We start from the raw sequence: 113,024 nt of genomic DNA, 5'->3' as shown, positions 1-113,024 counted from the left end.
GCGTCGGCGAGCCCGCGCAGCGCGACGCGAACGCGGTCCGCTTCCGCCGCCCCGCGTTCCGCCCATTCCGGCGTGGAAGAGACCAGCCGCGCGGGATGACTCATTCCGCCGGAACGGCCGTGGTCGTCATGACGACGGTCTGCGCATCCGGCTGCGCGAAGGAGACGGACACTTCGGCGAACTCACCGAGGGAGGACACGTGCGTGCCGCCGCACAGGATCGCCGCCTCACCCTCCGGCAGGACGCAGTGCCAGGTGCGCCGGTCCACGATCGTCGGCCCGTCGGTCTCGATCCGGCTGAGCGCACCGGAGGCGACCCATTCCCGCAGCTTCGCATTGATGACGTCCCGGTGCGCATCGAGGTCCGCGGCGAACGAGGCGGCATCGAAACCCGATCTGCGCAGGCTCTTGCCGAGGCGGTACTCGTCGACGCTGCCGTCCGGCCGGATGCGCGAGGACTGCCCGGCCCGCAGGTCGAAGTTCGCCGCTCCCAACGCGTCCAGGCCGATGTCCTTGGACCACAGACCGGTCGTCGCCGCGTTCAACGCCAACGCGGCCAGGTGGCAGGCGGAGTGCCCACGGCTGAGGGCTGCCCTCCGCGCAGCGTCGACCTCGGCGTCGACGGTCGCCCCGACGGCCAGCTCGACGGGTGCATCCGGGCGATCCAACCGGTGGGCGACCAGCCAGGTCCAGCCGTCCTCGCCACGCTTGACCGGGATCTCCGTCCCGATGGCCACGGCGCCGTGTGCATCCACCGCCGCCATGAGCGTGTCCACGACGGCGTGCTCGACGCCTCCGGCGCGCAGGATGCCGGTGTCGCCCGGCTGGTCCGGCCACGTGTGATCGACCGGGTGGAAGGGGGTCTCATCGAGCACGACCACGGCTCCGTCGGCGTCGTGGTGGACGAGCACGACCGTCCCGGTGCCGTGCACGGCACCGGATGCGAAGGTGACGCGGGTATCGGCGACGCTCATTCGCCCTCCTCGGGGCTCGGGGTCGGACGCGGGGTCGCGTCCCGGATCATGGCGGCGGCGATGTCGGTCAACTCCGCCGTCGTGACCGAGGATGAGCCCGTGACCAGGACCGTGTTATCGCCCTCCGTCGCGTACACCCCGGGTCCCGCTTCGCCTTCGGTGAGGTAAGCGGCGTCCGCGCCCGGGACCTCCATGGGCTCCAGACCGAGATCGGGGAGTTCGGCGGCGGCGAAGCCCGGCATCACGACGACGCGCGCGGCTTTGCCGTCCGCACCGAGGCCGCAGTACCCCAGAGCGCCATGCGCGGTCAGGACGGCGTTGACGTGACCGCTCGGGTTCACATCGCTCGGGTAACCCTCCGTCGGATCGGTCCATCCCGCGGCCGCGGCCGCGCGCGTGGCCACCTCCGCGCAGGACGGGAGCGCCCACGAACCCGGCGGGTACTCCGCGGCCCGCGACGAGCCCGCATCGATCAGGCGTGCCCCGACGTTCGCGAGGAGCGACTTCACCGCATCCTCCGTCGGTGCGGACACACTGAGCCAGTTCTCCCCCGCGGTGACGGCCGCGTCGCAGGTCTGGTCCGGGCCACAGGTGACCGTGTCGTTCTCCGCGACCACCGCCTCCGGCACGATCGCCGACGGCAGCACCGACACCGAGATCGTGCCCCCGATGCCGGACCACTGGCAGGACATCCCGCCGGACGCGTGCAACTGCGCCTGGTACAGCACGGCCTGCGGGCTCGACCGATCCGACCCGACGGCCTGCGTGCCTTCGCCGAGCAGGTCGACGAGGTCGTCGACGCTGAGCAGTTGCGAACAGTCTCCATCGAAGGGGACCTCAGCGGCGGCCGGGGTCGCCGTGGGTGCCGGTTCCGGCTCCTGCGCATCCGCCGACGCGGACGGCGACGTGGTCGGGGGCGGGGTCGACGCCTGCGGCGCACAGCCGGCCACCAAGCCCACTGCCGCCACGAGGAGCAGGGAGCCGATCAGCCGCGAACGCATGATTCGATCATAGGCAACCGCGACGCCCCGTCTGCCCCGGCATCCCCAGTCCGGTCTCACCAGAGCTGGGCGATCACCTCGCCGAACACCTCGTCCGCATCCACCGTGCACCCGCGCCGAGCGAACCATTCGCACACGTTCTTGACGTCGCGATGCAGGAAGTCCACCCCGGTCGGATTGGCCGCGAGATCGACCACCTGCGGCAGGTCGATCACCACGACCCGTCCTCGATGCAGGAGGAGGTTGTAGGCGGAGAGGTCCCCGTGGGCGAGGCCGGCCCGGGAGAACGCGCACAGGATCTCCCGGACCTGCCCGAGGGCGTCATCCAGTTCGGCGCCGCGCAACCGCGTCTGCGCGAGCCGCGGCGCAGCCACCCGACCGTCGCCGATGAATTCGAGCAGCACCTCGGTCCCGCTCACCTGCACCGGGTAGGGAACGGGGACGCCGGCGGCGTACGCGGCCGAGAGCGCCGCGAACTCGGATGCCGCCCAGTGCCCGGCCGAGACCGCCCGGCCGTACGAGGACTTCTTCGCGACCGCGCGCTGGTCGCGTGAGCGACGGAGCTTGCGACCCTCTTCGTACTGACCGGAGCGATGGAAGTCGCTGGTGTCGGCACCGCGGTACCGCTTGGCGGCGAGGAGACACCCGGGGGTGTCCGGCACAGCCCGCTCGATGAGGAAGACGTCGGCCTCCTTGCCGGTCTTGACGACGCCGAGTTCGGTGTCGAAGGCGCCGGCGGAGGTCACCAACCAGTCCGGGTGCGGCAGCGGACCGCGCTCGGTGGGTGAGGATGCGGGCCACGTGGACCAGCGCTGATCGGGACCCGGCTCGCGGGTGTCGAAGGACAGGGACGATTCGGACGCGGACGCGTCGCGGAAGAAGGTCATGCGGTTACTCCGGACAGGAGGCCGCGCGTGTCAGAGAGCGACGGCCTCGCGAAGGTGAGGAATCTGCGAAGGCATGCTGAAGGCAACCATGGTCATCGCTCCTCTCGTCCGGTGTTCGTGTTCAGTGCCACGCTAGCGCGCGTGGCGCGCTCACTCAAGGCTCAGCTGGTGAGCACCTGCGCGGTGCCGATCGGGGCGTTCGGCCCCATCTCGTCCGCGATCCGGTTCGCCTCTTCGATCAGCGTGGCCACGATGTCCGATTCCGGAACGGTCTTGATGACCTTGCCCTTGACGAAGATCTGTCCCTTGCCATTGCCGCTGGCGACGCCGAGATCGGCTTCGCGAGCCTCTCCGGGTCCGTTGACCACGCAGCCCATGACGGCCACACGCAGCGGCACGGTCATGTCCTTCAGACCCTCCGTGACGTTGTCGGCGAGCGTGTAGACGTCCACCTGTGCGCGTCCGCAGGACGGGCACGAGACGATCTCCAGCTTGCGTTCGCGCAGGTTCAGCGACTGCAGGATCTGGTGGCCGACCTTGACCTCCTCCGCCGGCGGAGCCGACAGCGAGACGCGGATGGTGTCACCGATCCCCTCGGCGAGGAGGATGCCGAACGCGGTGGCCGATTTGATCGTCCCCTGGAAGGCGGGTCCGGCCTCGGTGACGCCGAGATGCAGCGGCCAGTCGCCCCGCTCCGCGAGCATCCGATAAGCCTTGACCATCACGATCGGGTCGTTGTGCTTGACCGAGATCTTGAAGTCGTGGAAGTCGTGCTCCTCGAACAGGCTCGCCTCCCACACGGCGCTCTCCACGAGCGCTTCCGCGGTGGCCTTGCCGTACTTCTCCAGCAGGCGCTTGTCCAGGGAACCGGCGTTCACGCCGATGCGCAGCGAGACACCCGCATCCTTGGCGGCCTTCGCGATCTGGCCGACGTTGCCGTCGAACTCGCGGATGTTGCCGGGGTTCACACGCACCGCACCGCAGCCGGCGTCGATCGCGGTGTAGATGTAGCGGGGCTGGAAGTGGATGTCAGCGATGACCGGGATCTGGCTCTTCAGCGCGATGACCTTGAGGGCGTCGGCGTCGTCCTGGTGCGGCACCGCGACGCGCACGATCTCGCATCCGGAGGCGGTCAGCTCCGCGATCTGCTGCAGCGTGGCGTTGATGTCGGTCGTCTTGGTCGTCGTCATGGACTGGACGCTGACCGGAGCATCGCCACCGACGAGGACCTTTCCGACCCGGATCTGCCGGCTCTTGCGGCGGGGGCTGAGGACCTCACGGGCGGTGGGCATACCGAGATTGACTGCTGGCACCCGCCCAGCCTACGCCGCCGGGACCGAGCGCGGCCTGTACGGGCGCGGCCGGGCGCGTCCGCTGTGATAGGTTCAGCGCATGTTCGCGAACCTGTCCTGGTGGCCCGCCTGCTGAGGCGGTGTTTCGCGTTAACGATTCCCAGACCGCCCCGCACCGGGCGGTCTTTTTCGTCTCGACGACGTCCGCCCCCGACCAGGAGACGCTCATGACCGCGCTTCCCACCGCCCCGTTCGCACTGCTCGCCCGCGAGGGCTCCTCGGACGTGGAGATTCTCACCGGCGACGTCGTCGACGTCGACCTGCTCGCCGACATCCCCCTGCACCGCGCGGACGGCACACCGCAGGAGGTGTTCGCTCTGGTGCCCTATCGCCAGGTCCGCGAGCGCGGATTCGAGGCGCACGATGACGGCGTGCCCTTGCGGTGCCTCGTCGTGTCCGGACACGAACGTGTCCCGCGCGCGGAGCTGATGTCGCAGCTGCCGACGGCAGCGGTGCCACTCACCGACGCCGGCTTCGACATCACCGACGAGGACTACGCCGAGATCGTCCGCCGCGTCATCGCGGACGAGATCGGCCGGGGCGAGGGCGCGAACTTCGTGATCCGCCGCGACTACACCGCGGGCGTCGACGCCGACGCGACGACGGCGGCGCTGACGTGGTTCCGTGCGCTGCTGGAGCACGAGCGCGGCGCCTACTGGACCTTCGCCGTCGTCACCGAGGGTCAGATCGCCGTCGGTGCGAGCCCCGAGGCGCACGTGTCCGCACAGGGCGGCATGGTCACGATGAACCCGATCTCCGGCACCTTCCGCCACCCGGCCGGCGGCGCGACGAAAGCCACGCTCACCGAGTTCCTCCGGTCCACGAAGGAGACCGAGGAGCTGTTCATGGTGGTGGACGAGGAGCTGAAGATGATGTCCGCCGTCTGCAGCGACGGCGGACGCATCACGGGTCCGCATCTGAAGGAGATGTCGCGCCTCACGCACACCGAGTACATGCTGCGCGGTTCCAGCCGGATGGACCCGCGGGACATCCTGCGCGAGACGATGTTCGCCCCGACCGTGACCGGTTCGCCGATGCAGAACGCGTGCACCGTGATCGCCCGACACGAGACCGGCCCGCGCGGCTACTACTCCGGTGTCGCGGCCCTGTTCACGCCGAACGAGGTCGGCGGGCACGACCTGGACGCCCCGATCCTGATCCGTACGGCCTATCTCGTGGACGGGCGTCTGCGCGTCCCGGTCGGTGCGACGCTCGTGCGCCACAGCGACCCCGACGGCGAGGTCAGCGAAACGCACGGCAAGGCCGCCGGCGTCCTGGGAGCGATCGGCGCGGTCCCGCGGGACGTGCCGGCCGCGCCCGACGACGACGCGCCGACCGAGCCGCGGATGCCGCTCGGCTCCGATCCGGAGATCGCCGAGCTGCTGAGCTCGCGCAATGCCCGCCTGGCTCCGTTCTGGTTGGAGGCTCAGGCCGGCGGAGCGGGACGATTCACGGGGCGCAGTGCTCTCGTGGTGGACGCCGAGGACCGCTTCACGACGATGCTCGCCCACCAGTTGCGCCACCTGGGACTCGACGCCCGCATCGTGGCGTGGGATGCGGTGACCGAGGCTGAGGTCCGGGCAGCGGATGTCCTGGTCGCGGGTCCCGGTCCGGGCGACCCGCGGGACCCGACCAGCGCACGGGTCCGGCGGATGCGCGACGTCGTGGCGCTGCGCCGCTCGGCCGACGCACCGCTGGTCGCGGTGTGCCTCAGCCACCAGATCCTCGCGGACTCGGTCGGGATCGAGCTGTCACCCCTGCCGAGCCCGCACCAGGGCGTGCAGAAGGACGTCGAGGTGTTCGGCACGACCGCCTCGATCGGCTTCTACAACACCTTCACCGCCCGCGTGCCGGCCGGAACCACCGCAGTGGCGGACCTCGAGGTCTCCGCTGACGCGGACGGCGCCGTGCACGCGCTGCGCGGTCCGCACACGGCGTCCGTGCAGGGCCACCTGGAGTCGATCCTGTCCCGGGACGGCATGCGCACCCTGGAGCAGCTCATCGCCCACGCCGTGTCCTGAGTCGAGGACCCGTCAGAAGAGCTTGACGGGGTTGACCAGGTCGGCGACCAGGAGCAGGGCGCCCATCACGATCAGCACCACCACCACGACGAAGGTGAGCGGAACCAGGCGGGTCGCGTCGGTCGGCTTGGGGGCGGCGCGCCCGAAGAGCTTCGCCCAGCCGCGCTTGATGCCGTCCCAGAGCGCCACCGCGACGTGGCCGCCATCCAACGGCAGCAACGGGATCAGGTTGAACACGAACAGCGCGATGTTCAGCGAGCCGACCAGGGAGAGCATCGCGCTCACGCGGGTCGCGATGGGCGCATCGGTGGCGGCGACCTCGCCGGCGATGACGCCGACACCGACCACGGACAGCGGTCCGTTCGGGTCGCGCTCGGACCCGGTGAACAGCGAAACCGCCACGCCGGCCAGCTTCTGCGGCAGCTGCACGATCATCGCCATGACCTGACCGGTGTTCTCGATCGCCAGCTGCGGACCGGCCCACAGGGGCTGCGGGGTCAGTCGCGAGGTCGGGTTCACGCCGATGAGTCCGACCTTCTCGGTCGTCGTGGTGCCGTCCGCATTCGTCACGGTACGAGCCCCCAGGCGAGGCGTCACCTCGACCGTCCGACTGGTTCCGTCCCGCTCCACGGTGAGGGTGAGCGTCTTCTCCGGGGAGGCGGCGATGATCTCGCTCATCTCGGCGAACGTGGACACCGCCGTGCCGTCGATCGCGGTGATCGTGTCGCCCGCCTCCAACCCCGCGGCGTGAGCCGGCGATTCCGGATCGGTCGCCGCGCACGCGGACGCGGTGGTCACGCACGGCTGCACCGTGGCCAGCGTCGTGGTCGCCTGCTGGATGCCGAAGCCGCTGAGGACGATCGTGAAGATGATGACGGCGAGGATGAGATTCATCACCGGCCCGCCGAGCATGATGATGATCCGCTTGTACATCGGCAGCCGGTAGAACGTGCGGTCGTCGCCGGCCTCGAGGGTCTCATCGTTCGCGGAACGCGCGTCCTGGACCATCGTGGCGAAGAACCCACCACCCGCGGCACCGTTCCGAGCCGCCTGCTTCGGTGAGGGCGGGTACATCCCGGCCATCGAGATGTAACCACCGACCGGGAACGCCTTGAAGCCGTACTCGGTCTCGCCCTTGCGTCGAGACCACAGGGTCGGACCGAAGCCGATCATGTACTGCCCGACCCGCACGCCGAACAGCTTCGCCGGGATCAGGTGACCGAGCTCATGCCAGGCGATGGACACCGCGAGTCCGACGAGGATCACGAGGAGGCCGATGATGAAGGCGAGGACGGTCACCGGGTGAGAGTACCGCGCCCAACTTATGGAACGCCCGAGGCGTGGGATGATGGTTCACGCCATGAGCAGTGATTCTCCCGCCCCGAACCTGCCGCCGGTCCTCCGACCCGAGAACCCGCCGCAGCGCTCCCTTCGTGACCTCGCCGACCGCTTCGGCACCGATACTCGCGGGGAGGTCGACGGCGTCACCCTGACCGGACTCACGCTCGCCACAGCCGACCTGCGCGCCGGTGAGGCGTTCGTCGCCATTCGCGGCGTGAACCGGCACGGTGCCGAGTTCTCCGCGCAGGCCGCGGACCAGGGCGCGGTCGCGGTGATCACGGACGCCGACGGAGCCGACATCGCCGCCCGGACGGGACTGCCGGTCGTGATCGTGGACGACCCGCGCGGTGTGCTCGGTGCGATGTCCGCGTGGATGTACGCCACCGGCGCCGACGATGATCTGCCGCTGCTGTTCGGCACCACCGGCACCAACGGCAAGACCAGCGTCTCCCACCTGCTGGAGGGCATCCTCAGCCAGATCGGTGTGGTGACGGGCCTGTCATCCACCGCGGAGCGGCACATCGCCGGTCAGGTCATCGTCTCCCGTCTCACCACCCCGGAAGCGAGCGAGTTCCACGCTCTGCTGGCCCTGATGCGCGAACGCGGCGTGGAGGCCGTCGCGGTGGAGGTCAGCGCGCAGGCGCTCAGCCGCCACCGGGTGGACGGGCTCATGTTCGATGTCGCGAGCTTCACGAACCTCAGCCACGATCACCTGGACGACTACGCCGACATGGCGGAGTACTTCGAAGCCAAGCTGCCGCTGTTCCAGCCCGACCGCTCCCGCCGTGCCGTCATCAGCCTGGACTCCACCTACGGCGTCCGCGTCGTGGAGAGCGCCGGCATCCCGGTCACGACGATCGGTACGCCGCTGATCGCGCCGGACCCCGAGGCCGCCCGCGCCGCCGACTGGGTCGTCGACATCATCCAGGAGCGCCAGTCCGGCACCACGTTCTCGCTGACGGCGAAGGACGGACGCACGCTCACCACCGTCGTTCCCGTGATCGGTCCGCACATGGCGGCCAACGCGGGACTCGCGATCGTCATGATGCTCGAGGCCGGCTACGACTGGAACCGCATCGTCACGACGCTGGAGCGCGACGGCCAGATCACCGCATACCTGCCCGGACGAACCGAGCTCGTCTCCGGCGAGAGCGGCCCGGCGGTCTACGTCGACTTCGGCCACTCCCCCGATGCGTTCGAGAAGACGCTCGGCGCGGTCCGTCGCGTCACGCCCGGCCGGGTCGTGATGCTGTTCGGGGCCGACGGCGACCGCGATGCCACGAAGCGCCACGATATGGGCCGTGCCGGCGTGGAGGGCAGCGACATCCTCGTCATCACCGACCACCACCCGCGCTTCGAGGAGCCGGGCGGCATCCGCGCCACCCTCATCGAGGGCGCCCGCATGGCCCGTCCGGATGCCGAGATCCACGAGTTCTCCCCGCCCGAGACCGCGATCGTCGAGGCGATCAAGCTCGTGGGCGACGGGGACGCGATCCTGTGGGCCGGCCCCGGCCACCAGGACTACCGTGACATCCGCGGACAGCGCACGCCCTACTCCGCTCGGGAGCTGGCGCGACGTGCCCTGCGCGACGCCGGCTGGCCCGTCCCGGAGCCCCGCTGGCCGGTCCCCTACACCGACTGACCCGCGCCCGTCCCGGGCCCCGCTCCCCCCAGCGGACTTCCTGCAGAACCCGTCATCTCCTGCGCAACCGAGGGGCCATTCGGGGCGCCGCCGGGGCAGGGGCCGGGATAGGACGCGTCAGGCGCTGCAGAACCCGTCATCTCCTGCGCAACCGAGGGGCCATTCGGGGCGCCGCCGGGGCAGGGGCCGGGATAGGACGCGTCAGGCGGCGGCGATGAGCTTGTCGGCGCGGGCTCGAGCCCAGGTCTCCGCTTCGGCGAGGGACTCGCGGGTGAGTTCGTCCGGGGCGTCGTGCGCGTCGACGACGCGGGCGATGGTGTCCACGATTCCCGGGAAGCTCAGGCGCCCCTCGTGGAAGGCGTCCACGGCCTGCTCGTTGGCGGCGTTGAAGACGGCCGGGAACGTTCGGCCGGCCGTGCCGACCCGCTTGGCGAGCGCGACGGAGGGGAACGCCTCGGTGTCGACGGGTTCGAACGTCCAGGACTGCGCGGTCGTCCAATCCAGCGGCCGGCCGACGCCCCCGACGCGGTGCGGCCAGTCCAGGCCGAGGGAGATCGGCAGGCGCATGTCCGGCGGCGAGGCCTGCGCGATCGTGGAGCCGTCGATGAATTCGACCATGGAGTGCACGATCGACTGCGGATGCACGACCACATCGATGCGCTCGTACGGCACGTCGAAGAGCAGGTGCGCCTCGATGACCTCGAGACCCTTGTTCACCAGCGTGGCCGAGTTCGTCGTGACGACACGGCCCATGTCCCACGTCGGGTGCGCGAGGGCTTCGGCGGGCGTCACCTTCGTCAGCGACGCGCGGGAGCGGCCGCGGAACGGACCGCCCGAGGCGGTCACGACGAGGCGGCGCACCTCCGCGTGCTCCCCCGCTCGCAGCGCCTGCGCGATCGCGGAGTGCTCGGAGTCCACCGGCACGATCTGACCGGGTGCGGCCAGAGACGTCACGAGGGAACCGCCGACGATGAGGGATTCCTTGTTCGCCAGCGCCAGGGTGCGGCCGGCCTCCAGCGCGGCCAGGGTCGGGCCCAGCCCGACGGAGCCGGTGATGCCGTTGAGCACCACGTCGGCCTCGACGTCGCGCACCAGCTGCTCGGCTTCGCCGGCGCCGAGGGCCGTGTGCTCGACGTGGAACTCGGCCGCCTGCGCCTCGACCATCTCGCGGTTGGTCCCGGCGGCGAGCCCGACCACCTCGAAGCGCCGGGGATTCGCGCGGATCACCTCCAGCGCCTGGGTGCCGATGGAGCCGGTGGAACCGAGGATGACGACGCGACGCATAGGACCACCCTAGGCGGACCGGTCCACCGGCGGAAAAAGACGGACGCGCCCTCGCGGAGCGGGAGAGCGCGTCCGTCACACGCCGGTCACTGCTTCGCGCTGGCCTCGATCTTCACGACGAAGGACAGGGTCTCGCCGACCAGCGTCTGGCCGCTGGCATCGATCTCGCCCTCCCCGTAACCGCACGCCGGCGGCATCGTGACGAGCACCGTGGAGCCGACCTTCTGGCCCTCGAGGGCACGCTTGAATCCGGTCACGACCTCGGTGGTCTTGAACGAGGCCGCCTCGCCCGATTCCCAGTTGCTGTCGAACACGGCACCGTCGGACCACTTCGCGCCGGTGTACAGCACGGAGACGTTGTCTCCCTCGCCGACGACGGCACCGTTGCCCTGGGTGAGAGTCTTCACCTCGATCTCGGACGGCCCCTTGGCGCCCTTGGTGATCTTGATGGTCGGTACACCCTTGTCGTTGAAGGTGACCTCCGGCTGCGCGTCGTTCGAGTCGGACACCGCGCACCACTTGTCCTTCGGCGTGACCTTGGTCACGTCCAGGACGAAGATCACGGCGCTGGACTGCTCGGTGGCCGGAACGGTGACCACAACGCGGGAACCGGCCGGGGCGCAGCCGAAGTAGCTGTTCAGCTGAGCACCCTCGGCGAGCTGCATCGCCGGCAGCGCCGGCTTGTAGCCGTCCGCCTGCAGGAGCTCGCCCGTTTCCGGGTTGAAGGCCGAGTAGGCGTAGGTGATCCAGTCGCCGTAAGCCGGCTTGGTCCCGCTGCCCTCGGTGACCACGGTGCGCTGCAGGTCGGTGATGCTGAGCTCGCCATCGAGGCTGATCTTCGCCTCGGAACCGACGTCACCGGAGACCTTCACCGCGTTCGATTCGGCGCCGGAGGCCGCGGCGGAGTCGCACAGCGAGACGGTGTCGGCCGTCTTCGAGTCCGCACCCCCGGTCGCGTCGGTGGAGCTCCCGCCGGTCGCGCACCCGACGAGGCCGATGGCCGCGAGCGCGATGACGGACAGGGACAGCAGGCGGCGTGAACGCACGAAAGCACCTCTCACAGGGGAAACAGGAGTCCCCATTGTGTCGCACTTCCTTACGTCTCCGCTGGGAGCGCCCACGGTCATGCCGGAGAAGGAATGCGCGGCGCGATACGATGTCCCAATGCCCTCTGACGAGTCGACCGTCTCCCCCACTGACGTCGAGACGCACAACGGTGACCGTGCGCCGGGGGCCTACGCGCTGGGTCGAGCGATCATCGCTCCCCTCGCTCGGATGATCTATCGTCCGCGGTTGGAGGGGCGGGAGAACGTTCCGCTGACCGGGCCGGTCATCCTCGCCAGCAACCACCTCTCCTTCATCGACTCGATCGTGATCCCGGTCGCGGCGCCGCGACCGGTCCAGTTCCTCGCGAAGGCCGCGTACTTCGAGGGCACCGGTTTCCGCGGCTGGCTCTCGCGGACGTTCTTCACCTCGATCGGCGCCAACCCGGTCCGCCGCGGCGCGGGGCAGGCGGCGCTGGACGCGCTCGAGCAGCAGCGTCAGCTGCTTGAGGACGGCCGAGCGATCGCCCTCTACCCGGAGGGCACGCGGTCCCTCGACGGCCGGCTCTACAAGGGACGCACCGGCGTCGCCTTCCTCGCTCTGCAGACCGGAGCGCTGGTCGTGCCGGTCGGGATCATCGGCACGGACAAGGTGCTGCCCAAGGGCGCGAAGGTGCCTCGGCTGACTCCGCGAGTGACGGTGCGCTTCGGCGAGCCGCTCGATCTCAGCTCGCACGGATCGGCCGAGTCCGGCCGTGCCCGCCGTCTCGCCACGGACGAGATCATGGCCGCCATCCACGCCCTCAGCGAGCAGGAGCTCGCGGGTGAGTACAACGAGGTTCCGGCGCAGACCCCGATCGAGAAGATCAAGCGCGCCCTGCCGCACGAGCGCCGCTGAGGCTCACTCCGCCGCGGTCACCTGCGGCTGCACGCGCACCGGGAAATTCACCGAGTTCGCGATGAAGCACCACTCGTGCGCGGGCTCGTGCGCCGCCACCGCGGCGTCGATCATGTCCGCCGATGCCACGACGACCCGGGGACGCAGCACGACCTCGGCGAAGCGTCCCCCGTTGCCCTCCGTGACCATGGCCCCCTCGGCGGCGTCGACGTAGGAGAGCACCACGATGCCGCCCGTCACGCACGCGTGCAGGTACGACAGCATGTGGCACGTGCTCAGCGACGACAGCAGCAGGTCCTCCGGGTTCCATCGGGTCGGGTCGCCGCGGAACGGCCGGTCCGCCGACAGCGCGAGCTCCGGTTTGCCCTCCACCCGCGCCGACACGGACCGCTCGTACGCGCGGTATCCGGAGCTTCCGGTTCCGGTGTTTCCGGTCCACTCGGCAGTGACGGCGTACGTGTGCTGGGTCATGCCGTCAGTCTGTCACGCGGGATGGATGCCCGGCGGCGGTAGGCTGTCCAGGTGCTGGAGACCTTCGCTGTGACAGATGCCGCCGAACTCGCCGTCCTCGATCGCAACGGATTCGTGGAGTCCCGCCACGCGGGTTCCGCTGTGGTCCTCTCGCCCGAGGGCGAGCCGATCGCCTCGCTCGGAGATCCGGACGCTCTCATCCTGCCGCGCTCGAGCATGAAGCCGATGCAGGCGCTCGGTTCGCTCACGGCCGGCGCCTCCCTCGCCGGGGTGCAGTTGGCCCTGTCCACCGCGAGCCACGCGGGTACCGACCGCCACGTCGAGGTGGTCCGCGAGATGCTGGCCGCCGGCGGTCTCACCCCCGACGACCTGGAGTGCCCTCCGGCGTGGCCGAGCGATGCCGACACGCGTGACGAGATGGTCCGACGCCACGAGGACCGCTCTCGCCTGCGGATGAACTGTTCCGGCAAGCACGCCGCGATGCTGCTGGCCTGCAAGGCGAGCGGTTGGGAGACCGCCGGGTACACCGACCCCGCTCACCCGCTGCAGGTGCACATCCGCGAGACCGTGGAGCGGTTCACCGGCGAGAAGGTGCAGGCCACCGCGATCGACGGCTGCGGCGCTCCCGTGTACGCGATGACGCTGCGGGGCCTGGCGCACGCGATCCACCGCATCGGCACCGCCTCGGCGCGCTCGCCGTTCCAGCTCTACCGCCTCGCCGGCGAACTGGTGCAGGCCGTCCGCGACAACCCGTGGACCATCGACGGACCGGGCCGATCGGACACCATCGCGATCGAGCGTCTGGGCGTGTTCGCCAAGGGTGGCGCCGAGGGGATCATGGTCATGGTCGCTCCGAACGGGACGACCGTGGCGCTGAAGACGCTCGACGGTTCGCTGCGGGTGGGCACCATCGTGGCGGCGAAGCTGCTCGCGAACGCGGGGGCGATCACCGAGGCGCAGTTCGATGACGTCTCCGGGGCTCTGGATCTCGACGTGCTCGGCGGCGGTCGTCCCGTCGGCCGTATCCGTCCCACGGTCTGAACCCGCCCGTCAGCTCGGATCGGGCCAGCGCACTCGCGTCGGAGGCGCTCCGCGTCGGATCAGCCAGTGCCGCTGACCGCGGGCGTACGGCGGCAATCGCCGCTCCCCCGTCAGCGCACGCAGATCGGCTCCGCACTCCGCGCCGATCAGCAGGTCACCGTCGCGACGGACCGCGTCCAGAATCGGCCAGGCGCGCTGCCAGCTCTCCGGGTCCCCGACCAGGAGAGCCGCCGGGAGGCGAGGGTCATCCGGACTCGCGATGGCCCCGACCGGAACCGGCGCTCGGCCGACCGCAGCCGCCCGCGCGTTCACCCGGTGTTCGGCGTCGCGCGTGATCAGTCCACAGAGTCCGGGGACCGGTGTCCATCGCGGCGCGGTGAGCGGGAACGACTCGACCGACGACGGGGTCGCGTCGATGAACTGCGCCTCCCGGCCGTCCAGATCCGCCCGCCCGGCGGGACGTGAGCGCCGATAGGACGCGCCGTCGGCTCCGGCCGTCAGGTGGTCGGTCAGCGTCGGCAGAGCCAGCACCGCGCGCCGCGGAAGCAGCTCGATGATCCGGCTCAGGGGGCCGCTGAGCCGCTGCGCGGAAACCGCGAACGTGGTCCCGGTGGCCGCACCCGAGCGCACCAGCGCCTCCCATCGGGCCGCGAATTCCGCCGCCCACGGCTCCGGCAGACGGGTCAGGAGAACGTCGAGGTCATCGCACAGCACCGCCGCCGGCGGGTCCTCCTGCCAGCGCCCGAGCAGGTCCCACGCCGCCTCCGGATCCGGGGGAACGATCTGCGGTTCGGCGCCGCACCGTCGCAGCGCCGCCGCGACGGCCGCCACGGCCGTGCTCTTGCCCGAGCGCGGGCCGCCGATCACCGCCAGTCCGCGCTCCCCCGGCCGCAGTGCGACCGCCGGCTGGCACTGCCGGTCCGGGTCGTCCGCGATCGCGATCACCGCGGGGTCGGCATCCGCGACCTCCGCGGCCGTCAACCGAACCGGCAAGGGCGCCAGCCAGGGGCGGTGCGGGTCGGTGGCGGGGGGATGCGCGTCCGCGGCGACGGACAGGTCCGCCGGCTCGGACAGCGCGATCCGCGTGCGGACGGGCGCATCATCCCCGCTGCGCCGGATGAAGGCGATCCCACGGCCGGTGTCGGAACCGGAGATGCGCGCGGCGTCGTCGGTCCCGATGACTCCCCGGCTGTCCTGCGCGTCGCTGACCCGCAGCGCGATCCGCAGCGGACAGTTCACCAGGGTCGCGTCGCGGACGGCACCGGCCACGCGCTGACCGCCCAGCACCAGATGGACGCCGAGCGCGCGTCCGCGCGCGGCGATGTCCGTGAACACCGGCTCCAGATCCGGGCGGTCACGGACGAGGGCGGGGAACTCGTCCACGACCACGATCAGGCGCGGCAGTCGCACGCGTTCGTCGGAGATGTCCCGCGCCCCCGCGGCGGCGATGACGCCCTCCCGACGACGCACTTCGGCGGTCAGGCTGCGCACCGCGCGTTCGGCGAGCTCCGGATCGAGATCGGTCAGCACTCCGGTCACGTGCGGCAGGCCGGTGAGGGCGTCGAACGAGGTTCCGCCCTTGAAGTCCGCCAGCATGAAGACGACCTCGTCGGGCCCGTAGGCGCGCGCGAGGGCCAGCACCCAGGTGACCAGGAACTCGCTCTTGCCGGCCCCCGTCGTGCCCACCACGACGGCGTGCGGACCATCCCGGACGATGTCCACCACCGCCTCCGCCGCGCCGGAACGACCGACCGCCACGCCGAGCACACTGTGGCGCGCGCCACTGAGCGCGCCCAGCCGGAGCACGTCCTCCGGGGCCGGTGCCAACGCGGCGGCGCGTCGGCGGAGGACGGCACTGACCCGTGCCGCCTGGCGCCGGGACACCGCCTCGGCGCGCACCTCGCCCGAGACCGCGCCCCGCGTCACGGTCGCCCGCAGGGCGCTGCCCACGTCGACGACGGTCCGGCAACCGGGCGGCAGGGCGGAGCCCGCGGCCGTGACCCAGATCGTCACATCCGCCTCACCCTCCTGGTCCGGGCGCGACGTCCGGGACACCCAGGCGATCGAGCGCGCTCCGACGCTCGGCCGGGCGTGCGGCAACGCGCCGATCCACTCCTCCTCCCCCGCGACGCGCCAGGTTCCCGGCGGATGGAGCGCGCACACCTGCAGCAGCAGCGCGCGAGCGACGGCCCGGGCGGCCACCGTGCCGCCGCGCACGCACACGTCACCGTCCAGCGGAAGCACGATCGGGGCTTCGGCGAGCAGCCGCGCGGCCGCGCGGAGTTCGCGCACCGCCGGGCGCTCGTCCCCGGCACCGACGTCGGTCTCCACCGTCACCGGACCGCGTCCCAGGACCACGGTGTCGACACGGTCCGGGTCGGCCCGCCACAGGTCAGCGGGAGCCGCGCAGAGTTCCGCCAGGCCCGGGTGGGTGCGCACCCGCTCGCGCCGCTCGGCATCGTGTCGTTCGGTCACGGACCGGTGCGCGCTCGCGACGGCCGCGGCGAATGCCCGGTCCTGCCGACGCCGTTCGGCGCGACGGCCGCGTGCCCGATCGAGCAGCCCGGCGCCCAGCATCAGCGGTGAGAGCACCGCGAACCAGAGCATGAAGACCGAGCCGGTGAGCGCCCACATCCCGCCCGCGGCGAGCAGGGGGACCACAGCGGCCACCAGCGGCAACGGCGCACGAGCGCCCTCCACCGGCGGCGGAGGCAGAACGATCGGAACCACGTCGGGACGGTCGCGCTCGGCGATCAGGTAGGGCATGCCTCCATCACGCCACGAACCGCTCGCGACCGGGGGCGCGCGCGATCCGTGGGGATCAGTCGGTGGGTGTGGAGGAACGCCGGACGTTCAGCACGATGATCGTGACGTTATCGCGCCCGCCGTTCTCCAGCGCGGCCTGCATCATCGCGTCCGCCGCCGCAGCGGGCTCGGGGTTCTCGGTCAGGAAATGCTGGATCCCGTAATCGGTGAGCTCCTTGGTGAGCCCGTCCGAGCAGATCACGAAGCGGTCGCCGTCCTCGATGTCGACGCGGACGTAGTCCGGGGTGACGCGCTCGCTCGGACCGACCGCACGCGTGATGACGTTCCCGTACGGGTGGTTCTCCGCTTCCTCCGGGCTCAACCGCCCGGCGGCGATGAGCTCCTGGACCACGGAATGATCGGTCGTCAACTGGTCGAGCTGGTCACCGCGCAACAGATACACGCGGGAGTCGCCGATGTTGATCGTCACCCACGATTCGCGGGACGCGTCGAGATCGAGGTAGACGCCGGTCAGCGTCGTGCCGGTACCCTCGTCCGTCGTCTCGGGATGCGAGACGATGTCGGACACCGCACGCGTCAGGGCCCGTTCGATGTTCTTCGGCGTGACCTTGCCCTTCTCGACCATGCCACCGAGGCGGTCGACGGTCGAGGCGCTGGCGATCTCGCCACCGATGTGCCCGCCCATGCCGTCTGCGACGACGAAGAGCGGATACGCGGTCAGAAAGGCGTCCTGGTTCGCGTCACGCCGCCGGCCGGTGTCAGTGACACCGTGCCAGGTCAGGGTGACGGTGTCGCCACCGGACAGCGTCACGACGCGGGAGTCGACGCCGACGGGATCAGACACGTGGAGGAATCCCCTCATCAGACATCCCCGCGTCGGATCGCGCGAGGCTCGTCCAATCCTAGCCTCATCTGGGCGACACTCCGATGATGCCTCACAACCGCGGCTCCCGTGCCCCGAGCGGAATCGATCAGCCGGCCACCGGCTGTTCGGCGATCAGCTGCAACTCGCCGCCGTGCTCGCGCAGCGGAACATCATGCCGCTGCGCCCAGCGCAGCAGCGCGCCGCGGGAGGAGACGGAGGGACGCGACAGCGCCAGCGCGCGGACGAGTTCCCCCTTCGCGTGCTTGTTGAAGTGGTTCAGGGCGCGAACCGTGCCGTCGGCCGAGCGGGCCACGACCCGCAGGTACGCGGCGTCGGGAACCGGGCCGAGGGCGACGTAGGCCTCGGAGCGCAGATCCAGCACGAAGGGCTCCCCGGACTCCGCCAGCGCCGTCCCCGCCGGCGCGGCCCACAACCGCTTCAGCGGCGGGAGACCGGGAACCGCGGTGCCGGCGCTGAGCCGGTAAGCGGGGATCTCATCCAGCGCTCCCACCGGGCCGAAGGGTGCGGAGTGCACCACCGCGTGCGAACCGAGCCAGTTCCGCGCCGCGCGTGGCAGAGATGCCGCGTCGAGGGCGTCGTAGAGCACGCCGGTGTACCGGTCGATCGCGGGCATCCCGGGCGAGCTGCGCAGCGCTGCGTTCACCGCGATCTCGCCGCGCTGGCGCTCGCTGAGCTTCAGCACGCGCGCGGCGAGACCGGCGTCGGTGGACAGCGCCACCAGCGCGTCCACCGCCTGCTCGCGCTGCGGTGCCAGTTCAGGAAAGCGCAGCGCGCCGGTACCCCAGACGGGACCGGTGCCGCCGGGACGCTTGGTCTCCGACGGCGGCAGCAGGATCAGCATTCTTCCTCCGGGACGACGATGCGCCGGTGGGCATCAGCCCACCGGCGCATCGCGGTGATGTGTGTCAGGCGGCGATCGCAGCGTGGCCGGCGACGATCGTCAGGTCGGAGCCCTCCATGGAGAGGAATCCGTCCCGCGCCTCGACGGCGATCTTCGTGCCGTCCGTGCCCGTGATCCGGACCTGGCCCTCCGCGAGGATGGCCAGCACCGGCTCGTGACCGGACATGAAGCCGATCTCGCCCTCGACGGTCTTGGCGACGACGAGCGAGGCCTCCCCCGTCCAGACCTCCGCGTCGGCGGAGACGAGCGTCACGTGCAGCGCCATGATCAGGCGTTCTCCTTCTGGATCTGCGCCCACTTCTCCTCGACGTCGGAGATGCCACCGACGTTGAAGAAGGCCTGCTCGGCCACGTGGTCGAAGTCACCCTTGACGATCGCGTCGAACGACTCGATGGTCTCCTTCATCGGGACCGTGGAGCCCTCGACGCCGGTGAACTTCTTGGCCATGTAGGTGTTCTGCGAGAGGAACTGCTGGATGCGACGTGCACGCGACACGACGACCTTGTCCTCCTCGGAGAGCTCATCGACACCGAGGATCGCGATGATCTCCTGCAGTTCCTTGTTCTTCTGCAGGATCTGCTTCACGGCGGTGGCCACGCGGTAGTGGTCCTCACCGACGTAGCGCGGGTCCAGGATGCGGCTCGACGAGGTCAGCGGGTCGACGGCCGGGTACAGACCCTTCGACGCGATCTCACGCGAAAGCTCGGTGGTGGCGTCGAGGTGGGCGAACGTGGTCGCCGGAGCCGGGTCGGTGTAGTCGTCGGCGGGGACGTAGATCGCCTGCAGCGAGGTGATCGAGTGACCGCGCGTCGAGGTGATGCGCTCCTGCAGGATGCCCATCTCATCGGCCAGGTTCGGCTGGTAACCCACGGCGGAGGGCATGCGGCCCAGCAGCGTGGAGACCTCAGAACCGGCCTGCGTGAAGCGGAAGATGTTGTCGATGAACAGCAGCACGTCCTGGTTCTGCACATCGCGGAAGTACTCCGCCATGGTCAGAGCGGACAGGGCCACGCGCAGACGCGTCCCCGGCGGCTCGTCCATCTGGCCGAAGACGAGGGCGGTCTTGTCGAAGACACCCGCCTCTTCCATCTCGTGGATCAGGTCGTTGCCCTCACGGGTGCGCTCGCCGACACCGGCGAACACCGACACACCACCGTGGTCCTGCGCGACGCGCTGGATCATCTCCTGGATCAGGACGGTCTTGCCGACACCGGCACCACCGAACAGACCGATCTTGCCACCCTGCACGTACGGGGTGAGCAGGTCGATGACCTTGATGCCCGTCTCGAACATCGTGGTCTTCGACTCGAGCTGGTCGAAGTTCGGCGCCTTGCGGTGGATCGGCCAGCGCTCGGTGATCTCGATGGTCTCGCCCGGCTCGAGGTTCAGCACGTCACCGGTGGCGTTGAACACCTTGCCCTTGGTGACGTCGCCGACCGGAACCGAGATCGGTGCACCGGTGTCGCGAACCTCCTGGCCGCGGACCATGCCGTCGGTCGGCTTCAGCGAGATGGCGCGAACCAGGTCGTCGCCGAGGTGCTGAGCGACCTCCAGGGTGATCTCGCTGCTTTCGTCACCGATGGTGATGGTGGTCTTCAGCGCGTTGTAGATGTCAGGAATCGCATCGTGCGGGAACTCGATGTCGACGACCGGACCCGTGACGCGTGAGACGCGCCCGACGACCGCGGTCTTCTCCGTGGCGGTGGCAGTCATTGTCTTCTCTTTCGTGATGAGGTCTAGTTGGCGAGAGCGTCCGCGCCGCCGACGATCTCGGCGATCTGCTGGGTGATCTCGGCCTGACGAGCGTTGTTGCGCAGCCGGGTGTAGTCGGTGATGAGCTTGTCCGCGTTGTCGCTGGCGGACTTCATCGCCTTCTGCGTGGCCGCGTGCTTGGCGGCGGCCGACTGCAGCAGCGCGTTGTAGATGCGGCTCTGGATGTACACCGGCAGGAGGTTGTCCAGCACCGTCTCGGCGTCCGGCTCGAACTCGTACAGCGGGTACACCTGCGTGGTATTCGCGTCGTCGGCCTCGGCCTCGGCGATCTCCAGCGGGAGCATGCGCACGTTCTCCGGCTGCTGCGTCATCATGCTGACGAAGCGGTTGTAGACGAGGTGGATCTCGTCCACGCCGCCCTCGGCGGCGTCCTTGCGGAACGCCTCCAACAGGGTGTTCGCGATGGCCTCGGCCGTGTCGAACGACGGCGAGTCGGTGTCACCGACCCACTCCGCGGCCGCTTCCATCCGACGGAACTGGAAGTACCCGACGGCGCGGCGGCCGATGAGGTAGTACACCGGCTCCTTGCCCTCGGCGCGCAGCATCTCGCCCACCTCGAGACCCTCACGGAGGATCTGCGAGTTGAACGCGCCGGCGAGGCCTCGGTCAGCCGCGAAGATCACGACCGCAGAGCGGGTGATCGACTCGGGCTCACGCGTGAGGACGTGGTCGACGTTCGAGTGCGTCGCGACGGCGGACACCGCGCGGGTCACGGCCCGGGCGAAGGGCGTTGCCGCCTTCACCCGTGCCATGGCCTTCTGGATGCGCGAAGCCGCGATGAGCTCCATCGCCTTCGTGATCTTCTTGGTCGTCTGAGCAGACTGAATCTTCTGCTTGTAGACCCGCAGTTGTGCGCCCATACTCCGTCTCCGTCGGGCTTACGCCCGGCGACCCTTGACGATCTTCTCCTGGTTCACGTCTTCGGCGTGGGCCGCCGCGAACTCCTCGTGACCGGGGTGGTTGATCGCGGTGCCCTTGCCACCGTTGAACTCCAGGATGAACTTGTCCGTGACGGTGCCGAGCTCGGCGACGGTGTCGTCGTCCAGCACGTTGGTGTCGCGGAGGCGGTCCAGGATCGTGGTGTTGCGGCGGACGTAGTCCAGCAGCTCGCGCTCGAAGGTCAGGACGTCCTCAACCTCGATGGTGTCGAGCTTGCCGTTGGTGCCGGCCCAGATCGAGACGACCTGCTCCTCCACCGGGTACGGCGAGTACTGCGGCTGCTTCAGCAGCTCGGTCAGACGCGCACCGCGCTCCAGCTGACGACGCGAGGCCTGGTCCAGGTCGGACGCGAACATCGCGAAGGCCTCGAGCGAGCGGTACTGCGCCAGCTCCAGCTTCAGCGTTCCGGAGACCTTCTTGATCGACTTGACCTGAGCGTCACCACCGACGCGGGACACCGAGATGCCGACGTCGACGGCCGGACGCTGGTTCGCGTTGAACAGGTCCGACTGCAGGAAGATCTGGCCGTCGGTGATCGAGATCACGTTGGTCGGGATGTACGCCGAGACGTCGTTGGCCTTGGTCTCGATGATCGGCAGACCCGTCATCGAACCGGCGCCGAGCTCGTCGGACAGCTTCGCGCACCGCTCCAGCAGACGGGAGTGCAGGTAGAAGACGTCACCCGGGTAGGCCTCGCGTCCCGGCGGACGACGCAGCAGCAGCGACACGGCGCGGTAGGCCTCGGCCTGCTTCGACAGGTCATCGAAGATGATCAGGACGTGCTTGCCGCCGTACATCCAGTGCTGGCCGATGGCCGAGCCGGTGTAGGGGGCGAGGTACTTGAAGCCGGCCGGGTCGGAGGCCGGGGCCGCGACGATGGTCGTGTACTCCAGCGCACCGGCGTCCTCGAGCGCGCCCTTCACCGAAGCGATGGTCGAGCCCTTCTGGCCGATGGCGACGTAGATGCAGCGAACCTGCTTGTTGACGTCGCCGGATTCCCAGTTGGCCTTCTGGTTGATGATCGTGTCGATCGCGATGGCCGTCTTACCGGTCTGGCGGTCACCGATGATCAGCTGACGCTGACCACGGCCGACGGGGATCATCGCGTCGATGGCCTTGATGCCGGTCTGCATCGGCTCGTGCACCGACTTGCGCTGCATGACGCCCGGAGCCTGCAGCTCCAGCGCGCGGCGACCCTCGACACCGGCGATCTCGCCGAGACCGTCGATCGGGTTGCCCAGCGGGTCGACGACGCGACCGAGGTAGCCGTCGCCGACGGGAACGGAGAGGACCTCACCCGTGCGGGTGACTTCCTGACCGGCCTCGATGCCGGAGAACTCGCCGAGGACGACGACACCGATCTCGTGCTCGTCGAGGTTCTGCGCGAGGCCCAGCGTGCCGTCGCCGAAGCGCACGAGCTCGTTCGCCATGACACCCGGAAGGCCCTCGACGTGCGCGATGCCGTCGGCGGCGTCGATGACGGTGCCGACCTCGGTCGCACCGGCGCCGGGGGTCTCGTAAGCGTCGACGAACTCCTTCAGCGCGTCACGGATGACGTCGGGGCTGATAGAGAGATCTGCCATTGTGTTCCTTCGTTCAGTGGGGCGCTGCCCCGAAGTTCGCCGCAGGTGCGGGAAGTCAGTGGGTGCCGACCAGCTTCTGTCGGACGTCGGCCAGGCGCGAGGAGATCGAGCCGTCGATCACGTCATCGGCGATCTGCACGCGCAGTCCGCCCACGACGGTGGGGTCGACGACCGTGTTCAGCGAGACCTGGGTGCCGTACTTGGCGCTCAGGGCCGTCTGCAGGCGCGAGGCCTGGCCGTCGGTCAGCGGTGCGGCCGTGACGACCGTGGCCACCGTGCGTCCGCGCTGGGCGGCGACCGTCTTCATCGCACCGTCCAGCAGCTGCCGGACACGGCGATCGCGCGTTTTCTGCACCAGGGACGAGACGATCAGGCGCGTCGCGGGCGCGGCCGAGGCGAGCAGCTTCTCAGCAAGCGTCGACTTCGCCGACGCCTGCCCGAGGCTGCCGTTCAGCGCGAGCTCGAGCTCCGGGTTCGCCGCCACGGTGCGCGAGAACGAGAACAGCTCGCCCTCCACGTCCGTGTTCGGCTCCGCCTTCGCCGCGGCACGCGTGGCGAGCTCCGTGATGCCGTCGACCAGGTCGGCGGCATCGGACCAGCGCTGTCCGGCGACGGTCGTGAGGACGTTCACGGCCGGCGCACCGAGCGCCGCACCGAAGACCGCCTTCACGACCTGTTCGCGCGCGGCCACGGGCGCTGCGGAGTCCGACAGGGCGCCGCTGAGCTGCGTCGAGCCGCCGATCGCCTGCGCGGCTGCGAACAGGTCGCGCGCGGCATCGAGGTCGAGCTGCTGGGCGTCCAACGCCGTCACCGACGCCGCGAGAGCCTGAGTGGTCGCGCTGCCCATCAGTGGTTCGCCTTCTCGGAAGCCTCGAGGTCCGCGAGGAACCGGTCGACCACGCCGTTGGCCTTGCTGTCGTCGGCGAGGGTCTCACCGATGACGTTGCCGGCCAGGTTCAGCGCGAGCGAGCCGACCTCGCTGCGCAGGGAGACGAGAGCGCTCTGGCGCTCGGCCTCGATCTGCGACGACGCGGCGGTCTGGATGCGCGCGGCCTCGGTGTGGGCGGTGTCCTTCGCCTCGGCGACGATCTTCTTGCCGTCCTCACGGGCGGCATCGCGGATCTCACCGGCTTCCTTGCGGGCTTCGGCGAGCTGCGCGGTGTACTCCGCGAGAGCCGCCTCGGCCTGGCGCTGGGCCTCGTCGGCCTTGGCGATGTTGCCCTCGATGGCGGCGGAGCGCTCATCGAGCAGCTTCGCCATCTTCGGAAGCGCGACCTTCCAGACCACAACGAGGATCACCACGAAGCAGACCAACGACCAGACGATGTCATAGGTCGCCGGCAGCAGCGGGTTGTGCTCCTCCGCCGCGGCAGTGACAAGAGCGTTCAGCATCCTGTCTCCTTACGTTGTGAGAGGCGGATCACTTGTAGCCGAAGATGAATCCGGTCGCGATGCCGATGAAGGCGAGGGCCTCGGTGAAGGCGATACCGATCCACATCATGACCTGCAGGCGACCCTGCAGCTCGGGCTGGCGGGCGACGCCCTCGATCGTCTTGCCGACGACCAGACCCACACCGATGGCGGGGCCGATGGCGGCGAGACCGTAGCCGACCGTAGCGATCGAACCGGAGACCTCGGCGAGAACCGTAGTTGCGTCCACGGGTTTGTTTCCTTTCGGTTGGGTGAGCCGGCGTGTGCCGACCCGCTCAGTGCTCTTCCGCGACCGCGAGCTGGATGTAGACCGCGGTGAGGATCGTGAAGACGTACGCCTGGAGGAAGGCCACCAGGAGTTCGAACAGGGTGTAGGCCAGACCGGCTGCGAGGGTGCCGACTCCGAAGAGCGAGAACCAGCCACCGGCCGTGAAGAGGAAGAACTGCGTCGCGCTGAAGAACAGCACCAGCATCAGGTGACCGACGAGCATGTTCATCAGCAGTCGCAGCGTGAGCGTGACGGGACGGATGATGAAGGTGGAGAGGAACTCCAGCGGGGTCACGATGATGTAGAGGAACGGCGGGACGCCGGCCGGGAAGAGCGAGTTCTTGAAGAAGTTCTTCGGGCTCTTCTTGATGCCGGCGTAGATGAAGGTCACGTACGAGACCACCGCGAGCACCAGCGGGACCGCGATGATCGACGTGCCCGGCAGGTTCAGGAACGGGATGACACCGGTCAGGTTCATGAACAGCACCATGAAGAACATGGTGGTCAGGATCGGCAGGAAGCGGTTGCCGTCCTTGCGACCGAGGAGGTCGTGCGCGATGTTGACGCGGACGAAGTCCAGGCCCATCTCGACGAGCGACTGGAAGCGACCCGGCACCACCCGCATGCGACGCGTCCCCAGCACCAGGATCAGAACGACGACGATGGTCGCCAGGAACTGGATCAGGTGGATGCGGTTGATCTCGAAGATCGTGCCCTGGAAGAGGAGGCCTTCGGGGAAGAAGTCATCCAGCGACGGCGGGTGGAATCCACCATCGTTGGCGAACGGGGCGGCGATCAGACTCGCGGCATGCATCAAAAGTGCGGCTCCAACTTCGGGGCACCGGGGAGATCCGATACGACGATGGGTGAGACGGCGTCATCCGCGGCTTGCGGCGCGCACTTCGGCGCACTCGCGAGCCAGGGGAACGGGGTCAGCCTATCAAGGATTCGTGCTGGTCAATAATCCGCTGGACGCTGAGTGGGCCCCTCGTTCGGCGTGTCGGCCGATTCCTCGGGCGTGACATGGTGCACACTCTCCTGCTCCCCCGCGACGTGATCCGCGGCGTCGTCCTGCTCCAGCGACTCCTCGCCGGGCAGGTCGATGTCCGAGACGTACGGGATGCGCATCTTGGTCATGACGATGACGTCGACCACGAGCGTGGCCAGCACGCCCACCACGAGTGCGACGAAGAAGACCATCGGCGCCATCCACGGCTGACCGCGCAGCAGCATCAGCGCCACGATGAAGATCACGAACTTGACCAGCCAGCCGCCCAGCACGATCGCGAAGAACAGTGTCGGGTAGAGCGGGTCGCCGTTCCACCGGTTCGCGATGAGGATGCTCGCCCCGGTGATGCCGAGGAAGAGGAAGGCCAGGACCACGCCGATCAGAGCGCTGACGAGTCCGGACGGGCCGGCCACCAGGAAACCGACGACGGCACCGACGACGGCGAGCGCGGCCGTGACCAGCGCACCCACGGTGAGCACGCGACGCAGGACGGGATTGCTGGCGACGGGAGCGGGGGTCATGGGCGGGCCTCCAGGGCTCGAGAGCGCCGCGCACGTCGCGCGGCGGTGGACGGGATGACGGTGACGATCAGGCACGCCACGACGCCGACGGCGCCGAACGCGATGCCCAGCCAGTAGCTGCCGGGCCAATCCTCTCGCACCGCGATGTACATGAGCAGGACGGACAGACTGATCACGGCCGTCCACGCGTAGAACACGATGACGGCGTCGCGGTCGGAGTGACCCAGATCGAGCATGCGATGGTGCAGGTGCTTGCGGTCCGGAGAGAAGGGACTGCGACCGGCGCCCATCCGGCGGACGACGGCGAGCAGGAAGTCCGTCAGCGGCAGCACCACGACGATCACCGGCAGCAGGATGACCGGCAGGAAGGCGCCGACCAGCTGCGAGCGACCGAAGACCTCGGGGTCCAGCATCTCCGGCGTGATCTGCCCGGTGATGGCGACGGTTCCGGTGCCGAGCAGCAGACCGAGCAGCAACGCACCGGAGTCCCCCATGAACAGCTTCGCGGGGCGCCAGTTCAGCGGCAGGAACCCCGCGCAGCCGCCGATCACCAGTGCGGTCAGCAGCGAGGCCAGGCTGAAATTGCCCGTGGATCCGGTGTCGCGCACGAGCAGGTAGGTGTAGGCGAAGAAGACGCCGCCGGCGATCAGTCCCGTGCCCGCGACCAGTCCGTCCAGACCGTCGATGAAGTTCACGGCGTTCATCACCGTGACGATGATGATCATCGTCACCACGATGCTGAGCCAACTGGAGCCGATCCAGACGCCGCCGAACGGGACGGACAGGATCTGCAGTCCGCCGCCGATCGTGATGATTCCGGCCGCGATGAACTGCACGCCGAGCTTGAGGAACCAGTCCAGATCCCAGACGTCGTCGGCCGCGCCGACCGCGACGATCAGGGTGGCGGCGACCAGGACGGACAGGATCGGTGCCGGGTCCGCCCAGAGGATGGCGAAGTACGGGTTCGCGGCGGTCGCGAGGGCCGCCAGCACGATCGCGAGGTAGATCGCGATGCCGCCCAGGCGCGGCGTCGGAGTCTGATGAACGTCCCGCTCACGGATCCCGGGGTACAGCTTGTAGCGCATGCTCAGCTGCCACACCCCCCACGACAGCACCAGGGCCAGCGCTCCCGTCAGCAGGATCGTGAAGAGGTACTGCCTCACGCGTCGTCGCTCTCCACCGGGTCCGCCTCCAGGAGGTCGCCGAGGACCTCACGCAGGCGGGCACGGGAGACGGCGCCCTCGCGGAGCACCCGGACGATCCGCCCGTCCTCCCCCGTCTCGGCTCCGGAAGCGAGGGCGGTGGCGTCCACGATCGTGGAACTCACCCCGCCGACGCTCGGGCCGCCGTCGAGATAGACCGCGATCGAGTCGCCGAGCATGTCGATGGCCTCACCGACGGCGACGGCCGCCGGATGCGTGGTGAGGTTGGCGCTGGAGACGGCCAGCGGACCGGTCTCCACGAGAAGTTCGCGTGCGATCGCGTCGTCCGGCATGCGGACAGCCACGGTGCCGCGCGTCTCACCCAGATCCCAGCGCAGTGCAGGCTGCGCGGGCAGGACGATCGTGAGCCCACCCGGCCAGAACGCCTCGACGAGCGCGTTCACCTCCGCCGGAACATCGCTGACCAGAGCGGTCATCGCCGCGACGGAGCCGACCAGTACGGGCGGCGGCTGATTGCGTCCGCGGCCCTTGGCGTCGAGCAGTCGCTGCACGGCGGCGGGACTGAAGGCGTCCGCCCCGACGCCGTAGACGGTGTCCGTGGGCAGCACGATCAGCTCGCCCCGGGCGATCGCCTGTCGGGCCTGGCGCATGCCGGGCAGCAGCTGGGACTGATCGGAGCAGTCGAACACGGGTGACATAGCCGCTCCAGTCTAGGGCTCCGGGCCGTGCGAACCCGGAGAATCGGCCCCGTCAGGGACGGATCGCGGTCGTCGCGCGGTCGCGGTGGGTGAGGTCGGGGTGCGTCGCGGCGGCGAGCCACCCGTCGGCGGTCAGGATCTCGCGGATCGCCTCCCCCTGCCACTCCCCGTGTTCGAGCACGAGCGTCGCGCCGGGTCGCGCCAGCCGCAGCCCCACACGGCTGATCACGCGCACGGCGTCGAGTCCGTCGGCGCCGGAGTACAGCGCTTCGGCCGGATCGTGCAGGCGGACCTCCGGATCGCGCGGGATCGCGTCGTCCGGGACGTACGGCGGGTTGGAGGCCACGACGGCGACCGTGCCGGCGAGATCGTCCAGGGCGTCGGCGAGGTCCCCGTGCCGGAGTTCGAGATTCGTCACTCCGGTCTCGGCGATGTTGCGCGCGGCCCAGGCGTGCGCCGCCTCGGACCGCTCCACGGCGTACACCCGCGCGTACGGGACCTCGGTGGCCATCGCGAGCGCGATCGCTCCGGATCCGGTGCCGAGGTCGACGGCGATCGGTTCCGGATCCGGCGTCGCGGCGAGGGCGTCGATGGCGAACTGCGCGACGATCTCGGTCTCCGGTCGCGGGACGAACACCCCCGGTCCGACGGCGAGCTCGAGGTGGCGGAACGGCGCGCGGCCGGTGAGGTGCTGGAGCGGTTCGCGTGCCGCACGGCGCGCGACGAGTTCCGCCAGGCGGGCGCTCTGCCGGTCGTCCAGGGCGAGATCGGTGATCACCGCAGCCTGCACCTGCCCGCGCGTGCGGTCGAGCACGTGACCGGCGAGCAGTTCCGCGTCCACGACGGGGTCCGGGACGCCGGCCCCGGCAAGCGTCTCCGCCGCGGATTCCAGGACGGCGCGCAGGGAGGAGCTCATCCCTCCAGCCTATTCGTCGCGCGGGTTCGCTCCGTCGCGGGGCGTCACAATTCAGCCGCCCGGAACAGACGCGCCGTATCCTTTGGGCCACATGCGGGAGGGACCCGCCCGGAACGAAAGAGGCCACCATGCCCGGCATCCACGCCGACATCACGTCCGCCTTCGGCAACACGCCGCTGGTGCGTCTGAACAAGCTGACCGCGGACACCGACGCCGAGGTCCTGGTCAAGCTCGAGTACTTCAACCCCGGTTCCTCGGTGAAGGATCGCCTCGGCATCGCCCTGGTCGACGCCGCGGAGGCCTCCGGCGAACTGCCCGCCGGCGGCACGATCGTCGAGGCGACCAGCGGTAACACCGGCATCGCGCTCGCGCTGGTCGGCGCGGCTCGCGGCTACAAGGTCATCCTCACGATGCCGTCCTCGATGTCCGTCGAGCGTCGACTGCTGCTGAAGGCCTTCGGTGCCGAGCTCGTCCTGACCGACCCGGCCAAGGGGATGAAGGGTGCGGTCGAGGAAGCCGAGCGCGTCGTGTCCGAGACCGAGGGCGCGATCCTGGCCCGCCAGTTCGAGAATGCCGCGAACCCGGAGATCCACCGCCGCACCACCGCCGAGGAGATCCTCCGCGACACCGACGGCCAGGTCGACTACTTCGTCGCGGGCATCGGTACCGGCGGCACCATCACCGGTGTCGGCGAGGTCCTCAAGGCCAAGGTCCCCGGCGTCACGGTCGTGGCCGTCGAGCCGAAGGACTCCCCGCTGCTGAGCGAAGGCACCCCCGGTCCGCACAAGATCCAGGGCATCGGCCCGAACTTCGTCCCGGCCATCCTGAACCGCGACATCATCGACGAGGTCATCGACGTCGAGTTCCCGGACTCGCTGACCACCTCCCGGGCCCTGGCCGCGCAGGAGGGCATCCTCGCCGGCATCTCGGCCGGGTCCGCCGTCTGGGCGGCGCTCGAGATCGCCAAGCGCCCGGAGGCCGCCGGCAAGCGCATCGTCGCGATCATCCCGGACACCGGTGAGCGCTACCTGACGACGGCCCTGTTCGAGGACCTCCGCGAGGACTGACTCCCTCCCTCGAGACACCCAGGCACGTCCGGAACTCCCCGCAACGCGGGGCGTCTCGGACATGCCTGGGTGTTTCGCGGCGTGGAAGGATGGGTGCGTGAGCGACGTGACGGTGTGGGGGCGCGTGCGGGAGGACCTGCGCGCGGCGCGGCTGCGCGACCCGGCCGCCCGAAGCTCGCTCGAGATCGCTCTGCTGTACCCGGGGTTGCACGCCATCTGGGCGCATCGGGTGTTCCACTGGCTGTGGCAGCGCGGTTTCCGCTTCCTCGCGCGGGCCGGTTCCCAGTTCGTCCGCTTCCTGACCGGCATCGAGATCCACCCGGGCGCGACGATCGGACGCCGGTTCTTCATCGACCACGGCTCCGGGGTCGTCATCGGCGAGACGGCCGAGGTCGGCGATGACGTGATGCTCTACCACGGTGTCACTCTCGGGGGCCGGACGCACGACTCCGGCAAACGTCACCCCACGCTCGGCGACGGTGTCGCGGTGGGTGCGGGGGCCAAGGTCCTGGGTCCGATCACGATCGGTGCTCGCTCGGCGATCGGGGCGAACGCCGTCGTCACGAAGGACGCTCCGGAGGACTCGGTCCTCGTCGGTGTTCCGGCGAAGTCCCGCTCCCGCCGCGCCGGTGAGGACACCCGTGCGCTGCTCATGGCGCCCGAGTACATGATCTGAGCCCCGCCCGCCGGGTCCGGAGCCATCCGGTTCTGCAGGATCCATTCGGTTCGGCAGCATCCGAGGACGTCGGCAGGAAGGCCCACCGCGGGAATCGACGGAATGACCTCCCGGCGTTCCTGCGCAACCCGGGACTTCCTGCACAACCCGGGGAGGCCCCGACCCATGAGCCTCAGGACTCGGCAGAGCCGTCCTTGCCCCGCGCCTTGCGGATACGGCTCAACCACCCGGACGTGGCGATCGCTCCACCGACTCCACCGCCGGCCGCCATCCCCGCCGCACGGCCCAGGAACTGGGCGTTGCACTTGTCGCACAGCGTGCGGGTCGCGGTCCGATGACCGCCGTTGCGCAGGCGGCCGTTGCACTTGTCGCATCTGCCGTTCATGCCCTCACCCTCTCACGATGTCGCGGGTGCGCACAGGCACCCTAGGCTCAAGACGTGACCCGGATCCACGACCTCAGCACCGTCGACATGGCCGCCGCCGTCCGCACCGGTGAGCTGTCCGCGACCGAGATCACGGCGCACTACCTCGATCGCATCGACCGCCTGAACGGCGGGCTCGGCGCATTCGTGGAAGTCACGGCGGACGCCGCTCGAGCCCGCGCCGCGACGACACTGCCGAACGGCCCGCTGACCGGCGTGCCGTTCGGTGACAAGGACCTCGTGGCCCGCGCCGGTGTGCCCACCCGCTACGGCTCGCGCGCGTTCGCGGACCATGTGCCGGAATCATCTGATCCACTCGCCGCCGCGCTGGACCGCACCGGGGGCATCAGCCTCGGCAAGACCACCACGCCGGAGTTCGGTCTCACCGGTTTCACCGAGCCGCGGATCGGTCCGTCCGCGCGCAATCCCTGGGACACCACCACGGGCGCCGGCGGCTCGAGTGGTGGCGCGGCGGTCGCGGTCGCGGCCGGGCTCCTCCCCTGGGCCCCGGCGTCCGACGGCGGGGGGTCGGTCCGCATCCCCGCCGCGACGTGCGGTGTCGTCGGGCTGAAGCCGTCGCGCGGTCGACTGCCGATCGGCGCCGGTCTGGACACGTACGACGGCCTCTCCGTGAACGGTCCGATCACCCGGTCCGTCGCGGACGCGGCATTCTTGCTCGATGTCCTGGTGGGGCTCGCGCCGTCGCACCGCGCGGTGACGGCACCGGGGTCCGGACCATTCATTCACGCCGTGAACTCGCCGATCGCCGACCTGCGCATCGGCACGACGCTGGTCACACCGTGGGACGGTGACGTCGCGATCGAGCTCGACCCGGCGGCCGCCGCGGCCGTGTCCTGGGCGAGAACGGTCCTGGACGGTGCCACCGCGGGCGTGACCGACGCACCCTGGCGGCCGCAGGGCTATCCGACGCTGTTCCGCACCCTGTGGCGGGCGAGCGCTGCCATGCTCCCGCTCGATGAGGGCGCCCTGTCGATCGTGGAACCACTGACGGCCTGGCTCGCCCGCGAGGGCCGGGCTCTGCCCGCACGGACGCTGGTGTCGACGTTCGCACGGGCGCGCGCCTTCGAGCGCGCCACGATCGCGGCGTTCGCGGACTATGACGCGGTGCTCACGCCCGCCCTGGCGATGTCCCCGCGTCCCCTCGGCTGGCACGCCACCGATGATCCGGAGCGCACGTTCGATCAGCAGGTGGAGTACGCGCCGCACACCAGCTGGGTCAACGTCGCCGGTCTCCCGGCGATCACGGTTCCGGTGCTCCCGGACGGCACCGGGCGTCCGTGGAGTGTGCAGCTGGTCGGCCGTCCCGGCGGGGAAGCCACGATCCTCGCCCTCGCCGCGACGCTGGAATCGGCACGCGGCATTCTCCCTCATCCGGCGGCGTGGACCGCTTGAAAGGGCAGGATGGACGCATGAGCGCCTTCGAGATCAGCACCGACAAGGATCGTCTGGACCGCGCCCGCGTGCACGATTGGATCAGCAACCGCTCGTACTGGGCGCGCGGACGCACACGGGACGCCCAGGACCGTGCGATCGACGCGTCCCGGTGCTTCGGCGCGTACGCGGCGGACGGGTCACAGGTCGGCTTCGCTCGCGTCGTCACGGACGGCGTGAGCTTCGCGTGGCTGTGCGATGTCTACGTCGCCGACGAAGCCCGCGGCGCCGGCATCGGCAAGCTCCTGGTGGACGCCGTGATCACGGACCTGGACGCACTCGGCGTCCGCCGTTCCCTGCTGATGACCGCGGACGCGCACGGCCTGTACGCGCAGTACGGCTTCGCGACTCCGGAGGACCCGCAGCGCACGATGGTCCGGTTCCGCCCCGGCGCCTGACCCGCGCGCCACCGGTCTGCCGAGAGTGAGAGCGAACTGCCGTCGCTCTCGCCTTCGGCACATCCGTCCACGCGGCAGTGCGGATTCCGCGCAACGCGATCAACGACGCGGGATGGAGGCGATGGTGTCGTCATCGGGCGCCACGGCGCGCGCGGCGAATGCCAGGGCATCGCGAAACGCCTGAACCGCGGGATGCGCGGCACCGCCGGCACGCACCGCGGTGGAGAGCACGCGCTTCGGATTTCCGCTGAGACGCCGGAGCACATACCCCTCGGTCTGGCCGCCGGCCACGAGCCCGGGCACGAACGCCGCCGCGAGACCCGCGCGGGCCAGATGAGCCGGCAGGAGCGGATCCGGGGTGTCGAACGCGATACGCGGCTCGAAGCCGGCCGATCGACACACGCGCCGCGACCACTCGCCCATGACGCTGCCGGCGAGGTCGAGCGCCCAGGGGGCTTCGGCGAGATCCGCCAGAGTCCGCGCGTCGCGGAACGGACCCGACGCCGGCAGAGCCAGGTAGACCGGGTCATGCAACAGGATCCGCGAGTCCACCCCCGGACGCGGCGCCGCCGCGGCGTCCGGATACTCCTCATCGACCATCAGATCGACGTCGTGGCGGAGGAGGTCCGCATACCCCACGCCCACATCACACTGCGAGATCCGCACGCGGAGGTCCGGATGCTCGGCCGCGAGATGCCCGAGGGCCGCGGGTGCGAGGGCGACCACCACGGTCTGGAACGACGCGACGTGAAGCTCTCCGGTCAGTGCGCCGGATGCGCGAGCGAGGTCTCCTTCGGCCCGCTCCAGTGTCTCCAGGATGACGGCGGTGTGACCGACCAGGGTCCGCGCCGCTTCGGTGAGCTTCACGCCGCGGCCGACCCGCTCAAGGAGCACGACACCCGTCTCCTGCTCCAGCGCGGCGAGCTGCTGCGACACGGCGGACGGCGAATAGGCCAGCGACTGCGCGACGCGCGCGATGGTGCCGAGCCGGTTGAGCTCGTACAGCATGCGCAGACGGGGAACGGTGAGCACAGCGCCTCCGATCATGAAGCTGTTCTGATGAATATACGAAAGAAAGGCTCGCTGGACTGCATGATGAGCGCTCCTCACAATGGACTCGTGACCCGCCGCTTCTCCCCCGCCTCGGTTCTCCTGGTGCTCGGTTCCTGCCTCGCCCTGCAGGGCGGTGCCGCCGTGGCGATCACCCTGTTCCCCATCGCCGGGCCGTGGGGCGTGAGTACCCTGCGTCTGGCGATCGCCGGCGTCCTGCTGATGCTGATCACGCGCCCGAAGCTGTCCCGGTGGGACCGCCGTGCCTGGCTCGCCGCCGTGCTGTTCGGCGCGGCGATGGCGGGGATGAACGGGACCTTCTACGCGTCGCTGGACCGCCTGCCGTTGAGCACCGCGGTCGCGATCGAGTTCCTCGGTCCACTGGGACTGGCCGCGGTGCTGTCCCGGCGGGCACGAGACCTGATCTGGATCGCCCTCGCGTTCGCCGGCATGGCGGTGCTCGGTGTGAACAGCGTCCTCAGCGGCGCGCCGCTGGATCCGGTCGGCATCGGATTCACGCTCGTGTCGGCGGCGTTCTGGGCCGCGTACATCCTGGCCGGATCGCACGCCGGACGCGTCGTGCCCGGTAACGGCGCCCTCGCCGTCGGCGTGCTGGTGGCCGCGGTCCTGGTCGCGCCGTTCGGAGCCGCCGGGGTCGGACCCGTCCTCGCCGATCCGCGGTTGCTGCTGCTCGCGCTCGTGACCGCGGTGCTCGGCTCCGTGGTCCCGTACTCGCTCGAGTTCGCGGCGCTGCGCCGCATGCCGCGGGACGTGTTCGGAGTGCTGCTCTCGCTCGAACCGGTTGCCGCTGCGGTTGCCGGGTTCGTCCTCCTCGGCCAGATCGTCGCCCCGGCGCAGTGGGTCACGATCGCCCTGGTGGTCACCGCGTCCGTCGGCATCACCGTCAGCGGCGCACGCCGGACGAGCCCGAGCGCGCAGATCCCCGCCGCCGAACTCCAGGCCATCACCGCGCCGATTCCGCTGGTGGCGACACCACGCCGCCGCCGCATCCCCCGTCTCACACGCACCCGGTGACCGGCGTCGCTCTCACTCTCGACACTTCCATCGCGACGGAAGTGTCAACGTTGGGAGCGACCGTGGGTCGCTCTCACGCGCGACATTTCCAGCGCGTGGGAAGTGCGGAGAGTGGGAGCGACTCAGATGGGGTGGGCGCAGGCGGCGCAGACCTTCACGTCCTCGGGCAGGCGCATGCCCTGACGCCAGCGCGTGGGCAGCGGCGCCCCGCATGCGGCGCAGTGCCACATCCGCCCCACGAGGAACGAGGTCCCGGCGGGCACCAGCGCGATGAGGACCGCGCAGACGACGAGCACCGCGATCAGGGCGGGTGTGCCGGACAGTCCGATCAACGACGCGAGCGTCGCACCGGAGAAGAGCACGGCCAGCAGCGCCACCACGATGACGCCGACGAGCGTCACGGCCGCGCCGATCACGCCGGGGTAGGTGTTCTGCCGCCCGGTCATCTCAGTGCTGGTCACCGATCGCGGCCAGACGTTCCTCCTCGTCCGCGGCGATGCACGAGGCGATGACCGGCTCGAGCGCGCCGTCCATGACCTGATCCAGGTTGTAGGACTTGTACCCGGTGCGGTGATCCGCGATGCGGTTCTCCGGGAAGTTGTAGGTGCGGATGCGCTCCGAACGATCCATGCCACGGATCTGCGACCGGCGGGCGTCGGAGGCCGCCGCGGCGAGTTCCTCCTGCTGGCGCGCGAGCAGCCGAGCGCGCAGCACGCGCATGCCGGCCTCACGGTTCTGCAGCTGGCTCTTCTCGTTCTGCATGGACACCACGATGCCGGTCGGCACGTGCGTGATCCGGACGGCGGAATCCGTCGTGTTCACCGACTGCCCGCCGGGACCGGAGCTCCGGTAGACGTCGATCTTCAGATCGTTCTGATCGATCTGGATCTCCTCGGGCTCGTCCACCTCGGGAAAGACGAGCACGCCGGTGGTCGAGGTGTGGATGCGTCCCTGCGACTCGGTCGCCGGAACCCGCTGCACGCGGTGCACGCCACCCTCGTACTTCAGGTGCGCCCAGACGCCCTGCGCGGGGTCGGACGAGGACCCCTTGATCGCGACCTGGACGTCCTTGTAGCCGCCGAGGTCACTCTCGTTGCGCTCCAACAGCTCGGTCTTCCAGCCCTGGTGCGCGGCGTACTGGGAGTACATCCGGAGCAGGTCGGCGGCGAACAGCGCGCTCTCCGCGCCACCCTCGCCGGCCTTGATCTCCATGATCACATCGCGAGCGTCGTCCGGATCGCGCGGGATCAGCAGGCGCCGGAGCTTCTCCTGCGCGTTCGCGAGGGTCTCCTCCAGTCCCGGGATCTCCGCGGCGAAGGCCTCGTCCTCGCGGGCGAGGTCCCGGGCGGCAGCGAGGTCCTCCCCCGCCGCCGTCCAGTCCTCATGAGCCTTGACGATGCGGCTGAGCTCGGCGTAGCGCCGGTTCACCCGCTTGGCGCGCGCCGCGTCGGCGTGCACCTCCGGGTCACTCAGCTCGCGCTCGACGTCCTTGTGCTCCGCCAGGAGCGCCTGGACCGACTCGAACATCGACTCAGCGGATGTTGTTCTCGTGCGCGTGCGCCGATCCGCCCTGCGGGGCCGGAATCGACTTCTGCATCTGCACGAGGAACTCCACGTTGGAGGAGGTCTCCTTGAGCTTGCCGAGCACGACCTCCAGGGCCTGCTGGGTGTCCAGGCCCGCGAGGGCGCGACGCAGCTTCCAGGTGATCTTGACCTCGTCCGGGCTCAGCAGCATCTCCTCGCGACGGGTGGAGGACGCGTTCACGTCCACCGCCGGGAAGATGCGCTTGTCGGCCAGCTGACGGCTCAGGCGCAGCTCCGAGTTGCCGGTGCCCTTGAACTCCTCGAAGATGACCTCGTCCATCTTGGACCCGGTCTCCACCAGCGCGGTGGCGAGGATGGTCAGCGAGCCGCCGTTCTCGATGTTGCGCGCGGCACCGAAGAAGCGCTTGGGCGGGTACAGCGCGGACGCGTCCACGCCACCGGTGAGCACGCGACCGGAGGTCGGCGCGGAGATGTTGTACGCGCGGGACAGGCGCGTGATCGAGTCCAGCAGCACGACCACGTCGCGGCCGAGCTCCACGAGGCGCTTGGCCCGCTCGATGGCGAGCTCGGCGACCGTGGTGTGGTCCTCGGCGGGACGGTCGAAGGTCGAGGCGATGACCTCACCCTTCACCGTGCGCTGCATGTCGGTGACCTCTTCCGGCCGCTCGTCGACGAGCACGACCATGAGGTGGACCTCGGGGTTGTTCTGCGCGATGGCGTTGGCGATCTGCTGCAGGACGATCGTCTTGCCGGCCTTCGGCGGCGCGACGATGAGGCCGCGCTGGCCCTTGCCGATCGGGGCGACGAGGTCGATGATGCGCTGCGTGAGCTTCTCCGGCGCCGTCTCCATGCGCAGGCGATCCTGCGGGTAGAGCGGGGTGAGCTTGCCGAACTCGACGCGGTTCGCGGCGTCCTCGACGGACAGGCCGTTCACCGAGTCGACCTTCACCAGCGCGTTGTACTTCTGGCGCGTGTTCTGCTCACCCTCGCGCGGCTGCTTGATCGCACCGACGACGGCGTCGCCCTTGCGCAGGTTGTACTTCTTCACCTGGCCGAGCGAGACGTAGACGTCGCTCGTGCCGGCGAGGTAGCCGCTGGTGCGGACGAAGGCGTAGTTGTCCAGCACGTCCAGGATGCCCGCGATCGGGATCAGGACGTCGTCCTCACCGATCTCCGGCTCGAACTCGTCCTGCTGACCGTTGCCGCGGCGCTTGTTGCGCTGGCGACCGCGGCCGTTGCCGGACTCGTCGTCGTCGTTGTTGTTGTTGTTGCGATTCTGCTGGTTGCCGGAGTTCTGCTGCTGGTTGCCGCCCTGCTGCTGGCCGGAACCGCCCTCATTGGCGTTGCGGTTGCGGTTGCGCGACCGGTTGCGCGAGCGGCTGCGACCGGAGCCGCCGTCCTCGCCCTCGCCGGACTCGGCGGGCTGGTCGCCGGAACGGCCGTTGCCGTTCGCCTTCGCGTCGGCGTTCTCGGCGGGCTTGTCGCCGGACTCGGCGTCGGCCGCGGGCTTCTCACCGCGCTTGCCACGGCCACGACCGGAGGCGGGCTTGTCCGCGTTCTCGGCCTTGTCCGCGGACTCGGCCGCAGCCGGCGCGTCCTCGCTCTTGGCCGGGGCGTCGCTCTTCGCGTCCGCCGCGGGTGCGTCGGCGGCGGCCTCGGCCTTCGGCTTGCGGGCGCGCGAGGCGCGGGCCGGCTTCTTCTCAGCCGGCGCGTCGGCGGCGTCCGCGGGCTTGTCAGCCGGCGCCTCGGCCGGCGCTGCCGCCTCAGCCCGCGTCGGCGGCGGCCGCCGTGCGGCGCGGGGCGCGCTTGCGCGGGGCCTTGGGCGCATCAGCGTCCGCGGCGGCCTCCGCCGGCTTGTCGGCGGGCGCGGCGTCAGTGCCGGCCGCAGCCGAAGCGGTGGTCGCACGACGGGGCGCGCGCTTCCGGGCGGGTGCGGCTTCCGCCGCGGGAGCGGCCGCAGCCGCAGGGGTGTTCTCGACGTCGGAGATGGACTCCACGAGTGCTCCTTGAATGAATCGGGATGTCACAACAGCTCTGCGGTCCAGGTCGTCGATACGAGCACGGACCTGATGCGCGGGCATGCGCCCGGCGTTTCGGTGCAGAGGTTTCGCAGAATTGCGAAGGGGGCCAGATCACGCAGGTTGCGCGGAATCCCCCGATATGTCCCTCACTGTACCACCTTTGAAATCGACGGCCAGCAGGTGCGGTTCCCATGTCGCGCCGGGCACGGAGGCCGCCAATTCGGCCGCCGTGTTGCGGCGTCCGGGACCGTCCGCGAGCACGAGAACACTGGGTCCGGCGCCCGAGACGACGGCGGCGAAACCCGCCGCGCGCAACGCCTGGACGAGCGCGATCGTGGCCGGCATCGCCTGGGCGCGGTAGTCCTGGTGCAGCTTGTCCTCGGTGGCCGCGAGCAGCAGCTCGGGGCTCTGCGTGAGCGCGGCGATCAGCAGCGCGGAGCGCGACACGTTGAACACCGCGTCCTCGCGCGGCACCGAGGCCGGCTGCAGGCTGCGGGCGAGCTCGGTGGACATCGTGAAGTCCGGCACGAACACCAGCGGCGAGACGCCGCGGTGCACGAGCAGCTTCTTGTGCATGGGGCCGGCGGGTTCCGTCCACGCGATCGTCAGACCGCCGAACAGCGCCGGGGCGACGTTGTCCGGGTGTCCCTCGAGCTCCGTGGCCAGGCGCAGCAGGTCGCTCTCGCTCATCGCGATGTCGCCCTCGAGCAGGCCCTTCGCGGCGAGGAGGCCCGCCACGACGGCCGCACCGGACGAACCGAGCCCGCGACCGTGCGGGATGACGTTCGTCGCGCGGATGTGCAGACCCGGCAGGCGCCGCCCGAAGGCCTCATAGGCGTAGGCCATCGAGCGCACCACGAGATGGGAGGCATCCCGCGGCACGTCCTCCGCGCCGGCACCGTCGATGTCGATCACGAGCTCGCCCGCGGCGAGCTCGGTCACGGTGAGCTCGTCGTACACGCTCAGTGCCAGGCCGAGCGTGTCGAAGCCCGGACCGAGGTTGGCGCTCGTGGCCGGGACGCGCACCGCGACGGTGCGACCGATCATGACTCGCGCGAGAGCGAGAGGAACGAGGCGACCTCGCTCGTGGAGGCGTCCAGGACGGCGGGCGACACGTCGGTGCCGTCCGGCTGGCGCAGCGCCCACTGCGGGTCCTTCAGGCCGTGGCCGGTGACGGTCAGGACGACCTTCGCGCCCTTGCCGACCACACCCTCCTCGGCCTTCTCCAGCAGACCGGCGACCGAGATCGCGGAGGCCGGCTCGACGAAGATGCCCACCTCGGCGGCGAGGATCTTCTGCGCCGCGAGGATGCGGTCATCGTCGATGGCGCCGAACAGGCCGTCCGTCGCCGCGCGAGCCTCGAGAGCGAGGTCCCAGGACGCCGGGTTGCCGATCCGGATCGCGGTGGCGATCGTGTCCGGGTTCTTCACGACCTCACCGATCACCAGGGGTGCGGAACCGGCCGCCTGGAAACCGAACATGCGCGGGACCTTCGTGGACACGCCGCGCTCGACCTCCTCGCGGTAGCCGCGGGTGTAGGCGGTGTAGTTGCCGGCGTTGCCGACCGGGATGAAGTGGAAATCGGGTGCGTCGCCGAGGACGTCCACGACCTCGTAGGCAGCGGTCTTCTGACCCTCGATGCGGTCCGGGTTGACGGAGTTGACCAGGTGCACCGGGTAGTTGTCCGCCAGCTCGCGGGCGATCTCGAGGCAGTCATCGAAGTTGCCGCGGACCTGGATCAGCTTGCCGCCGTGCGCGACGGCCTGGCTGAGTTTGCCCATCGCGATCTTGCCCTCCGGGACCAGCACCGCGGCGGTGATTCCGGCGTGGGCGGCGTAGGCCGCGGCCGAAGCGGAGGTGTTGCCGGTGGAGGCGCAAACAACGGCCTGCGCGCCGTGCTCGACGGCCCGCGAGAGCGCCACGGTCATGCCGCGGTCCTTGAACGAGCCGGTCGGGTTCATCCCCTCGTACTTCACCCACACGTCCGCGCCGGTGCGGCGGGAGAGCGCCGGGGCCGGAATCAGCGGCGTACCGCCCTCCCCCAGCGTGACGACGGTGGAGGCGTCCGTGACGCCGAGGCGGTCTGCGTACTCGCGGAGCACTCCGCGCCAGAGGTGGGCCATGTCATTCTCCTTCGACGCGCAGGACGCTGGCGACGCGGGTGACGACGTCGCTCGCGGCAAGTCGCTGCGCGGTGCTGCTGAGGTCTTCTTCACGTGCGGTGTGCGTTCCGATGACGAGGCGTGCTGTGCCTGCGCCGTCCACGACGGTCTGTTCGACCGTCGCCACGGAAACGCCGCCGTCGCTGAGGATGCCAGCGACGGTCGCGAGGACACCGGGTTGGTCCGTCACTTCCAGGGTGATCTGGTAGCGGGTGGTCACGGCGCCGATCTCGAGGATCGGCAGGTTGGCGCGCGTCGACTCACCGGTGCCGACGCCGCCGGCGATGTGGCGGCGCGCGGCCGAGACGATGTCGCCGAGCACGGCGGACGCGGTCTGCACGCCGCCGGCACCGGCGCCGTAGAACATCAGCGGACCGGCGGCCTCAGCCTCGACGAACACGGCGTTGTTGGCGCCGTGGACGGAGGCGAGCGGGTGGGTCCGCGGGACGAGGGCCGGGTAGACGCGCACGGAGATGGCGTCGTGGCCGTCGTTCTGCAGCAGTTCGGTGACCGCGACGAGCTTGATCACGAAACCGGCGTGGCGCGCGGACTCGATCATCGCGGCGTCGATGGAGGTGATGCCCTCGCGGTGCACGCTGTCCAGCGGAACGGTGGTGTGGAACGCCAGGCTCGCGAGGATGGCGGCCTTCTGCGCGGCGTCGTACGCCTCCACGTCCGCGGTCGGGTCCGCCTCCGCGTAGCCCAGGCGCTGAGCGTCCGCGAGCACCTCGGCGAAGTCGGCGCCCTCGCTGTCCATCCGGTCCAGGATGTAGTTCGTCGTGCCGTTGACGATGCCCGTGATCCGGGTGACGCGGTCACCGGCGAGCGAGTCGCGCAGCGGACGGATGATCGGAATCGCACCGGCGACGGCGGCCTCATATGACACGGAGGCCCCCACCTGCTCGGCGGCGTCGTAGATCTCGGAGCCGTGCGTGGCCAGTAGCGCCTTGTTGGCGGTGACGATGTCGGCGCCGGAGTTGATGGACTCCAGGATCAGCGAGCGGGCGGGCTCGATGCCGCCGATGAGCTCCACGACGATGTCGGCGCCGTGGATCAGGCTCTCCGCGTCGGTCGTGTACAGCTCCTTCGGGAGGTCGACGTCGCGCGGCGCGTCCAGGTTCCGGACGGCGATGCCGATCAGCTCGAGGTCGGCACCGGCGCGGTCGGCAAGCTCGGCGCGCTGCTCGATGAGCAGGCGGGCCACCTGGGAGCCCACGGCTCCCGCTCCCAGCAGTGCGATGCGCAGACGTCGGTAGTCGATCATGCAGTCCCCTCGCCGGTGAGCACCGGCTCGTCCTTTCCTTCGTCCGAACCCGCGTCGCGTGCGAGCAGGTCCGCGATGGTCTCGCCCCGCACGATCACGCGGGCGGTGCCGTGCGAGACGGCGACGACCGGCGGGCGCGGAACGTGGTTGTAGTTGCTGGACAGCGACGCGCAGTACGCGCCCGTGACCGGAACCGCCAGCAGATCGCCGTCGTGCACGTCGCCGGGCAGGTACTCGTGGTCCACGACGATGTCGCCGGACTCGCAGTGCATGCCCACCACGCGCACCAGCGTCGGTGCGGCGTCGGAGGAGCGTCCGGCCAGGCGCGCGGAGTACTGCGCGCCGTACAGGGCGGGGCGAGCGTTGTCACTCATGCCGCCGTCGACGGCGACGTACGTGCGCGTCCCGGTCTCCTCGGTGGCCTCGACGGTCACCGGCTTGACGGAGCCGACGCGGTACAGCGTGACGCCGGCGGTGCCGCTGATCGCGCGCCCGGGCTCGAAGGCGAGCGCGGGCAGGGCCACCCCGGCCTCGGCGGCGACCTCGGCGACCGCGTCCACGATCGCGTCGGCGAGCTCCGGCAGCTCTGTCGCGTCATCCGCGGCGGTGTAGGCGATGCCGAATCCGCCGCCGAGGTTCAGCAGAGGCAGCGGCTGCCCGCCACCGAGCTGGATCGACAGTTCCAGCACGCGGGCCGCGGACTCGCGGAAGCCGGCGACGCCGAAGATCTGCGACCCGATGTGGCAGTGCAGCCCGACGAGGTTCAGCAGCGGGTACGCCGCGATCTCCGCGGCAAGCGCGGTGGCGTCCTCGAAGGAGAGCCCGAACTTCTGGTCCTCGTGCGCGGTCGCGAGGAAGTCGTGCGTCTCGGCGTGCACGCCGCTGAGGACGCGCAGGACCACATCGACCGGTCCGGTCGCGACCGCGGCGAGGCGGCGCAGCTCGTCGGCATTGTCGACGTTGATGCTCGTGAGGCCGGCATCCAGGGCCTCGCGGAGGGCCGCGGCGGACTTGTTGTTGCCGTGGTAGCCGATACGGGTGGGCTCCACGCCGGCGTGCAGCGCGACGGCGAGCTCGCCCGGGCTGCAGACGTCGACGTTCAGCCCTTCCTCGGTCACCCAGCGGGCGACGGCGGTGGACAGGAACGCCTTGCCCGCGTAGTAGACGCGGGCGGTGGTGCCGTGGCGCTCCGCCGCGGCGGTGAACGCCTCCGCGGCGGCACGAGCGCGATCGCGGACCTCGTCCTCGTCCAGCACGAGAACCGGGGTGCCGAAGGTGTCCGCCAGGCGCTCGGCGTCCAGACCGTTCAGGCGCAGCGAGCCGGAGTCCGCACGCTCGGCACGTGCGGGCCAGACACCGTCCACGAGGGCGTTGGGATCGGTGGGCACACTCAGCCAGTCCGGCGCGAGGCGCGGAGCGGACATGGCTGAGGACAACGTGCTACCAATCGTGGGGGCAAGGAGATGCGCCGCCGTCGAACGAACGCCGCGCGCGGTGAGGCAAGTCTAAAGCACCGGGTGAGCGCGCCCCGCCGCCCATGACGCCGCGCGACGGGCGCTCAGTCGCAGGTTCCGGGCTCCTGCAGAGACGGGTCCGTGGCCATCGCTCCGGCGACGTCCGCCTGCACCCGCAGATGGTCGCCTTCGACGGCGAGGTCGGTCAGAGTGATGCCCGCCGGAATCTGGTCACGCAGGCACACCGTCCACGGTCGCAGCATCGCCTCCCCCGCGCTGCCGAAGCGCTGCGTGATGTCCTCCGCGGTCAGGGCGAGCGATCCGATGCTGATGCCGGCGGGGGTGAGGACCAGGTCACCGTCCGCGACGCTCGGGGTGAGGGTGAGAGACACGCCCAGCTCCAGCCCGAGCACGCTGAACAGCGCGCTCGCCTCCGCAGAGCCGTCGGCGAAGCTCAGCGAGTCTACCGCGGCGACGCCGGAGGGGATCAGCTCCTTCACCTGATCGGCGGTGAGGACCAGCGTCGCGGTCGTGTCGTCGGTCTCGCCGGACATGCGCACGCCGCGTGCCACGGCCGTGACGTCCCCGGTGATGCCGCCGACGGTGACGTCCGTGCCGCTGAGCTGCATCTCAGTGAACGTGCCGGCGATCAGCTGCGGCAGCACGATGCCGTCCACGGTCACGTCGACCTTCTGATCGGCCGGGAGGTCGAGGGCCTCGGCCACCTTCTGCGCCGTGACGTTCTGCACCACCGCGCGTGCGATGAACTCCGCCGCGATGACCAGTGCCACGACGACGATGAGGGCGACGACCGCGACGATCCAGCCGCGACGGCGGGGAGGGGTCGTGGCGGTCGTCGTCATCTCACATCCGTTCCGGAGCGCTGACGCCGAGAAGGTCGAGGCCGTTGCGCAGGACCTGGCCGGTCGCGTCGTTCAGCCAACGGCGGGTGTGGTGCACGGGCTCGATGGCAGCGTCGCCGAGGGGGACGATGCGGCAATTGTCGTACCAGCGGTGGTAGAGGCCGGCCACCTCTTCCAGGTAGCGCGCGACGCGGTGCGGCTCGCGCACCTCGGCCGCGAAGGCGACCACGCGCGGGAACTCCTGGAGGGCGCCGAGCAGCGCCGACTCGGTCTCGTGCGTCAGCGTCTCGGGCGCGAAGACGGACCGGTCGACACCGGCGTCCTCAGCGTTGCGCGCGGCGTTGTGCGTGCGGGCGTGCGCGTACTGGACGTAGAAGACGGGGTTGTCGTTCGTGCGCTTCTTGAGCAGCTCCGGGTCCAGCGACAACGGCGAATCGGCGGGCGAGCGCTCCAGCGAGTACCGCAGGGCGTCGGTCCCGATCCAGTTCATCAGGTCGGCCATCTCGATGATGTTGCCCGCGCGCTTGGACAGGCGCGCCCCGTTCACCGAGACCAGCTGCCCGATGAGGACCTCGATGTTGAAGTTCGGGTCCTCCCCCCCCGCCCCCGCGACCGCCTTCAGGCGGTGGACGTAGCCGTGGTGGTCGGCGCCGAGGAGGTAGATCTTCTTCTCGAAGCCGCGGTCGCTCTTGTTCAGGTAGTACGCGGCGTCCGCGGCGAAGTACGTGTACTCGCCGTTCGAGCGGCGGATGACGCGGTCCTTGTCGTCGCCGAACGTCGTGGTCCGGACCCAGACTGCGCCGTCCTCGTCGAAGACGTGGCCCTGCTCACGCAGGCGGCCGATGGCCTGCTCGATGAGACTCGGCTCGCCGTTCGGCCCGGCCGCGTGCAGCGTCCGCTCCGAGAACCACACGTCGAACGGCACGTTGAACTGCGCCAGGTTCTCCTGGATCTCGCCGAGCTGGAACCCGTACGCGAGGTCCATCGTCGTGCTGAGCTGGTCCTCGTCGGACAGTTCGAGCAGGTCCGGGCGGGCCTCGAGCACGCGGCGACCGAGCACCTGGACGTACTCGCCCGGGTAGCCGCCCTCGGGCGTCGGCTCACCCTTCACCGCCGCGAGCACGGACTGCGCGAAGCGGTCCATCTGCGCGCCGGCGTCGTTGATGTAGTACTCCCGCACCGCGTTCGCACCGGACGCCTGCAGCAGGCGCACGATCGAGTCGCCGAGCGCGGCCCAGCGCGTGTGGCCGATGTGCATCGGTCCGGTCGGGTTCGCGGAGACGAACTCGATGTTGACCGAGCGCCCGGCCTGCGAGTCGTTCGTGCCGTACGCGGTGCCGGTCTCGACGATGAGCTTCGCGAGCTCACCGGCGGTGGCGGCATCCAGGCGGATGTTGATGAAGCCGGGTCCGGCGATCTCGACCGAGGCGATGCCGTCGATGTCGGACGCCGCATCGGCGATCTGCTGCGCGAGCTCGCGCGGGTTCATACCGAGCTTCTTCGCGAGCTTCATCGCGATGTTCGTCGCCCAGTCACCGTGGTCGCGGTTCTTCGGACGCTCCAGCGTCACATCCGCGGCGGTGATTCCGAGGTCTTCGCCCTCTCGTCGCTCGGCCGCGATGGCGGAGACGACGTCGAACAGGGCGGAGGCGAGGGAATCCGGATTCATGATCCTGTCATTCTACCGGGGCAGGCGGCCCTCCTTCAGCGGCGTCGCGGGCGGAGGCAAGGGTCGGTTTCGGGTCCTCCAGGAAGTTCTCCGTCGGCACGAAGAAGTTGGCGCCGGTCAGCGCGGTGGAGAAGTCCAGGATGCGGTCGTGCGTGGCTTCCCCCTGCCCGAGGAACATGTTCCGCAGCATCCGCTCGGTGACGTCGACGTCTGCGGCGTAGCCGATGAAGTAGGTGCCGAAGGTGCCGTCGGCGAGCGACCCGAAGGGCAGGTTGTCCCGGACGATCTTGCGCTGCACCCCGTCATCCTCGATGGTGTTCAACGTCAGATGGGCGTTCGGGGCTTTATCCGCGTCGGCGAACTCCACGTCGCTGAGCTTGGTCCGACCGATCGCAGCCTCCTGCTGCTCGGTTGTCATCCCGTCCCACGCGGAGAGGTCGTGCTCGTACTTCTGCACGATGACGAACGAGGATCCCTGCCACGGTCCGTCCGGAACCAGCACGGCCTCCTCCGCCTCGATGCCGTTCGGGTTCTCAGTCCCGTCGACGAAGCCGAGGAGATCCCGCTCGTCGAAGAAGCGGAAGCCCTGCACCTCGTCTTCCACCCGGACGGCATCACCGAACGCGTTCAGCACCCGGCGCCCGAGCTCGAAGCAGAGGTCCGGTCGGTGGGCACGGATGTGGACGAGCAGGTCACCGGGCGTGGACGGCGCCGTGTGCGCCCCACCGTCGAGCTCACGGAAGGGGTGCAGTCCCGGCGGGCGCGGAGCGTCATACATCCGGTCCCAGGCGTCAGCGCCGATCCCGATCACGGCGATCAGCTGCTGCTCCGGTTCCCGGAACGCGACGGAGCGGATCACGCCTCCGATGTCGGACAGGACGTCCGTGACCGCGGCCTCGTGGCCCTCCTGGATCGTGAGGGTGAGGAACGTGGCGCACCGCGCTGGGGTCGCGATGATGTTCTGTGGGCGAATGCGTGCCATGCGTTCATCCTTCTCCGGCGACGCCCGTTCCGACAGGGGCCTGTCGGGGCTGCTGTCGCCGGGCACGTGGCTGCCGTGATGAAACGCGGTGCGCTGCTCTCGTTTCTGAGGTGGCTGGGTTTCCTGCGGCTTAAGACGATGAGCGGGTGGGCGGGTTCGGTCGTCGGCTCACGTTCCCGAGGTGCTCGAAACGACCCGCGGAGGGACCGCGGGCGGGTGAATTTCCGGCCGCTTGGGCCCCAGAATCCCGTCACGAGGGAGGACGTACTGCACCCCCATCAACGGGTACGGAAAACACTACTGAACTGGCCTTTCCGCCCGTTCCATGAGGGTCAGGGGCGGTAGAATCGGGGGTATGGAAACCTCGATGGAGCAGGCCCGGAAGGTGATGGCGGAAGCCATCGCGACCGTGACCGCCCTGCTCCAGGAGAACCACCTCACGACGGCATCTCGGACGGAGCTGTTGGACTTCGCGATCGATACCGGTGCCCTGCTCCGCACCGCCCAAGCGGCGCTGATCGTGACGACGGCGGAGGCGGAGGAACGCTCCACCGGGGCGGGCCAGGAACGGCTCGACGTGTCCTGCGGGTGTCGGAACGTGAACGAGCTCATGCAACGCACCACCGGTGCCGCCCCCACCACGATCAAAACCTGGTCCCGGCTCGGCAGAATGGTGCGTGAGGATTTGGGGATGACCGGCGAGCGCCGCCCGGCCCGGTTCCCGGCCCTGCGAGACGCACTGCTGTCCGGGAGGATCGGGGCGGACGGGCTCGCCGCCGCCACCGGGCCACTCGACGCGATCCGAGACCGGGTCCCCGCCGATCACCTTGCCCTGGCCGATCAGGCCCTCGCCGAGGCCACGACAACGGAGGATGAGGAGATCGTCCTGCGCGAAGAGAGCGGGGAGTTCGGGGACTGGGGTGCCCTGATCCCGGACGAGAACCCCATCACCGCACAACGCCGGGTGCCGGTGATGACCGACACACTCCGTGTACACGCCGGGGCATGGGCGACCGCCCTCGATCAAGACGGCGCCGAACCCCAAGACGAACGCGCCCGGCAGCTGCGGACCCTGTACTTCGGCACCGCCCAGGACGGGATCGTCCCGGTCCGGGGCAGGCTTCTGCCCGACGTCGCCGCGCAGTTGCAGACCCTCATCGACGCGATCAACAACCCCCACGGGAAAGAGAAGGGCGTCCGATTCCGTGACTCCGGTGAGCCGGCGTTGAACGATGACCGCACCAGCGGGCAACGCGCCCACGACGCCCTCGCCACCGCCCTGACCATCGCCGCGGCCTCCTCCGAGGCCCCCACCATCGGTGGTGCCGCCCCCACCCTCGTCGTCCACGTCACCGAAGACTCCCTCACGACGGGTTCCGGATGGGCGCACGTGACCGGTGCGGACGCGACCGGCACCAACGTCCCCGTCCCCGTCAGCGTCGCGAACCACACCGCATGTGTCGGTGCCGTGCAACGGGTCATCACGGGGACGAACGGGCGGGTGCTGGCGACGACGATCACGGACCGGATCTTCAACGCGACCCAGCGTCGGGCGATCATCGCCCGGGATCACACCTGCATCATCCCGGGATGTCACACCCCGGCCCGCTGGTGCGAGTTCCACCACGTCACCGAATGGCACGATGGTGGTCCGACGAGCATCGACAACGGTGTCTTGCTGTGCTGGAACCACCACCGCTACCTCGACACCAACGGCTGGCACATCCGCATCAAAGACGGGGTACCCGAAGTCCAAGCCCCCGACTGGTACGACCACACCCAAACCTGGCACCCCACGAGGCCACCCGCACCCACCCTCCCGCGAATCCCGGCACGAACATGACCCCCGGAGGAGAAGTCTGCCCACCGTCCGCCGCGCATCTCACGGGGTTTCGTCTCGCTCAGCAATCGGCGGGGGTAGCAGCGACCCCGCCCCCCCTCTGGTCGCTGAGCGAGCGCCAGCGAAACGAAACGGCGCGAGCCGACCCCCCGGACGCACCCCCGAACCACCCCCCCCACGAGGCCCGCGCGCCCCCACCCTCCCGCGAATCCCGGCACGAACATGACCCCCGGAGGAGAAGTCTGCCCACCGTCCGCCGCGCATCTCACGGGGTTTCGTCTCGCTCAGCAATCGGCGGGGTTAGCAGCGACCTCGCCCACCCTCTGGTCGTTGAGCGAGCGCCAGCGAAACGAAACGGCGCGAGCCGACCTCCGGAACGCACCACAGAACCATCCCCGCAACGAGACCCGCGCACCCACCGCTGGTACCTCGACGACTCCCATCAAAAGCAGAAGAATCCGGGAGTCTCAGCAACGTGAGCGGCGCGACGTGTGGCGAGCTCCAGAACGGATCCCCATCCCCGTCCGCAACGAAACCCAGCAGCAGAGCCCCCACCTCTGCCGACGCGCCACGACGGGCATCGAACAGCTTCACGCCCCGTCCCCCGCGAACAGACGCATCATGACAGGACGGATCCGATCACCGGCGGGCGTCCCACTCCCGCACCCGCGTCACCGGCGCGGTCCGCCGGAACGACATGTCCAGGTACTCCTCAACGCGCGGCAGGTTCGACGCATCGAGGTCGATCGCGACCCAGCCGGCGCCGCCGAGATAGGGCGGCACCCAGGCTCCCTCGTCCAACAGCGCGAGACGCTCGTCCGCGTCCGGGAGCACGACGAGGGCCGTGTCGTGCCGGAACCACTCCCCCTCGGCGACCTTCTCTGACCAGCCGTAGTAGGCGAACACCTTCGTCGTGAAGAACGCCGGACGCCCGTGTGAGACCTTCTCGTCCGCCCCCGGAAACGCCAGCGCGACCTCACGCACCCGCCGCAGCACCGGGTCCGCATCATCGAACATGATCGGGTGGCTCACGCCCCCAGTGTGCCCCGAACTCCCTCCGCGAAACACCCAGGCACGTCCGAGACACCCGGCAATGCGCGGGGTTTCGGACGTGCCTGGGTGTTTCGGGCGTCAGGCGGTGACGGTCTGCGGGGACGTCATCCGGTACAGCGCGTCCACGTCGCGGACGGCGCCCTTGTCGGCGCTCGTCGCCATCGCCGCGTACGCACGCAACGCCGCCGAGACCTGACGTTCACGGTCCTTCGGGTGGTAGCCGCCGGTCTCCTCGAGGCGCTCGCGACGAGCGTCCAGCTCGGCGTCGTCCACCAGGATCCGCAACGAGCGGTTCGGGATGTCGATGTGGATCAGGTCGCCGTCCTCGACGAGCGCGATCTCGCCACCGGACGCGGCCTCCGGCGACACGTGACCGATGGACAGACCCGAGGTGCCACCGGAGAAGCGGCCGTCCGTGATGAGCGCGCACTTCTTGCCGAGGCCGACGCCCTTGAGGTACGAGGTCGGGTACAGCATCTCCTGCATTCCCGGACCACCCTTGGGGCCCTCGTAGCGGATGACGACGACGTCGCCCTCCTTGACGGTCTTGTCCAGGATCTTCTGGACGGCTTCCTCCTGCGACTCGCAGACGACCGCCGGACCCTCGAAGACCCAGATCGACTCGTCCACACCGGCGGTCTTCACGACCGAACCGTGGCGGGCGATGTTGCCGTGCAGCACCGCGAGGCCGCCGTCCTTCGAGTACGCGTGCTCGACCGAGCGGATGCAACCGCCCTCGGCGTCGGTGTCCAGCGAGGTCCACACGTTGGACTGCGAGAACGCGGTCGACGAACGCTGACCGCCGGGCGCCGCGTGCCACAGGTCCTGGGCCTCAGCCGTGGCCTTGCCGCCGCGGATGTCCCAGTCCTCCAGCCACTGCTTCATCGACGTGGAGTGGATGGTGTTGAGGTTCTCGTGCAGCAGACCGCCGCGGTAGAGCTCGCCGAGGAGGGCCGGGATGCCACCGGCACGGTGGACGTCCTCCATGTAGTACATCTTGTCGTAGGCCGGGTTCGGGGCGACCTTCGCCAGGCACGGAACCTGCCGCGAGCGCGCGTCGATGTCGTGCAGGTCGTAGTCGACGCCCGCCTCACGGGCCGCGGCGAGCAGGTGCAGGATCGTGTTGGTCGAGCCGCCCATGGCGACATCGAGCGCCATGGCGTTGTCGAACGCCTCGTGCGTGGCGATCGAGCGCGGCAGGACCGACTCATCGTCGTTCTCGTAGTAGCGCTTGGCGAGGTCCACGACCGTGGCGCCGGCCTTCTCGTACAGCGCCTTGCGGGCGGTGTGCGTGGCCAGGACCGAACCGTTGCCCGGCAGCGAGAGGCCGATGGCTTCGGTCAGGCAGTTCATCGAGTTCGCGGTGAACATTCCCGAGCAGGATCCGCACGTCGGACAGGCGTTCTCCTCGATGAGCTGGATGTCCGCGTCCGAGATCGTCGCGTCCACGGCGTCAGAGATCGCGTTGACGAGGTCGAGCGAGCGCACCGATCCGTCCGTCAGCGTGACGCGACCGGCCTCCATCGGACCACCGGAGACGAACACGGTCGGGATGTTCAGGCGCAACGCCGCCATGAGCATGCCCGGCGTGATCTTGTCGCAGTTGGAGATGCACACGAGGGCGTCCGCGCAGTGCGCGTTGACCATGTACTCCACCGAGTCGGCGATGAGGTCGCGCGAGGGCAGCGAGTAGAGCATGCCGCCGTGACCCATCGCGATGCCGTCGTCGACGGCGATCGTGTTGAACTCGCGCGCGACGGCACCGGCCTCATGGATCGCCTCGGAGACGATCCGCCCGACGGGCTGCAGGTGCGTGTGCCCGGGGACGAACTCGGTGAATGAGTTCGCGACCGCGATGATCGGCTTGCCGATGTCGGAGTTGGCGACACCGGATGCGCGAAGCAGCGCGCGGGCGCCCGCCATGTTGCGGCCATGGGTGACGGTACGAGAGCGAAGGGTCGGCATGAATCAAGTATGGACGGATGCCCGCCGCGCCGCCGCCGCCAGCCGAACGTCGCTGATACTAGTAGTGAGAGTGATAGGTTCGGCACGTGGACACTCCGGACGGCTCCCGGCGCGAACTCGGCGAGTTCCTGCGCGGCAAACGGACCGGCGCGGACCGCGCTGCCTTCGACCTCCCCCCGGTCGGCCGCGCCCGCACCACGGGGCTCCGCCGCGAGGAGATCGCGTTCCTGTCCGGGGTCTCCGTCACGTGGTACACCTGGCTCGAACAGGGCCGAGACATCCACCCATCCCGCCAGGTGCTGGACGCGGTCGCGGTGAACCTGCGCCTCACCCACGCCGAACACGACTACGTCCTCGGGCTCGCCGGCTTCACCCCCGCTCCGCGCCCGGAACCTCTCGCTCCCGCTCCGGTGCCCGCGCACGTGCAGCACCTGCTCGACGCCCTGGACCCGGCCCCGGCCTTCGCGGTGACCGGACACTGGGACATCGCGGCCTGGAACGGCGCCTATGCGCACCTGTTCCCCGGCGTCGCGACGGCACCGGCCGCCGAGCGCAACCTGCTCGTCTTCGTCTTCACCGATCCGTACGTGCGCGCGATGCTCCCGGACTGGGAGGTCACGAGCCGGCAGTTCCTCGCCGAGTACCGTGCCGAGGCGGGTGCGCGGATCGGCGGTGCGGATCACGTCCGCCTGGTCTCGTTCCTGCGGGAAGCGAGCGACGAGTTCGCTGACGCTTGGGACGAACACGCGATCGAGCGCTTCTCCTCGCGCCGGCGGTCCTTCGTCCATCCCGTGGACGGCACCGTCGACTACGAGCAGGTGAAGATCTCGCCGCAGGACGCCGCGGAGCTCACGATCGTGGCCTACCTGCCGACCGCCTGAGTCAGCGCGCCGCCCGGATGTACTGCGGCGGCCAGACGGTGGCGGGGTCCTCTCCCAGTTCGCGAGCCGCGCGCAGTCCGAAGTGCGGGTCTCGGAGGAACTCCCGCGCGGCGAAGATGACGTCCGCCTCACCGGCAGCCAGGATGCCTTCGGCCTGCGCGCCGTCGACGATGATTCCGACGGCGCCGACCGGAACGGAGACGGCCGCCTTCACGGCCGCTGCGAGCGGAACCTGATACCCGGGCCCCGGGGTGATGTGCTGATGCGCGACGAGTCCGGCGCTGGAGACGTCGTACAGGTCGGCCCCGGCTTCCTCCGCCCACGTCGCGACCTGCGCGATGTCGGACACCTCGAGTCCGCCCGGAGCCGCGTCCGTGCCGGAGAACCGGACGAACACGGGGTACGCCTCACCGACCTCGGCCCGGACCGTACGGATCACATCGAGCACAAGGCGTGCGCGGTTCTGCAGCGTCCCGCCCCACTGGTCCGTGCGCTCGTTCGACAACGGCGAGAGGAACTGGTGCAGGAGGTAGCCGTGCGCTGCGTGCAGCTCGACGGCATCGAACCCCGCGTCCACAGCCCGACGCGCAGCGCCGGCGAACGCGGCGATGACGGCGGCGATGCCCTCCTCGTCCAGCGCCGTGGGCGTGGCGAAGCCGTCGTAGGCGATCGGCGAGGGGGCGACCGGCGTCCACCCTCCGCGACCGGCGGGCACCGTGCCGCGCTCGTCGGCCCACGGCTTGAAGGTGGAAGCCTTGCGACCGGCGTGCGCGAGCTGCACTCCGAGTCGTCCGCCGCGCGCGCGAACCGCGTCGACGATCCGGCGCCAGGCGTCCCGCTGTTCGTCGTTCCACAGCCCGACATCCTGCGGGCTGATGCGCCCCTCCGGGACCACAGCGGTGGCTTCCGCGAGGATCAGGCCCGCTCCCCCGGAGGCGAACTGCGCCAGGTGCACGTGGTGCCAGTCGGTGGGCACACCGTCCTCCGCATCAACGCTGTACTGGCACATCGGCGCCACCCACAACCGGTTCGGGGCGGTGAGCTCGCGGATGGTCAGGGGCGTGAACAGCAGGGACAACGAGTCCTCCAGGCGGCGGGGGCGGGGCCTCCAGCCTATGCGGGTGCGCGGTGTGGTTCCCCCAAGCTCGCACCGGGCGGGGCCGCCGTCGCGATGCAGTGTTTCTCGAGTGATCACGGCGGACCACGTCGCCCCGGGCCGGTCGTGAACGTGCCAGGCTGGAGACATTGCGGAAGGAGCGACGGATGCGCGGAGCGATGATTCACGGACCCGGCGATGTCCGGCTCGAGCAGCGCGATGATCCTCGCATCGAGGAGCCCACGGACGCCGTCATCCGCGTCGTCGCGGCCTGCGTGTGCGGGTCGGACCTGTGGCCGTACCGCGGTGCGAATCCGGTGCACCGACCGAGCCCGATGGGCCACGAGTACGTCGGCGTCGTCAAGCAGGTCGGCGACGCCGTGACGAGCATTCGGCCCGGCGACTTCGTGGTCGGATCGTTCATGGCCTCGGACAACACGTGCGAGATCTGTCTGGCCGGCTATCAGTCACGGTGTGTCAACGTGCGACCCATGGGCGCCCTCGGCGCGCAGGCGGAGCGGTTGCGCGTCCCCCTGGCCGACGGCACGCTCGTGGCGACGCCGGGGGAACCGGACGCGGACCTGATCCCCTCGCTGCTGGCGGCATCGGATGTGCTCGGCACGGGATGGTTCGGCGCGGAAGCGGCCGCCGTCGGTCCGGGAAGACGGTCGCGGTCGTCGGTGACGGCGCCGTCGGTCTGATGGCGGTGCTGGCCGCGAAGCAGCTCGGGGCGGAGCGGATCATCGCGATGTCCCGGCATGAGTCGCGTCAGGCGCTGGCGCGCGAGTTCGGCGCGACGGACATCGTCGCCGAACGCGGCGAGGACGGCGTCACCCGGATCCGGGAGATGACCGGCGGACTCGGCGCGCACTCGGTGATCGAGGCCGTCGGCACTCCGGAATCGATGGCGCAGGCCATCCGATCCGCTCGGGCGGGTGGCCATGTCGGCTTCGTCGGCGTCGCCCATGATGTCGCGATCGACGGCCAAGAGCTGTTCTACGCCACCGTGCACCTGCACGGCGGTCCGGCGCCGGTGCGCCGCTATCTGCCCGACCTCATCGATCGCATCTGGCGTCGCGAGATCAACCCCGGGCGCGTGTTCGACCGCGAACTGCCGTTGTCCGAGGTCGCGGAGGCGTATCGCGCGATGGACGAGCGGCGCGCGGTCAAGGTCCTCCTGCGCCCCTGACGCGTCCCCCAGTCGGCCCCGGCGGTGGCGTCGGCGGCACACGGAAGGAAAACATGCACACTCGCACTCTCGGCTCGGATCTTCCCGTCTCCGCCCTCGGGCTCGGGTGCATGGGCATGTCGCAGAGCTACGGCCCCAATCCCGGTTCGCGGGAGGAGATGGTCGGCGTCCTGCGCGACGCGGTGGACGCCGGTGTGACCCTGTTCGACACGGCGGAGGTGTACGGCCCGTTCGTCAACGAGGAGCTCGTCGGCGAAGCCCTCGAACCGGTCCGGGACGACGTCGTGATCGCGACGAAGTTCGGCTGGCGCATCGGTGCGGACGCCCGCGGGCTGGACAGCCGTCCCGAGCACATCCGCGAAGTCGTCGACGCGTCGCTGCGCCGCCTGCGGACCGACCACATCGACCTCCTCTACCAGCACCGCGTCGACCCGGACGTCCCGATCGAGGAGGTCGCCGGGACCGTCGCCGAGCTGATCGCCGCCGGAAAAGTCGGCCACTTCGGGCTGTCCGAAGCCACGGTCGCGACGATCCGGCGAGCTCACGCGGTGCATCCGGTGACGGCCGTGCAGAGCGAGTACTCGCTGTGGACGCGCGAACCTGAGGACGGCGTGCTGGCGGTGTGCGATGAGCTCGGCATCGGCTTCGTCCCGTTCAGTCCCCTGGGCCGGGGATTCCTCACCGGGACGATGGACACCACGACGGCGTTCACCGCCGACGACATGCGGGCGGGTCTGCCCCGTTTCACCCCGGAGAGCATCGCCGCCAACGCGGCTCTGGTCCGGCACGTCACCGCACTGGCCGCCGATCGTCACGCCACGGTCGGCCAGATCGCGCTGGCCTGGCTGCTCGCGCAGCGGCCGTTCATCGTGCCGATCCCCGGCACCCGCCGGATCTCACGGATCCGGGAGAACCTCGGCGCCCCCGCTGTGGCGCTGTCCGCCGACGACATCGCGGATCTGAACGGTCTCGCGGACCGGTTCGGCGTCACGGGCGAGCGTTACAACCCGTCACAAGCGCAGTACGTCGACCGCTGAGCCGCACGTCGGCTCTCAGACGGTGGGGTGCTCGAGGATCTCGCTGGCGAGGTTCGTGCCGTTCAGGTCGAGGTACAGATGATGGTCTGAGACCGACACGGTGGCCTCGTTCCGGCGCTCCACCAGTCCCGCCGCGGCCTCGATGAACCCGGGCTCGAACGAGCGAACCACGACACGTTCCACATCGTGAATCCGCTTGCCCTGCCAGCGCGCCAGCACTTTGTCCGCGTCGCGATGCGTGTACAGCGCCGTGCGCTCGGACTGGCGCGTGCCGAGGTGCATGCGCTCCGCGTCCGGCGCGCCGACCTCGATCCACGTCAGGATGCGTCCGGTGAGATCGCGGACGAGGACCGCGGGCTCGTCCGACTGTGACAGCCCGTCGGTGAACGCGATGCCCTCGGCATACTCCAGGAGGTACGCCAGCAGGCGGGTCATCATGTAGGCGTCCGTCTCGGACGGGTGCCGCGCGAGCCGCAGCGTCAGATCCTCGTACACCCCGCGATCCACGTCCGCGAGCGAGACGGTGAACGTGTGCATCACAGAGCCGAGCGCCATGGTCCCCGATTCTACGGGCACTGTGCTCCACCGCCGCCCGGCGCTACGCTGGTGCCCCACCGGGGGGGAGTCGACATGTCCATACCCGAGCGCACGAGACCGAGCGCGCAGGCGATCACGCTGTGGGTCGCCGTCGGCCTCGCAGTACTCACGGCCATCCTGATGTTCGCCATCGTGCCCTCCGTCACGATTGTGGAGTCATCGAGTTCCGGTGCCTCCAGCGAGAGCACCGAGACTCTCCTGGAGGCCATGGGCCCGCGCGCGCTGATCATCGCCGCGGTGCCGACGGTGATCACCCTCGTGCCCGCGTTCCTCCCCCGCCGAGCACGGACCATCGCAGCGGTGATCGCCGCCGTCCTGCTGACCGTGTGGGCGGTCCTCGCCGCCTTCACCGTGGGCGTCTACTACATCCCCACGATCGCCGCGCTCGTCGTCGCCGCCGCTCTCCACGGGAAGTGAGCGCGCGGTACGACTGCGCGCGGATGCACGAGGTCCGCGTGTTCCGGTGGCCGTGGGGGTGCCACGAGCGTGCGGTCGCGAAGCTCATCGACGCACTCCGTCGCCTCCGGTGGACTCGCTTGACCCTCTCAACCACAGAATCCCCGCCCGAAAGGGGTGGGGATTCTTGTGTCGTACGGTGCCCCTGACAGGAGTCGAACCTGCGACCTACGGTACCGGAAACCGGCGCTCTATCCACTGAGCTACAGAGGCGTACCGAACGAGCCTAGCACCGCACGACGCCCGTCCCCGACGCGGTGCCACCCCGGGTCGAGAGGTCCGCGGGGGTACGCTGAGCGAACGGTCCGTCGCGTAGACGACGGGCGTGAATCCGAGGGGGACGGGCCATGGCGGCAGCATCGACATTCACGCTGGCGAACGGGACGGCGCTGGCCTGCCTGGTGTGCCGGAACGACACCTTCACCAGGCACGCGTACAAGCTGCAGACGACCGGGATGACGCTGCTCAACCTGGACTGGGCGAACGACGACGCGACCTGCCTGGTCTGCGCGAGCTGCGGCTTCATCCACTGGTTCGATCGCTGATCGTCCGGACACGCGCGATGCCCCCGGAACCGAGGCTCCGAGGGCATCCAATGCGGTGTTTCCGGTCTCCGTATCCCGAACTCTTGCGAGTCCATCGTTTCCGTTTTCTGTTCGCACGACACAATTTACTCCGACCCGATCGAGAGTCAAGAGTTCGTCCGAAGTTCACCTCAAGGTCAACGAGAACGTGAACCCGTCAGACGCGCGGAAGACGCCGATACGAGAGGTCGTGGATGGCGCGCCCGGCACGCTCACCCTTGCGTTCGAAGGCGGTGAGCACGCGGCCGTCGAACCGGTCCGCCCACTCCCCCGTGAAGTCGCGCTCGAAGTCCGCGCCCCCGTCGAAGACCTCGCGCATCTGCAGCGCGTACTCCTCCCAGTCCGTCGCCATCCGGACGACGCCACCGTCGCGCAGTGCTCCGGCGACGAGGGGTAGGAACGAGTCCTGAATGAGGCGACGCTTGTTGTGGCGCACCTTGTGCCACGGGTCCGGGAAGAACACCCAAACCTCGTCCACGGACGCCGCCGGCAGCAGCTTCGCGAGCACCTCCGGGGCGTTCGCCTCGGCCAGCCGCAGATTCGTGACCCCGGCCTTGTCCGCGTCGAGCATCGTTCGAGCGAGTCCGGCCCGGAACACCTCCACGGCGAGGAAGTCCGTCTCCGGATGTCCGGACGCGGCGTGCACGATCGCGTGCCCCTGCCCCGACCCGATCTCGACGATCAGTGGGGCCGAGCGGCCGTATGCCTGTTCCGGAATGAACTGCGCGTCGGCGTGGACCGACATCTGAGCCACGTCGCGCGGCACGTCGATCAGGTACGTGTCGCTGAGGTCCGCCCAGGCGCGCTCCTGCGCGTCCGACATCCGGCCCGAGCGTCGCACGTAGGAGACGGTCTGCTTGCGGAACGGGACATCGTGCGGCTCATCGGTCACACAGTCCAGGGTACGCGAGCCCATCCGCGGCACCCGACGCCGTCAGGCGGTCACGAAGTCGATGAGTTCCTCGACGCGGCCGAGGAGGGAGGGCTCGAGGTCACGGTAGGAGTGCACGTGGCCGAGGATGCGCTGCCAGGCCCGCGCCAGATCGGCGGGGGTGGCGTGCGGCCAGCCGAGGCCGCGGCAGATGCCGGTCTTCCAGTCCGTGCCGCGCGGCACCTCCGGCCAGGCCTTGATCCCCATCGCCTTGGGCGTGACGGTCTGCCACACATCGACATACGGGTGGCCGACGATCTTGATGTGGGCGCCGTGCGGACCGCGCATGATCGTCTGCGCGATGCGCGACTCCTTCGACCCCGGCACGAGGTGGTCGACGAGCACGCCGTAGCGCCGCTCGGACGTCGGGGGCTCCTCCTCGAGAAGTTCGTCGAGCAGGTCGATGCCCTGCAGGAACTCCACGACGACGCCCTCCACACGCAGGTCGTCGCCCCAGACCTTCTCCACGAGCTCGGCGTCGTGCTTTCCCTCGACGAGGATGCGGCTCGGGCGCGCGATGCGGGCCCGAGCGTCCGCGACGGCGAAGGAACCGGACGCGGTCCGCGCCGGTCCGGCGACCCGTGCTTTCGGCGTCGGAGCCAGCAGTTCCACACCCGTGCCGTCCAGCAGGAAACCGTGGCCGAGCGGGAACAGGCGCTTCCGACCGAACCGGTCCTCGAGCTCGACCTCCCGCGCGTCCGCCTTCGTGACCGCCCCGACGAATCCGTCGGCGGCCACCTCGAGCACCATGTCGATCTCGGCCGGAATCTTCGCCACCGTCGGCTTGCCGCGATCGCGCCAGCCCGCAGCCAGCACGTCAGTGCCGTATCGGTCGTCCATGCCACCTCCTGAACCTGCCCAGCCTACGTGCGAGTTTCAGCGCACGAACTGAGGCACGCCCGGCGCAGAGTTCTGAGAAAGCACTGGTGCCAGGAGGCCGCCACACCCATAGAGTGGGCGTGTGATCACAACCTCGTCTCGATCTCACCGCATCGCCCGAGGATGGCACCGGGCGCTGGCGCTCGGAGCCGTGATGGGGGCACTGCTGGTGGGAGTCGGCGCGACCGCTGCGTCGGCCACCGATCCGGTTCAGCTCGGCTCGACGCGCGTCACCGACCTCAGCGATGCGCTGTCCTCCGCACAGGAGAACCAGGTCAACGAGCGCTACCTCAAGCTCAGCACGGACACCGGTGTGGACTTCTTCGCGGTTCTCGTTCCGGATTTCACGAACCCCAGCGACACGCAGAGTTGGGCCGCGCAGACCGCGACGATGAGCAACATGGCCGACACGCAGTACCTCGTCGCCATCGCCACCGAGGGCCGCAGCTACACGATCGACATGGCCCAGAACGCGGGCAAGCTCAGCTCGAGCGACCGCGAAGCGATCATGGACGCGATGGCTCCGTCGCTGCAGAAGAGCGATTGGAGCGGAGCACTCCTGGCCGCCGCGGACAAGGCCGACGACATCCTGGTGCAGGCACCGGCCCGCGCCGGACGGACGACGATGGTCGTGATCGGCGTCCTCGTCGCCATCGCCGTGATCGTGGTGATCGTGGTCCTCATCGCCCGTGCGCGCAAGAGGGCCGCCGCTGAGGCCGAGAAGCAGCAGTCGCTCGCCGAGCTCGCCCGCACCGCCGGCGTCGCGCTCGTGCAGGCCGACGACGCACTGAAATCCAGCAAGCAGGAGCTCGAGTTCGCACGCGCCCAGTTCGGCGACGACTCGATCGCCGAGTACGCCGCGGCGATCGACGCCGCCGCGATCAGCCTCGATGAGGCGTTCGGTCTGAAGCAGAAGCTGGATGACGAGATCCCGGACACCGAGCAGGAGAAGCGGCAGTGGAATGAACGCATCATTCAGCTGTGCACCGATGCGTCCGCGAAGCTCGAGGAGAAGAAGGCCTCGTTCGACGAGCTGCGCAAGCTGACCGAGAACGCTCCGGCGGCTCTGGAGAACGTCAAGCGCCTGCGCGCGGGGGCGGTCGCCGAGATCGACCGTGCGACGCAGGTGCTCGGCTCGCTCGGGAGCCAGTACGCGCCCACCGCCCTGGCCGCCGTCGCGGACAATCCCACGCAGGCACGCTCGCGCATCGCGTTCGCGGACGGCGAGATCACCAAGGCCGACCAGGCCATCGCCGCCGGCGAGAACGGCACGGCGGCCGTCGCCATCCGCGCCGCCGAAGGCGCGGTGCAGCAGGCCACCGACCTGGAAGACGCCGTGGACCACCTGGCCGATCAGCTCAAGCAGAGCGAGTCCCAGCTCGCGCCGCTGGTCGCGGAGCTCACACAGGACATCACCGTGGCGCAGTCGCTGCCGGACCCGGACGGCCGGGTCGCCCAGGCGATCGCCACGACCCAGCAGCAGTTGGCCGCCGCTCAGCAGCAGCTCTCCGGCGCGGCGCGCTCACCGTTGGAGGCGTTCCAGTCACTCCAGGCCGCGAACACCCAGATCGACACCGTGGTGCAGCAGGCACGGGATGCCGCCCAGCGCGCCCAGCGCGCCCAGTCGCAATTGCAGTCCACGATGGCGTCCGCGCAGGCTCAGTATCAGTCCGCCTACGAATTCATCATGTCGCGTCGCGGGGCGGTCGGCGCGACCGCACGCACCCGTCTCGCCGAGTCCTCGGCTTCCTTGGAGCGCGCACGTGCGAACACCGCGAACGGGAACGTCGAGGGCGCGCTGTCCGAGGCCGAGCGCGCTCTGCAGCTCGCCCGCGAAGCGAACTCGCTCGCGCAGAACGACGTCGGCGGTTGGGGCGGCGACGGCTACGGCGGCGGGAGCGGTGGTGGCGGCGGCGACTCGCTGGGAGCTCTGCTCGGCGGCATCCTGATCGGCAACAGTCTCGGCGGCGGACGCAGCCGAGGCGGCAGCTGGGGCGGGGGCGGCGGCGGTTTCTCCGTCGGCGGGTTCGGGGGCGGCGGCCGCGGAGGCGGAGGCGGAGGCCGCCGATTCTGACCGAACCCACCCAGGGCGCCCGGCGCCGAGAACGTAGCGAATGATCTTCAGAAGACCTTCCACGAAAGGAAAACCCATGATGGCAAAGCAGTCGATCTTCGGCCGCATCTCCACCCTGATCCGCGCGAACGTCAACGCGATGATCGATTCCGCCGAGGACCCGCAGAAGATGCTGGACCAGCTCGTGCGCGATTACACGAACAACATCGCCGACGCGGAGTCCGCGATCGCGGAGACCATCGGCAACCTGCGTCTGCTCGAGCGCGACCACTCCGAGGACGTCCAGTCCGCGAACGAGTGGGGCAACAAGGCCCTCGCCGCGTCCAAGAAGGCCGACGAGTTCCGCACGTCCGGCAACAGCTCGGACGCCGACAAGTTCGACAACCTCGCCAAGATCGCGCTGCAACGCCAGATCTCCAGCGAGAACGAGGCCAAGACGGCCGAGCCCACGATCGCCTCGCAGACCGAGGTCGTCGACAAGCTCAAGGACGGCCTGAACGGCATGAAGCAGAAGCTCGAGGAGCTGAAGGCCAAGCGCTCCGAGCTCATCGCGCGTTCGAAGACGGCCGAGGCGCAGACGAAGGTCCACGACGCCGTGTCGTCGATCAACGTCCTCGACCCGACGAGCGACCTGTCCCGCTTCGAGGACAAGGTGCGCCGTCAGGAGGCGCTGGCGCAGGGCAAGGCGGAGATCGCCGCCTCGTCGCTGGACGCGCAGTTCAACCAGCTCGACGACATGGGTCAGCTGACCGAGGTCGAGGCTCGCCTGGCCGAGCTGAAGTCCGGCAAGGCACCGCACGCCATCGAGCAGTAAGCAGGAACCCGAACGGGGCATCGGCACATCGTGCCGGTGCCCCGTTCGCTGTCAGCGGGACGACTGATGCCTCCCTGAGCGCTCCGCCCGAAACGTGCGGTGGAAGGATGGGGGGATGACGCGTTTCGTGGTGGTTCCGCAGTGGCAGGGGTCGCCCCAGTCCCGGGCGATGGCGCTCGCTGACGGCGCCGAGGCCATCTCCGGAGACCTGCCCCATGCGAAGGTCGTTCACGTCGACGTTCCCCTCGAAGCGGGTGAGCCGATTGAAACCGGTGTGCTGCGCGCGAGCTCCCTCCGCCGCGTGCAGGAGGAACTCACCGTGGCCCTGGATCGTCTGCCCGATGACGAGCACGCCCTGGTGGTCGGCGGCGACTGCTCGGTGTCGGTGCCGGCCGTGGCGCACGTCGCCGGAGATGACCTGGCCCTGGTCTGGTTCGATGCGCACCCCGACCTGCACACCGCGGACTCCTCCCCCTCCGGGGCGTTCGCCGGGATGGCGTTGCGCGCGATCCTCGGCGACGGGAGCGAGACGCTGGTCTCCGGAGCCCTCGCACCCGAGCGCGTGGTCCTCATCGGGGCACGCGCGCGGGACGAGGCCGAGGTCGACCACCTCGCCTCGTCACCCATCACCGACATCGCCGGCGACGACCTCGGTCCGGCCACCGTCGTCGCGGCCGTCGCAGCCAGCGGAGCCACGCGCGTCTACGTGCACATCGACCTCGACGTCCTGGACCCGGCCGCGATCGTCGGGGTCGGCGATGCCGTCCCGTTCGGCCTGACCAGAACGCAGGTCGTCGACACCATCACGGCCCTCCGCGAGCGATTCCCCCTCGCCGGAGCGACCGTCGCCGGTTTCTCCCCCGCATCCCCGACCGCCGCCGTCGAAGACCTCGGCACGATCCTGCGCATCATCGGAGCACTCGCATGACCCGCTCGATCCCCGCGAACTGGCGCGAGCGCGCCGACCGCATCGCCGCCCGCGGCCGACGCATGGACGTGTTCATTCCCGGATTCCTGCTGAGCTCGCCGATCAGCCGGCTCGGTTATTGGTGGGGCTGTGGACTCGGGTGGACCTGGGGGCTGCTGCTCAGCCGCGGACGTGTCGATCACCGCCAGGGGCTGTGGGTCTTCCGCGGCATGCCGAACTGGGCGTTCGGTCGCGGCGGTGTCTGTGTCGGCAACTGCTTCCTCACCGGCGACGTGGACCCCACGGATCTGGTCCTGAAGCACGAGGCCGTCCACGCCCGCCAATGGCGTCACTACGGTCTGCTGCTGCCGATCCTGTACGCGCTGTCCGGCTACGACCCGTTGCGCAACCGCTTCGAGATCGAGGCGGGACTGGAGGACGGCAACTACGTCCGCCGCGGAGCCTGAGCTCAGCGCAGTCCGTACGCCTCGGAGGTGTGGATCGCGGACGCGGGCACGCCGCGATCGGTGAGGTGCTCGGTCATGTCCGCGCTCGCGACGAACCCGGCGAGGATGTGCGTGCTGGGCGCGGTGTCCGCGTCGCACAGCATCTCGTCCGCCCAGGCGTTCACGGCGCGCGTGAGAGCCTCGCCACGGGCACACGCACGGCCGGACCCCATCGGGCCGGTGCGCCGCGCGCGATCCAGCCACGTGACGGTCATGCGCGGCGGCGCGTCGATGACACCGATCTGCGATGCATCCGCGACCTCGACGAAGATCCGTCCGGTCGCGCACAGCGGCAGCGTCGCCACGAGCGCTTCGAGCTCGGCGAACGAGCTGTCATCCGCGGCCACGAGGTGCAGGGCCTGCGGGTGCCGAGCGGCACGACGGGCCGAGACGGCGCGGACGGGGAATGCTGACATGGTGACGCCAGTATACAACAAGGATAGGCATGCCTAACCTATGGACCGATTTCCGCCCGCTCAGAGGATCGTTGACCGATCCGAGCCGATCAGCACATCGCGCGCCCCGGCGATCTCCTCGTCGGTCATCCCGTGCGAGCGCAGGAAGTTCGCGGCCGAACCGAAGCGCGTCCGGACGTCCGCGAGGAAGCCGCGCATGACCTCGGCCGGCGAGCGGGTGGTCAGTTCCTCGAGGTGGACCATCTCCGGGTACAGCGCGCCGAGTCGCGCCAGCACCTGCCGGTTTCGCTCGGCGGGCAGCAGCGTCTCGGTTCGCGCGTAGTCGGCCACCACCGCGTCCTCATCCACCCCGGCGGCCGTCAGCACGAGGGCGACGGTCACACCGGTGCGATCCTTGCCCACGGTGCAGTGCACCAGAACCGGCTGCACCTCCAGGATCGCTCGCACCGCACCGACCACGCGATCGGCCGCGTCATCGATCATGGCGCGGTACATGCCGGACAGACTCTGGTCAGCCTGGAAGAAGGACGCCACCGATCCCAGGAAGAGCGGGAACCGACTGATCGGAACGGACCCCGCGCGCGATGGGTCCCGGACGACCTCCTCGTCGTCGCGCAGATCGACGATGCGCCGCAACCCGAGTGCGGCGAACGCCTCTTCACCCTCCGGCGTCACGCGCGCGAGGTTGCCGGAGCGGTACAGCACGCCCGGACGGGACGTCGCGGAGCCGGCCGGGAGACCGCCGGTGTCGCGGAAGTTCATGACTCCCGGAATCAGCGTGGGCGGTGTCATGAGACGGGCGGCACCGGGTACCGCCCGGCGATGGCCAGGCGGTTGAACGCGTTGATCGAGATGCAAGCCCAGCAGAGCGCGGCGTATTCCTTCTCCGTGAACACCGACCCGACGCGGTCGTAGACCTCGTCGCGCACTCCCCCGTCGTGGATGCGGACGAACTCCTCCGCCAGTTCGAGCGCCGCACGCTCGCGTTCGCTGAAGACCCCGGACTCGCGCCAGGACGTCAACTGCGCGATGTCATCCACCGAGACCCCGGCGGCCAGCGCCTTCGGGGTGTGCGTGCGCACGCAGAACGCGCATCCGTTGAGCATCGATGAGTGCATCATCACCAGCTCTTTCAGGCGATCATCAATTCCGTTCGCGGCGCACACGGCACCGACGGTCGTGGAGAACGCCGCAAGCGCCTTGTAGGCGGACGGCTCCGTCTTCGACAGATGGACGCGCTTCTCTGACATGACTCCACTCTAGGGTGGAACCGACATCACGCGGCGTAACACGAAAATGCAGAACGACAAGTCTGAAATGAATCTGCTTATCATTTCGCTCCTCGTGAGGGGGTCCAGATTGAGCAGTTTGAACTTCGATTTCTCGACGGTCCGAAAAACACCCCAGAATGGAACCGTCCACACGAAGGGAAGGATCGACCGTGATCGATGACGCGACCGGCGAGTTCGATTTCCTCGCCGCCCAGGCCCGCAACCTCGATGTCCCCGTCCCGACGGTCCGCCGTCTGACGCGTCATGACGCCGACGGGGCGACCGTCTCGGCCCTCGCCTTCACCGACGACCCGCCTGTCGTGACGATGCTGCACGGCGCGGGCTTGAACGCGCACACGTTCGACACCACCCTGCTGGCGTTGGAACGCCCCGCTCTCGCGATCGATATCCCCGGTCATGGAGATTCGAGCTGGCGCGACGACGCGGACTACCGGCCCGCGACCCTGGCCCCCGCGGTCTCCGCTGCGATCAGCGAGTGGACGTCCTCCCCGCAGGTCCTGGTCGGCCACTCGCTCGGGGGAATGACGGCGAGCCGCATCGCCGCCGAGCGTCCGGAGCTGGTCTCGCACCTGATCCTGGTCGACATCGTGCCGGGCATCGACCGCACGGTCGGTCCCGCCGCCCTGCGGGCGTTCTACGGCGTCGTCGACTTCCCCTCCCGCGAGGCCGTCGTCGAGCACGCGCTCTCGTTCGGCCTCGGGGGCGAGCGGGCGGCCGCTGAGCGTGGCGTCTTCCTGAACACGCGCGTGCGCGCCGACGGATCCGTCGAATGGAAGCACCACTTCGCCCGCATCGCGCACGCCATCCTTCCGGACGCGACGACCGATGACGCCCCGAGCGAGGGCTTCCAGGATGCGACGATCTGGGCCGATCTGGATGCCGTCACGGCACCGATCACACTGATCCGCGGCGCCGGAGGTTTCATCGATGACGCCGCTCTGGCACGCTTCCGCGAACGACTTCCGCACGCGCGCGTGCTGGAGATCGGTACCGGCCACAACGTCCAGGAGACCGACCCCGTCGGTCTCGCCGCCGCCATCCGCGCCATCGCGGACGCGGCCTGATCCACAGCTTTCCGGAATCCTCACCGTGAGAAAGGTCCTCATGTTCCGCCGCACCGCCGTCGTGGCGACGTTCGTCGCCGCTGTCCTCGCCCTCAGCGCCTGCGCGCCGGGTGCCACCTCCCCCACCGCGAGCGCCTCGGCGGGGCCCGTCGACAAGGACGCGACGCTCACCGTCGGTCTCGTCCTGGAGCCGACGAACCTCGACATCCGCCACACGTCGGGCGCCGCACTCGAGCAGATCCTGATCGACAACATCTACCAGGGGCTCGTGCGCCGGACGCAGGACAACGAGATCGAGGACTCGCTCGCCACCAAGCACGAGATCTCCGCGGACGGTCTGACCTACACCTTCACGCTCGCCGAGGGCATCACGTTCCAGGACGGCACGCCCCTCACCGCCGAGGACGTCGTCACCTCCTACACCCAGGTGAAGGATGACGCGACGATGGTCGGCCACGGCGACTTCGCCGACGTGGCATCGGTGGTCGCGACCGACGCGAACACGATCACGATCACGCTCTCGCAGCCGAACCAGAACTTCCTGTTCTCGCTGACCGGCCCCGCCGGGCTCGTGTTCAAGAAGGGCGACGCCACGGACCTGAAGACCGCGGCCAACGGCACCGGTCCGTTCAAACTGGCCTCGTGGAAGAAGGGTGACTCGATCACCTTCGACCGCAACGACGACTACTGGGGCAAGGAGAAGGCCGGCGTCAAGGAGATCGTCTTCAGTTACATCCCGGACTTCACCGCCGGTGTCAACGCGGCCCTGGCCCACGAGGTCGACGTGCTCACCGCCGTGGACCCGAACCTCGCCTCGCAGTTCGACAGCACGGACTTCACCGTCACCCACGGCAAGACCACGGACAAGGGCACGCTCGCGTTCAACAACGCCAAGGCCCCGCTGAGCGACGTGCGCGTGCGCCAGGCCCTGCGCATGGCGATCGATCACAAGGCTCTCGTCGAGGCGGTGGGCGCCGGCGAAACCCTGTTCGGCCCGATTCCGCAGCTGGACCCCGGGTACGAGGACCTCTCCGAGGTCGCACCGTACGACCCGGCGAAGGCGAAGGAGCTGCTCGCTCAGGCCGGGCAGTCGAACCTCAAGCTGACGCTGACCATTCCGAACTTCTACGGCACGACGGTTCCGCAGGTGCTCGTCAGCGACTTCAACAAGATCGGCGTCACCCTCAAGGTGAACGCCGTGGAGTTCTCCACCTGGCTGACCGACGTCTACACCAACAAGAACTACGACCTGAGCTTCGTGCTGCACGTCGAGCCGCGCGACTTCGGCAACTTCGCCAACCCGGACTACTACTTCAACTACGACAACGCCGAGGTGCAGAAGCTGTACGCGGAGGCGGAGCGCACCGTGGACCCGGAGAAGTCCGCCGACATCCTCAAGAAGGCAGCGCGAATCGTGTCCGAGGATGCAGCCGCCGACTGGCTGTACGTGGGCGAGACGCTGACGGCGGTCTCGCCGCAGGTGCACGGCTTCCCGCAGGACTCGATCAACTCCCGGATCGACCTCGCCGGCGTCACCGTCACCGACTGATCAGCCGTATCCTGCCCCTGTGCTCCGCTACGTCCTGACCCGCGTGGGCCTGCTCCTCGCGGGTCTGGTCGTGGCGAGCGCGCTGATCTTCGCGACGCTGCGCGTCCTACCCGGCGACGTCGCGCAGATGATCGTCGGCACCAACGGCACGCCCGACCAGGTCGCCCAGGTGCGCGAGCAGCTCGGGCTGAACGAACCCGTGCTGGGGCAGTACTTCTCCTGGCTCGGCGGCATGCTGCGCGGGGACTTCGGCAACTCCCTGCTGACCGGGTCCGCCGTCTCGGACGAGCTGCTGCAGAAGGCCCAGGTCACCGTTCCCCTCGGCATCATGGCGATGGCGGTGGCGCTCCTGGTCAGCATTCCGTTCGGCATCCTGTCCGCACTCGGTCGTGGACGTGCCGGGGGCACGACTCTCAACATCTCGGCCCAGGCGCTCGCCGCCGTGCCCGTGATCTGGGCCGGCATGATGCTCATCATCGTCTTCTCGCTCTGGCTCGGGTGGCTCCCGGCGCAGGGTTTCCCGCGCGGCGGTTGGGCGACGCCCGGCCCCGCCTTCGCCGCCCTCATCCTCCCCGCGATCACGATCGGGGTGGTGGAAGGCGCGGTGCTGATGCGCTTCGTGCGCAGCGCGACCCTGCAGGCGATGAACGAGGACTATGTCCGCACCGCCGCGGCACAGGGTCTCACGCGCACGCAGGCCCTGCTGCGCCAGGGACTGCCGAATGTCGGGCTGTCGATCATCACCGTCCTCGGGCTGCAGTTCGCCGGAATCATCGTGGGCGCCGTCGTGATCGAGAAGCTGTTCAATCTGCCCGGCATCGGCCGCATGCTCGTCACCGACGTCGGCAACCGCGATCTGCCGATGGTGCAGGGGGAACTGCTCGTCCTCACCGGCGTCGTCCTGCTGATCGGATTCGCGGTTGACATCGTGCACCGTCTGATCGACCCCCGGCAGCGGGAGGCCGCATGAGTGCGCGGCGTGGAACCTGGTTCTCCCGGCTGTGGGCGTCCTCCGCCGGACGTTTCGGCATCATCGTGCTCGCGGTGGTCGCCGTTCTCGCCGCGGTGTCCCTGGTGTGGACACCGTTCGACCCGCGGGACGTGGACGTGGCGGCACGCTTCGGCGGGCCCGGATGGCCGCACCTGCTCGGCACCGACGGGTCCGGTCGCGACATGCTCACGCAGATCATGACCGGTGCCCGGACCACGGTCTTCGTCGCGGTCGGCGCAGCCGTCGTCTCCACCGTCATCGGCGTGCTGCTGGCCTGCCTGTCCGCCCTCACCCCGCGGTTGGTCCGCGAAGGGATGACGACGCTGATCGACATCCTCGTCGCTTTTCCGGTGCTGCTGATCGCGATGATGATCGCGTCTGTCTGGGGCGGATCACTGTGGGTCGTGGTGATCGCGGTCGGCATCGGATTCGGCGTGAACATGGGCCGGGTGACGCGACCGGAACTGCGTCGCGTGCTCGGCAGCGACTTCATCACCGCCGCGCGGGCGAGCGGACTGACCGGCTGGCAGGTCCTCTGGCGGCACCTCCTGCCCAACGTCGCCCCGGTGTTCATCGTCCAGCTGTCCTGGTCCATGGGCGTGGCGGTCCTCGCCGAGGCGGGCCTCAGCTACCTCGGATTCGGAGCCGCGGTGACCGAGCCGTCCTGGGGCATGCTGCTGAGCGAGACCCAGCGCTACATCACGCTGCACCCGCTGGCCGTGGTGTGGCCGGGGCTCGCGATCACTCTCACCGTCCTCGCGCTCAATCTGCTCGGCGACGGGCTGCGGGAAGCGACCGACCCGACGCTGGCCGACGCCCGCCGCGTCCAGCGCGCCGCACGTCGACGCAAGGGGAAGGCGTTCGCATGAGTCTCGAGGTGCGCGATCTCACCGTCGTGATCGACGGCCGCCGCGTCGTGGACGGCATCTCCTTCACCGTGCCCGACGGCGCCCGGGTCGGGCTGATCGGCGAATCCGGCTCCGGCAAGTCGCTGACCGCGCTGGCGATCCTCGGGCTCCTGCCGACGAACGCCGACGTTTCCGGTTCGATCGTCTGGAACGGTCGCGAACTGGTCGGACTGCGCGATCGCGCGATGGCCGACGTCCGCGGTGACGAGATCGGCATCGTGTTCCAGGAACCGCGCACCGCGCTGAACCCGATCCGCACGGTCGGAAGGCAGATCGGCGCCGCCGTCCGGATCCATGAGGGGGTGGGTCGTCGCGCGGCGAGGGAACGCGCGATCGCCGAGGCCGCGCGGGTACGACTGCCCGATCCGTCCCACATCGTCGACCGCTACCCGCACCAGCTCTCCGGAGGACAGCGCCAGCGCGTCGCCATCGCGATGGCCCTGGCCTGCAACCCGCAGCTTCTCATCGCCGACGAGCCCACCACGGCCCTGGACGTCACCATCCAGGCAGAGATCCTCACGCTCCTGCGCTCCCTCGTCGATGATGCCGGCATGTCGCTCGTCTTCATCACCCACGATCTCGCCGTCCTCAGCGAGATCGCCGAGTACGGCGTGGTCCTCGAAAACGGTCGCGTCATCGAGCAGGGACCGATCGCCACGCTGCTGACCGCTCCCACCTCGCCCATCACGCAGGGGCTGCTGCGCGATGCGACCGCGACGCTCTGGCGCGGCGAGGAGGACGCCTCATGACGATCGTCGGTCGCGACCTGTCTCGCCGCTATCCGTTGCCCAAGCAGACGCCGTTCGAGCGGCGGCGATTCACTGATGCGCTGCTGCCCACCGACATCGACATCGCCGACGGCGAGGCGGTCGGCATCATCGGTGAATCCGGATCGGGCAAGTCCACCCTGGTCCGTCTGCTCCTGGGCCTCGACGTGCCGACCACGGGAACCGTCGAGGTCGACGGTACGGCCGTGGATCCGACCGCCGGGCCGCGAGCGCTGCACTGGCTGCGGCGCAGAACGGGGCTGGTGTTCCAGGATCCGTACGCTTCCCTGGACCCCCGGATGTCGGTAGGACGCACGATCGCCGAGCCGCTGTGGGCGCTGGAGATCCCCGGTGATCATCGCGCCCGCGTCCGCGAGGTCCTCACCGAAGTCGGTCTCGAGCCGGCGATGGCGGACAGGTTCCCGCACGAGTTCTCCGGCGGGCAACGGCAGCGCATCGCGCTGGCTCGCGCACTGGTGCACCGTCCCTCGATCCTGGTCGGCGATGAACCGCTGTCCGCGCTGGATGTGACCGTGCGCGCACAGATCCTCGAGGTCCTGCGCGAGCTGCGCAACCGCGAAGACCTCACCCTCGTCCTGGTCTCGCACGACATCGGGGTCGTCCAGGCACTGTGCGATTCGGTGGTGGTGATGAAGGACGGCGCCGTCGTCGAACGCGGCAGTACGGCGGAAGTCCTGCGCCGGCCAACGCAGGACTACACGAAGCGCCTGCTCGCGGCCATCCCCACGATCCGGACCTGAGGCGCGTCAGCGGCCGGGGCGATCCAGGGTGCGCTGCAACTGGATCACGCCCAGGCGCCGGCCGAACTTCTCCGTGATCCGCCGCAGACGGCCGACCTCGGCGAAGCCGAAGCGTTCGTGCAGGGCCAGTGCCGCGTCCGCACCCGCGTCCGGAACCACCGCCACCACCTCGCGCACGCTGGCGAGCGCACCCCCGCGCAACACGCCGCCGAGCAATGCCGCCCCGATCCCGCAACCGAGCGCGAAGGGCGCGACGAAGACCGCGTCCTGCACCGCGGGGACCGGCGACTGCGAATCCGCCGGGCGCAGCAGCGCGTAGCCGAGCACCTCGTCGTCCCAGCCGACGGCGACATGGAACGGCAGCGCGGCGTCCTCCACCGCGGCGTGGTGACGCTCCCAGTCCTCCGCCGTCGTGCCTCGTGTGGCCAGCGTCGCCGTGGAGCGGCGGACCCAGTGATTGTGCAGCGCGCGAACCGCGTCGAGGTCGTCGGGTTCGGCAGGACGCACGCCGTAGCCGAGCATCGGCCGGGTGCCCTGCCTCTGCTCGTCCTGCGTCCCCACGCGCGCCTCCCCCAGCGACATGCTCAGTCCGGAATGCGCCAGTCCACCGGTGCCGCGCCCTGCTCGGCGAGCAGGGCGTTCACGCGGGAGAACGGCTTCGAGCCGAAGAATCCGCGGTGCGCCGACAGCGGCGACGGATGCGGCGAAGCCACGATGGGGGTGTCCGCGAGCATCGGACGCAGGGACTGGGCGTCGTTGCCCCACAGGATCGCCACCAGCGGGGCCTCCCGAGCCACGAGCGTGCGGATGGCATGTTCCGTGACCTTCTCCCACCCCCATCCACGATGGGACGCCGCAGCCCCCGGCGCGACGGTCAGCACGCGGTTCAGCAGCATCACGCCCTGGTCACTCCACGCGGAGAGGTCGCCGTGCGCGGCGGGGGCGATGCCGAGATCGTCCTCGAGCTCCCGGTAGATGTTCGTCAGGCTGCGAGGCAGCGGGCGGACGTCGCGCTCCACCGCGAAGGACAGTCCGATCGGGTGGCCCGGCGTCGGGTACGGGTCCTGCCCCACCACGAGCACCCGCACGTCCGCAAGCGGTCGAGCGAACGCTCGGAGCACCCGGTCACCCGCCGGGAGGTAGTGGCCGCCTTCGGACACCACGGTCCGCAAGCGCTCACCCATGGCGGCGATGTCTGCGCCCACGGGTGCCAGGGCCTCGGCCCACCCCGCATCGATGAGCCCGTGCTCGGCGAGTTCAGGCAGGCTCCAGGCCATCGCCGTCAGCCTTCGAAGCCCCGTGGACGCAGCGGTCCGCGCGCGAGCAGGTGCTGCGCCGACTGCGCGACGGGGCGCATGACGATCGTGTCGAGGTTGACGTGCCGCGGAGTGTTCATCGCGTACGCGATGACGTCGGCGACATCTTCGGCCAGCAGCGGCTCGGCGACGCCGTCGTAGACCCGATCGGCCGCGTCCGCATCGCCCCGGAGCCGGTTCAGCGTGAACTCCTCGGTGTGGACCATGCCGGGAGCGACCTCGATCACCCGGATCGGCTCACCGTTCAGCTCCAGCCGCAGCGCCTGCACGAGCATCGACTCGCCGGCCTTGGCCGCGTTGTACCCGGCCCCGCCGGGGTACGCCGTCATCGCAGCGGTCGAGGTCAGAAAGACGGTGTCAGCGTGCCCGGACTCGGCCGCAGCCGCCCGCAGCTGCGGCAGCAGTGCCTGCACGACGCGCTGGGCGGACAGCACGTTCGCCTGGAACATCCACTCCCAGTCCTGCGCCCGACCGTCCTCGATGCGCTCGGTCCCGGCCGCGCCGCCGGCGATGTGCACGAGGGCGTGCACCGGTCCACGCTCATCCAGCCAGGACGCCAGCGCCGCGACGTCGGCCGGGTCGGTGAGGTCGGCGGCGAACACCGCCGCGCCGGACTGTTCAGCGAGGTCGGCGAGGCGGTCGGCGCGGCGGGCGACGCCGACGACATCCCATCCGGCAGCGCGCAGCGCCACCGCGGTGGCGCGCCCGATCCCCGAACTGGCTCCGGTCACGACAGCAGTGCGCAAAGTCATGGCCCCACGCTACCGGGCGGACGTGTTACGTCGCGTTTCCCACGCGTTGTCACGGGCATCGCGGCCCTCCTAGTCTCGGGGCACGCGGTGATCACGGCACCGTCCCGAAAACCCGAGGGAGACCCCATGTCCGAGCAGAACTGGCGCTTCGAGACCAAGCAGATCCACTCCGGCGCCCAGCCGGATCCGGTCACCGGCGCGCGCGCCACGCCGATCTACCAGACCACCTCCTACGTGTTCCGCGACACCGACCACGCCGCGAACCTGTTCGCCCTGGCCGAGTTCGGCAACATCTACACGCGCATCCAGAACCCGACGCAGGACGTCGCCGAGCAGCGCATCGCCGCGCTCGAGGGCGGCACCGCCGCGCTCCTGGTCTCCTCCGGCCAGGCCGCGGAGACCTTCGCCGTGCTGAACATCGCGCAGGCCGGGGACCACATCGTCTCCTCCAGCTCGATCTACGGCGGCACCTACAACCTCTTCAAGTACACCCTCGGCAAGCTCGGCATCGAGGTCACGTTCGTCGAGAACCAGGACGACCTGGACGAGTGGCGCGCCGCGGTCCGACCCAACACGAAGCTGTTCTTCGCGGAGACCATCGGCAACCCGAAGGTCAACATCCTCGACATCCGCGGCGTCTCCGAGGTCGCGCACGAGGCGGGCGTTCCGCTGATCGTGGACAACACGATCGCCACCCCGTACCTCATCCGTCCGTTCGAGTTCGGCGCGGACATCGTGATCCACTCCGCGACGAAGTTCCTCGGCGGGCACGGCACCGTCCTCGGCGGCGTGATCGTCGACGGTGGAAAGTTCGCGTGGTCCGAGAACGTCGAGAAGTTCCCGGGCCTGACCGAGCCGGACCCGTCGTACCACGGCGCCTCCTACACGACCGCGGTCGGCGACGCTCTGGCCTACATCATCAAGGCCCGCGTGCAGCTGCTGCGCGACCTCGGTTCCTCGATCGCGCCGGCTTCGGCCTGGCAGCTCATCCAGGGCATCGAGACGCTGTCGCTGCGCGTCGAGCGTCACGTCCAGAATGCCCAGGAGATCGCCGAGTGGCTCGAGGAGCACGCCGATGTGGCGTCGGTGAACTACGCCGGTCTGCCGTCCTCGCCCTGGTACGCCGCGGCCAACGACTACGCCCCGAAGGGCGCCGGTGCCGTGTTCTCGTTCGAGCTCAAGGGCGGCGTGGACGCCGGACGGGCCTTCGTCAACGGCCTGTCGCTGTTCAGCCACCTGGCCAACATCGGTGACGTCCGCTCGCTCGTGATCCACCCGGCCTCGACAACGCACTCGCAGCTCACCCCGGAGCAGCAGCTCTCCGGTGGTGTCACGCCGGGCCTGATCCGCCTGTCCGTGGGTCTGGAGAACGTCGAGGACCTCAAGGCCGACCTGGAGCAGGGCCTCGCCGCCGCGCGCGCCCAGTCCGAGGCCGCCCGCGCCTGAGACACGTCGCACGGAAGGCCCGAGTCGAGTCGACTCGGGCCTTCCGCATAGGGTGGACGCGTGGGGGCACGACGAGCGCAACGGAAGTACGCTCGGGTTTTCGATGACGGAATCCGGGCGTCGTGGGCGTCTGCCGCCGCGATCCTGGTCACCTTCGGGGTCGTCGTCCTGGTCCTCGCCATCGGCGGCGGCGAGATCGATCGGCCATCCACCGGCCCGATGTGGTTCATCACGACGGGCGAGACCTCGCTCACGCTCGTCTGCCTGTTCTGGCTGATCTATTCCGTGATCTACCTGGTCTGGACGCACCTGCTGTTCAGCCGGACGCCGCGGGCGACGGTGCGCAGCATCGCCAACGTGCAGCATCATCGCCGTCCCTCCGCGGGCGCACGCCTGTTCGGCGCGGGCGCCGACGGCACCGGTGCCGTCACCGCGTCCTTCATGGCCCTCGTGGCCGCACTCGGCACCGCCATCATCGGCATCGGAGCGACGGAGTGGTGGCGCATCGTGCTGGTCATCCTGACCGTCGCCGGCTCCTGGGCTGCGATGGTCTACTCCTTCGCGCTGCGCTACCTGCGCCTGGATGCGGCGGGCGAACGTGTGGAGTTCGACATCGTCGAGGACCCGGAGTTCTCCGACTTCGTCTCCCTCGGGGTCGCGATCTCCACCGGCGGCGCGGTCAGCGCCGCACGGCCCCGCACCCGTGACGTTCTGTCCGCGATGCGCACCCACGCGCTGAGCGCCTTCATCTTCAACACGCTCGTGATCGCGATGACGGTGTCGCTGATCGTCGGGCTGCTGACCTGAGCCTCGTGCCCGTCGAGACGGGGTCGGGTCATACATCCGGCGTCACAGTTCGCCCTGGAGGGTCCCGCTCCGGAAGAATGGTCCCGTGGATTGGCAGATCTCCGAGGACACGGTCCCGTCGTCGCCGGTGACCGAGGCGGACGCCCGGTCGCTGTTGGGCCGACCGCCCGTGACGGGCGCGTGGCTCGACGGTGATCCCCTCGGCAACCGCCGCTTCGCGAGCTTCGGCGCCTTCCGGACCGAGTCCGGTGGGGAACTGCCCGCCTACCGCCTCGCCTACGAGACCTGGGGCGAGCTGAATGCCGCGGCGGACAACGCCGTGCTCGTCCTGCACGCCCTCACCGGGGACAGCCACCTGCGCGGTCCGGCCGGCCCCGGCCACCCCACCGCGGGTTGGTGGGAGGAGATCGTCGGCCCCGGCGCCCCGATCGACACCGACCGCTGGTTCGTCATCGCCCCGAACATGCTCGGCGGCTGCCAGGGCTCCACCGGTCCGGCCAGCATCGGACCGGACGGACGCGAGTGGGGGTCCCGCTTCCCGTACCTCACCATCCGTGACCAGGTGCGCGCCCAGCAGGAGCTCGCGGACACGCTCGGCATCGAGCGCTGGGCAGCGGTCATCGGCGGATCCATGGGCGGCATGCACGCCCTGGAATGGGCCGTCTCGACGCCGGAGCGGGTGGCTCGGCTGGGCGTGCTGTCCTCTCCTCCGGTGAACACTGCCGACCAGATCGCGCTGAACTCGGTGCAGCTGGCGGCCATCACGATCGACCCGGCCTTCGCCGGCGGTGACTACTACGACGCCGGCGCCGGCGAGGGTCCGCATCGCGGGCTGTCCCTCGCCCGCCGGATGGCGCTGCTGAACTACCGCTCACCGTACGAACTGAACCAGCGGTTCGGGCGCACCTGGCAGTCCTCGGTCAGCCCGATCGGGCACGACGGTCGGTTCGCGGTGGAGAGCTACCTGGACTTCCACGGCAACAAGTTCACGCGACGCTTCGACGCGAACAGCTACGTCGTCCTCGTGAACGCGATGGATTCGCACGACGTCGGACGCGACCGCGGTGGCGTCGAGGACGCCCTGCGTCGAGTCACGGCGACGACGGTCGTGATCGGCGTCGACTCGGACCGACTCTTCCCCGTGGACGGCCAGCAGCGCATCGCCCGCGGCATCCCGCACACGCTGGACCCGGACGGAGCCGTCGTGCTCAGCAGCGACTTCGGGCACGACGGTTTCCTCATCGAGACCGAACTCGTCGGGCGCCACCTGCGGCGGCTCCTGGACGCTCCCGCCTGAGTCCGGTCAGCGGATCGCGGCACCGCGCTCGTACCGCCACGGCAACGCGGACGTTTCCACCCGGTGCCGCCGGTCTGCCGGAACGGCGTCCGATCCGTCATCACCGTCCCAGCTGAGCCGCATGCCCTTCTCCAGCCGGACCAGCTGAGACGTCTGGACGAGGAAGTCGCCGCGCTCGTGGTCCACCAGCGCAGCGCCGCAGTCGGCGAGCTCCGCCAACCGGTGCAGCGTCACGAACGTGGGCGGGTACAGGTGCACCTCGCCGGACGCGTGCAGGGCCAGCATGTCGGCCGGCCGAAGCCACTCCGCGCGCACCACCTCGCTCGCCTGCAACCGCAGCTCCCCGCCGGGGTCCTCGGCGATGAAGAACCAGGTCCGGATCCCCGGCTTCATCCCCGCGGGTGGCGTGTACACGGCCCAGCGCGTCAGGTCCGCGGCGGACAGCTGGAGCCCCGTCTCCTCCGCCGTCTCCCGGACGGCGGTGGCCCGCAGCACGTCCTCCTCCGTGGCGGCGTCGATCTCGTCCTGCGGTTCGACCTTGCCGCCGGGGAACACCCAGGCGCCCGCGAACGACCCGCGATCCGGCCGCAGCATCACCAGGACTTCCGGGCCCGCTGCGTCGTCGCGGACGAGGACCACCGTCGCCGCGCGCGTGAGTTCGTCGTCGTCCTGTCCGTGCATTCGCCCACTGTAATCCGCGATCCGAAGGATCGCGCGGATCCGTCAGTCGGCGTCGGCGATGGCGCGCTCGAGGCGCTCGATCTTGCCGTCGAGCTCGCCCGTGTGACCCGGTCGGATGTCGGCCTTCAGCACGAGGGAGACGCGGGAACCGAACGGCAGGACGGCCGCGGTGGCGCGCTTGACCACGTCCATGACCTCATCCCACTCCCCTTCGATCTCGGTGAACATGCTCGAGGTGCGATTCGGCAGTCCGGACTCGCGGACCACGCGCACCGCGACGGCGACCGCGTCGTGCACGGATCCGTCCGCGTGGCCGGTGCCGGAGGGGGCGACGGAGAAGGCGACGATCATTTCAGCTCCTGGGTGTCGACGGACGAACGATGGGGTGCGCGCACACCGCCCACGACGGGCAGTCGCACGATGTGCACGATCACGCCCACGAGCAGGGCGATCAGGACGATGTTGCGCGCACTGAGGACGAGGACCGCGAGCGGACGCGCGACCATGATGCCGTCGTACATGATCGGGTAGACCACCTGGGTCAGGGCCGCCGCGATGACGGCGCCGATCGCGTACCGCGTCGCCGCACGGCGCTCCCAGAGCAGCCAGAGCACGAGCGGTGCGACGAGCCAGACCTGGAACTGCGGCGAGCCGACCTTGTTCAGCACGATGAAGGACAGCACGAGCGCGAACGACAGCGGGGGCAGCATGCGCCGCCAGTCCACCCCGGCGCGCACGCGGAGGAAGGCCAGGCCGGCGAGGACCACGGACAGCACGATCAGCAGCGGGGTCATCAGCCACGCGAAGAAGTCGGCACCGACGCCGGTGACCTGGAATGTCACGATGTCGGCGTTGTAGACCACGCCCGCGCCCGGAATCCGCAGCGCGGCCGCCCACATGTACGGCGTGGAGATCGGAGCTTCGGCCTGCAGTCCACGATCGGACTGCTCACCCAGGAAACCGAACAGGTTCCCGGCGCCGCCGAGCATCACCACGATGAGGCAGACGAGCGCGGACACCCCGACGGCGGGCACGATCAGCGCCCACTTCCGTCGCAGGACCGCGAGCGCCGCCAGCAGCATCGCGGCCGGCCAGATCTTGATCCATACGCCGATCGTGAGCAGTGCCGAGGCGACGGCGGGGCGCCGAGCCAGCCACAGCACCGCGACCACCGCGATCGGGACGGTGACCGCGTCGATGCGGTACAGGCCGACCGGACCGCAGGCCAGCACGAAGGCGATCCAGAACATCGCGGCACCGCGACGGGCGCGACTGCGACCGTCCCCGACCAGGAGAACGAAGGCGATCGTGCTGATGATCGCGATGAACACGCCCCAGGCGACGATGTAGTCCGAGATCCCGAACAGCAGGTACGGCGCCAGCATCGGCAAGAGCGCCAGCGGCGGGTACACCCACTTCTCGGTCACTCCCATGACCTGCCCCGAGGCCACGGCGGCCGACCAGGGCCGGTACACGTTCGGGACATCGCCCATCGGCTGATTCGGCAGCACCCAACCCAACCAGAGCACGAGCACGACCGCGGCGATGAACACGAGGACCAGGCCGATCGCCTGGGTCAGCGCGAACCGGTCCCGTCCCCGCACCGACAGGCCGCTCACGAGATCTCCGCCAGCACGTCGGCCACCGCGTACGGCAGAGCGTCGGCGACGGCCAGGGCGGTGATCGGGCGTCCCACCATCGGGTCCCCGTTCGGTCCCGGCAGAGAATCGCCGGAGGCGAGGCGACCGGCGCGACCGTGCAGCCACGCCGCCGTGGCGACCGCCCGCCAGAGGTCAGCGGCGCGCGCCTGCGCGATCACCGTGCCGATCGCTCCGGCCAGCACGTCTCCGGTGCCCGCGGTGGCCAGCCAGGGCGTTCCGCTCGTGACGACGACTCCCGAGCCGCCGGGCTCGACGACGCGCGTGGTGGAGCCCTTGCGCAGGACCACGGCGTTCAGATGCTGTGCGACCCGCAGGACGTTCTCCGTGCGGTTCTCCCCCATCGGAAGGTTCAAGCGCTCCGCGAGTCGGAGGAACTCCCCCTCATGCGGCGTGATCACCAGGGGTGCCGTGTGGTCCGGCTCGGCGAGGTCGAGACATCCGGCGTCCAGGACCACCGGCACGTCCCCCGCGAGCAGCTCCCGCACGGCGGCGGTCTCCGCCTCGGTGCGCTGCTCCGGGTCCGTCCCCGAGCCGACGACCCACGCGTCGGCCCGGCCCGCACCGATGACGGTCTCCGGACGGCGCTGCAGCACCAGGCGTCCGACGTCCGGATCACCGACCCAGCGGACCAGTCCGGCACCGGCGCCCCAGGCGCCCTGCACGCCGAGGACCGCGGCGCCCGGGTACATCTCAGACCCGGTCCGCAGACCCACCACGCCTCGGGAGTACTTGTCGTCCGACTTCCCCGGGCGCGGGATCACCTCCCAGCAGTCCCGCAGCGTCCACGACTCGACCATCCCCACACGCTACCGTCCGTCGCGGTGCCCGTGCGTGCGGCGCGTGGCGTCCTGCACCTCCCCGACCAGCTCCTCGATGATGTCCTCCAGGAAGAGCACCGCGGTGGTCTCACCACTCGCGTCGCGGACCCGCGCGAGGTGACGCCCGGCGCGACGCATGGTCGCGAGCGCGTCCTCGAGGTCCGTCGTCTCCTGCACCGGCGGCAACTGGTGGATGCGCTTGGCGGGAATGGACACGGCGGCGTCCTCGTCACTGACGCGCAGCACATCCTTGAGGTGGACATAGCCCACCGGCTGCCGCTCGTCATCGACGATCACGTACCGCGAGTAGCCGTACTTGGCCACCGCGCGCTCGATCTCCTCGCCGCTGGTCGTCTCCGGCAGGGTCACCAGGCGGGCCAGCGGCACGGCGATGTCCCGGGCCTTCTTGTCGGTGAACTCCACCGCCGCGGCGACGGCACCGGCCGCGTCATCCAGGACGCCCTCGGCGCGCGACTGCGTGACGATGGTGGCCACTTCCTCCAGCGTGAACGTGGACGCCGCCTCGTTCTTCGGTTCCACCCGGAACAAGCGAAGCACGGCGTTCGCGAGCCAGTTCAGCGTCCAGATCACCGGGTGGAACACCTTGGAGATGAACACCAGCGGCGGGGCCAGCATGAGCACGGCTCGGTCCGGCAGCGAGAAGGCGATGTTCTTCGGGACCATCTCTCCGAACACGACGTGCAGGTAGGACACCAGCACGATCGTGATGACCAGGGCGACCACATCGACGACCTCAACCGGAATCCCGGTCAGCTCCAGCGGCACCGCCAGCAGGTGGTGGATCGCCGGCTCGGACACGTTCAGGATCAGCAGCGAGCAGATCGTGATGCCGAGCTGCGAGGTCGCCAGCATCAGGGTGGCGTGCTCCATCGCGTACAGCGCGGTCTTCGCGGTGCGCGAGCCGCGTTCGGCCGCGGGTTCGATCTGCGAGCGTCGAGCCGAGATGACGGCGAACTCGGCGCCGACGAAGAAGGCGTTACCGAGCAGCAGCACGATCAACCAGGCGATTCCGGCCCAATCGCTCATCGCGACTCACCCCCGTCCGCATCCGGTGCCGGCACCGCCGGGTCGAATCGCACCCGATCCACGCGGCGGCCGTCCATCCGGACCACCGACAGCGTGCCGTCCGGGACCTCAACGGCGTCCCCGACCGCCGGGATGCGCTCCAGCGACGCCATCATGAAGCCGCCGATCGTGTCGTACACATCCCCCTCCGGGACGGTGACCGCTGCGCGGTCCTTCAACTCGTCCGGGCGCAGCTCGGCCGGGAACACGATGCCCTCACCGGAGCGCACGATGACGTTGCGGTTGCGGTCGTGCTCGTCGAGGACCTCGCCGACGATCTCCTCGACCAGGTCTTCGAGTGTCACGATGCCGGCGGTGCCGCCGTACTCGTCGACGACCACCGCCATCTGATAGCCGCGGTTTCGCAGCTCGGCGATGAGGGCGTCCAAGTGGACCGTCTCCGGCACCCGCAACGGCTCGGTGGCCAGCGCACCGGCCGGCACGTCGCCGCGCCGATCTCGCGGCACGCTCACGGCGGCCTTCAGATGGACGATGCCCGTGATGTCATCGAGGCTGTCCTCGTAGACGGGGAACCGGCTGTGGCCCGTGCGGCGAGCGAGCTGGACGACATCGTCCGCGCTCTCGTCCGATTCCAGGGCGTGGATGCTCGGTCGCGGGGTCATCACGTCCGCAGCGGTGAGACGGGAGAAGTTCAGGGTGCGATCGAGCAGGCTCGCGGTGTCCGCCTCCAGAACGCCGGCCACGGCGGACCGGCGCACGAGACTGGACAGCTCCTCCGCCGAGCGCGCCCCGGAGAGTTCCTCCTTGGGTTCGATGCCCATCGCGCGCAGGACACCGTTGGCCGAGCCGTTGAGCACCGCGACCGCCGGGCGGAACACCGCGGTGAAGGCGGTCTGGAACGGCATCACGAGCTTGGCGGTCGCCAGCGGCAGGGCCAGCGCGAAGTTCTTCGGGACGAGCTCACCGATGATCATCGACAGGACGGTCGCGATCGTCATGGCGAGCACCGTCGACACGGTCATGGCGATCGCCGGCGGCAGCGCGAGCCCCTCGAACGCGGGTTCCATGAGCTTGGTCAGCGCCGGTTCCATCGTGTAACCGGTCAGCAGCGTCGTCAGCGTGATGCCGAGCTGCGCGCTGGAGAGATGCGTCGAGGTGATCCGCAGCGCCGCGATCGTCATCCCGAGGCGCGACTCCCCGCGAGCCTGCCGTGCCTCCAGATCGGCGCGATCGAGGTTGACCAGGGAGAACTCGCTGGCCACGAACAGCCCGGTGCCGATCGTGAGGATCACACCGACGACGAGCATCAACCAGTCGGTCAGCTCCACGCGGGTCCACCCCCCGAACAGAACACGAAGACGGGCGGGTGGTCGGGTCTACAACTGGGAGGGTCGTCCATCGTGCTGGTCAGCATAACCGACCGCCCCGAGAGCGCGCCGGTAAAGCACGTTGCGGTCACGCGATCGCCGCTATACCCGAAGTTGCTGGACTAGGATTGTTCACCGTATGCACGGGGGATCCGTGCGTCATCGACTTCAACCCGATGAAGGTGGGCGATCAAGCGTGTCGAGCCAGGTCAGTGGCGGAGCGTCGAACGACGGGGAGTTCGGAGCCAACGAGTGGCTCGTCGAGGAAATGTACGAGCAGTACAAGGCCGACAAGAACTCCGTCGACAAGGAGTGGTGGCCCGTTCTGGAGTCCTACCACGCGCGCAGCACCGGCAGTGCGCCGGCACAGCCTGCGTCGGCGGCCCAGCCCGCCCCGGCAGCGGCACAGCCCGCCGCAGCGGCACAGCCCGCCCCGGCCGCGGCGCAGCCCGCTGCAGCCACCGGGCAGCCGGTCGCCCGGACGACGGCCAAGCCGGCCAAGCCCCAGCCGATTCCGGCACAGGCGCCGAAGGCGACCGTCACCAAGCCGGAAGAGCAGACCGCGCCCGACGCCGACGTCGTCACGCCCCTGAAGGGCATCTTCAAGACCATCGCCGCGAACATGGACGTCTCGCTGACGCTGCCGACCGCGACGAGCGTCCGGACGATCCCGGCGAAGCTGATGATCGACAACCGCATCGTCATCAACAACCACATGGCGCGCACCCGCGGCGGCAAGATCAGCTTCACCCACCTGATCGGCTGGGCGATGATCCAGGCCCTCAAGGAGATGCCGAGCCAGAACGTCTACTACGACGAGGTGGACGGCAAGCCCTCCGTGATCGCGCCGGCCCACGTGGGGCTCGGCATCGCGATCGACCTCCCCCGTCCGGACGGCACGCGCGCCCTGGTGGTCCCGTCCATCAAGCGCGCCGAGACGCTGACCTTCACCGAGTTCCTCGCCGCGTACGAGGACCTCGTCTCGCGCGCCCGCGTGAACAAGCTGACCGCCGCGGACTACGCGGGCACCACGATCTCGCTGACCAACCCGGGCGGCATCGGCACGGTGCACTCCGTGCCGCGTCTGTCCAAGGGCCAGGGATCCATCATCGGCGCCGGCGCGCTGGAGTACCCGGCCGAGTTCCAGGGCGCCAGCGAGCGCGTCCTCACGGAGCTCGCGATCGGCAAGACGATCACGCTCACCTCGACCTACGACCACCGCGTCATCCAGGGCGCGGGTTCGGGCGAGTACCTGAAGAAGGTCCACGAACTGCTGATCGGTCAGCGCGACTTCTACGAGGGCATCTTCGCCGCGCTGCGCATCCCGTACGCACCGATCCACTGGGCGGCCGACATCAAGGTCGACCTCGCGGAGCGCGTCGACAAGCAGTCCCGCGTCCAGGAGTTGATCAACTCCTACCGCGTCCGCGGTCACCTGATGGCGGACATCGACCCGCTCGAGTACGTCCAGCGCTCACACCCGGACCTGGAGATCGAGTCGCACGGCCTGACGTTCTGGGACCTCGACCGCGAGTTCGTCGTCGGCGGCTTCGGCGGCAAGCGCAGCATGAAGCTGCGCGACATCCTGGGCGTCCTCCGCGACTCGTACTGCCGCACCATCGGCGTCGAGTACATGCACATCCAGGACCCGGAGCAGCGCACCTGGTTCCAGGACAAGGTCGAGGTCAAGTACCAGAAGCCGGGTCACGATGAGCAGCTGCGCATCCTCGGCAAGCTGAACGAGGCGGAGGCCTTCGAGACCTTCCTGCAGACCAAGTACGTCGGCCAGAAGCGCTTCTCGCTGGAGGGCTCCGAGTCGCTCATCCCGCTGATGGACGAGGTGCTGCAGGGCGCCGCGCGCGCGAGCCTCGACGGTGCCGCGATCGGTATGGCCCACCGCGGTCGCCTGAACGTGCTGACCAACATCGCCGGCAAGACCTACGGTCAGGTCTTCCGCGAGTTCGACGGCTCGACCATGCCGGGCAACAAGCTGGGCACCGGAGACGTGAAGTACCACCTCGGCAACCAGGGCGTCTTCGTCGGTGAGGACGGCCACGAGCTCGAGCTGCACCTCGCCGCGAACCCGTCGCACCTGGAGACCGTGGACGGGGTCCTGGAGGGCATCGTCCGCGCCAAGCAGGACCGTCACCCGATCGGCTCGTTCTCCTGGCTGCCGATCCTCGTGCACGGTGACGCCGCGTTCGCCGGACAGGGCGTGGTCGTCGAGACGCTGCAGATGTCGCAGCTGCGCGCCACGCGCACGGGCGGCACGATCCACGTCGTGGTCAACAACCAGGTCGGCTTCACCACCGTGCCCGGCGACTCGCGCAGCTCCGTCTACGCCACCGACGTCGCCAAGACGATTCAGGCACCGGTCATCCACGTCAACGGCGATGACCCGGAGGCCGTCGTCCACGTGGCGCAGCTCGCCCTGGAGTACCGCCAGAAGTTCCACCGCGACATCGTGGTCGACCTGGTCTCCTACCGCCGCCGCGGTCACAACGAGGGCGATGACCCGTCGATGACGCAGCCGCTGATGACCAACCTCATCGAGGCGAAGCGCTCGGTTCGCAAGCTCTACACGGAGTCCCTCGTGGGTCGTGGTGACATCACGCAGGAGGAGTACGAGCAGGCGAAGAACGACTTCCAGGACCGGCTCGAGGTCGCGTTCGCGGAGACGCACGCGGCCCAGACCGGAGCGATCCCGGTGATCGACGAGCAGTCCGCCCCCGCGGTGACCGGCGCCCCGTCCTCGACCGGCGTCAGCCCGGCCGTGATCGAGCAGATCGGTGACGCGTTCACGAACAAGCCCGCCGGGTTCACCGTGCACCCCAAGCTCGAGCAGCTGCTGAACAAGCGCGCCGAGATGAGCCGCAGCGGCGCCATCGACTGGGGCTTCGGCGAGCTGCTGGCCTTCGGATCGCTGCTTCTGGAGGGCACACCGGTCCGCCTCGCCGGCCAGGACGCCCGTCGTGGCACGTTCGCGTCCCGGCACGCCGTCTTCCACGACCGGGCGAACGGCCAGGAATGGCTGCCGCTGGGCAACCTGTCCGAGACGCAGGCGCGGTTCTTCGTGTACGACTCGCTCCTGAGCGAGTACGCGGCGATGGCGTTCGAGTACGGCTACTCCGTGGCCGCTCCCGAGGCCCTCGTGCTCTGGGAAGCGCAGTTCGGTGACTTCGCCAACGGCGCGCAGTCCGTCGTGGACGAATACATCTCCTCGGCGGAGCAGAAGTGGGGCCAGCAGTCGAGCGTCGTCCTGCTGCTCCCCCACGGCTACGAGGGTCAGGGACCGGACCACAGCTCCGCGCGCATCGAGCGCTACCTGCAGCTGTGCGCCCAGGACAACATGACCGTGGCGCGGCCGTCGACCCCGGCGTCCTACTTCCACCTGCTGCGCCGTCAGGCGTACGCGAAGCCGCGCCGTCCGCTCATCGTCTTCACCCCGAAGGCCATGCTGCGCCTGCGCGGAGCGGCCAGCCCCGTCGAGGCGTTCACGTCCGGTCGCTTCGAGCCGGTGCTCGACGATGACCGCGGCATCGACAAGTCGCAGGTCACGAAGGTCCTGCTGCACGCCGGCAAGATCCACTGGGACCTCGTCAGCGAGCTCGACAAGAAGCCGAACCCGGCGATCGCCCTGGTGCGCCTGGAGCAGTTCTACCCGGCTCCGATCGACGAGCTCACCGAGATCCTGAACACCTACCCGAACGCCGAGCTGGTGTGGGTGCAGGATGAGCCGGAGAACCAGGGTGCGTGGCCGTTCATCGCGCTCGAGGTGCAGCCACAGCTGAAGGGCCGTACGGTCTCCGTGGTCTGCCGCCCCGCCGCCGCCGCTCCCTCCACCGGGTCGTCGAAGGTCCACGCCCGCGAGCAGGCGGACCTGCTCGCCCGCGCGCTGTCCTGACCCGTTCGAACGACGCCCGCCCTCGTCAGCGACGTGGGCGGGCGTCGTTCGTGACAGAACCCGCTCCGATATCGTGCGCGCCCTCGTCCTGGTGAACCCCGCCGCCCGCGGCGGGGCGTTCGCCGACGTCGGCGAGGGTGTCCGCGACCGCCTGACCCGCGCCGGATGGACGTGCGATCTCGTCATCCCGGTCGATGTGCAGGCCACCCGGGCTGCCCTGCGCGCGGCTCCCGGAACCTTTACGGCGGTGATCGTCGCGGGCGGGGACGGCACGGTCGGACTCGCCGTGCAGGAGCTCACCGGAACGGACGTCACCCTCGGTGTCATCGCGATCGGGACGGGCAATGACTTCGCGACGACGTTCGGGCTGCCCGTCAGTGACCCGGACGCGAGCGTCGAGCTGATCCTGTCCGGGTCGGTGCGCAGCGTCGACTTCGGCGTCGCCCGGACGAGCGACAGCGCCGAGCGTCCGTTCGCCACCGTCCTGGCCACGGGCTTCGACTCCCTCGTGAACGACCGAGCGAACCGGATGCGCTGGCCGCGGGGGCACGCCCGCTACACGATCGCCATCTTCATCGAGTACGTCCGGCTGCGGCGCGTGGCGTACTCCGTGACGTGGACGGACGCCGAGGGGCGACCCGGCAGCCTCACCGCGCCGCTGCTGATGGCCAGCGCGGCCAACACGCGCTCGTACGGTGGTGGCATCCCGATCGCTCCGGCTGCGGACCCGCACGATGGCCTGCTGGATCTCATCCTGGTCCGCCCGGCCGGACGCCTGCGTCTGCTGCGTCTGCTGGCCACGGTCTTCCGCGCGGAGCACGCCGACCAGCCGGAGGTCACCATCCGCCGCGTCCGCGAGGCCCGACTGACGGCCGCGGACGTGACCGCGTACGCCGACGGCGACCCGGTGGGCGTTCTTCCGATCAGCGTCCGCGCCGTCCCGGACGCCCTGCGAATCTTCGCGCCGCCCCGCTGATCGGCTCGGTACCCGTCAGGCGGCACGCGTCGCCCGGGCCGTCAGGATGACGGACTGGACCCGAGCATGGGAGCGGGGTCGGCGCCGTGCGTTTCGGCATCGGAGGACGCCTCCTTGGCGAATCGATCGAGCCCGAGGTGGGCGCCCAGATCGTTCATCGCCACGCTCAGCCCCTCCGAGACCACCTTCCCCACGTGCGAGAGCCCGGGCAGGGAACGGGAGAGCACGGTGAAGCCGGCGTCCTCCGCTCGAACGACGTTGCGCTTCTGGCCCGGGCCGTAGTGGTGATCGAGGGCGCCGTAGGTGAACACCGCCAGGTGCCCGGCATACGCCCCCCGGTGCTCGGGCAGCTTCAGCTGCGCCGCCGGCAAGGACGCCTCGTAGGCCGCCATGTCGTCGTGCCAGACCGCCCTGGCGTTCGCGGGGTTCTCCGAGCCCGGGTATTCGTTTCCGGAGATGTCCAGCAGGTTGCCCCAGATCGTCGGGTGCTGCGCCGCCCAGTCGATGGCGCAGGAACCACCGTTGGAGTATCCCGCGATGGTCCAGTCCCGGATGTCGTCCGACACGTTCAGGTGCGAGCGGATCCAGCGCGGCACATCCTCGTTCACGTACGTCGCGACGGCGCCGTATTTGGTGGAGTCGGTGCACAGCGGATTGTGGGCCGAACTGCCGGCGAGCTGATCCACGACGACCGCGATCGGTGCGACCCCCTGGTGCCGCTCGGCGTAGGCGTTCAGCGCCGCCGCGATCAGGGTGGGATCCGGCGAACCCGGCTGTCCCATCATCATCACGATGACCGGGAGCTTCGGAGCGTCCGCGACCAGAGCGGCGGGCGGCAGGTACACGGACGCGGGACGCGCCGTGTACGGCCGTGAAGTGGGGATGGCATGCGCCCCGCTGAGCGTACCGACCGTGCCGACGGCCGGCATGTCCGCCGGCGGCCGCCAGTCGCGCAGTGTCCGCGGACCGGATTTGTCCGCCGGCAATGAGGCCACCGGCGCCGTGGCCAGTCCCAGGATCGACGCCGGCGTGTGGGTGATGCCGTACAGCGCGTTCACCGCCAGACCCAGGCAGAGAACCGAAGAGACGACCAGAAGCCCGGCGAGGGTTCGCCGCCACCACGGTCGTGTGAACAATCCGACCGCGGCCACGCCGAGCAGCCCCCCGGTGAGCAGGACCCACGGCACCGTCCCGTCCGGCAGCTCCCCCTCGAAGACGTTCGCCCGTTGCAGGAGGAGAACGACGACGGAGACGATCACCGTCCCCACGAGCGCGCCGATCAGGAGGCGCATCGGATGGCTCGGCCGGGGTGCGAGGACCGCGCAGAACAGCACGAGCGTCACGAGGACGATGATCGGCACCACCGGTGAGGTGATCAGTTCCAGGCTGAGCAGGGCGTTCATCTCACCGTCTCCGTTCGAGGGCGCGGCGGGCGAGGGCAAGCACGTGCTCCCCCGCTCCCGCGGGCAGGTAGGCGCGGGTGAGCGCGAGGCCGACCCGGGGCAGATCCAGTGGGTCGGCGTAGGCCAGCGACAGCCGCCGGTACTCCGGCCGGAACTTCCGCTTGAACCGGAACAGGGAGCCGAATCCGTACAGCGGCTCCAGCGCGTCCGCGAGCCGGGACAGCACGCTGCCGATGAGGGGCGAGCGCGCCGCCTCGTCCGGGCCCAGGGTGAGCGGCGCACCGGACAGGCTCAGCACCTCGACGCCATCGTCCTTCATCCGCATCGCGGCGGAAGCGATGAGGAACTCCATGACGCCGTTCGGTGCCTCCGGTGCGCGACGCATCACGTCCAGGGTCCATCCGATCGGCTCTCCGGCCCGCCAGGACGGCAGCCAGCTGGTGATCCCGATCACCTCACCGGCGGCGTCGATCGCCAGCAGCAGCCGGACCTCCGGGTCCTGCATCTCGGGCACCGAGCCGAGTGTGAATCCCATCTCCGGCAGCGACTTCTCCGCCACCCACTGCTCGCTGATCTCCACGATCTGCCCCGCCAGCGCGGGCGGCAGCTCCGCCCACGATGTCCACAGCGCTGTCACGCCCTCCCGCTGCATGCGCGTCACCGGGTGGCGCACCTTCTCCCCGGCCTTGCCCGCCATCGTCCAGGACTGCGGGCGGATCACGGTCTCCTCCGCCACCGTCATCGCCTGCCACCCCATCTCGGCCAGCGCCGCGACGGTCTCATCGTGGGCACTGTAGAACACCGGCGTCCACCCGTGCGCGACGGCGAAGGACGCGAAGCCGCGGACGACCTCACCGCGACGCTCCGCGGCGCACGCCGGATCGGACACGGCGATCGCGACGTCCTCTTCGATCCGGTAAGCGACCGCCGCCTCCCCGTCCGGCGTGAACCAGTGTCGTACCCCGCTCCAGGTGCCGAGCCACCCGAGGGTGCCGGCGTCGCCCGAACGCAGCACGGCACGATAGCGGTCCTCCGAGGCGGCACCATCGATGTGCACGCGAGGGTAGAGCCACAGCAGCATCACGACGACGACGACCCAGAACGCCACTCCGACCCACTGCCAGAGGAACAGTCCCGGACCCCGCCGCGGGTAAGGATCGATGGTGTGCCACGGGAACAGACCCGGTGGTATGAAGCGACGAAGGGCCTCATCGACGAGTTGAAGCAGCGTCGGGGGCTGGGACCAGGATGACGTCGTGAGCGTGGCCCCGACCAGGAACACGGTCAGCCCCACCGCGAGGGCGCCGACGATGACGATCGCGACCCGTCGCGACGCGGATCCGGTGGCCCGAACGCGGAAGGCCCGGCGGCTGACCAGGAGCACGACCAGCAGGACGGCCGGCAGTCCCACAGCGCTGATCGACCACATCACGGTCTCGGCGATGAACGGGATCCCCTTCCCCGGGATCGCCACTTCCCCGGTGATGGCCGTGACGATCGATGCGACCAGCAGCAGGACGTTCACGATGACGGCCAGGAGCCAGGCCGATCGGCGACCGATCCGCAGCCCGACCGCGGCGACCACCAGCAGCACCAGCGGGACGATGGCGAGCAGGGCGAGACCGGCGCCACGGGTGATGGTGGCGACCGCCTGGTAATCGCAGACGTCCGTCCAGTGCACAGCGCATCGGTTCGTCAGGCGCTGGTCGATCTCGGAGAACGATGCCGTGACCAGCGCCAGCGGGCCCCGCCCGCCACCGGAGACCAGGGCGGCGAGGGGCCCCAAGCCGACGATCGCCACCACCGAAGCGATCAGCACCCGCCGCTCCTGGAGGCTGTTGCGCCACCACACACGGTCTTTGCGCTCCCCCGCCCACAGTTCGCCGAGCACGAGCCCGACCACGAACGCACCGAGGCGGAACCAGGATGCCGTGTCACCGGCGTAGAGCGCGAGCACCAGCACGACCGCGAAGATCACCAGACGCAGACGTCGCCGCCACAGCGCGGAAGCCACGCCCGAGGCGGCCACGACCGCGGCCACGACCGCGATCGTCGGATCCAGGACGCTGTCGTCGCCGAGGACCTCAAGGCCCGGCCAGCGTGCCACGCCGGCCTGCACCATCACGCCGAGCGCGACGCTGAGCACACCGCCGCCCAGCAGCGCGATGACGGTGCGGCGGGACCCGAGCCGCAGCTCGGCGAACGCCAGCAGCGTCACCCCCAGGACCACGGTGAGCAGCAGCGCACGGTAGTCCGCGGCGACCAGGATCGCGGTCAGGGGTGTCCACCACTGCCGTCCGGCCAGGGTCGGTTCGGCGCCCGCTGAAAGGACCGCGTGAGCCTGACGTCCGGCAATCGTCGCGACGATGACGACCATCGAGAACCCTGCGGCGACGGGCGCGCCGCGCAGCACGCGCACGGCGTCGCGCATGCGCCATCGTGCTCTGGTCACGCCACCGATCGAACCGGTCGCGACCGCCCCCGAACTACTCACGCCGTGATCATCCCGCCCCGGGTGCCGGGGGCGCGATCAGCGGGGTGGTTTCATCGACGGATCACAGTGATTCCACAGCACTGCCCGCACGAAGGGGGGTGTCAGGCGGAGTGCGATGCCTGCGCGGCACGCAGACGGGCGATGACCATGAGCTTCAGCTGCTCCGGCGCGGTCTCCGCGCACGCACGAGCGAGAACGTCGGTGAGCGTGCGGTTCACGAGCGCCTCATCACGGCAGCTCTCGCACGTCTCGAGATGCTGTCGGATGTCCGACGCCTGGGTCCGGCAGACCTCATCGCGCAGGTACTCCTCGAGATCGCGGCGAGCTTGCTCGCATCCGCAGTCGGTCATTTCTCACTCCTCGTGGCGGCGGCGTGGATCCCACGCTCTGCCGCATAGTCCGCCAGCAGGTCACGGAGCATCTTCCTGCCACGGTGCAGGCGGCTCATGACGGTGCCGATCGGCGTCTTCATGATGTCGGCGATCTCCTGGTACGCGAAGCCCTCGACATCAGCGAGGTACACCGCCAACCGGAAATCCTCGGGAATGGACTGCAGCGCGTCCTTGACGGCCGATGCCGGCATCCGGTCGATGGCCTCAGCCTCGGCCGACCGCGAACTCGTCGCCGTCGTGGACTCCGCCCCGCCGAGCTGCCAGTCCTCGAGGTCATCGATGGTGCCCTGGTACGGCTCGCGCTGCTTCTTGCGGTACGTGTTGATGTAGGTGTTCGTGAGGATGCGGTACAACCACGCCTTGAGATTCGTCCCCTGCGTGAACGAGGCCCAGGCCGCGTAGGCCTTGACGAACGTCTCCTGGACCAGGTCGGCGGCGTCTGCGGGATTGCGCGTCATGCGCATCGCGGCACCGTACAACTGGTCCATGAACGGCAGGGCCTGCTCCTCGAACTGGGTGCGCGGGTCCTCCGTGGCGGTCTGCTCTCGATCATCCATCGCGGGCCAGTCTAGGCCCGCGGCGTCGTCCACCATACGGGGACGTTCCAGCGTCGCGATCATCCCGCTCCCCTCGTTCTCCATCACCGGAAACCAACTCACGAGCGGCCGACGCTATTCCCGTGGCGATATATTTCTGGGCCGTGAAGCCCACCCGCCACTAGGGTGGTGAGGGATGACCACGAATGCAGCATCCGCCCCATCGACCGCAGTCGGCACCGCCTTCCGGGCGCCGACGGCCGCCGCACCACTGCGCGCCAGTCTGACGATCCCGGGCTCGAAGTCCCTGACCAACCGTGAATTGGTCCTGTCCGCCGTCGCTGACGGGCCCAGCCGCCTGCGGGCACCCCTGCACTCCGACGACTCCGCGCGCATGATCGAAGGACTGCGTGCCCTCGGAGTCGAGATCACCGAGGTCGAGGGATCCGGTCCGTTCGGCCCCGACCTCGAGATCGTCCCGCCCCGCACCCTGTCCGGCGGCTGCACGATCGACTGCGGCCAGGCCGGCACGGTGATGCGCTTCCTCACGCCGCTGACCGGTTTCACCAAGGGTGAGACGGTCATCACCGCGCATGAGTCCGCGTTGCACCGCCCGATGGGCGAGATGATCAGCGCCCTGCGTGATGTCGGCGTCGACATCGATGACGGCGGACACTGGGCGCTGCCGTTCACGGTCATCGGCCACGGTCACATCCGAGGCGGACAGGTGACGATCGATGCGTCGCGATCCAGCCAGTTCATCTCCGGGCTGCTGCTGGTCGCCGCACGCTTCGACGTCGGTCTGCAGCTGACCCACAACGGCGACCGGTTGCCGTCGATCCCGCACATCGAGATGACCATCGACGTTCTCCGCCACCGTGGCGTGCAGGTCGAGCGGGTCGCGGCGGGCGAGTGGGTCGTGCCGGCGGGCACCATCCGCGGCAAAGAGATCATGATCGAGCCGGACCTGTCCAACGCGGCGCCGTTCCTGGCCGCCGCCCTGGTCGTCGGCGGCTCGGTGACGATCCCGGGCTGGCCCGCGCACTCCACGCAGCCCGGTTGGATGCTGATGGACCTCCTGCCGCACTTCGGCGCGCGCGCCAGCCGCCGCGGCGGGGCCCTCACGGTGACCGGTACCGGATCAGTCAAGGCCGTCGATCTGGACCTGTCCGCGGCCGGAGAGCTGGCACCGACCCTGGTGGGACTCGCCGCTTTCGCGGACGGCCCGAGCGTGTTCCGGGGCATCGGCCACATCCGCCTGCACGAGACGGATCGCATCGCCGCCCTGGTCAACGAGCTCCGGGCCGTCGGATGCGGGGCGGAGGAACTGCCCGACGGCATCCGCGTCATCCCGGCCGCGATGCACGGTGCGACGTGGAAGTCGTACCAGGACCACCGAATGGCCACCACCGGTGCCCTGATCGGCCTGCGCGTTCCCGGCGTCGTGGTCGATGACATCGGGACCACAGCCAAGACCCTGCCGCAGTTCCCGGAGCTGTGGCAGCACATGCTCGCGCCCGACGATGACGCGGAGGAAGCCGCGGCGTGAGCTGGCTCACCGATTTCGACGACGACGACGAATCCGACTTCGACGAGTCGGACATCCGGGTCCGTCCGAACCCGAAGGCCAATCGCCCACGCACGAAGCGCCGCCCCGCGCACGAGGATGCCGTCGTCGGACGCGTGATCGCCGTGGATCGCGGTCGCTACACCGTTCTCCTCGCCGAGGATCGGCCCGACGAGCGGACGGTCCTGGCCTCACGCGCCCGAGAGATGCGCGGCACCGCGATCGTCAACGGCGACCGCGCGCGCGTCGTCGGCGACACCTCCGGAGCCGACGGAACGCTCGCGCGCATCGTCGGGATCGAGGAGCGCACCTCCCTGCTGCGTCGCAGCGCCGATGACACCGACCAGGTCGAGCGCGTCATCGTGGCCAACGCCGACCAGATGCTGATCGTCGTCGCAGCCGCCGATCCGGAGCCGCGCGCACGGCTCGTCGATCGTTATCTGGTCGCCGCCCTGGACGCCGGGATCGCGCCACTTCTCGTGGTCACCAAGGCCGACCTCGCCGACCCCGCCGCGTTCCTGTCGCACTTCACCGACCTGGACGATCTGCAGGTCTTCACCAGCTCCCGCGATGAGGTGCCCCTCGCCGAGATCGGGGCCGCCCTCGTCGGACACACCACGGTGTTCGTCGGCCACTCCGGCGTCGGCAAATCGACCCTGGTGAACGCGTTGGTCCCCGGCGCGGGGCGGGCGACCGGCCATGTGAATGACGTCACGGGTCGCGGCCGCCACACGTCGTCTTCGACCATCTCGCTGCGCTTCCGCGGCGCGGACGGTTCCGGCTGGGTCATCGACACCCCGGGTGTCCGTTCGTTCGGGCTCGGCCACGTGAATCCGGCGAACATCCTGAAGTCCTTCACCGACCTCGAGGGCATCGCGGAGAACTGCCCCCGCGGGTGCACGCACCTGCCCGACGCCCCCGACTGCGCGCTCAACGAGGCCGCCACGGACGGCGAGATGACGGACGCGCAGCGCGCCCGTCTGGAGTCCCTGCAGCGTCTGCTGGAGACGTTCGAGCACTAGGGCGTCAGTAGGCTGGTGCCATGACGCGTCTCGAGCCCGGAACCCCGGCCCCCGATTTCACTCTGCCCGATCAGGACGGCAACGCCGTGTCGCTGTCCGCCCTGCGCGGTACGCGCGTGGTGCTGTACTTCTACCCGGCCGCCATGACGCCCGGGTGCACGACGGAGGCCTGCGATTTCCGCGACTCGTGGACCCGCCTGCAGGCCGCCGGCTTCACCGTGATCGGGGTCTCCCCCGACCCGATCGGCAAGCTCGCGACGTTCCGCGACCGGGACGCGTTGCCCTTCACCCTGGTCAGCGACGCCGACCACGCCGTGATGGATGCGTACGGCGTCTGGGGCGAGAAGAAGAACTACGGCAAGACGTACGAGGGCGTGATCCGTTCGACGTTCGTGATCGACGCCGACGGTGTCATCGAGGACGCGATGTACAACGTGCGCGCCACCGGACACGTCGGTCGCGTGCTCAAGGCCGTCGGGCTCGAAGGCTGAGCGTCAGCGCTCGTCCGCGTCCTCCGGCGCACGCCGGGATGCGATGAGGATGAGCGCGAACGCCACGACCGCCGGAGCCACGACCAGAACGGCCACCCACCCGGGCACCTCGAACACCGCGGGCAGCATGAGCCCCACGCTCGCGAGCAGGATCTGCATCACGATGCCACCCGAGCGACCCCAGGTGCGTTCCCTGGCGATGCCGTACGCGAGCGCCAGCATTCCGACACCGAACACCGCGGTCAGCGCCAGCAGGGCGATCGCCGTGGGGACCTCGGCCGCACCACCGCCGATGAGGTCGAGCAGCTGCACCCCGGCGTAGATCAGAATCAGCACGCCTTCGAGAGCGACGATGACCGCGGCGATGAGGGCGAGTGGATGCAGTCGCATGGGTTGGTCTGACTCTTTCCTGAGCGATCGGACGAGGCCGCCCGGCCCCCTCCGGAAGGGGGTGAGAATCAATTAACCCTTGATTCACCCGCCGATTCATGGAAGCATTGGACATGCCATGTGCTCCCACAGCGGCGTGGGGCGAGCGTTTCGGCTCGTCATACACAGGGTATCCGACCCGAGAGACCTTCGCTGTGCAAAGGCCCGGGGACACCCCACACCCACTCATCCAAGGAGCACCTAAACATGGATTGGCGCGACAAAGCCGCCTGCCTCACGGTCGACCCGGAGCTGTTCTTCCCGGTCGGAAACACCGGACCCGCCGTTGACCAGATCGAGAAGGCCAAGTCCGTCTGCGCGCGCTGCACGGTGACGGAGATCTGCCTGCAGTACGCCCTCGAGACCGGTCAGGACTCGGGTGTGTGGGGCGGACTCAGCGAGGACGAGCGTCGCGCCCTGAAGCGTCGCGCCGCTCGCGCGCGCCGCGCTTCCTGATTCCTCCCGAAACACCCGGGCACGTCCGAGACACCGCGCAATGCGGGGGTTCTCGGACGTGCCCGGGTGTTTCGCGTGTCTGCGGGTCAGGCGCCGGGGGCGATCCAACGCATCGGGATGTCGATCGTGACCTCCGTGCCCGAGCCGACGAGCGTGTGCCAGTCGATCGTGCCGCTGAGCTCGCCCTGGATCAGCGTGCGGACGATCTGCGTCCCGAGGCCGCGGCCGACCTGTCCTTCCGGAAGCCCGCCGCCGTTGTCGCGCACGCGCACCTCGAGCAGGTCCGGACTGCGCTCGGCGATGATCTCGACCTCGCCCTCTTCGACGCCGGCGAGACCGTGCTCGACGGCGTTCGTGACCAGTTCCGTGAGGGCGAGCGCGAGCGGCGTGGCGTACTCGCTCGGCAGCTTGCCGAACTCACCGGTGACCTTGGGATGGACCCGCGTCCCGGCTCCCGCGGCGACCTCCGCGACCAGCTTCAGCACGCGCGTAAACACCTCATCGAAGTCCACGTTCTGCGTGAGACCGCTGGCCAGGGTGTCGTGGACGATGGCGATCGAGGCCACCCGACGCATCGCCTGGGTGAGAGCATCGCGGGCCTCCTCGGAGTGCGTGCGCCGCGCCTGGATGCGCAGCAGCGACGACACCGTCTGAAGGTTGTTCTTGACGCGGTGGTGGATCTCGCGGATCGTGGCGTCCTTGGTGATCAGCTCCTGCTCCTGGTGGCGGAGCTCGGACACGTCACGGCACAGGATGATGGCACCGATGCGGGTGCCGTGGTCCTTCAGCGGGATCGCACGCAGGGACACCGTGACGCCACGCGCCTCGATGTCGGCGCGCCACGGTGCGCGTCCGGTGACCACGACGGGCAGCGACTCGTCGACCTGACGCGACGCCGGGACGAGCTGACCGACGACCTCGACGAGCGGCTCCCCCTCCAGCTCGTCATCGAAGCCCATGCGGTTGAAGGCGGACAGCGCATTCGGGCTGGCGAAGGTCGCGATGCCGTCCACGTCCAGGCGGATGAGGCCGTCGGACGCGCGCGGAGCGCCGCGCCGCGGCGAGGTGGGCGCGTCCAGGTCCGGGAAGTCCCCGGCGCTGATCATCGCGAACAGGTCGTCCGCGCAGTCGTTGAAGGTGATCTGCTGCCGCGACGGCGTGCGCGCTTCACCGAGGTTGGTGTGCCGGGTCAGCACACCGATGACGGTCGGCTGTGCCCCGGCGCGGCTCCGCTCCCGGACGATCGGGACGGCCCGCACGCGGGTCGGGGTCTCCTCGAACCAGTCCGGCGAGGACGAATCCACGATCATCGCCGAGTTGAAGGCCTCCCGAACCTGCGTGAACCACTGCGGCCGAACGGTGTCGCCGACGATGTCGCGGTAGAACAGCGTCGCCGCGCCGCCGGGGCGCGTGTGGGCCACCGCGATGAACGTGTCCTCGGGCGTCGGCACCCAGATGACGATGTCCGCGAACGCGAGGTCGGCAAGGAGCTGGCCATCGCCGGCGAGACGGTGCAGCCATTCCACGTCGGCGTCATCGGCGCGGCCCTGGGCGTACACGAGGTCTGAGAGTGTCGACACCCCGTTAGCCTACGGCGTCGCGAGGACCGCCTCCCGCCCGCGCGCACGGCGTCGGCTCCCCCGCTCGACCCGGGCGGGCGCCGGAGCATCCACCGGCGCGACCGCGGCTGCCAGTCGGCGGATCCCGGCGGCGTAGGCGGACCGAGGCGCCAGCGCCACAGCCGGGATCGCGTGCAGCATCGCGCGGTCGTGCAGAACCGGATCATCCGGCAGGAACAGCGGGGCGGGGACATCCGCGAACCGTTCGAGCGTGCGCCGGATCTGCCCGCGCGCGTCCACTCCGATGGCGCGCGAACGGAAGCGGTCCACCACCACCCGGACGTCGGCGGCGGGGGCGAGCTCGCGCAACTCGGCCAGGGAACGCACGGCGCGGGCGAGAGCCACGGCATCCGCCCCCACCACCGCGACCACGGTGTCGGCGGCGGTGAGGACGGCGCGGCTCGCGGCGTTCCGGCACGGCCCGTCGTCGAGGTCGGTGACGATGGCCTCGTCCGCTTCCAACGGGGCGGCGACGTCGACGACGACGTGGTCCGTCCACCCGCGCATCGCCTGCAACGCGCCACGCACACGATCACCGCGAAGCTCCGGCCAACGTGCCGGACGGTTCAACCCGACGAGCACCTCGAGCGCGGTGCCGGCAGCGGCGACGTGCGCGACGATGCGCGCGTACTCGGTCCGATCCAGCAGGCCTCGCCCGGCCTGCCGACACGCGGCCGCGAAGCCCGGTCCGTCATCGGAGAGACCGAGCAACTGCGCGACCGCGGGCGCGTGCGTGTCCGCGTCGACGAGAGCGCTCGAGCGCCCTCCGCGGGCGAGTTCGGCGGCGAGCGAGACCGCCACCGTGGTCCGGCCCGGCGCCCCCGGCGGACCCCATACCGCGATCACCCGCGCCGGCGGACGGGGACCCGGCGCCGCCGGCGCCGCGCGCAGAGCGGACAGGATCGCCTGCGCAGTGATCTCCGACACGGCGGTGAGGCCGAACGAGGTCGCGAGCGCCGCACCGCGCTGCCCCTCCGCCAGAGGCACGACCCGGACCGCGGCGCGGTCGCACGCTGCGACGAGGGTGGCGGTGAGGACTGTGGCCGTCGCAGGGATGACGAGCACCGCGAGCGAGTCGAGGGCCGCCGTCGACAGTTCGTCGACATCCATCCGCCGAACGGCGAGGCCGAGGTCGTGGAACTCGGCTGCCAGGGCGCCGCCGTCCGGTACCGCCAGCCCGATCTGCCGCGTCATGACCCGGCCGCCGGGACGACGGAGATGACGGCCTCGCCGGATGTCGCCGCGAGCACGTCCGACACGGCGTCGCGGGGGACGACGAGCTCGACGTCCGTCCCGCCGCGCACCGCCGCCGTCTCGCCGACCCGTGCCACCACGGCGTCCGAGACCAGCACGCTCGGTGCCGTCCGCTCGTCCGATGACACCACGCTGGCCCACACGTCCACCGTGGTGCCGACTTCGACGGACGAGGGCAGCGCCACCGCACTGGAGACGACGACGGTCGTCGTGCGCTGCGTCGTCGCGTCCCCGATCGCGTCGCGCGGGATCAGTTCGCCGGCGCCGACGGTGCGAGTGAGCACCGCGTCGTCCGGGATCTCGTCGGGCCTCAGGTAGGCGTCAGCGCGCGCACCGAGCGCCGCCTCGACCTCCGCGACATCACTTCGCGCCAGATGCTGTCCGGGCACGAGCGCGCCGCCCGCCACGGCGAAGGTGACCGTCGTTCGCGCTGCGCTCACGACGCCCCACACCCCCGCGATGCTCACGGCGACCAGGCCGATACCGATGAAGAAGCGTGCGTCAGTGAGGATTCCAGGGGTTCGCGGGGACATGTCGTGGATGCAAGCACACCCCGGCCGCGACCGGTCCGGCTGTCCACATGCGATCCCGCCGCGGAGCGAATGGTCCTTATCCACACGGCACCCTCGAGGCGGTTGCGCGCCCCGGAGCGCGGACCATAATGAGGGCATGATCGAGGCGACCGGACCCGAGCGTCACGTCTCCCCCGCCCAGGTGGCGGAGCTGCTCAGCCTCGACGTGGACGAGGTGATCGCCCTCGTACGCGAGGGACGATTGCGCGGTGCCCGCCTCGGCACCGCCTCGCACTGGCGGATCGCCGAGGCCAGCGTCGCGGACTATCTCGATGATCAGCGCGAGGAGGCGCGACGGATCGCCCTGTGGCACCAGTCCAACGCGGCGAGCTTCCCGGAGCTGTGGGGCGGCCGCGATCCGGAGTGATCAACCGGTGAGCGCGATCCGGTCCGCATCCTCGATCCGGACGTGCGCGATCGCGGCGACCGGAATGATCCGGTAACCGGTCACCTCCGCCGCTCGCCTCGGACGATCGGGGTCGTGCAGGGCCACGTCGATGTGGTCTCGGCCCGCTCGATCGATCGTCCCCGAGAGCACCGATCCGCCGTCGACCGTGACGCGCACGGGCAGCCGACGCCGCGCGAGGTCTCGGGCGAGGAATCCGAACGTGAACCGCTCCCGCAACGGCTCGGTCGGTACCGGCATCGTGCTGCGCAGCAGCGCCGGGTGGGTCAGGCCCACACCGCGCACGGCACGCAGCGGTACCGCGGTCAGCCTTCCGGGTGCGTCCTCCAGCCCGACCCAGTCCGCGCCGACCACCCGCAACGTGCCGCGCACCGTCCCGGCCGCGCTGTCCAGGCTGAGCGGGGCGTACTCGGCCGCCACCGCAGCCAGCCGCGTGCGCAGCTCCAACGCGGCCACTCGCAACCGCTCCGTCTCCGAGGCGAGCGCTGCACGCTCGGCCTCCCACTCGGCCGCGAGCTGTCCCTCGAGCCCCGCGAAGAAGTCGTCCCACTGCATCCCGGCGACGCTAGGGCGAACACGGAGATCCCATGAGAGATATCCCCAGTTCGCTCACAAACCTTTGACCGGTCTGAACGCGCGTGATTCACTCACTCCGCGGTCCCGACCCGATGAGGAAGAAGGATGGTCACGACACCACTCATTGATGATCACGCGCGCGTCGCGCCCGGTGCACGCGCAGTCGACATCTCGGAGTTCTTCGCGCCACAACGGACCGGCCACGCCGACCTCCCGGACCCGACGCCGTTGTTGCGCAATCTGACGGTGGGTGTGCTGGAAGCGCTCGCCGGTGCTCGCGAAGTGGAGCAGCTGGCTCGCTGGCTCGCCGAGGAGGCGTTCCTGTCCGTGGTGACACGGGTGAACCTCGCCGCGCGGGCTCGCAGCGCCCGCGGGATGGCGGCGGTGCGCCCCCACCAGCGCATCACCTCCGTGCGACACTCCAGTCCTGCCGACGGCGTCGTGGAGGGCGTCGTCATCGTGCAGACGCCGATGCGCACCCGCGCCGTCGCCATCCGATTGGAGGGCATCGACCGACGCTGGCGCGCGACATCACTCGCCCTGCTGTGACGTTCGTGCGGCCGGGCGAGCGGCCGCACGAACGCGGGCTCACTGCTTGTAGTCGGCGAGGAAGTTCCCGAGGCGTTCCACGGCGTCGCCGAGAACTCGAGCCTCCGGAAGCGTGACGACGCGGAAGTGGTCCGGCGTCGGCCAGTTGAAACCGGTGCCCTGCACGAGCAGGATGTGCTCGGCGACGAGCAGATCGTAGATGAACTTCTGATCGTCATGGATCTCGTACACCTCGGGGTCCAATCGCGGGAACGCGTAGAGTGCGCCTCGGGGCTTCACGCAGGACACCCCGGGGATGGCGTTCAGGCCCTCCCACGTCACGTCCCGCTGTTCATGCAATCGCCCGGACGGCGCGATCAGCGCGTTGATCGTCTGCACTCCGTCCAGCGCGGCCTGCACCGCGTGCTGTGCCGGGACGTTCGGGCACAGCCGGGTCGACGCCAGCAGCGTGATCCCTTCGAGGAATCCGGCCGCGTGCCGCTTCGGTCCGGTGATGACGACCCACCCGGACCGGTAGCCGGCGACCCGGTAGGTCTTGGACAGACCGTTGAAGGTCAAGCACAGCAGGTCCGGCGCCAGCGTCGCGGTCGGGATGTGCACCGCGTCGTCGTAGAGGATGCGGTCATAGATCTCGTCGCTGAGCAGCAGCAGCGAGTTCTCCCGTGCGATCTGCACGATGCCCTCGAGGATCTCACGCGAGTAGACCGCCCCCGTGGGATTGTTCGGGTTGATGATGACGATCGCCTTGGTGTTCGGCGTCACCTTGGCCCGGATGTCTTCCAGGTCCGGCTGCCACTCCTGCTCCTCGTCACACACGTAGTGGACGGGCGTGCCGCCGGCCAGGGAGGTCATCGCGGTCCACAGCGGGTAATCCGGGGCCGGGACGAGCACCTCGTCGCCCTCGTTCAGCAGCGCCTGCATCACCATCGTGATCAGCTCGGACACCCCGTTGCCGAGGTAGACGTCGTCCGGGTCGATGTGCGGGAAGCCCGGAACCTCCTCATAACGGCTGATGATCGCCCGCCGTGCGGAGAGGATGCCGCGGCTCTCGCTGTAGCCGTGCGAGGTCGGCACCGCCGCGATCATGTCGCGGACGATCTGATACGGCGCCTCGAACCCGAAGATGGCCGGATTGCCGGTGTTGAGCTTCAGGACCTGGTGACCGGCCGACTCCAGCCGTGCCGCCTCTGCCAGTGCCGCTCCACGGATCTCATAGAGAACGTTCTTGAGTTTGGCGGACTGATCCAGCGGACGGAGTGGGCTCATGGACCCAGGCTAGTCCTGCGCGATCGGTGCTCGAGACCACCATTGCCGGGTCAGTGGCCTGCTGCGGCGCCGAACATGACGAGGGCCCCGCCGGAGCGGGGCCCTCGTCATCGGGTCACTTCTTCTTCTTGCCCTGGGCGCGACGCGCGGCGCGGTTGGACGGAGCCGGAGGCGTCGTGCCGGCGACCTTCTGGCCGAACGCACCGCGCTCGGTCGGCGCCTCCGCGGCCTCCGCGGGAGCCTCGGTCTGGGCCTGCGCCGCGGCGGCGGCACGACGCACGCGGTCGGTGGCCGACTGCTGCACCTGGCCGCGGTCGTTGCGCACCTCGACGTCGCCGTCCTCGCTCGGGGCGGAGTACTCCAGCTTGGCGTTGTCCCCCTCGGCGGCGGTGAGGCCCTTGGCCTCCACCTGGGGCGCCTCGACGCCTTCCTCGGCGGGACGGACCTCGACCTCGAGGTTGTAGAGGAAGCCGACCGACTCCTCCTTGATCGAGCCCATCATGGACTGGAACATCGCGAAGCCCTCGCGCTGGTACTCGATCAGCGGGTCGCGCTGGGCCATCGCGCGCAGGCCGATGCCGTCCTTGAGGTAGTCCATCTCGTAGAGGTGGTCGCGCCAGCGGCGGTCCAGGACCTGCAGAACGACGCGACGCTCGAGCTCGCGCATGGCGGGCTCACCGAGCGTCTCCTCGCGCTTGCCGTACTGGATCGTGGCGTCGCTGACGAGCTCACGCTTCAGACCCACCTGGGTGATCCGGCCCTTGGCGCCACCGGCTTCGGCGACGACCTCATCGATCGTGACATCGACCGGGTAGAGCGTCTTCAGCTCGGTCCACAGGGCGTCGAAGTCCCAGCTCTCGGTGTGGCCGGTGTTGGTGTGCTCATCCACGATCGCACCGATGGCGTCCTCGACGAAGTGGCCCACGCGGTCCTTGATGTCATCGCCCTCGAGCATGTGACGGCGGTCGGCGTAGATCGCCTCGCGCTGGCGGTTGAGGACGTCGTCGTACTTCAGGACGTTCTTGCGGATCTCCGCGTTGCGGTTCTCCACCTGCGACTGGGCGGACTTGATGGCGCGAGTGACCACGCCGGATTCGATCGCGACGTCGTCCGGGAAGTTGGCGCGTTGCAGCATGGACTCGGCCAGACCCGACTGGAACAGGCGCATCAGGTCGTCAGTGAGGCTGAGATAGAAGCGGCTCTCCCCCGGGTCACCCTGACGTCCGGAACGTCCGCGCAGCTGGTTGTCGATGCGACGCGACTCGTGGCGCTCGGTACCGAGGACGTAGAGGCCGCCGGCATCGCGGACCTGCTCGGCCTCCTCCTCGACGGTGGCCTTCGTACCCGCGTAGACCTCGTCCCAGGCGGCTTCGTACTCCTCGGGCGTGTCCACCGGGTCCAGGCCCTTGGCCTTCATCTCCTGCACGGCGAGGAACTCGGCGTTTCCACCGAGCATGATGTCGGTACCGCGGCCGGCCATGTTCGTCGCGACGGTGACGGCACCGAGGCGTCCGGCGCGCGCGACGATCTCGGCCTCACGCGCGTGGTTCTTGGCGTTCAGGACCTCGTGCTTGACGCCCTTCTTCGACAGCAGCCGCGAGAGGTACTCGCTCTTGTCGACGGAGACGGTGCCGACCAGAACCGGCTGACCCGACTCGTGGCGCTCGGCGATGTCCTCGACGACCTGGTCGAACTTGGCCTGCTCGTTCTTGTAGACGAGGTCGGCCTTGTCCTTGCGGATCATCGGACGGTTCGTCGGGATCGGGACGACGCCCAGCTCGTACGTGGACATGAACTCGGCGGCCTCGGTGTCGGCCGTTCCGGTCATGCCCGCGAGCTTGTCGTACAGGCGGAAGTAGTTCTGCAGCGTGACCGTGGCGAGGGTCTGGTTCTCAGCCTTGACCGGAACGCCCTCCTTCGCCTCGATCGCCTGGTGGATGCCTTCGTTGTAGCGACGGCCGACCAGGATGCGGCCGGTGTGCTCGTCGACGATCATGACCTCGTCGTTCATCACGACGTAGTCGGTGTCACGCTTGAACAGCGCGCGCGCCTTGATCGAGTTGTTCAGGAACGAGATCAGCGGCGTGTTCGCGGACTCGTACAGGTTGTCGATGCCGAGGTAGTCCTCGACCTTCTCGATACCGGGCTCCAGCACACCCACGGTGCGCTTCTTCTCGTCGACCTCGTAGTCCTCGTCCGGCTCGAGCATGAGCGCGATGCGCGCGAACTCCGTGAACCAGCGGTTGGCCTCGCCCGAGGACGGACCGGAGATGATCAGCGGCGTGCGGGCCTCGTCGATGAGGATCGAGTCCACCTCGTCCACGATCGCGAAGAAGTGGCCGCGCTGGACCAGGTCCGCCTTCTGCCAGGCCATGTTGTCGCGCAGGTAGTCGAAGCCGAACTCGTTGTTCGTGCCGTAGGTGATGTCCGCTTCGTACTGCTCACGACGCACCGGCGGTGTCTGTCCGGAGACGATGACACCGGTGGTCATGCCGAGGGCGCGGTAGACACGGCCCATCAACTCGGACTGGTAGGTCGCGAGGAAGTCGTTGACGGTGACGATGTGGACGCCTTCGCCGGCGATGGCGTTGAGGTAAGCCGGGAACGCGGCGGTCAGCGTCTTGCCCTCACCGGTCTTCATCTCGGCGATGTTGCCGAGGTGCAGCGCCGCGCCACCCATCACCTGAACGTCGTACGGACGCTGTCCGAGGGTGCGCTTGGCGGCTTCGCGGACGGCGGCGAACGCCTCCGGCATCAGCTGCTCGAGGGTCTCGCCCTTCGCGAACCGTTCGCGCAGCTCGACGGTCTCGTTGCGCAGCTCCTCGTCGGAGAGCTTGGTGTAGTCATCCTCGAGGGCGTTGACGGCCTTGACCACCTGCTGAAGGCGGCGGAGGATGCGTCCTTCGCCGGCACGAAGCAGTTTCTCGAGAGGGTTCGCCACGGGAGTCGTCTCCATTCGGGTCGTGCGCGCGAGCGCGCGTGCCGCTGTGGCGGCACACCCGCCTATGTTATCCGCCCGTGACCTTGGATGCGGCTGGATGCGCTCAGGGCGGAATCAGGCGTGCACGATGCGCGGTGCGAGCAGCAGCGTCCCGAGCAGGATTCCGGTGAGGGCGCTGACGGACGCCGCGCCGATCACGACGGCGACCGGCCACCCGACCGGGGCGCTCAGGATCACCACACCGAACCCGAACAGCACGACCAGAACCGCGAGCGCGACCCGACCTCGGCCCGGGCGCGGGAGGGTGCACGCGGCCAGGAGGACCGCAACGGCTCCGGCTCCCTGCAGCACGCGCAGCAGCACGTCCGAGCTCTCCCCCGTGATGAGCCAGCAGGTGAGGGTTGCTGCGGGAAGAAGACCCGCCGCCAGGACCGAGCCTGCGGCGAGCGGTGTCCGCGCACGGGCGTCCGGGCTCACCGCGAGCAGGATGGCCGCGAGGAGAACCGCGGGCACGATCACGAGAGCGCTCAGCGAGTCTCCGGTCCCGACCAGGGCCGCACTGAGCGCCGCCATGACGCCGGCGATGAGCAGGAGGACTCCGGTCGCCCGTCGCGCGCGCAGCCGTGTCCGCTCCGAGCGTTCCGCCGCCGTGAGCGTTCGTCCTGTCGCCATCCCCCCAGCCTATTTCCCTCCGCGAGACACCCAGGCACGGTCGAGACACCCCGCGATGCGCGGTTTTTCGGACGTGCTTGGGTGTTTCGCGGGAAAGGGTTGCTGGGAAAGCAACTGTTGGGTATACATATACCGAGAAATTACATTTCGGGGGCGACGAAAAGGGGGGGACGCGATGTCAGTCAGGCAATCGCTGCTGGCGATCCTGGATCAGGGGGCCTGCTACGGGTATCAACTGCGCGCCGAGTTCGATCGCCGCACGGGGTCGACCTGGCCGCTGAACGTCGGGCAGATCTACAACACCCTCGAGCGCTTGGAGCGCGATGGCCTGGTCTCCCGCGGGGACGCGGACGACCAGGGGCACGTGTTCTGGGAGATCACGGACGCCGGACGCGCTGAGGTCGCGGACTGGCTCGGCTCTCCCGTCGAGCGCGGCACCGGCACCCGCGACGAGCTCGCGATCAAGCTCGCCGTCGCCGCCACGCTGCCGGGCGTGGACGTGGCCGCCGTGATCCAGACCCAGCGCAAGGCGACGTTGACCCAGTTGCAGGAACTGAATCGCGCGAAGTACGCGGGATCCGCCCCGGATGGCCCCGAGGAGCTGGCGTGGGCACTCGTGGTCGACTCGATGATCTTCGCCACGGAAGCCGAGGCGCGCTGGCTGGATCACACCGAGCAGCGGTTGCGTCTGCACCCGCAGCACGCGATGGAGCTGGAGCTGTCCACCGAGCGGCCCAAACGCGGCCGCCCCGCCAAGACCACCACGGCCTGAGCCGAACCGGACGAAGGAACTCTCATGGGTGAGAACGAGACGCGGGACGCGACCGTCCTGCGACTGGTCGGCGTCAGCCAGCAGTACGGCAGTGGGCACACGGCCGTCTCGGCGCTGTCCGGGATCGACCTGGACCTGCAGCGCGGCGAGATGGTGGCCGTGATGGGGGCGAGCGGTTCGGGTAAATCGACGCTGCTCGCGGTGGCCGGCGGACTGCAGCGACCGACCTCGGGTGAGGTGATCGTCGAAGGCGAGCACCTCTCCGAGCTCTCCCCCGCCGGGACGGCCGCGTTGCGACGGCGGTCGCTCGGCTTCGTCTTCCAGGACTACAACCTCATTCCGACCCTCACGGCGGCGGAGAACATCACCCTCCCGCTGGAGTTGGACGGCATCGGCGGACGAGCCGCGCGGCGGGCCGCGAAGGACGCCCTCGCCGGCGTCGGTCTCGAGGACCGCGGCAACGCTTACCCGGATGACCTCTCCGGCGGACAGCAGCAGCGCGTCGCGATCGCTCGGGCTGTGGTCGGTGGACGGCGGCTCATCCTCGCCGACGAACCCACCGGGGCCCTGGACACCGTCACCGGTGAGCAGGTCATGAAGCTCATCCGCTCGCGCGTCGACGCCGGCGCCGCCGCGATCCTCGTCACTCACGAGCCGCGGCACGCCGCCTGGGCGGACCGCATCGTCTTCCTCAGGGACGGACGCATCATCGACGAGTCCCGCCGGGAGCGTGCGGAAGACGCCCTCCTCGCCGGGCGGGCCTGATGAGCGACGTCCGGCGCCGTCGGCGCGCGACGGAGACGGTGTCTGAACCTTCACGACGTGGGGCGGGCGCGGGGAATCGCCCGCCCCGCACCTCTGGGCGTCGGCACGCGTCCGGGGCACCCGTCGCGCGCCGCGGATCGGTGTGGCCCGCACTCCGCGCCGCGACGCGACTGGCCGTCCGTCAGGTCTTGCGCACCCCGGGTGCCTCTCTGCTCGTGGTGATGCTCATCGCCCTCCCGATCACGGCTCTCACCGCCGGAATGATCTTCTTCGAAAGCCACCAGCAGACGCAGCAGCAGAAGGTGGACTACCGTCTGGGGCACGCCGATTCGCGTATCTGGATCAACGGCGGCCCCAACGACACCAAGACCCAGGCTCTGGACGAACCCGGGATGTCCCAGGAGGGCGAGGACACGGGACCGCCGCCCACGGAGTTCCCTTCGGTCATCCCGGCGGCGGCGAACACCGTCGAGGTCACGTCCGGTGTCTCCGTCCTCCTGCCGACCAGCAGCGGCGCGACGTGGCTCCCGCTGATCGCCGGCCCCGTCTGGGAGGACAGGTTCGACGGAGTGGCGACGCTCCTGTCCGGGTCCGCGCCGAGCGCACCGGACGAGGCACTGGCCACGCCCGCTGCACTCGAGCGGTTGGGCCTCAGCGTCGGCGACACGATCACCGTGGAGGCCGGGGCGGAGGAGACACCGACCACCGTCACGATCACCGGGACGGTGGATGCGCTCGAGCTCTCCCAGAACGGCGCCGGCGGACTCGCGGTGCCGTCCGACTCGGTCCTGATCGGGCAGACCTACGACACGAGCTGGTTCGTCTTCGGTTGGCAGCCCACGTTGACGCAGCTCGTCGGCCTGAATCACGAGGGCTACGTGGTCCTCGGCCACGACCTCATGCTCCGGATGCCGGCGTACCCCGGTCAACCGTTCCTGGGCAGCAGCGATCGCGCGTCGGCCTACGCTCTCGGACTCATCGGCGGAGCGTTCATCGCGGTTCTGGTGGGCCTGGTCGCGGCCGCCGCGATGACCGTGAGCGCGCGTCGGCAGCAACGCTCGTTGGCGATGGCGGCGAGCGTCGGTGCCGGGCGAGGCTCGCTGTTCGCCGTCGTCCTCGGCCAGGGTGTCGTCCTCGGGCTGCTGGCGGCGGCCGTCGGCATCGGGCTTGGAACAGCGGCCGCGGCCGTCGCGCTCGCCGTGCTCGATAACGGCAACCCGTGGACGATCCGCGGCAACTGGGGATTCCACGTGCCACTCGCGCCCCTGCTCGCCATCGCGATCTTCGCCGTCATCGTCGGCACAGTCGCCGCGATCGGCCCGGCCCGCGCGGCGACGCGCGGCGACACCCTCGCGGCGTTGCGTGGTGCTCGCCGTCCGGTGCGCCTCCGGCAGTCCATGCCTCGGTGGGGTGCGGTCGTCCTCGGCACCGGTCTCGCCTGCGGGATCGCAGCGATCGTCTTCCTGTCCGTCAAGGCGGCCGCCCACCAGAACCTCACGGCTCCGGAAGGGATCGTGACCACCGCGCTCAGCCTGCTGGGTCCGATCATCATCATCGTCGGCACCGCACTGTGCGGGCACTGGCTCCTGACCGTTCTGGCCCGAAGTGTGTCCCGCGCGGGGATCGCGACGCGGGTGGCGACGCGGGACCTCGCCGCGAATCCCTCGCGGACGGTTCCGGCCTTCCTCGCCATCGCCGCCGCGATGCTCGTCACCGTCGCCGCACTGTCGGTGACCTCGATGACCTCCGCCGCGTCCGTGCGCGCGTACACCTGGAATGCACCACTGCACACCGTCACGATCGGGCTGGGGGGTGTCAAGGCCACGACCCGTGCGGCGGGTGCCGCGGAGGCGGAGCACCTGCTGCGCGTCCTCAATCCGACCCGCATCGCCGTGGTCGACACCGCACGACTCGCCGACGTGGACAGTGACGGAGTCCCGGTCGACCCGGACCAGATGGTGGTGCAGCCGGCGGCGCCGATCTCGCAGCCCTCAGACTGCGACCACATGCTGTGCGTGGACGGCTGGGGCACCGTCGGGGTTACGCTCAGGATCGTCTCCGCCGCGGATCTGCCCACGGTCGCGGGCACCACCCTCACCGACGCCGAGCGCGCCGCGTACGAGTCGGGCACCGCGATCGTCTCCGACGACATGCGGTGGATGCTCTCGGATGACGACGGCCCGCACCCGTCGCTCCGGCTCTTCTCCATTCCGGCGGCGGAGGCCGCGAAGGACGTCACATCGCAGGTTGTGACCGACGGGATCACGTCCCGGGATGTGCCGGCCCTGTTGATGTCCGACCTGCGCGGTCTGCCCGGGGGCGTCGTCCTCTCCCCGCAGTCAGCGGCCGCGCTGCACATCGACCACGACCCCAGCGAAGTCTTCGGGGCCATGAGCCGGACGCTCACCGCTGCGGAATCGGATCGACTCGTCGCCGGCGCCGCCGAGAGTCCGGATGCGGATCTGTACGCCCACCAGGAGAACGGGCCCGGTTCGGCACTGCCGTGGCTGGCGCTGATCGCCGGAATCGCGCTCAGTGTCGTGGTCGGCACGGCGGTAGTGACTCTGGGGCTCGCTCGTTTCGAGCGTCGTCCGGATGACGCCACGCTGACGGCGGTCGGCGGCCGGTCCGGCATCCGACGCCGCGTGAACGCCGTGCAAGCTCTGGCGGTCGTCGGTCTCGGCTGTGTGATCGGCGCCGGGATCGGTCTCCTGCCGAGCTTCGCCTACTACGCCCTCGGGGGTGCGCCGCACTACCGGCCCTCAGACATCCCGTGGCTCTGGATCATCGGCGTCGCGGTCGCCCTGCCCCTGGCCATGGCTGCGGTGGCGTGGCTCGTGGCGCCGCGGAATGCGGATCTCACCAGACGGACCGCGATCACGTGAGACGAATCGGTCCTGTCCGGACATATCTGAAGTGACGGCTGCGAAAGGAAACCCATGCTCCGCCGGATTGACGACATCGCCCTGACCCTCCCCAAGCCCATCGACCCGGCCGCGCTGGCACTGCCGCCGACCGAGCCGCTCGACCTCACTGAACTCCTGAGGTCCGAAGCGGCGGGCTGAGCGTGCGCGGCCGTCCGCGTGGCGCGTCGACGGCCGTGCGCGCTCAGCGAACCGGAAGGCTCGCCCACGTCCTCGAACCGTAGGATCGTGCCATGGCGGGAATCTGGGGCAAGCGCAAGCGCGAAGAGCAAGCGGCACAGGACGCCGCCGATGCGGACCTCGACCGTCGCGCGGGGGCCGCGCTCGTCGCCGCCGACGAGCGCATCCGCACCACCGGCGATGAGCTCGAGTTCGCGCGGATGGAACTCGGCGACACGGCCGTGCAGCCGCTCGCCGAAGGGCTCTCCGCGGTGCGCACGCACCTGCGCGAGGCCTACCAGCTGAACCAGCTCAACCACGACGAGATCCCGGACACCCGGGAGGAGCTGCGCACCCGCAACGCGCGGATCGTCCAGTTGTGCGACTGGGCCGAGCACGTCCTCGATGAGCGCACCGATGCGCTGAAGGAGCGAGTGGAGTTCGCCCGTCGGGCGCCGCAGGTGCTCGCCCAGGTCCGCCGTGACGCCGACGCCCTCGCCGGGCGCGTTCCGGCCGCCCAGGAGACGGTCGAGCGCCTCGTCGAGCGGTACACCGACGATGCGCTGCGCCAGGTGTCGCGCGGCTCGAGCGAGGTGGAGAGCCTGTTGAAGTTCGCTCGGCACAGCGCCGACGTGTCCGAACGTCGCCGCGACGCGGGCAACGGCGAGGAAGCCAACCTCGCCCTGGAGACGGCCACCGAGGCCGTCCGGCGCGCCACGACCGTCCTCGACTCGATCGACGACTTCGAGTTGGAGGCTCTGCGGGCCGAGTCGACTCTGGCTGACGTGATCGCCGACTCGCGCGGCGACCTCATCGCCGCACGGCGGGCCCCCCGCACCCCGGCCGTCATCGATGCGGCGACCGCGCTCGATAACGCGCTGCGCGCTCTCCCCGCAGCGGACGCGAAGTCCGACCCGTTCACGCAGCTGACCGAACTGCGGGCCGCGAACTCGGGGCTGGACGCGGCGATCGCGAAGGCCATCGAGCGCGCCAACCGTCCGGTCCCACCGGTGGAGACCGTCCGGCACGCCGTCGACGACGCGGATCGGCAGATCTCCGTCGCGCGGTCGCTGATCAACGGCCATCGCGGCTGGATCGGCGCGGACGCCCGCACCCGCCTGGCCGAGGCGGAGCGGCTCCGCCAGGACGTCGAGCCGCTCATCGCCGATGAGGACACGCGCGAACAGGCGCTCGCCACGGCCCGTCGCGTCGGCATGCTGGCCGCGGAGGCTCTTCAGCTCGCCCAGCAGGACATCGATTCCTCCCGTCCGCAGCAGGGGCCGTGGAACGGGGGCGGGTACGGCCGCGGCGGCGGCATGGGCGACATGCTCGGCGGCGTCATCGGCGGCGCGATCATCGGCGGCATCCTCGGGGACATCTTCGACTGACGCTCCACCGTCGCGGCGTGCGGGGGCGGTCGGCTCGGCTTCAGACGAATCGGGGGTTGCGTCGAGGGGGCGGCTCGCGTTCCGTAGGTCATCACGCGCTCCGTTCTTTGCGGACCGCTGCCCCGGGTCGTTGAGTGGGCGCGAGCGCGCCGGAACGGCGTGAGGAACGTGGCGGGAACGAGGGGGAGAGTTCCGGCATAATCCGTTTCCGTCCGCCTCCCGTTTTCGATTGGCCGGGTTCCTTCGCTTAAGACGGCCCCGTGGATGGGGACGTTCCGCTCGCCGGCTCGCGTTCCATATCGGGGCCGCACCGCGGGTCGTTCGGCGAGCGTCAGCGAGACGAAACGGCGGTCAGTGCGGTTCGTTAGGGGTGAGAGAAACCTCATCTCCACAGGCCCAAATCCATGCACAGCCTGGGGAATTCAACGTCCACTGTCGGTGCCCCGGCGTAAAATATGGGTTATGAACACCACGATGGAACGGACCCGGGAAACGATGGCTCACGCCGTCGCCGACCTCCGCTCCATCCTCACCTCCGGCACCCTCGACACCGCCGGCCGGGACGACGTGCTCGGGTTCCTGATCGGGGTCGGCGACCTCTATCGGCAGGTCGAAGCCACCCTGGTGATCGGCACCGGTGTGATCGAGAAGCGCTCCGCCACGGCGGAGCGCTTCGACGTTTTCTCCGACTGCCGCTCCGCCAACGAAGTGATGCAACGCACCACCGGTGCCGCCCCCACCACCATCAAGCGATGGAGCCGGCTCGCGGCCGTCGTGAAGCCGGAGCGCACGCTCGCGTCGGGTGAGGTGCGGCCAGCAGAGTTCCCGGCCCTCCGCGACGCGCTCACCACCGGCGCCCTCGGGGCGGATGG

Annotated in this window: 107 protein-coding genes, 1 tRNA gene and 2 pseudogenes (1 of these 110 running past the window's edge); 42 read left to right on the top strand and 68 right to left on the bottom strand. The window is 69.8% G+C overall.

What is annotated here, in order from left to right:
- From BN1193_RS02450 to ispG, 5 genes are all read right to left on the bottom strand, one after another.
- Window positions 1-104, bottom strand: the beginning of a protein-coding gene (locus BN1193_RS02450) for a GrpB family protein (protein WP_052460354.1). Its footprint begins 496 nt before the window's first position; 104 of the gene's 600 nt are visible here — the first part of the coding sequence; the start codon lies at window positions 102-104; its stop codon lies beyond the left edge, outside the window.
- Window positions 101-973, bottom strand: a complete 873-nt coding sequence (locus tag BN1193_RS02445; protein ID WP_040163809.1) for an alanyl-tRNA editing protein — start codon at window positions 971-973, stop codon at window positions 101-103. The genes BN1193_RS02450 and BN1193_RS02445 overlap by 4 nt, the downstream gene beginning before the upstream one ends.
- Entirely contained in the window at window positions 970-1,974 is a 1,005-nt protein-coding gene (locus BN1193_RS17995) for a hypothetical protein (RefSeq protein ID WP_040163808.1), read from the bottom strand. Before BN1193_RS17995 ends, BN1193_RS02445 begins: the two co-directional genes overlap by 4 nt.
- 56 nt (window positions 1,975-2,030) lie before the next feature.
- Window positions 2,031-2,861 (bottom strand): serine protein kinase RIO, encoded by an 831-nt coding sequence (locus BN1193_RS02435; RefSeq protein ID WP_141396607.1) that lies wholly within the window; start codon window positions 2,859-2,861, stop codon window positions 2,031-2,033.
- Between the two features lie 161 nt (window positions 2,862-3,022).
- Window positions 3,023-4,153 (bottom strand): flavodoxin-dependent (E)-4-hydroxy-3-methylbut-2-enyl-diphosphate synthase, encoded by a 1,131-nt coding sequence (gene ispG, locus BN1193_RS02430; protein ID WP_040163807.1) that lies wholly within the window; start codon window positions 4,151-4,153, stop codon window positions 3,023-3,025.
- Window positions 4,154-4,380: 227 nt separating this feature from the next.
- Here ispG and BN1193_RS02425 point away from each other — a divergent pair, with 227 nt between their 5' ends.
- Window positions 4,381-6,234 (top strand): chorismate-binding protein, encoded by a 1,854-nt coding sequence (locus BN1193_RS02425; protein ID WP_040163806.1) that lies wholly within the window; start codon window positions 4,381-4,383, stop codon window positions 6,232-6,234.
- A 12-nt stretch (window positions 6,235-6,246) separates the two neighbouring features.
- Here BN1193_RS02425 and BN1193_RS02420 read toward each other — a convergent pair whose 3' ends face one another.
- The gene (locus tag BN1193_RS02420; protein ID WP_040163805.1) at window positions 6,247-7,533 is read right to left on the bottom strand and encodes a M50 family metallopeptidase; all 1,287 of its coding nucleotides are present in this window, start codon (window positions 7,531-7,533) and stop codon (window positions 6,247-6,249) included.
- Window positions 7,534-7,594: 61 nt separating this feature from the next.
- On the opposite strand from BN1193_RS02420, the gene BN1193_RS02415 reads away from it, so the two are divergent.
- Entirely contained in the window at window positions 7,595-9,217 is a 1,623-nt protein-coding gene (locus tag BN1193_RS02415; protein WP_040163951.1) for a Mur ligase family protein, read from the top strand.
- A gap of 201 nt (window positions 9,218-9,418) precedes the next feature.
- Here the strand turns inward: BN1193_RS02415 and dxr are convergent, their stop codons facing one another.
- Both dxr and BN1193_RS02405 read right to left on the bottom strand, forming a co-directional pair.
- Window positions 9,419-10,501, bottom strand: a complete 1,083-nt coding sequence (gene dxr / locus BN1193_RS02410; RefSeq protein WP_040163803.1) for a 1-deoxy-D-xylulose-5-phosphate reductoisomerase — start codon at window positions 10,499-10,501, stop codon at window positions 9,419-9,421.
- 86 nt (window positions 10,502-10,587) lie between these two features.
- Window positions 10,588-11,547 carry an FKBP-type peptidyl-prolyl cis-trans isomerase gene (locus BN1193_RS02405; RefSeq protein WP_040163801.1) on the bottom strand — a complete coding sequence of 320 codons (960 nt, stop codon included), beginning with the start codon at window positions 11,545-11,547 and terminating at the stop codon, window positions 10,588-10,590.
- A gap of 118 nt (window positions 11,548-11,665) precedes the next feature.
- On the opposite strand from BN1193_RS02405, the gene BN1193_RS02400 reads away from it, so the two are divergent.
- Complete coding sequence (locus BN1193_RS02400; protein WP_040163799.1) at window positions 11,666-12,442, top strand: lysophospholipid acyltransferase family protein; 777 nt, start codon at window positions 11,666-11,668, stop codon at window positions 12,440-12,442.
- A gap of 3 nt (window positions 12,443-12,445) precedes the next feature.
- Here the strand turns inward: BN1193_RS02400 and BN1193_RS02395 are convergent, their stop codons facing one another.
- Window positions 12,446-12,913 (bottom strand): OsmC family protein, encoded by a 468-nt coding sequence (locus BN1193_RS02395; RefSeq protein ID WP_040163797.1) that lies wholly within the window; start codon window positions 12,911-12,913, stop codon window positions 12,446-12,448.
- Window positions 12,914-12,964: 51 nt separating this feature from the next.
- Between BN1193_RS02395 and BN1193_RS02390 the strand changes: the two genes are divergently transcribed.
- Window positions 12,965-13,954 carry an asparaginase gene (locus BN1193_RS02390; protein ID WP_040163795.1) on the top strand — a complete coding sequence of 330 codons (990 nt, stop codon included), beginning with the start codon at window positions 12,965-12,967 and terminating at the stop codon, window positions 13,952-13,954.
- 9 nt (window positions 13,955-13,963) lie between these two features.
- On the opposite strand, the gene BN1193_RS02385 is transcribed toward BN1193_RS02390, so the two are convergent.
- The 15 genes from BN1193_RS02385 to prmC form a co-directional block, all read right to left on the bottom strand.
- Window positions 13,964-16,720, bottom strand: coding sequence for an FtsK/SpoIIIE domain-containing protein (locus BN1193_RS02385; protein WP_052460353.1), 2,757 nt, complete (start codon window positions 16,718-16,720; stop codon window positions 13,964-13,966).
- A gap of 55 nt (window positions 16,721-16,775) precedes the next feature.
- Window positions 16,776-17,564: a PP2C family protein-serine/threonine phosphatase gene (locus BN1193_RS02380; RefSeq protein WP_040163948.1), complete on the bottom strand. Its 789-nt coding sequence runs from the start codon at window positions 17,562-17,564 to the stop codon at window positions 16,776-16,778.
- A 127-nt stretch (window positions 17,565-17,691) separates the two neighbouring features.
- Window positions 17,692-18,447 carry a YaaA family protein gene (locus BN1193_RS02375; RefSeq protein WP_040163793.1) on the bottom strand — a complete coding sequence of 252 codons (756 nt, stop codon included), beginning with the start codon at window positions 18,445-18,447 and terminating at the stop codon, window positions 17,692-17,694.
- Between the two features lie 64 nt (window positions 18,448-18,511).
- The gene (locus BN1193_RS02370) at window positions 18,512-18,772 is read right to left on the bottom strand and encodes a F0F1 ATP synthase subunit epsilon (protein WP_040163791.1); all 261 of its coding nucleotides are present in this window, start codon (window positions 18,770-18,772) and stop codon (window positions 18,512-18,514) included.
- Between the two features lie 2 nt (window positions 18,773-18,774).
- Window positions 18,775-20,220 (bottom strand): F0F1 ATP synthase subunit beta, encoded by a 1,446-nt coding sequence (atpD, locus tag BN1193_RS02365; RefSeq protein ID WP_040163788.1) that lies wholly within the window; start codon window positions 20,218-20,220, stop codon window positions 18,775-18,777.
- A gap of 23 nt (window positions 20,221-20,243) precedes the next feature.
- Entirely contained in the window at window positions 20,244-21,140 is an 897-nt protein-coding gene (locus BN1193_RS02360; protein WP_040163786.1) for a F0F1 ATP synthase subunit gamma, read from the bottom strand.
- Between the two features lie 18 nt (window positions 21,141-21,158).
- A complete protein-coding gene (gene atpA / locus BN1193_RS02355) occupies window positions 21,159-22,802 on the bottom strand; it encodes a F0F1 ATP synthase subunit alpha (RefSeq protein ID WP_040163784.1) in 1,644 nt (547 codons plus the stop codon).
- A gap of 55 nt (window positions 22,803-22,857) precedes the next feature.
- Entirely contained in the window at window positions 22,858-23,649 is a 792-nt protein-coding gene (locus tag BN1193_RS02350) for a F0F1 ATP synthase subunit delta (RefSeq protein ID WP_040163782.1), read from the bottom strand.
- Window positions 23,649-24,194, bottom strand: a complete 546-nt coding sequence (locus BN1193_RS02345; RefSeq protein WP_040163781.1) for a F0F1 ATP synthase subunit B — start codon at window positions 24,192-24,194, stop codon at window positions 23,649-23,651. The genes BN1193_RS02350 and BN1193_RS02345 overlap by 1 nt, the downstream gene beginning before the upstream one ends.
- A 28-nt stretch (window positions 24,195-24,222) precedes the next feature.
- Window positions 24,223-24,462 carry an ATP synthase F0 subunit C gene (gene atpE, locus BN1193_RS02340; RefSeq protein ID WP_040163779.1) on the bottom strand — a complete coding sequence of 80 codons (240 nt, stop codon included), beginning with the start codon at window positions 24,460-24,462 and terminating at the stop codon, window positions 24,223-24,225.
- 46 nt (window positions 24,463-24,508) lie between these two features.
- Window positions 24,509-25,315 carry a F0F1 ATP synthase subunit A gene (atpB, locus tag BN1193_RS02335; protein ID WP_040163778.1) on the bottom strand — a complete coding sequence of 269 codons (807 nt, stop codon included), beginning with the start codon at window positions 25,313-25,315 and terminating at the stop codon, window positions 24,509-24,511.
- Between the two features lie 143 nt (window positions 25,316-25,458).
- Window positions 25,459-26,031 carry a hypothetical protein gene (locus BN1193_RS02330; protein WP_230206380.1) on the bottom strand — a complete coding sequence of 191 codons (573 nt, stop codon included), beginning with the start codon at window positions 26,029-26,031 and terminating at the stop codon, window positions 25,459-25,461.
- On the bottom strand, window positions 26,028-27,194 hold the full coding sequence (locus BN1193_RS02325) for an MraY family glycosyltransferase (protein WP_040163776.1): 1,167 nt from the start codon (window positions 27,192-27,194) through the stop codon (window positions 26,028-26,030). The genes BN1193_RS02330 and BN1193_RS02325 overlap by 4 nt, the downstream gene beginning before the upstream one ends.
- A complete protein-coding gene (locus tag BN1193_RS02320) occupies window positions 27,191-27,892 on the bottom strand; it encodes an L-threonylcarbamoyladenylate synthase (protein WP_040163775.1) in 702 nt (233 codons plus the stop codon). Before BN1193_RS02320 ends, BN1193_RS02325 begins: the two co-directional genes overlap by 4 nt.
- A gap of 52 nt (window positions 27,893-27,944) precedes the next feature.
- Window positions 27,945-28,808 carry a peptide chain release factor N(5)-glutamine methyltransferase gene (gene prmC, locus BN1193_RS02315; RefSeq protein WP_040163774.1) on the bottom strand — a complete coding sequence of 288 codons (864 nt, stop codon included), beginning with the start codon at window positions 28,806-28,808 and terminating at the stop codon, window positions 27,945-27,947.
- Between the two features lie 128 nt (window positions 28,809-28,936).
- Here prmC and cysK point away from each other — a divergent pair, with 128 nt between their 5' ends.
- Together cysK and epsC are read left to right on the top strand one after the other, a co-directional pair.
- Entirely contained in the window at window positions 28,937-29,875 is a 939-nt protein-coding gene (gene cysK, locus BN1193_RS02310; protein ID WP_040163772.1) for a cysteine synthase A, read from the top strand.
- 106 nt (window positions 29,876-29,981) lie between these two features.
- Window positions 29,982-30,551, top strand: coding sequence for a serine O-acetyltransferase EpsC (epsC, locus tag BN1193_RS02305; RefSeq protein WP_040163944.1), 570 nt, complete (start codon window positions 29,982-29,984; stop codon window positions 30,549-30,551).
- Window positions 30,552-30,723: 172 nt separating this feature from the next.
- Here epsC and BN1193_RS02300 read toward each other — a convergent pair whose 3' ends face one another.
- Complete coding sequence (locus tag BN1193_RS02300; protein ID WP_040163771.1) at window positions 30,724-30,936, bottom strand: hypothetical protein; 213 nt, start codon at window positions 30,934-30,936, stop codon at window positions 30,724-30,726.
- Window positions 30,937-30,990: 54 nt separating this feature from the next.
- On the opposite strand from BN1193_RS02300, the gene BN1193_RS02295 reads away from it, so the two are divergent.
- Both BN1193_RS02295 and BN1193_RS02290 read left to right on the top strand, forming a co-directional pair.
- A complete protein-coding gene (locus BN1193_RS02295; protein ID WP_094770226.1) occupies window positions 30,991-32,388 on the top strand; it encodes an amidase in 1,398 nt (465 codons plus the stop codon).
- 17 nt (window positions 32,389-32,405) lie between these two features.
- Complete coding sequence (locus tag BN1193_RS02290) at window positions 32,406-32,825, top strand: GNAT family N-acetyltransferase (protein ID WP_040163769.1); 420 nt, start codon at window positions 32,406-32,408, stop codon at window positions 32,823-32,825.
- 99 nt (window positions 32,826-32,924) lie between these two features.
- Here BN1193_RS02290 and BN1193_RS02285 read toward each other — a convergent pair whose 3' ends face one another.
- Window positions 32,925-33,872: a LysR family transcriptional regulator gene (locus BN1193_RS02285; protein WP_230206379.1), complete on the bottom strand. Its 948-nt coding sequence runs from the start codon at window positions 33,870-33,872 to the stop codon at window positions 32,925-32,927.
- A 72-nt stretch (window positions 33,873-33,944) separates the two neighbouring features.
- Between BN1193_RS02285 and BN1193_RS02280 the strand changes: the two genes are divergently transcribed.
- Window positions 33,945-34,910 (top strand): EamA family transporter, encoded by a 966-nt coding sequence (locus BN1193_RS02280; protein WP_230206378.1) that lies wholly within the window; start codon window positions 33,945-33,947, stop codon window positions 34,908-34,910.
- A gap of 122 nt (window positions 34,911-35,032) precedes the next feature.
- On the opposite strand, the gene BN1193_RS02275 is transcribed toward BN1193_RS02280, so the two are convergent.
- From BN1193_RS02275 to BN1193_RS02230, 11 genes and pseudogenes are all read right to left on the bottom strand, one after another.
- Window positions 35,033-35,371, bottom strand: coding sequence for a hypothetical protein (locus BN1193_RS02275; protein ID WP_141396606.1), 339 nt, complete (start codon window positions 35,369-35,371; stop codon window positions 35,033-35,035).
- On the bottom strand, window positions 35,358-36,437 hold the full coding sequence (prfA, locus tag BN1193_RS02270; RefSeq protein WP_040163767.1) for a peptide chain release factor 1: 1,080 nt from the start codon (window positions 36,435-36,437) through the stop codon (window positions 35,358-35,360). Before prfA ends, BN1193_RS02275 begins: the two co-directional genes overlap by 14 nt.
- 4 nt (window positions 36,438-36,441) lie before the next feature.
- Window positions 36,442-37,848 (bottom strand): annotated as a pseudogene (rho, locus tag BN1193_RS02265) (transcription termination factor Rho); the annotation flags it as partial.
- Between the two features lie 370 nt (window positions 37,849-38,218).
- Window positions 38,219-38,452 (bottom strand): hypothetical protein, encoded by a 234-nt coding sequence (locus BN1193_RS18220; protein WP_040163765.1) that lies wholly within the window; start codon window positions 38,450-38,452, stop codon window positions 38,219-38,221.
- 135 nt (window positions 38,453-38,587) lie between these two features.
- Window positions 38,588-39,523: a homoserine kinase gene (thrB, locus tag BN1193_RS02260; RefSeq protein ID WP_040163763.1), complete on the bottom strand. Its 936-nt coding sequence runs from the start codon at window positions 39,521-39,523 to the stop codon at window positions 38,588-38,590.
- Window positions 39,520-40,599 carry a threonine synthase gene (gene thrC / locus BN1193_RS02255; protein WP_040163761.1) on the bottom strand — a complete coding sequence of 360 codons (1,080 nt, stop codon included), beginning with the start codon at window positions 40,597-40,599 and terminating at the stop codon, window positions 39,520-39,522. Before thrC ends, thrB begins: the two co-directional genes overlap by 4 nt.
- A 1-nt stretch (window position 40,600) precedes the next feature.
- Window positions 40,601-41,902, bottom strand: coding sequence for a homoserine dehydrogenase (locus tag BN1193_RS02250; RefSeq protein ID WP_040163759.1), 1,302 nt, complete (start codon window positions 41,900-41,902; stop codon window positions 40,601-40,603).
- The gene (lysA, locus tag BN1193_RS02245) at window positions 41,899-43,326 is read right to left on the bottom strand and encodes a diaminopimelate decarboxylase (protein WP_040163757.1); all 1,428 of its coding nucleotides are present in this window, start codon (window positions 43,324-43,326) and stop codon (window positions 41,899-41,901) included. Before lysA ends, BN1193_RS02250 begins: the two co-directional genes overlap by 4 nt.
- Window positions 43,327-43,460: 134 nt before the next feature.
- Entirely contained in the window at window positions 43,461-44,219 is a 759-nt protein-coding gene (locus BN1193_RS02240; RefSeq protein ID WP_052460350.1) for an LmeA family phospholipid-binding protein, read from the bottom strand.
- Between the two features lies 1 nt (window position 44,220).
- Complete coding sequence (argS, locus tag BN1193_RS02235; RefSeq protein WP_040163756.1) at window positions 44,221-45,888, bottom strand: arginine--tRNA ligase; 1,668 nt, start codon at window positions 45,886-45,888, stop codon at window positions 44,221-44,223.
- Window positions 45,889-45,895: 7 nt separating this feature from the next.
- A complete protein-coding gene (locus BN1193_RS02230) occupies window positions 45,896-46,870 on the bottom strand; it encodes a Dyp-type peroxidase (RefSeq protein ID WP_052460349.1) in 975 nt (324 codons plus the stop codon).
- A gap of 355 nt (window positions 46,871-47,225) precedes the next feature.
- Here BN1193_RS02230 and BN1193_RS02225 point away from each other — a divergent pair, with 355 nt between their 5' ends.
- The gene (locus tag BN1193_RS02225) at window positions 47,226-48,713 is read left to right on the top strand and encodes an HNH endonuclease signature motif containing protein (protein ID WP_195907782.1); all 1,488 of its coding nucleotides are present in this window, start codon (window positions 47,226-47,228) and stop codon (window positions 48,711-48,713) included.
- Window positions 48,714-49,349: 636 nt separating this feature from the next.
- Here the strand turns inward: BN1193_RS02225 and BN1193_RS02220 are convergent.
- Complete coding sequence (locus BN1193_RS02220) at window positions 49,350-49,742, bottom strand: MmcQ/YjbR family DNA-binding protein (RefSeq protein ID WP_040163753.1); 393 nt, start codon at window positions 49,740-49,742, stop codon at window positions 49,350-49,352.
- A gap of 99 nt (window positions 49,743-49,841) precedes the next feature.
- Window positions 49,842-51,728: a dihydroxy-acid dehydratase gene (ilvD, locus tag BN1193_RS02215; RefSeq protein WP_040163752.1), complete on the bottom strand. Its 1,887-nt coding sequence runs from the start codon at window positions 51,726-51,728 to the stop codon at window positions 49,842-49,844.
- A gap of 86 nt (window positions 51,729-51,814) precedes the next feature.
- Here ilvD and BN1193_RS02210 point away from each other — a divergent pair, with 86 nt between their 5' ends.
- Window positions 51,815-52,609 carry a helix-turn-helix transcriptional regulator gene (locus BN1193_RS02210; protein ID WP_040163751.1) on the top strand — a complete coding sequence of 265 codons (795 nt, stop codon included), beginning with the start codon at window positions 51,815-51,817 and terminating at the stop codon, window positions 52,607-52,609.
- Between the two features lies 1 nt (window position 52,610).
- Here the strand turns inward: BN1193_RS02210 and BN1193_RS02205 are convergent, their stop codons facing one another.
- Complete coding sequence (locus BN1193_RS02205) at window positions 52,611-53,687, bottom strand: NADH:flavin oxidoreductase/NADH oxidase (RefSeq protein ID WP_040163749.1); 1,077 nt, start codon at window positions 53,685-53,687, stop codon at window positions 52,611-52,613.
- 185 nt (window positions 53,688-53,872) lie between these two features.
- Between BN1193_RS02205 and BN1193_RS02200 the strand changes: the two are divergent.
- Together BN1193_RS02200 and BN1193_RS02195 are read left to right on the top strand one after the other, a co-directional pair.
- Window positions 53,873-54,894 (top strand): annotated as a pseudogene (locus tag BN1193_RS02200) (zinc-dependent alcohol dehydrogenase family protein).
- 53 nt (window positions 54,895-54,947) lie between these two features.
- Window positions 54,948-55,931, top strand: coding sequence for an aldo/keto reductase (locus BN1193_RS02195; protein WP_040163747.1), 984 nt, complete (start codon window positions 54,948-54,950; stop codon window positions 55,929-55,931).
- 15 nt (window positions 55,932-55,946) lie between these two features.
- Here the strand turns inward: BN1193_RS02195 and BN1193_RS02190 are convergent, their stop codons facing one another.
- The gene (locus BN1193_RS02190; protein WP_040163745.1) at window positions 55,947-56,486 is read right to left on the bottom strand and encodes a YaeQ family protein; all 540 of its coding nucleotides are present in this window, start codon (window positions 56,484-56,486) and stop codon (window positions 55,947-55,949) included.
- 75 nt (window positions 56,487-56,561) lie between these two features.
- Here BN1193_RS02190 and BN1193_RS02185 point away from each other — a divergent pair, with 75 nt between their 5' ends.
- Window positions 56,562-56,945 carry a hypothetical protein gene (locus tag BN1193_RS02185; protein WP_040163743.1) on the top strand — a complete coding sequence of 128 codons (384 nt, stop codon included), beginning with the start codon at window positions 56,562-56,564 and terminating at the stop codon, window positions 56,943-56,945.
- A gap of 179 nt (window positions 56,946-57,124) precedes the next feature.
- Here BN1193_RS02185 and BN1193_RS02180 read toward each other — a convergent pair.
- Window positions 57,125-57,197 (bottom strand) — tRNA-Arg (locus tag BN1193_RS02180).
- 134 nt (window positions 57,198-57,331) lie between these two features.
- On the opposite strand from BN1193_RS02180, the gene BN1193_RS02175 reads away from it, so the two are divergent.
- Window positions 57,332-57,529 carry a hypothetical protein gene (locus tag BN1193_RS02175; protein WP_040163741.1) on the top strand — a complete coding sequence of 66 codons (198 nt, stop codon included), beginning with the start codon at window positions 57,332-57,334 and terminating at the stop codon, window positions 57,527-57,529.
- Window positions 57,530-57,725: 196 nt separating this feature from the next.
- On the opposite strand, the gene trmB is transcribed toward BN1193_RS02175, so the two are convergent.
- Window positions 57,726-58,484 carry a tRNA (guanosine(46)-N7)-methyltransferase TrmB gene (gene trmB / locus BN1193_RS02170; protein WP_052460348.1) on the bottom strand — a complete coding sequence of 253 codons (759 nt, stop codon included), beginning with the start codon at window positions 58,482-58,484 and terminating at the stop codon, window positions 57,726-57,728.
- An 18-nt stretch (window positions 58,485-58,502) separates the two neighbouring features.
- A complete protein-coding gene (locus BN1193_RS02165; RefSeq protein ID WP_040163739.1) occupies window positions 58,503-59,339 on the bottom strand; it encodes a DUF3097 domain-containing protein in 837 nt (278 codons plus the stop codon).
- A 121-nt stretch (window positions 59,340-59,460) separates the two neighbouring features.
- Between BN1193_RS02165 and BN1193_RS02160 the strand changes: the two genes are divergently transcribed.
- The 4 genes from BN1193_RS02160 (at window position 59,461) to BN1193_RS02145 (ending at window position 63,640) form a co-directional block, all read left to right on the top strand.
- Window positions 59,461-61,452: a TPM domain-containing protein gene (locus tag BN1193_RS02160; RefSeq protein ID WP_141396605.1), complete on the top strand. Its 1,992-nt coding sequence runs from the start codon at window positions 59,461-59,463 to the stop codon at window positions 61,450-61,452.
- A 79-nt stretch (window positions 61,453-61,531) separates the two neighbouring features.
- Complete coding sequence (locus BN1193_RS02155) at window positions 61,532-62,266, top strand: PspA/IM30 family protein (RefSeq protein WP_040163933.1); 735 nt, start codon at window positions 61,532-61,534, stop codon at window positions 62,264-62,266.
- A 115-nt stretch (window positions 62,267-62,381) separates the two neighbouring features.
- Window positions 62,382-63,194 carry an arginase family protein gene (locus BN1193_RS02150; protein ID WP_040163735.1) on the top strand — a complete coding sequence of 271 codons (813 nt, stop codon included), beginning with the start codon at window positions 62,382-62,384 and terminating at the stop codon, window positions 63,192-63,194.
- On the top strand, window positions 63,191-63,640 hold the full coding sequence (locus BN1193_RS02145) for a Fe-S oxidoreductase (RefSeq protein WP_040163733.1): 450 nt from the start codon (window positions 63,191-63,193) through the stop codon (window positions 63,638-63,640). The genes BN1193_RS02150 and BN1193_RS02145 overlap by 4 nt, the downstream gene beginning before the upstream one ends.
- 2 nt (window positions 63,641-63,642) lie before the next feature.
- On the opposite strand, the gene BN1193_RS02140 is transcribed toward BN1193_RS02145, so the two are convergent.
- From BN1193_RS02140 to BN1193_RS02130, 3 genes are read right to left on the bottom strand one after another with little or no spacing between them, the layout of a single operon-like run.
- On the bottom strand, window positions 63,643-64,095 hold the full coding sequence (locus tag BN1193_RS02140) for an SIP domain-containing protein (protein WP_040163732.1): 453 nt from the start codon (window positions 64,093-64,095) through the stop codon (window positions 63,643-63,645).
- Window positions 64,096-64,155: 60 nt separating this feature from the next.
- A complete protein-coding gene (locus BN1193_RS02135) occupies window positions 64,156-64,887 on the bottom strand; it encodes a tyrosine-protein phosphatase (RefSeq protein WP_040163730.1) in 732 nt (243 codons plus the stop codon).
- Complete coding sequence (locus BN1193_RS02130; RefSeq protein ID WP_040163728.1) at window positions 64,884-65,345, bottom strand: carboxymuconolactone decarboxylase family protein; 462 nt, start codon at window positions 65,343-65,345, stop codon at window positions 64,884-64,886. Before BN1193_RS02130 ends, BN1193_RS02135 begins: the two co-directional genes overlap by 4 nt.
- A 191-nt stretch (window positions 65,346-65,536) precedes the next feature.
- Between BN1193_RS02130 and BN1193_RS02125 the strand changes: the two genes are divergently transcribed.
- Genes BN1193_RS02125 through BN1193_RS02100 form a run of 6 tightly spaced genes read left to right on the top strand, consistent with a single transcriptional unit; the run spans window position 65,537 to window position 71,427 of the window.
- Entirely contained in the window at window positions 65,537-66,451 is a 915-nt protein-coding gene (locus BN1193_RS02125; protein ID WP_230206377.1) for an alpha/beta fold hydrolase, read from the top strand.
- Between the two features lie 40 nt (window positions 66,452-66,491).
- The gene (locus tag BN1193_RS02120) at window positions 66,492-68,000 is read left to right on the top strand and encodes an ABC transporter substrate-binding protein (RefSeq protein WP_040163724.1); all 1,509 of its coding nucleotides are present in this window, start codon (window positions 66,492-66,494) and stop codon (window positions 67,998-68,000) included.
- Window positions 68,001-68,019: 19 nt separating this feature from the next.
- Window positions 68,020-68,970, top strand: coding sequence for an ABC transporter permease (locus BN1193_RS02115; RefSeq protein WP_040163722.1), 951 nt, complete (start codon window positions 68,020-68,022; stop codon window positions 68,968-68,970).
- Window positions 68,967-69,860 carry an ABC transporter permease gene (locus BN1193_RS02110; protein ID WP_040163721.1) on the top strand — a complete coding sequence of 298 codons (894 nt, stop codon included), beginning with the start codon at window positions 68,967-68,969 and terminating at the stop codon, window positions 69,858-69,860. Before BN1193_RS02115 ends, BN1193_RS02110 begins: the two co-directional genes overlap by 4 nt.
- On the top strand, window positions 69,857-70,648 hold the full coding sequence (locus tag BN1193_RS02105; protein ID WP_040163720.1) for an ABC transporter ATP-binding protein: 792 nt from the start codon (window positions 69,857-69,859) through the stop codon (window positions 70,646-70,648). Before BN1193_RS02110 ends, BN1193_RS02105 begins: the two co-directional genes overlap by 4 nt.
- On the top strand, window positions 70,645-71,427 hold the full coding sequence (locus BN1193_RS02100; protein WP_094770224.1) for an ABC transporter ATP-binding protein: 783 nt from the start codon (window positions 70,645-70,647) through the stop codon (window positions 71,425-71,427). Before BN1193_RS02105 ends, BN1193_RS02100 begins: the two co-directional genes overlap by 4 nt.
- 6 nt (window positions 71,428-71,433) lie before the next feature.
- Here BN1193_RS02100 and BN1193_RS02095 read toward each other — a convergent pair whose 3' ends face one another.
- From BN1193_RS02095 to BN1193_RS02085, 3 genes are read right to left on the bottom strand one after another with little or no spacing between them, the layout of a single operon-like run.
- Window positions 71,434-71,988 carry a GNAT family N-acetyltransferase gene (locus BN1193_RS02095; protein ID WP_195907781.1) on the bottom strand — a complete coding sequence of 185 codons (555 nt, stop codon included), beginning with the start codon at window positions 71,986-71,988 and terminating at the stop codon, window positions 71,434-71,436.
- Between the two features lie 23 nt (window positions 71,989-72,011).
- Window positions 72,012-72,704 (bottom strand): uracil-DNA glycosylase, encoded by a 693-nt coding sequence (locus BN1193_RS02090; protein ID WP_040163718.1) that lies wholly within the window; start codon window positions 72,702-72,704, stop codon window positions 72,012-72,014.
- A gap of 5 nt (window positions 72,705-72,709) precedes the next feature.
- The gene (locus tag BN1193_RS02085; RefSeq protein ID WP_040163716.1) at window positions 72,710-73,495 is read right to left on the bottom strand and encodes an SDR family oxidoreductase; all 786 of its coding nucleotides are present in this window, start codon (window positions 73,493-73,495) and stop codon (window positions 72,710-72,712) included.
- 126 nt (window positions 73,496-73,621) lie between these two features.
- On the opposite strand from BN1193_RS02085, the gene BN1193_RS02080 reads away from it, so the two are divergent.
- The 3 genes from BN1193_RS02080 to metX all read left to right on the top strand — a co-directional run bounded on the left by BN1193_RS02080 (window position 73,622) and on the right by metX (window position 77,045).
- Entirely contained in the window at window positions 73,622-74,941 is a 1,320-nt protein-coding gene (locus BN1193_RS02080; protein WP_040163714.1) for a bifunctional o-acetylhomoserine/o-acetylserine sulfhydrylase, read from the top strand.
- Window positions 74,942-75,001: 60 nt separating this feature from the next.
- On the top strand, window positions 75,002-75,748 hold the full coding sequence (locus tag BN1193_RS02075; RefSeq protein ID WP_040163712.1) for a DUF1345 domain-containing protein: 747 nt from the start codon (window positions 75,002-75,004) through the stop codon (window positions 75,746-75,748).
- Between the two features lie 85 nt (window positions 75,749-75,833).
- Window positions 75,834-77,045 carry a homoserine O-acetyltransferase MetX gene (gene metX / locus BN1193_RS02070; RefSeq protein ID WP_040163710.1) on the top strand — a complete coding sequence of 404 codons (1,212 nt, stop codon included), beginning with the start codon at window positions 75,834-75,836 and terminating at the stop codon, window positions 77,043-77,045.
- A 6-nt stretch (window positions 77,046-77,051) separates the two neighbouring features.
- On the opposite strand, the gene BN1193_RS02065 is transcribed toward metX, so the two are convergent.
- Genes BN1193_RS02065 through BN1193_RS02040 form a run of 6 tightly spaced genes read right to left on the bottom strand, consistent with a single transcriptional unit; the run spans window position 77,052 to window position 82,559 of the window.
- Window positions 77,052-77,726, bottom strand: coding sequence for an NUDIX hydrolase (locus tag BN1193_RS02065; protein ID WP_040163709.1), 675 nt, complete (start codon window positions 77,724-77,726; stop codon window positions 77,052-77,054).
- Window positions 77,727-77,768: 42 nt separating this feature from the next.
- Window positions 77,769-78,077 carry a thiamine-binding protein gene (locus BN1193_RS02060; RefSeq protein WP_040163708.1) on the bottom strand — a complete coding sequence of 103 codons (309 nt, stop codon included), beginning with the start codon at window positions 78,075-78,077 and terminating at the stop codon, window positions 77,769-77,771.
- Window positions 78,074-79,345 (bottom strand): glycosyltransferase 87 family protein, encoded by a 1,272-nt coding sequence (locus BN1193_RS02055; protein WP_094770223.1) that lies wholly within the window; start codon window positions 79,343-79,345, stop codon window positions 78,074-78,076. The genes BN1193_RS02060 and BN1193_RS02055 overlap by 4 nt, the downstream gene beginning before the upstream one ends.
- Window positions 79,342-80,184 (bottom strand): ADP-dependent NAD(P)H-hydrate dehydratase, encoded by an 843-nt coding sequence (locus tag BN1193_RS02050; protein ID WP_040163706.1) that lies wholly within the window; start codon window positions 80,182-80,184, stop codon window positions 79,342-79,344. The genes BN1193_RS02055 and BN1193_RS02050 overlap by 4 nt, the downstream gene beginning before the upstream one ends.
- Before the next feature lie 9 nt (window positions 80,185-80,193).
- A complete protein-coding gene (locus BN1193_RS02045) occupies window positions 80,194-81,252 on the bottom strand; it encodes a hemolysin family protein (protein WP_040163704.1) in 1,059 nt (352 codons plus the stop codon).
- Window positions 81,249-82,559 (bottom strand): hemolysin family protein, encoded by a 1,311-nt coding sequence (locus BN1193_RS02040; RefSeq protein WP_040163927.1) that lies wholly within the window; start codon window positions 82,557-82,559, stop codon window positions 81,249-81,251. The genes BN1193_RS02045 and BN1193_RS02040 overlap by 4 nt, the downstream gene beginning before the upstream one ends.
- 256 nt (window positions 82,560-82,815) lie before the next feature.
- Here BN1193_RS02040 and BN1193_RS02035 point away from each other — a divergent pair, with 256 nt between their 5' ends.
- Entirely contained in the window at window positions 82,816-86,523 is a 3,708-nt protein-coding gene (locus BN1193_RS02035; protein WP_040163702.1) for a multifunctional oxoglutarate decarboxylase/oxoglutarate dehydrogenase thiamine pyrophosphate-binding subunit/dihydrolipoyllysine-residue succinyltransferase subunit, read from the top strand.
- 73 nt (window positions 86,524-86,596) lie between these two features.
- Window positions 86,597-87,499, top strand: a complete 903-nt coding sequence (locus tag BN1193_RS02030; protein ID WP_040163700.1) for a diacylglycerol kinase family protein — start codon at window positions 86,597-86,599, stop codon at window positions 87,497-87,499.
- A 41-nt stretch (window positions 87,500-87,540) separates the two neighbouring features.
- On the opposite strand, the gene BN1193_RS02025 is transcribed toward BN1193_RS02030, so the two are convergent.
- From BN1193_RS02025 to BN1193_RS02010, 4 genes are all read right to left on the bottom strand, one after another.
- Window positions 87,541-88,902: an alpha/beta hydrolase gene (locus tag BN1193_RS02025; RefSeq protein ID WP_052460346.1), complete on the bottom strand. Its 1,362-nt coding sequence runs from the start codon at window positions 88,900-88,902 to the stop codon at window positions 87,541-87,543.
- 1 nt (window position 88,903) lies between these two features.
- On the bottom strand, window positions 88,904-91,396 hold the full coding sequence (locus tag BN1193_RS02020) for a bifunctional lysylphosphatidylglycerol flippase/synthetase MprF (protein ID WP_141396604.1): 2,493 nt from the start codon (window positions 91,394-91,396) through the stop codon (window positions 88,904-88,906).
- A gap of 101 nt (window positions 91,397-91,497) precedes the next feature.
- Window positions 91,498-91,746, bottom strand: a complete 249-nt coding sequence (locus tag BN1193_RS02015; RefSeq protein WP_040163698.1) for a zf-HC2 domain-containing protein — start codon at window positions 91,744-91,746, stop codon at window positions 91,498-91,500.
- Window positions 91,743-92,408, bottom strand: a complete 666-nt coding sequence (locus BN1193_RS02010; RefSeq protein ID WP_040163696.1) for a sigma-70 family RNA polymerase sigma factor — start codon at window positions 92,406-92,408, stop codon at window positions 91,743-91,745. The genes BN1193_RS02015 and BN1193_RS02010 overlap by 4 nt, the downstream gene beginning before the upstream one ends.
- Window positions 92,409-92,520: 112 nt before the next feature.
- Here BN1193_RS02010 and aroA point away from each other — a divergent pair, with 112 nt between their 5' ends.
- Genes aroA through bcp form a run of 3 tightly spaced genes read left to right on the top strand, consistent with a single transcriptional unit; the run spans window position 92,521 to window position 95,404 of the window.
- Window positions 92,521-93,873, top strand: coding sequence for a 3-phosphoshikimate 1-carboxyvinyltransferase (aroA, locus tag BN1193_RS02005; RefSeq protein ID WP_040163694.1), 1,353 nt, complete (start codon window positions 92,521-92,523; stop codon window positions 93,871-93,873).
- On the top strand, window positions 93,870-94,913 hold the full coding sequence (gene rsgA, locus BN1193_RS02000) for a ribosome small subunit-dependent GTPase A (RefSeq protein WP_040163692.1): 1,044 nt from the start codon (window positions 93,870-93,872) through the stop codon (window positions 94,911-94,913). Before aroA ends, rsgA begins: the two co-directional genes overlap by 4 nt.
- Before the next feature lie 20 nt (window positions 94,914-94,933).
- Window positions 94,934-95,404: a thioredoxin-dependent thiol peroxidase gene (gene bcp / locus BN1193_RS01995; protein WP_040163690.1), complete on the top strand. Its 471-nt coding sequence runs from the start codon at window positions 94,934-94,936 to the stop codon at window positions 95,402-95,404.
- Window positions 95,405-95,407: 3 nt separating this feature from the next.
- On the opposite strand, the gene BN1193_RS01990 is transcribed toward bcp, so the two are convergent.
- The gene (locus tag BN1193_RS01990; RefSeq protein WP_040163688.1) at window positions 95,408-95,794 is read right to left on the bottom strand and encodes a hypothetical protein; all 387 of its coding nucleotides are present in this window, start codon (window positions 95,792-95,794) and stop codon (window positions 95,408-95,410) included.
- Between the two features lie 246 nt (window positions 95,795-96,040).
- Between BN1193_RS01990 and BN1193_RS01985 the strand changes: the two genes are divergently transcribed.
- Window positions 96,041-96,289, top strand: a complete 249-nt coding sequence (locus BN1193_RS01985) for a WhiB family transcriptional regulator (protein ID WP_018171995.1) — start codon at window positions 96,041-96,043, stop codon at window positions 96,287-96,289.
- Between the two features lie 86 nt (window positions 96,290-96,375).
- Here BN1193_RS01985 and BN1193_RS01980 read toward each other — a convergent pair whose 3' ends face one another.
- Genes BN1193_RS01980 through BN1193_RS01970 form a run of 3 tightly spaced genes read right to left on the bottom strand, consistent with a single transcriptional unit; the run spans window position 96,376 to window position 99,695 of the window.
- Complete coding sequence (locus BN1193_RS01980) at window positions 96,376-97,869, bottom strand: sensor histidine kinase (protein WP_040163684.1); 1,494 nt, start codon at window positions 97,867-97,869, stop codon at window positions 96,376-96,378.
- 9 nt (window positions 97,870-97,878) lie between these two features.
- Window positions 97,879-99,102 carry an AAA family ATPase gene (locus tag BN1193_RS01975; RefSeq protein ID WP_052460344.1) on the bottom strand — a complete coding sequence of 408 codons (1,224 nt, stop codon included), beginning with the start codon at window positions 99,100-99,102 and terminating at the stop codon, window positions 97,879-97,881.
- On the bottom strand, window positions 99,099-99,695 hold the full coding sequence (locus BN1193_RS01970; protein WP_040163682.1) for a hypothetical protein: 597 nt from the start codon (window positions 99,693-99,695) through the stop codon (window positions 99,099-99,101). Before BN1193_RS01970 ends, BN1193_RS01975 begins: the two co-directional genes overlap by 4 nt.
- A gap of 136 nt (window positions 99,696-99,831) precedes the next feature.
- Here BN1193_RS01970 and BN1193_RS01965 point away from each other — a divergent pair, with 136 nt between their 5' ends.
- The gene (locus tag BN1193_RS01965; RefSeq protein ID WP_040163680.1) at window positions 99,832-100,101 is read left to right on the top strand and encodes a helix-turn-helix domain-containing protein; all 270 of its coding nucleotides are present in this window, start codon (window positions 99,832-99,834) and stop codon (window positions 100,099-100,101) included.
- Here BN1193_RS01965 and BN1193_RS01960 read toward each other — a convergent pair whose 3' ends face one another.
- Window positions 100,102-100,695 (bottom strand): hypothetical protein, encoded by a 594-nt coding sequence (locus tag BN1193_RS01960; protein WP_040163678.1) that lies wholly within the window; start codon window positions 100,693-100,695, stop codon window positions 100,102-100,104.
- A 126-nt stretch (window positions 100,696-100,821) separates the two neighbouring features.
- Between BN1193_RS01960 and BN1193_RS01955 the strand changes: the two genes are divergently transcribed.
- Window positions 100,822-101,265 (top strand): Rv3235 family protein, encoded by a 444-nt coding sequence (locus tag BN1193_RS01955; protein WP_040163677.1) that lies wholly within the window; start codon window positions 100,822-100,824, stop codon window positions 101,263-101,265.
- A 39-nt stretch (window positions 101,266-101,304) separates the two neighbouring features.
- Here the strand turns inward: BN1193_RS01955 and BN1193_RS01950 are convergent, their stop codons facing one another.
- The 3 genes from BN1193_RS01950 to BN1193_RS01940 form a co-directional block, all read right to left on the bottom strand.
- The gene (locus BN1193_RS01950; RefSeq protein ID WP_040163675.1) at window positions 101,305-102,531 is read right to left on the bottom strand and encodes a pyridoxal phosphate-dependent aminotransferase; all 1,227 of its coding nucleotides are present in this window, start codon (window positions 102,529-102,531) and stop codon (window positions 101,305-101,307) included.
- A 115-nt stretch (window positions 102,532-102,646) separates the two neighbouring features.
- Complete coding sequence (secA, locus tag BN1193_RS01945; protein WP_040163922.1) at window positions 102,647-105,472, bottom strand: preprotein translocase subunit SecA; 2,826 nt, start codon at window positions 105,470-105,472, stop codon at window positions 102,647-102,649.
- Window positions 105,473-105,586: 114 nt separating this feature from the next.
- The gene (locus tag BN1193_RS01940; protein WP_040163673.1) at window positions 105,587-106,144 is read right to left on the bottom strand and encodes a hypothetical protein; all 558 of its coding nucleotides are present in this window, start codon (window positions 106,142-106,144) and stop codon (window positions 105,587-105,589) included.
- A 175-nt stretch (window positions 106,145-106,319) separates the two neighbouring features.
- Between BN1193_RS01940 and BN1193_RS01935 the strand changes: the two genes are divergently transcribed.
- From BN1193_RS01935 to BN1193_RS01915, 6 genes are all read left to right on the top strand, one after another.
- A complete protein-coding gene (locus BN1193_RS01935; protein ID WP_040163671.1) occupies window positions 106,320-106,916 on the top strand; it encodes a PadR family transcriptional regulator in 597 nt (198 codons plus the stop codon).
- 24 nt (window positions 106,917-106,940) lie between these two features.
- Complete coding sequence (locus tag BN1193_RS01930; protein ID WP_040163669.1) at window positions 106,941-107,681, top strand: ABC transporter ATP-binding protein; 741 nt, start codon at window positions 106,941-106,943, stop codon at window positions 107,679-107,681.
- 140 nt (window positions 107,682-107,821) lie between these two features.
- Window positions 107,822-110,566: an FtsX-like permease family protein gene (locus BN1193_RS01925; RefSeq protein ID WP_040163667.1), complete on the top strand. Its 2,745-nt coding sequence runs from the start codon at window positions 107,822-107,824 to the stop codon at window positions 110,564-110,566.
- 54 nt (window positions 110,567-110,620) lie between these two features.
- The gene (locus tag BN1193_RS18405) at window positions 110,621-110,746 is read left to right on the top strand and encodes a hypothetical protein (RefSeq protein WP_268259553.1); all 126 of its coding nucleotides are present in this window, start codon (window positions 110,621-110,623) and stop codon (window positions 110,744-110,746) included.
- Window positions 110,747-110,838: 92 nt separating this feature from the next.
- A complete protein-coding gene (locus BN1193_RS01920) occupies window positions 110,839-112,152 on the top strand; it encodes a hypothetical protein (RefSeq protein ID WP_040163665.1) in 1,314 nt (437 codons plus the stop codon).
- A gap of 462 nt (window positions 112,153-112,614) precedes the next feature.
- Window positions 112,615-113,024: hypothetical protein (locus BN1193_RS01915; protein ID WP_141396603.1), on the top strand; the 410-nt coding region annotated here is incomplete at its 3' end.

The sequence above is a fragment of the Microbacterium gorillae genome, assembly GCF_000826185.2.
In the GTDB taxonomy this organism is placed as follows: Bacteria; Actinomycetota; Actinomycetes; order Actinomycetales; family Microbacteriaceae; genus Microbacterium; species Microbacterium gorillae.
This window is presented reverse-complemented; position numbering and strand designations above follow the sequence as displayed.

What these genes read in the sequence shown, in the direction of transcription:
- BN1193_RS02445 (WP_040163809.1), bottom strand. Translation starts at nt 973, where the DNA reads ATGAGCGTCGCCGATACCCGCGTCACCTTCGCATCCGGTGCCGTGCAC.
- BN1193_RS17995 (WP_040163808.1), bottom strand. Translation starts at nt 1,974, where the DNA reads ATGCGTTCGCGGCTGATCGGCTCCCTGCTCCTCGTGGCGGCAGTGGGC.
- BN1193_RS02435 (WP_141396607.1), bottom strand. Translation starts at nt 2,861, where the DNA reads ATGACCTTCTTCCGCGACGCGTCCGCGTCCGAATCGTCCCTGTCCTTC.
- ispG (WP_040163807.1), bottom strand. Translation starts at nt 4,153, where the DNA reads ATGCCCACCGCCCGTGAGGTCCTCAGCCCCCGCCGCAAGAGCCGGCAG.
- BN1193_RS02425 (WP_040163806.1), top strand. Translation starts at nt 4,381, where the DNA reads ATGACCGCGCTTCCCACCGCCCCGTTCGCACTGCTCGCCCGCGAGGGC.
- BN1193_RS02415 (WP_040163951.1), top strand. Translation starts at nt 7,595, where the DNA reads ATGAGCAGTGATTCTCCCGCCCCGAACCTGCCGCCGGTCCTCCGACCC.
- dxr (WP_040163803.1), bottom strand. Translation starts at nt 10,501, where the DNA reads ATGCGTCGCGTCGTCATCCTCGGTTCCACCGGCTCCATCGGCACCCAG.
- BN1193_RS02400 (WP_040163799.1), top strand. Translation starts at nt 11,666, where the DNA reads ATGCCCTCTGACGAGTCGACCGTCTCCCCCACTGACGTCGAGACGCAC.
- BN1193_RS02395 (WP_040163797.1), bottom strand. Translation starts at nt 12,913, where the DNA reads ATGACCCAGCACACGTACGCCGTCACTGCCGAGTGGACCGGAAACACC.
- BN1193_RS02385 (WP_052460353.1), bottom strand. Translation starts at nt 16,720, where the DNA reads ATGCCCTACCTGATCGCCGAGCGCGACCGTCCCGACGTGGTTCCGATC.
- BN1193_RS02375 (WP_040163793.1), bottom strand. Translation starts at nt 18,447, where the DNA reads ATGCTGATCCTGCTGCCGCCGTCGGAGACCAAGCGTCCCGGCGGCACC.
- BN1193_RS02370 (WP_040163791.1), bottom strand. Translation starts at nt 18,772, where the DNA reads ATGGCGCTGCACGTGACGCTCGTCTCCGCCGACGCGGAGGTCTGGACG.
- atpD (WP_040163788.1), bottom strand. Translation starts at nt 20,220, where the DNA reads ATGACTGCCACCGCCACGGAGAAGACCGCGGTCGTCGGGCGCGTCTCA.
- BN1193_RS02360 (WP_040163786.1), bottom strand. Translation starts at nt 21,140, where the DNA reads ATGGGCGCACAACTGCGGGTCTACAAGCAGAAGATTCAGTCTGCTCAG.
- atpA (WP_040163784.1), bottom strand. Translation starts at nt 22,802, where the DNA reads ATGGCAGATCTCTCTATCAGCCCCGACGTCATCCGTGACGCGCTGAAG.
- BN1193_RS02350 (WP_040163782.1), bottom strand. Translation starts at nt 23,649, where the DNA reads ATGGGCAGCGCGACCACTCAGGCTCTCGCGGCGTCGGTGACGGCGTTG.
- BN1193_RS02345 (WP_040163781.1), bottom strand. Translation starts at nt 24,194, where the DNA reads ATGCTGAACGCTCTTGTCACTGCCGCGGCGGAGGAGCACAACCCGCTG.
- atpB (WP_040163778.1), bottom strand. Translation starts at nt 25,315, where the DNA reads ATGCATGCCGCGAGTCTGATCGCCGCCCCGTTCGCCAACGATGGTGGA.
- BN1193_RS02330 (WP_230206380.1), bottom strand. Translation starts at nt 26,031, where the DNA reads ATGACCCCCGCTCCCGTCGCCAGCAATCCCGTCCTGCGTCGCGTGCTC.
- BN1193_RS02320 (WP_040163775.1), bottom strand. Translation starts at nt 27,892, where the DNA reads ATGTCACCCGTGTTCGACTGCTCCGATCAGTCCCAGCTGCTGCCCGGC.
- prmC (WP_040163774.1), bottom strand. Translation starts at nt 28,808, where the DNA reads ATGAGCTCCTCCCTGCGCGCCGTCCTGGAATCCGCGGCGGAGACGCTT.
- cysK (WP_040163772.1), top strand. Translation starts at nt 28,937, where the DNA reads ATGCCCGGCATCCACGCCGACATCACGTCCGCCTTCGGCAACACGCCG.
- BN1193_RS02300 (WP_040163771.1), bottom strand. Translation starts at nt 30,936, where the DNA reads ATGAACGGCAGATGCGACAAGTGCAACGGCCGCCTGCGCAACGGCGGT.
- BN1193_RS02290 (WP_040163769.1), top strand. Translation starts at nt 32,406, where the DNA reads ATGAGCGCCTTCGAGATCAGCACCGACAAGGATCGTCTGGACCGCGCC.
- BN1193_RS02285 (WP_230206379.1), bottom strand. Translation starts at nt 33,872, where the DNA reads ATGATCGGAGGCGCTGTGCTCACCGTTCCCCGTCTGCGCATGCTGTAC.
- prfA (WP_040163767.1), bottom strand. Translation starts at nt 36,437, where the DNA reads ATGTTCGAGTCGGTCCAGGCGCTCCTGGCGGAGCACAAGGACGTCGAG.
- thrB (WP_040163763.1), bottom strand. Translation starts at nt 39,523, where the DNA reads ATGATCGGTCGCACCGTCGCGGTGCGCGTCCCGGCCACGAGCGCCAAC.
- thrC (WP_040163761.1), bottom strand. Translation starts at nt 40,599, where the DNA reads ATGGCCCACCTCTGGCGCGGAGTGCTCCGCGAGTACGCAGACCGCCTC.
- BN1193_RS02250 (WP_040163759.1), bottom strand. Translation starts at nt 41,902, where the DNA reads ATGATCGACTACCGACGTCTGCGCATCGCACTGCTGGGAGCGGGAGCC.
- lysA (WP_040163757.1), bottom strand. Translation starts at nt 43,326, where the DNA reads ATGTCCGCTCCGCGCCTCGCGCCGGACTGGCTGAGTGTGCCCACCGAT.
- BN1193_RS02240 (WP_052460350.1), bottom strand. Translation starts at nt 44,219, where the DNA reads ATGACGACGACCGCCACGACCCCTCCCCGCCGTCGCGGCTGGATCGTC.
- argS (WP_040163756.1), bottom strand. Translation starts at nt 45,888, where the DNA reads ATGAATCCGGATTCCCTCGCCTCCGCCCTGTTCGACGTCGTCTCCGCC.
- BN1193_RS02230 (WP_052460349.1), bottom strand. Translation starts at nt 46,870, where the DNA reads ATGGCACGCATTCGCCCACAGAACATCATCGCGACCCCAGCGCGGTGC.
- BN1193_RS02225 (WP_195907782.1), top strand. Translation starts at nt 47,226, where the DNA reads ATGGAAACCTCGATGGAGCAGGCCCGGAAGGTGATGGCGGAAGCCATC.
- ilvD (WP_040163752.1), bottom strand. Translation starts at nt 51,728, where the DNA reads ATGCCGACCCTTCGCTCTCGTACCGTCACCCATGGCCGCAACATGGCG.
- BN1193_RS02195 (WP_040163747.1), top strand. Translation starts at nt 54,948, where the DNA reads ATGCACACTCGCACTCTCGGCTCGGATCTTCCCGTCTCCGCCCTCGGG.
- BN1193_RS02190 (WP_040163745.1), bottom strand. Translation starts at nt 56,486, where the DNA reads ATGGCGCTCGGCTCTGTGATGCACACGTTCACCGTCTCGCTCGCGGAC.
- BN1193_RS02185 (WP_040163743.1), top strand. Translation starts at nt 56,562, where the DNA reads ATGTCCATACCCGAGCGCACGAGACCGAGCGCGCAGGCGATCACGCTG.
- BN1193_RS02175 (WP_040163741.1), top strand. Translation starts at nt 57,332, where the DNA reads ATGGCGGCAGCATCGACATTCACGCTGGCGAACGGGACGGCGCTGGCC.
- trmB (WP_052460348.1), bottom strand. Translation starts at nt 58,484, where the DNA reads ATGGGCTCGCGTACCCTGGACTGTGTGACCGATGAGCCGCACGATGTC.
- BN1193_RS02165 (WP_040163739.1), bottom strand. Translation starts at nt 59,339, where the DNA reads ATGGACGACCGATACGGCACTGACGTGCTGGCTGCGGGCTGGCGCGAT.
- BN1193_RS02155 (WP_040163933.1), top strand. Translation starts at nt 61,532, where the DNA reads ATGGCAAAGCAGTCGATCTTCGGCCGCATCTCCACCCTGATCCGCGCG.
- BN1193_RS02150 (WP_040163735.1), top strand. Translation starts at nt 62,382, where the DNA reads ATGACGCGTTTCGTGGTGGTTCCGCAGTGGCAGGGGTCGCCCCAGTCC.
- BN1193_RS02145 (WP_040163733.1), top strand. Translation starts at nt 63,191, where the DNA reads ATGACCCGCTCGATCCCCGCGAACTGGCGCGAGCGCGCCGACCGCATC.
- BN1193_RS02140 (WP_040163732.1), bottom strand. Translation starts at nt 64,095, where the DNA reads ATGTCAGCATTCCCCGTCCGCGCCGTCTCGGCCCGTCGTGCCGCTCGG.
- BN1193_RS02135 (WP_040163730.1), bottom strand. Translation starts at nt 64,887, where the DNA reads ATGACACCGCCCACGCTGATTCCGGGAGTCATGAACTTCCGCGACACC.
- BN1193_RS02130 (WP_040163728.1), bottom strand. Translation starts at nt 65,345, where the DNA reads ATGTCAGAGAAGCGCGTCCATCTGTCGAAGACGGAGCCGTCCGCCTAC.
- BN1193_RS02120 (WP_040163724.1), top strand. Translation starts at nt 66,492, where the DNA reads ATGTTCCGCCGCACCGCCGTCGTGGCGACGTTCGTCGCCGCTGTCCTC.
- BN1193_RS02110 (WP_040163721.1), top strand. Translation starts at nt 68,967, where the DNA reads ATGAGTGCGCGGCGTGGAACCTGGTTCTCCCGGCTGTGGGCGTCCTCC.
- BN1193_RS02105 (WP_040163720.1), top strand. Translation starts at nt 69,857, where the DNA reads ATGAGTCTCGAGGTGCGCGATCTCACCGTCGTGATCGACGGCCGCCGC.
- BN1193_RS02100 (WP_094770224.1), top strand. Translation starts at nt 70,645, where the DNA reads ATGACGATCGTCGGTCGCGACCTGTCTCGCCGCTATCCGTTGCCCAAG.
- BN1193_RS02090 (WP_040163718.1), bottom strand. Translation starts at nt 72,704, where the DNA reads ATGGCCTGGAGCCTGCCTGAACTCGCCGAGCACGGGCTCATCGATGCG.
- BN1193_RS02085 (WP_040163716.1), bottom strand. Translation starts at nt 73,495, where the DNA reads ATGACTTTGCGCACTGCTGTCGTGACCGGAGCCAGTTCGGGGATCGGG.
- BN1193_RS02080 (WP_040163714.1), top strand. Translation starts at nt 73,622, where the DNA reads ATGTCCGAGCAGAACTGGCGCTTCGAGACCAAGCAGATCCACTCCGGC.
- BN1193_RS02065 (WP_040163709.1), bottom strand. Translation starts at nt 77,726, where the DNA reads ATGCACGGACAGGACGACGACGAACTCACGCGCGCGGCGACGGTGGTC.
- BN1193_RS02060 (WP_040163708.1), bottom strand. Translation starts at nt 78,077, where the DNA reads ATGATCGTCGCCTTCTCCGTCGCCCCCTCCGGCACCGGCCACGCGGAC.
- BN1193_RS02050 (WP_040163706.1), bottom strand. Translation starts at nt 80,184, where the DNA reads ATGGTCGAGTCGTGGACGCTGCGGGACTGCTGGGAGGTGATCCCGCGC.
- BN1193_RS02045 (WP_040163704.1), bottom strand. Translation starts at nt 81,252, where the DNA reads ATGAGCGATTGGGCCGGAATCGCCTGGTTGATCGTGCTGCTGCTCGGT.
- BN1193_RS02040 (WP_040163927.1), bottom strand. Translation starts at nt 82,559, where the DNA reads ATGCTCGTCGTCGGTGTGATCCTCACGATCGGCACCGGGCTGTTCGTG.
- BN1193_RS02025 (WP_052460346.1), bottom strand. Translation starts at nt 88,902, where the DNA reads ATGAACGCCCTGCTCAGCCTGGAACTGATCACCTCACCGGTGGTGCCG.
- BN1193_RS02015 (WP_040163698.1), bottom strand. Translation starts at nt 91,746, where the DNA reads ATGACCGACTGCGGATGCGAGCAAGCTCGCCGCGATCTCGAGGAGTAC.
- BN1193_RS02010 (WP_040163696.1), bottom strand. Translation starts at nt 92,408, where the DNA reads ATGATCGCGACGCTGGAACGTCCCCGTATGGTGGACGACGCCGCGGGC.
- aroA (WP_040163694.1), top strand. Translation starts at nt 92,521, where the DNA reads ATGACCACGAATGCAGCATCCGCCCCATCGACCGCAGTCGGCACCGCC.
- bcp (WP_040163690.1), top strand. Translation starts at nt 94,934, where the DNA reads ATGACGCGTCTCGAGCCCGGAACCCCGGCCCCCGATTTCACTCTGCCC.
- BN1193_RS01990 (WP_040163688.1), bottom strand. Translation starts at nt 95,794, where the DNA reads ATGCGACTGCATCCACTCGCCCTCATCGCCGCGGTCATCGTCGCTCTC.
- BN1193_RS01985 (WP_018171995.1), top strand. Translation starts at nt 96,041, where the DNA reads ATGGATTGGCGCGACAAAGCCGCCTGCCTCACGGTCGACCCGGAGCTG.
- BN1193_RS01975 (WP_052460344.1), bottom strand. Translation starts at nt 99,102, where the DNA reads ATGACGCGGCAGATCGGGCTGGCGGTACCGGACGGCGGCGCCCTGGCA.
- BN1193_RS01970 (WP_040163682.1), bottom strand. Translation starts at nt 99,695, where the DNA reads ATGTCCCCGCGAACCCCTGGAATCCTCACTGACGCACGCTTCTTCATC.
- BN1193_RS01965 (WP_040163680.1), top strand. Translation starts at nt 99,832, where the DNA reads ATGATCGAGGCGACCGGACCCGAGCGTCACGTCTCCCCCGCCCAGGTG.
- BN1193_RS01960 (WP_040163678.1), bottom strand. Translation starts at nt 100,695, where the DNA reads ATGCAGTGGGACGACTTCTTCGCGGGGCTCGAGGGACAGCTCGCGGCC.
- BN1193_RS01955 (WP_040163677.1), top strand. Translation starts at nt 100,822, where the DNA reads ATGGTCACGACACCACTCATTGATGATCACGCGCGCGTCGCGCCCGGT.
- BN1193_RS01950 (WP_040163675.1), bottom strand. Translation starts at nt 102,531, where the DNA reads ATGAGCCCACTCCGTCCGCTGGATCAGTCCGCCAAACTCAAGAACGTT.
- BN1193_RS01940 (WP_040163673.1), bottom strand. Translation starts at nt 106,144, where the DNA reads ATGGCGACAGGACGAACGCTCACGGCGGCGGAACGCTCGGAGCGGACA.
- BN1193_RS01935 (WP_040163671.1), top strand. Translation starts at nt 106,320, where the DNA reads ATGTCAGTCAGGCAATCGCTGCTGGCGATCCTGGATCAGGGGGCCTGC.
- BN1193_RS01930 (WP_040163669.1), top strand. Translation starts at nt 106,941, where the DNA reads ATGGGTGAGAACGAGACGCGGGACGCGACCGTCCTGCGACTGGTCGGC.
- BN1193_RS18405 (WP_268259553.1), top strand. Translation starts at nt 110,621, where the DNA reads ATGCTCCGCCGGATTGACGACATCGCCCTGACCCTCCCCAAGCCCATC.
- BN1193_RS01920 (WP_040163665.1), top strand. Translation starts at nt 110,839, where the DNA reads ATGGCGGGAATCTGGGGCAAGCGCAAGCGCGAAGAGCAAGCGGCACAG.